Below are 110631 nucleotides of genomic sequence, written 5' to 3' on the forward strand. Positions count from 1 at the left end.
CAGCCTCCGCCTCAGGCCCGACCTCCGGCGCGGTCTCCGTCGTGGCCTGAGTCACTGCCTCGGCCTCGGTGACCGGCTCGGGGACGGCCTCGGCCTCGGTGACCGGCTCGGGGACGGTCTCCGCCTCGGCGACCTGCTCCGCGGCGGCCTTCACCACCTGCTCGGCCTCGGCGACGGCCTCGGCCGCGGCCTTGGCGTCCACGGCCGGCTCGACCGATGGCTCGACCGATGGCTCGACCGCCGGCTCGGTCTCCGCGACCGGCTCGGTCTCGGGCGCCGGCGTCGTGCTCGCCTCGGCCGTGGCCTCCGGCTCGGCGTCGCCGTGCGCCGTCGTGTCGGCCTCGGGGCGCGGCTCCGGCACCGTGTCGTCGGCCGCCGCCGGCTCCGGCGTGACCTCGATCTCCGGTTCGATGGTCCGTGACGCCTGCTTCGGCACGGTCACGTTGTCGAAAGCGGCGGTCACCAGGTCGTGCTCGTCGGTGTCTGCCGGGCGTGGTTCCGGGACCACCGCGGGGGTGGCCGGTTCCGGTGCTTCCTGCTTCGGCGCCGGCGTCGGCTGCGAAGGGAGCTGGTCTGCACCCTCCGCCTCGGCGGGGCGCGGCTTTCGCGACCGGCCGAATGCGTTCCGCAGGAGAGTGAGAATGCCCATGTGCGCAACCCTTCGCGTGAGTTGATGCCCGTCAATCGCTGGCCAGGACGGACACGTAAGGTTAGCGGCCCCAGGTTGCGATCTTGGGGAGGGTCGATGACTCCTGTCGGGCGTACGGAGGTCGAGTTCCGGCCCCTCCTCAACTCCCCTTCGGCTCCTCTTGGTTCATCCCTCGTTCACGGGGATTGTAACGGTATGGCAAAGCTCTGCGCACGCAACCGCTCCGCGTCACCGGCACGATGCCTCGTGCCGGAGTGAACCGTGCGGCAGTTCCACCTGCTCGGCGGCCGTGACCCCGTCGCGTACGACGGTGACGGTGACCCGTCCGGCCGTCGGCTCGGAGAGGTCGAAGGCGTACGGCGTCCGCCGGCCGTCCAGCACGGGCGGCAGGCGGCGGACCGCGAGAGGCCCGCCCTCGCACGTCACCGACCGTGTCGCGGCGCTCGGAGAGGCACGACGACGTGATGAACCCGCCGTCCGTGGCGGCCGACCCCGAGCAGAAGCGCCCGCGGGCGGTCTCCCGGACGACCGTGACGGCGCTCCGGCCGACGGCGGCGGTGTACCTCCCGGGCGGGCCCGGAAGGTCCTCGTCGGACAGCTGTCCCGTCAGACTGGCCCGGGACGCGTCGACCACCCGGGCCCGGTCGGCCTCACCGGCGGGGAAACCGCCGGTGAGGGCCGCGTCCCGGACGGCCCGCCGCCCGCGGTGCAGGCCACCGCCGTGAGCGGTGCGGCACCGGCGCCGGCCCGTGCGAGAAGCCCGTTCAGGTGTCCCCCGTCGGCCACGTGCCGGTGCCCGGAGGGTGGCGCCGGGCCCGGTGCCGGACCCCTGTCGGCAACGCTCGTGATCAATGCACCTAGTGCGGTGCGGTGATCGCGCGGGCCGCCGCCACCTCCTGGCGCAGCGGCTCCAGGACGCTGCCCGGCGGGCCCGTGAGGTCGGTGCCGGCCGGGACCGGGGTGTCCGCCTCGCGGACGCTCTCCGCCAACTCGCGCAGGTGCAGGGCGATGCCGTCCACCTCGGTGCGGGACGGCTGCGCCGCTCCGTGCCGGACCCGGACCCTGGCGGCTGTCGTCGCGTCCACGATGCGTTCCACGGCGACGACGAGCGGCCACCAGGCCGCCGCCCGCCGTCCCGTCGGCGGCGGCTCGCTCAGGGCGCGCTGGAACTCCGTACGGACACCGGACAGGTCACGGTAGAGGCGGCGGCGCATCCGGGCCCGGGCGGCCGGGTCGGCGCCGGGCTCGAAGGCCAGGACCACGTAGGCCGCGGTGTCCGCCACCGCGTCCGCGAGCCGGTCGCCGACCCGGGTGCGCCAGCTCTCCGGCCACAGCAGGTACCCGGCGATCAGCGCGATGGCGCAGCCCAGCACGGAGTCCACCAGGCGCGGCGCGAGCAGGCCGGTGCCCTGGTGGTTCAGGTTGTCGGACAGGAGCAGGATCACCGGGGTGACGGCGGCGGTCTGGAAGCCGTAGCCCCGGGGTGTCAGGGCCGGGATCAGAGGGGCCAGGAGCATCATCACGGGCACGTCCCACCAGCCGCGCGGCACCAGGGCCAGGACGGTCGCCGCCACCACCAGGCCCACCACCGTGCCCAGGGCGCGCAGCAGCGCCCGGGAGAAGACCGAACCGAAGTCGGGCTTGAGGACGAAGGTGATGGTGAGCGCGACCCAGTAGGAGCGCGGGACCGGGATCAGGGAGACCAGGGCCTGCGCGATGCCGATGCACAGGGCGAGGCGGACGCCGTAGCGCCAGGAGCTGGCGGACAGCATGACGTTGCGGGCGGCGCGGGCGGTGCGGATGCGCAGGGCGGCGGGGCGGCCGAGGCGGTCGTCGATGCCGCTGGGGTCGACGTCGGGCCCGGTGGCGACCTCGGCGAGGTGGCGCAGGGCGTGGTCCACGACGCGGGCGGTCTCGGTGCGCGGCTCGGGGAGGGCGAGGTCCAGGGGGCCGGTGTGCCCGGTGTCGATGGCGTCGGCGATCCGGTGGACGGCGGCCGGGACCTGGGCCGGCAGCGGCTTGCCCGCGAGCCGGGCGGCGGGGGCGGCCTCCACCACCGGGGTGATCGCGTTGAGCTGGGCCAGCAGCCGGGTGAGGTCCCGGCTGCGGCCGTGGTACCGGGCGCGCCGGGCCAGGATCAGGTCGTACGACTGGTTCAGCGACTGGGTGACGGTGCGGCGGGCGCGGTCGTACTCCTCGGCGTCGGCGGTGCCGATGGCGGCGAGCTGGTCGGCGACGGTGCGGTAGGTGGCGGCGACCGCCGAGCGTTCCGGTACGCCCGAGCGCAGCGGCCAGCCCAGCAGGGCGACGAGGAGGACCAGCAGGCCGCCGCCGGTCATCAGGACCGGGGTCAGCCACCAGGCGCCGGGCAGCGGCAGGCCCGCGCCGATCACGGAGTTGAGCAGCAGGAGCAGGCCGGACACGGAGGAGACCGCGCCGATCGTCGAGATCATCCCGGAGACCAGCGCGATCCCGGTGATGACGGCGACCGTCAGCCAGCCCTGTCCGTAGACCAGGGCGCCCGCGGTGACGCCGGCGGCGCCGAACACCTGCGGGACCGCGATGTTGAGCAGCCGCATCCGGTAGGCGTCGGCGGTGTCGCCGATGACCGCGGACAGGGCGCCCATGGAGGCGAGCGCGCCGTACGCGGGCTGTCCGGCCACGAGCCCGGCGGCGAGCGGCAGCGCCATGCCGAGGGCGGCGCGGACCAGCGCGGGCCGGTTCAGGGGCGCGGCCTGCTCGGGCCGGAGGTTCCTTACCAGCCAGTCGGGAGGAGTGAGGCCGTTGGGGAACTCGCGGGGCATGGGCCCATTATCGGCGCCGGTGCCGCCGGCGCATGACGTCGGGGCGGAGGCCGGGGGCGGGCCGGGCGGCGGCGCCGGGCGCGGGCGGGGCGGCGCGGGCTGCGGGGCGGTCGTCCGGGGCCGGGCCGGCGGGCGTCGCGGACGGACCGGCGGGGCGGGTGCGTGCGGTGTCGTGGCCGGGAGCCGCGCGGGCGTGGCCGTCGGCGGGTGTGCTCCGGGGGCCGTCGCGCGGCGGCCGTGGTCACGCCGCTTCGTCGACCCTCGCCAGGAACTCCGCCAGCGCCCGGTTGAACTCCCGCGGCCGTTCGAGGTTCGGCAGGTGGGCCGCCGCCCCGATCACCCGGAGGGCGGCGTCGGGGAGGAGGGCGTGCATTTCCTCGGCGTCGGAGACGGGGGTGTACGCGTCGTCCGCGCCGACCACCACCAGCGCGGGGACGGTGACCTTCGCCAGCACCGTACGGTAGTCGGGGCGTTCGGCCCGGCCGCGCAGGGCCGCCGCCGCGCCCTCCGGGTCGGTCCGGGTCATCATGCGGTGGATGTGCGTCTTCACCTCGGGCGCGGCACCGGGCGCGACCATCTTCTCCAGGACCTCGTCGGCGTAGCCGCGCATGCCCTCGCGGAGCAGGCGGTCGGCCATGGCGTTGCGGGCCCGTACGCCCTCCGGTGTCTCCGGCGCCGGGAAGGTGTCCGCGAGGACCAGGCCCCGGACGCGGTCGGCGCCGAGGCGGGTCCAGCACTCCATCGCGATCTGGCCGCCCATCGACAGGCCCGCGACGACACAGGTCCGCACGTCCAGCGCGTCGAGGAGGTCTTCGAGGTCCGCCGCGAAGCGGGCGAGCGGGACGAGGCCGGGGGTGACCGGGGAGGCGCCGTAGCCGCGCAGGTCGGGGACGACGACCCGGCGGGAGGCGGCGAAGGCGGCGCGCTGGGGGTCCCACAGGGTGCGGTCGAAGGGGTGGCCGTGGATCAGGAGCAGCGGGACGCGCGCGGGGTGCGGGCCACTGTCGTCGTATGCGAGGAAGGGGGCCATGAGGGCGACCCTAGGAGGCGCCAACTTCTCGGTGCAATAAGATCTTTGCGCTCGGTGCAATGCCGGCGGGGGAGGGACGGGGCGTGAACGACTTCAGGGGCATCGCCGACCGGATCGCGCTGGACATCGCGCGCGGACGGCTGCGGGCCGGGCAACGGCTGCCTCCGCAGCGGGCGTTCGCACGGCGGCACGGAATCGCCGCCTCGACCGCGGGCCGGGTCTACGCCGAACTGGTGCGGCGCGGACTGGTGGTGGGGGAGGTCGGGCGCGGCACCTTCGTCCGGGCCACCGAGGTCATCCCGCGGGGGCGGGCCCTGGTCGAGGACGGCACCGCTCGCGTCAACCTGGAACTCAACTACCCGACCGTGCCCGGCCAGCAGGAGCTGCTGGCCCCCGCGCTCGCCCCCCTGCTGCGGCCCGACGCGCTCGGCGAAGCGCTGCGCACCGGCGCCGCCGACGGCACCCCGCGGGCCCGTGAGGCCGTCGCCGCGCTGCTCGCCGCCGGGGACTGGCGGCCCTCCCCCGGCCGTGTCCTGTTCACCGGCAACGCCCGGCAGGCCGTCGCCGCGACCCTGGCCTCGCTGGTCGCACCGGGCGGCCGGGTCGGGGTCGAACCGCTGACGTATCCGCTGGTCAAAGAGGTCGCCGCCCGGCTCTCCGTCACGCTCGTGCCGGTGCGGACGGACGCCGGGGGGCCCGTCGTGGAGTCCGTGCGGGCCGCGCACCGCTCCGCGCCGCTCTCCGCCCTCTACCTCCAGCCGACCCTGCACAACCCGACGTCCCTGACCGTGCCCGCCGAGCGGCGGCTGCAGCTCGCGCGGTGCGTGAGCGACCTGGCCCTGCCGGTCGTGGAGGACCGGGTCTGGTCGTTCCTGCACACCGGCCCCGAGCCGCCGCTGGCCGCGCTCGCGCCCGGCCTGGTCCACGTCGTCGACTCGCTCTCCAAACGGGTCGCGCCCGGCCTCACCGTCGGATTCGCCGTCGTACCCGAGGACCGGGTGGAGACGGTGGCCGCGGCCGTGCGGTCCGGCGGGTGGGGGCCGGGGGCGTTCGCGCTGGAGGCGGCCGTGCGGTGGATCGCGGACGGCACGGTCGCGCGGCTCGTCGCGGCCAAGCGGGAGCAGGCCGTACGGCGGCAGGGGCTGGTCCGTGAACTGCTCGGCGGGTTCACCGTACGGGCCGATCCGCGGGGCTGCTTCGCCTGGTGGGAGCTGCCCGAGCCCTGGCGGGCGGACGGCTTCACGGCGGCCGCGGCCGCGCACGGCATCGCGATCACACCGGGTACCGCCTTCCGCGCCGACCCGAAGCGGACGCCGGACGCGGTCCGGCTCGGCCTCGCCACGGCCGCCGAGCCGGAGCTGGTGGCGGCCCTGCGCACCCTCGCGGACCTGGCGGGCCGCCCTCCCCAGGAGCACCGGGCCGCCCTGACGGACGCGGGCGGCCGGGCCGGGCGGCGCGTCACCTGATCGGCAGGTTCTGCCCGGCGGGCTGCGAGTCCGTCCGCAGGGCGGCGGCGTCGGGCGTCCCGGGAACCGGCTCCGGCTCGGCCTCCGGCCGCCGGCGCAGCCGCCCGCCGAGCCAGGCCAGCACGGCCACCGCCAGGCCGAGACCCAGCAGCAGCCAGGAGACCGTGCGCAGGGTGGAGGTCAGGGCGTCGTAGACGGCGGCGGCCGCCGGGTGCGGGACGTCGGGCGGCAGCCCGGCCAGGGTGAGGCGGCGGCCGACGCTGAGGGCGAGCCCCAGCAGACCGCCGCCGAGCGCCGTGCCCAGCGCGGTCGCCAGCACCGCACGGCGGCGGTGGACGGCGACGGCGATACCGGCGACCGCGAAGACGGCCGCCGCCACGGGCAGCCAGAAGCCGGCGACCTCGAGCACGTGGAACCCCTTCCGGAGCCGGTCCAGTTCCGCCGCCGGAAGCACCGCGACGGCCGTGTGCTGGACCGGGATACGGGCCGCGAGCGGCACATGGTCCTGGGTGAGCTGGTCCTTGACCTGGGCGGTCACCGGCGCCAGGTCGACGGTCACGGCCTCCTCGCGCTCGTCCTGCAGCGCGCACAGGACCGCGTCGTGGGCCGCCCGGTTGCCCGCGTCCCAGGCCAGCCGGAACGCCCGGGTCTGGGTGAACGACCGCACCGCCTCACGGACGAAGGGCGCCACCGTGGCCTGCATCGGCCGGCCGACGTCCACCTCGCGCATGATGCCGTCACCGACGGTGTCGGCCACCGCGTCCCGGACGTCCGGGTCGTCGGCGAGCGGCGCCATCGAGCTGACGTACTGTCCGGTGTCCGCCAGCCCGTACGCCGCCCAGGCCGCCAGCGCGCCGAACGGCAGCAGCAGACAGGACAGCACGGTCAGCAGCGCCGACAGGGCGTTCCTGAGACGTGCGGCCCGGCTGCGCCGTACCGGCCGCGCGGGCCCTGTGGGCGCGGGAGGCACGGAGGGCACGTCTCCAGGCAAGCCCCTGAGGACGGGTCGGGCGACCGGGGTGACTGCATCCGGGGCACGGCGGCCCGTCAGGTGGAGCCGAACGGACGACACGGCGGCCCGGGGACGGCCGCCGGGCGGCGCGCGGAGCCCGCGACACCGCGCTCCGGTGGAGGGTTGGCCCGAACGGGTGTTTCCTGGGCTTGAGGAGCCGTCCCGGCCGGCGGAACGGGCCGGAGCGGCTGCGCAGGGATGCCGCCGGGCGGCTTCGTCCGGCGGCGGTGAGGGGAACGTCCCGCGAGGGACCCAGGGGAAACGCGTGGGCCCCGGCCACAGGGCCGGGGCCCACGCGCGGGCGGGAGCGGTCATCGGACGCGATGGCCCACCTCGTCCTCGTGCGTGTAGAAGCGGTAGAACATCACGATGAAGGTCACCGCGGCGACCGCCAGGGACATGCCGACGGAGCGCAGGATCGACCCTCCGCTCTGGCTGTACAGGAAGCCGAAGGCGATCCCGAGGAACGCGGTCCACATCAGCGCGTGCACCTCCCGCCGCAGCCGCGGGGCGATCGTCAGCACGCCGAACAGGACCAGCGCGAAGACGATCGCGGTCACGAGGCCGAACAGCAGGTTCCAGCCGCTGACGGATCCGCCGCTGCGCCGGTTCGAGGCGGCCCAGTAGCCGTAGATCAGTCCGGTCACGACCGGGAGGGCCATCCGGCCCATGAGGTGCGTGCGCGGGCTGAAGATGTCGGGCGTGGGGCCCCGCCGGGAGGTACCGCCGGTCGTGGGTGCCGCTTGAGCCATGAGAGTGCTCCTCTCTCCTCGCCCCCGGCTTCCAGGGCACACCTGCGGGTACCCCGTGGCAAGTCGGCCGTCCGGGTTCCGCGCGGGCGGTCACGACGTGCGGCGGGGTCCGGCCCGTGGTTCGCTGGCTGTCGTGACCGACCACGCGGCTCCGCGGCGGCGCCAGGACCTGCGTCGGCATCCCCTGGACCTGGTCAGGGGCCGGAGTTTCTCCTGGGTGGCGCCGATGCTGCTGCTCGCCGGGATCACCGCGGTCGACCTCAACACCACGGAGCGGTTCCGGATCATCTCCTGGATCGTGCTGGTCCCCGGCATCGCGGCGGCGGTCTGCGGGATCTGGGCGACCTCCGTCTTCGCGCTGCTCGCGGTCCTCGACTACCTGCTCGTGGACAGCCTGTGGCCGCACAAGTACCAGGCGGGCCTGCCCGACTTCATCCTGGTCACCTTCGCCGGGCTGCTGGCGGTGATCGCCTGCGCGGTCCGGGCCGGCGGCGAGCGGCGGATGCTGCACATGCGGGACATCGCCGAGACGACCCGCCGTACCGTGCTGCGCCCGCTGCCGCCGGGCTGGGCGGGGCTGGAACACGCGGAGGTCTACCTCGCCGCGGACACGGTGGCCCGGGTCGGCGGCGACTTCTACGACATCCAGCCCGGCCCGTACGGCACCCGGGTGCTGGTCGGGGACGTGCAGGGCAAGGGGCTGGGCGCGGTGGAGACGGCGGCCGCGCTGCTGGGCACGTTCCGGGAGGCGGGCTACCACGAGAAGGACCTGGCGACGGTGGCCGGCCGGCTGGAGACCCGGATGCTCCGGCACCGCGGTCACGCGGTCGCCCTGGGCCGCGACGACGGCGACCGCTTCGCCACCGCGGTGCTGCTGGGCTTCCCGCCGGGCGAGCCGGCCGCGGTGGAGGTGGTCAACTTCGGCCACGAGCCGCCGCTCGGGGTGCGGCCGTCCCGGGTGCGCGCGCTGCCGCAGGGGGACGGGCTGCCGCTCGGCATGAGCGAACTGGTGACCGGTTCGGGGCCGCCGCCGACCCGCACGATCGTCCTCGCCCCCGACGAGACCCTCCTCGTCACCACCGACGGCGTCACCGAGGCGAGGAACGCGGACGGCGCGTTCTACCCGCTGGCCGAGGAGGTCGTCCGGGCCGCCACCGCCGACCCGGCCCTGCTGGTCGCCCACGTCCGCGACGGCGTGCTCCGGCACACCCGGGGCCGCGTCTCCGACGACACCACGGTCTTCGCGATCCGGCGGACGACGGCGCGCCGACCGGGCACGGACGGCGCGCGAACGATCCCATCCCGCCCCAAACCCCTCTCGTGACCCCCGCTTTGCAGGCGCAGCGGTTAACGTGCTGACGTAAGTGGACCTGGGGACAAGGGGGAGGGCCGATGCCCGGAACCGTGCTGCTGCTCGCGGCCTCGCCGACGGGCAAGGGGTGCCTGGTGGACGCGGCCTCCGTGCTCCCCGTGCTCGCGGCCGTGCCCCCGGCGATACTCTCCGGCACCGACACCGCCAACGTCGTGGAACTCGCCGACCCGCTGGAGCCGCAGGCCGTCCTGACCCGGCTGCGCGCCGCCGCGGCCGCCCCGGGCCCGCTCACCGTGTTCGTCACGGGCCAGCTCCAGCTGGACCGCAGGCAGCGGCTGCCGCATCTGGCGCTGGCCCGGACCACGCCCGCGACCGTCCGCTACACCGGCCTGCCCTGGCACTGGATCCGCGAGGAACTGCGGCTGCGGCCGGCCGGGGCGACCACGCTGGTGCTGGACCTGCACGCCGACCACGAGACCTGGGAGCTGCTGCGCGGCGCCCCGCTGGACTCCGGGCGCAACAACGCGGTCTACGGGCGGATCGCTCCGCCGCCGGCCCGCCGGGAGGTCGCTTCGCCTTCGTACATGAAGGCGGTGGCGACCGTGCTGCGCAGCGGGTACCGGCCGGCGCCGGCGCTGCTGCACCAGCAGGTGCTGGCACGGCTCGGCGCCGAGGCCGCGGACTGTGTGCTGCTCAGCGCCCACACGCCGGACAGCGGGGACCCGCACGAGGCCATCAGCGAGGCCGCGCGCGGCGGCCGGTACGCGGAGGCCGACGGGCTCGCCGCCCGCTGGGAGGAGGCCGCCGCGCGGGCGCACGGACCGGCCTCCGAGGACGCCCTGCACTGGTCCGAGGTGCGGGCGGACCTGGCGATGTTCGCCGGGGACGCGGCCCGCAGCTGCCGGACCTGGCTGACCGTGGCGCACGTCCGGCTGGCCGCCGGACAGCCGGCCGACGCGCCGGCCGTGGAGACGGCCGCGGACCGGGCCCACCACCAGTGGGGGGCCATCAAGGACGCGGCGCGGGCCCGTGAACTGGGACCCGCGCTCGCGGAGTTGAGACTCAGGGTGCCGGGCCGCCGGGAGGGCGCGCTGGAGAACGTCCAGCAGCACCTGCGGCAGCTTCAGACCAACTGAGGGACTAGTTCGTGAAGGTGAAGTACTTCCAGGCGCCGTAGGTCGTGGAGTTGACGGTGTCGCCGGAGGTGCCGTTGATGTAGTCGGAGCGGACCCGGAAGCGCCAGCCGACGTCCTGCTTGTGGTTGCCGGTGATCTCGACCTGGGAGACGCCGCTGGTGGCCAGCGCGAAGTACTTCGAGTCGTCGGCGTACCAGCGGCCCTGGTAGTAGACCTGGAAGTCGAAGCGCTGCGCACGGCCGCTGTAGTACGGCATCTTGGTGGTGAAGCGCGGGTTCTTGGTCTTGTGGAAGAAGGCGTAGGTCTGGCCCCACGACTTCTTCGTCTTGTACTGGCCGCTCGCCGTCATGGAGACGCTGACCTTCGCGCCCACCGAACTGGACACCGACCGCGGCGCCCAGCGCGCGTCACCGGTGAACTTCGCGGTGACCTTGGTGTCGCGCTTGAGGTCCAGGGTGACGGAGAGGTTGCCGTGCGAGTCGACCTTGCCCGACGTGACGAGCTTGTTGGGCTTGTCCGCGCCGAACGGGTCGGCCCAGATCTCCACCGAGCGGTTCTTGTACGTCGTACCGAGGTGGGCGGTGAACTTCACGTCCTGCCCGTACGCGTACACCTTGCCGTTGTTGTTCAGCGTCAGCGTCGGGGTGGCGCGGGAGACGTCCACGGTGTCCTTGGCGGAGGCGGCCGCGTGCTCGCCGTCGCCCGCGTAGGAGACCTGGTACGTCACCTTGCCGCCGGCCGGCGGGGTGTCGGTGAACGAGTAGCCGCCGTCGGCGCGGACGGTGACGGCGGGCAGCGCCTTGCCGTTCGGGGAGTCGAGGTCGGTGCGGGTGACGGCGACCTGGGTGCCGGCGGGCAGCGCGGCGGTCGAGGAGACCGTGCCGGTGACGGTGAGCTGCTTGGCGCGGGCGGCCGTCGCCGGGGCGTTCACCGTGACGGTGGTGGCGGCCCGGCCCGGGGTGTCGTACGCGTGCAGGGTGTACGCGCCCATGCCGTCGTAGGCCACCGCGAACAGGCGGGAGGCGTCCGGCGCCCAGGCCAGCCCGCCGGCGGCGAGCAGGGTGCCGGAGTCGCCGAGGTCGTAGTCGCGGACGGCCTCGCTGCTGCCCGGGTGGAAGATGTAGATGTCCGGGGCGTACGAGGAGTCGGTGCCGCCGGCGACGGTGCCGTCGGGGGCGATGGCGACCGCGTTCGGGTAGTTGGTGCTGGTGTACTTGCCGTCCTCGTTGAGGTCGGAGGTCTTGAACACCTGCTGGTAGTAGGGCGCTCCGCTGGCCACCACGACGTCCTTGCCGTCGGGGGTGACCTGGAGGTCGCCGAGGTTGCTGCCGGCCTCGCGGGTGTAGGCGAGCCGGGTGGCGGTGCCCGACGAGACGTCGTAGGAGGCCAGTTCGACCGGGCTCTGGTCGGGCTCGCCCGCCACCAGGGTGGCGGAGCCGGGTGCCGCGTCCAGGAGCGGCGCCTCGTACCACCGGTCGTCCTGGCCGAGCGTGACCTCGTGCCGGTCGTCGGTCAGGTCGACGGAGCCGATGTCGCCCTGGGTGGCGCCGCCGTAGCCGAACCACAGCCTGCCGCCCGCGAGGGCGACGCTGCGCGGCTTGTCGCCGACCGCGTACCGGGTGGTCTCGGTGTCCGTCGCGGTGTCGACGACGGCGATGGCGTCCAGGTCCTGGACGGCCGCGTAGAGCGTGCCGGAGTCCGCGGACAGCTCCAGGCCCGAGACTCCCGACAGGTTGGCGGTGAGCTGCTTGAGCACGGCGCCCGAGTAGTCGGTGACGACGATCTTGCCGTTGCTCGGGTCGCTGATGAAGATCTGCCGGTGCACGCCGTCGACGACGACGTCACCGGTCGACCTGATCGGCAGCGGCGTGCCGGTGTCGGCGAAGGCCGGTGTGGTGGCGGCCAGCGCCGCGGAGCTGAAGAGGACCGCGAGAGCGGTGGCTGCCGTGACGGAGCGGGTGCGCATACGCACGCTGATTCGAACCCCCCGGATCGAACGAAGTGGGCGTCACGGAGGGCGGCCCGCGCGTGGTGCGTGCGTCGAGGGCCGCGTGTGACGGATGTGAGGAAGACTAGGTCATGCCACTGACAATCAGCACCGGGATTGTCCGCGGCCCGGGACGCGTCAGCGCGGCGCGTGTTCGGCGGTGACCGGCGTGCTGGAACGGGGGGTGTCGTCCGTCGCTCTGGCGGGGCCGGCGTTGGCCGCGGTGATGAGCGCCGCCACGGCGATCACGGCGGCTGCCACACTACGGACGGTCGGGGTCCCCCCGATCGAGCGCAGCCGGGAGTGGGAGAGTGCGGTGGGGCGTGCGGATGTGCGTCCGAGCACGGCGACCTCGCAACGACAGGGGCGGGTTAAGCGTGTTTAATCCGCCGTTTAACCTAGGGGCTGACAGAGCTCAACGGCAAGGGGTCCAGGGGGAGTTGGGGGTGAGTGACAGAATGCAGGAACGGGACGATCCGGAGACCATCGGGCGGCGTGTGCAGCACCTGCGCACCGAACGGGGTCTGACCCAGCGCCAGCTGGCCGAACCGGCCTACACGCCGGCCTACATCTCCACACTGGAGGCGGGCCGGGTACGGGCCTCCGACGAGGCGCTGCGGCACATCGCGGGACGCCTCGGCATCGGCTTCGAGGAGCTGGCCAGCGGGCGCCCCGCCCACCTCGCCACCGACCTCAGGCTGCGCCTCACCGAGGCCCAGCGCACCCTGGCCACCGGCGCGGCCGAGGAGGCCGCCGGCCTCTACGCGGCTCTCCTGGCGGAGGCGGAGGCGCACGGGCTCGCGGTCGAGCAGGCCATGGCGCTGCTCGGGCTGGGTGAGTGCGCCCTGGACACCGGCGAACTGGGCAAGGCCCGGGAGTTCTTCGAGCGCGCCGAGCTGTGGACCGCGCAGGAGCCGCTGCCGGTGCGGGTGCCGGCGATCCGCGGCCGTGCGGTCAGCCACTATCTCGCGGGTGAGCTTCGTTATGCCGTCTACCTCCTGGAGACCACGCTCGACGAGCTGAACCGCGGCGGCCTGCACGACCCCGACGCGCTCCTGCTCCTGTACGCCTCCGCCATCGGCCCGTACATGGACATGGGCGCCCATGCCCGTGCCGCCCAGGCCGCCGAACTCGCCCTCGCGCTCGCCCCGCAGGCCGGAGACCCCGCGCTGATCGCCCGGATGCACCGCTCCGTCGCCCGCACCCTGCTCGCCGAGGGCCGGGCCGCCGAGGCCGACGCCTCGCTGGCCAAGGCCGCCGAGCTGTACCGCCAGCTCCAGCTCCGCACCGAACTCGCCAACTGCCACTGGATGCGCGGGTACGTCTGCGCGCAGAACGGCGAACTGGAGCGCGCGGAAGCGGAGTTGCGGGAAGCTCTCGCGATGCTGTCGGAGACCCGGGCGGCCCTGTACCGCAGCCAGGCGGCCGTGGAACTGGCCGACGTGCTGCACCGCAGGGGCAAGTCCGAGGAGGCCGCCGCGCTGCTGCACGACGTGCTCGGCGACTTCTCCTCCGAGCGCGGCGCGGTGCACGCGGCCGCCGCGCACCGCCTGCTCGGCATCATCGCCGAGGACGCCCGGGAGACCGAGTCCGCCGAGGAGCACTACGTCCGTGCGCTGAGCCTGCTGGAGCGGGCGGGCGCGGCCGGTGACCTGGCGGACCTGTGCCGGCTGCTGGGCGACCTGCTGCGCCGCTCCGGCCGGGTGGAGGCGGCCCTGGACGCGTACCGCACCGGCCTCGGCCACCGCACCGCCCCGGGCACCACCACCCTGGGCCCGGCTCCGGCGCAGCCGCCGCTGTAGGGGCGCCGCACTGGACCGTTCGGCCCAGGGAGCGGCATCCACCGGTGGGCGGGGGGAACCCTCCGCCCATGCAGATCGATCTGACAGGACGTACCGCGCTGGTCACCGGCTCCACGCAGGGCATCGGCGCGGTCATCGCCGAAGGACTCGCCCGGGCCGGCGCCCGGGTGGGCGTCAACGGCCGTGACGAGGGCCGGGTGGCCGAGCGCGTGCGGTCGCTGGCCGAACTCGTGGACCGGGAGCTGCCCTGGGAGGAGGCGCAGCGGACGTTCATGCGCGAGTACCGGCCGCAGTCCCTGCTGCAACGCCTGATCGAGCCGGAGGAGATCGCCCACATGGTCGTCTACCTCAGCTCCCAGCAGGCGTCGGCGACCACCGGCGGCGCCCTGCGGGTGGACGGCGGCTACGTCGACGCGATCCTGCCCTGACGGGCCCTAGGCCTGGGCCCTTCCCTGTTCGCGGACCTGGGCGAGGCGCTGGACGCCGATGTCCAGGGTCTCCTCGGTGGTGCGGTCCGGGAGGGTGCCGAGGGCGCCCGCGGTGAGGACGATCGCGTCGTCGCCGACGCGGACGACGGCGATGTCCACGGTGAGGGTGGTGGGGTCGTCGTCCGTCGACGGCTGGGTGGTGAGGGTGGCCCGCAGCCCCTGCCGGGCCTCGCCGACGGCGGAGAGACCGGAGTCGGCGACCTCGACGGTCTCGGTCCCGGCCGCGGTCGTCCGCGCGCTGAACTGCCCGCAGGTGCCGGGCACCGCCCGCAGCCAGGCCAGCGTCCGGTCCACGTCGGCGGCGCGGCTCGCGTAGACCTGGTAGCGGAGCTGGGCGTCGTCGTCGCCGTCGTCGAGGACGGCGACGGCGTGCGGGCCGGCCGGTTCGAGCAGTTCGTCGGCGTACAGGGCGTCGAGCAGGCGCTGGCAGTCGGGCTGTGCGGTGCCGGCCTTGAGGAGTCCGTCGTGCCAGGTGGCGGTGGAGTCGCCCGCCGTCCACGGCACCCCGAGGTCGGCCGCCTCGATCAGCGCGGCCTGCGCCTGGTCGGGGGTGAGCGCCGGGACGCCGGGCGAGGCGGCCGGGCTGGCGGGCGCGGGGCGCTCCGCCGCGGTCGCGTTCGACGCCGGGGAGGCCCCCGCGGCGGGCGGCTCGGGCGGCCGGGCCGCCGTGCAGGCGCCGGAGGCGAGCAGTCCGGCGACGGCGAGACCGGAGGCGACGATTCTCATGGCGGGGCCTCTTCGGTGACAGGAGTGGTGGACGCGTGAGATCACGCCATCACCCCTGCCGCCCGCCCACCACCGCTCCGGTCCGTCCGGGTGAGTCGTGCCGCCACCCGTGCCGTGGGGCCGTCGGCGGCCGGTCGTAGAGTCGGGCCGACGGAAGGAGTCCCCGTGACCGCTCAGCCCATCCCCGTCGTCATCGACTGCGACACCGGGGTCGACGACGCCCTCGCCCTGCTGTTCGCCGTACGGCATCCGGGCATCGACCTGCGGGCCGTCACCTGCGTGGCCGGGAACACGGACGTGGACGGGGTGGTCCGCAACACGCTGACCGTGCTGGAACGGGCCGGGGCCGGGGACGTACCGGTCGCCCGGGGTGCCGAGCGGCCGCTGATCGAGGCGGCCCGGTCGGCCCGGCACGTGCACGGCACGGACGGCATGGGCGACCTGGGACTGCCCGCGCCCGCCCGCCGCCCCGCCGACGTCGACGCCGTCACGCTGCTGCGCCGCGAGATCCTCGCCTCGCCCCGCCCGGTCACCCTCGTCCCGACCGCGCCGCTCACCAACATCGCCCTGCTGCTGCGCACCCACCCCGAGGTCACCCGCAACATCGAGCGGATCGTCTTCATGGGCGGCGCGGTCGCCACCGGGAACGCCACTGCGGTGGCCGAGTTCAACGTCTGGCACGACCCGGAGGCCGCCGCCGTCCTGCTCACGGCCGGCGTTCCGATCACCATGTACGGCCTGGACGTCTTCCAGCGGGTCGTGGTGCCGGGCGCGGACGTCCGCAGGCTGCGCGCGAGCACGGAACCCGGTGCCCGGCTCGCCGGTGACCTGCTGGCCCACCGGCCCGCCGCACCCGACCCGGACGGCGACGACCCGGACGGCGGTCTCGGTGACGCGGGCGCGGTCTGTGCCGTCGCCGACCCGGGCGGGCTGACCACCCGGCTGCTGCCGGTCGAGGTCTCCCTGGCCCCGGGACCGACCCGGGGCCAGACCGTCGTCGACCGCAGGCCGCGGCCGGGCGAGGCGGAGATCCACGGCGCCGGCCGTGAACCGGCCCTGGTGGACGTGGCCCTGGACGTGGACGTGGCCCGCTACGTGAAGCTGTACCTGGAGACCGTCACCGCCTAGGCCGTGCCCTGTGCCGTCCTGCCGTGGCCTGTCCGGCCGGACGGTGACGCCCGGCGGCGGTGCCCCGGACGCGGACGCCCCGGCCGTCGTGGACGGCCGGGGCGTACGGGGTCAGGCGCGGGTGGCCCTGCGGCGCCGGGTGGCGACGACGATCGCCGCGCCGCCGGCCAGCAGCACGGCCGCGCCGCCGGCGACGAGCGGGGTGCTGGAGTCGGCGCCGGTGTGGGCCAGGTCGCCGCCACCGCCGGAGTTCGTGCTCGGGGCGGGCGCGGGGGCGGTCGTCGACTCGGAGGCGGAGGCCGACGGGGTGGCCGTGCCGGTCGACTCGCTCGCCGAGGGCGAGGGGAGCTGCGAGGCCGGCGGGGTGGTCGCGCCGGCCGGGGTCGACTCCGACGCGGACGGCGAGGGGGACGAGGACGGGGACGGCGAGGCGGACTCGCCGGTCGCGCAGTCCTTCGTGCCGCCGTTCCAGGACGCGATCAGCTTGTCCTTGATGACCGCGTGGTCCGGGCCGGCCGGCAGGTCGCCGTGGACGAAGCCGTCGTTCGCGTCGGTCCTGCCGTCGAACTTGACCGCGCCCCGGTACAGGTCGATCTGCGCGAAGCAGCCGGCGTCCGGGACGGCGATGTCGAGGGAGTCGCTCTGGCCCTGCTTGACCGTCACCGAGTCGAAGTCCACGAAGACCTGCTGCCCGGAGGTGGCGAAGGTGGCGCCGTGGGCCAGGTAGGAGGCGAGCGAGGCGGTGCAGCTCGCGGCGCCGGCGGCGGCCCGCACCTTGATGTGCACCTTGCCGTCGGCGGAGACCTTCAGGTTCTGGTCGTCGACCTTCACCGAGTCGAAGAAGTCCGTGCCGTCGACCGAGAACTGGCACTTGTCGGTGCCGGTCTCGGTGCCGGCTCCGGTGCCGGGGCTGTAGTGGCCGCCGGACTTCCAGCCGTCACCGCCCGGGGCGCCGCCGTGCGCGAAGGCGCCGGAGGCCCCGGCGACGGAGGCGGCGCACAGGGCGAACGACGCGAGGCCCGTCCCCAGCAGGCGGTGCGCGGTGAGCTGTCTGGCTATGGACATGGATATCCCGTCGTGGATCTCGCGAGGAGGGCAGCGGAGGCTGCGGGAGGCGAAGAGACACCAGGCTCACTGGTCACATGCGCCACGGTGTGGGGCCATGGTCGTGCGACGCGGTGAGACCTGTCAACCTGCGGTGGGACAAGGGGTGTTCGGCGCTCGTCACAACTCCCACACACAGGGAATGATCCCCTCCGGGCGGTGCGAAGGTTCGCTTTCCCGGCACAGTGGACAGACTTGTTCTCGGTTTTCCCGCTCGGATTCCGTCCCCGCCGAAAGGAACGCGCGTGGCCGACCTCTCCTCCCGCGACCCCGACTGGTGGCGCCAGGCCGTGATCTACCAGGTGTATCCGCGCAGCTTCGCCGACGCGGACGGCGACGGGCTCGGTGACCTGCGGGGCATCACCCAGCGCCTCTCCCACCTGGGCACGCTCGGCGTGGACGCGCTGTGGCTCAGCCCGTTCTACCCGTCGGAACTGGCCGACGGCGGCTACGACGTCGCCGACCACCGGGACGTCGACCCGCGCCTGGGCACCCTGGACGACTTCGACGCGATGGCCGCCGAGGCGCACCGGCTGGGCCTGAAGGTGATCGTCGACATCGTCCCGAACCACACCTCGCGCCTGCACCCCTGGTTCCAGGAGGCCCTGCTCGCCGGTCCCGGCTCGGCGGCCCGCGACCGCTACGTCTTCCGGCCGGGACGCGGCGAGCACGGCGAACTCCCGCCCACGGACTGGCGGTCGGTGTTCGGCGGCAGCGCCTGGCAGCGGGTCCCGGACGGCGAGTGGTACCTGCATCTCTTCGCGCCCGAGCAGCCGGACCTGAACTGGGACCACGAGGAGGTCCGCGCCGACTTCCGCACCACCCTGCGGTTCTGGTCGGACCGGGGCGTCGACGGCTTCCGCGTCGACGTGGCGCACGCCCTGGTGAAGGACCTCGCGGAGCCGCTGCGGGACGTGGCGGAGTTCGGCGCGACCGGCGAGGAGGCGCTGGAGCGGGTGCCGCCCGGCACCCACCCCTACTGGGACCGCGACGGGGTGCACGAGATCTTCCGGGACTGGCGCCGCATCTTCGACACCTACACCCCGCCGCGCACCGCCGTCGCCGAGGCCTGGGTGCCGGGCGCCCGCCGGGTCCTGTACGCCCGCCCGGACGAACTCGGGCAGGCCTTCAACTTCGAGTACCTGCAGACCCCGTGGGACGCGGACGCGCTGCGCGAGGCCATCACCGGCTCGCTGGCCACCGCCCACGCGGCCGGCGCCTCCGCCACCTGGGTGCTCTCCAACCACGACGTCGTACGGCACGCGTCCCGGCTGATGCTGCCGCCGGGCACGGACGAGAACGCGTGGCTGCTGTCCGGCGGCCGGGCGCCGGAGACCGATGCCGCTCACGGCCTCCGCCGGGCCCGCGCCGCCACCCTGCTGATGCTGGCGCTGCCCGGTTCGTCGTACGTCTACCAGGGGGAGGAACTCGGCCTGCCCGAGGTGGCTGACCTGCCCGAGGGCGTCCTCCAGGACCCGGTCTGGGAGCAGACGGGCCATGCCCGCAAGGGCCGTGACGGCTGCCGGGTGCCGCTGCCGTGGACGGCGGACGGCCCGTCGTACGGCTTCGGGTCCGGCGGTGCCTGGCTGCCGCAGCCGGCGTGGTTCGGCTCGTACGCCGTCGCGGCCCAGGCCGGTACGGCGGGCTCCACCCTGGAGCTCTACCGCACCGCCCTGCGGCTGCGCCGCAAGCTGATCGAGGGCGAGACGCTGGCCTGGGCCGAGGCACCGCCCGGAGTGCTGCACTTCGCCCGGTCGGACGGCTGGCGGTGCGTCACGAACGTGTCGGACGCCCCGGTGCCGCTGCCGCCGGGCGAAGTGCTGCTGGCCAGCGTGCCGCTGCCGCTGGACGGCACGCTGCCGCCCGACACCACGGTGTGGCTGGGCGCCTGACGAGGCTCAGCCGGCGGTGGGGCTGGCGCCCGGGGTCACGTTCACCCCGGCGGTGGGGCCGGTGCCGTCCCCCGATCCCGCTCCGGTGCCGACCCCGGCGCCGGAGCCGGTGAAGCCCTTCTCGCCGGGCAGGGCGGGCGGGTTGGTGGTGCTGTTGACCGGCGGGGTGAGGACGACCTGCGGCTGGCCCCCGTCCGGAGGCGGCGGGGTCAGGTCGGTGGCGGGCAGCTTCGGCGGGGTCGTCTCCTGGAAGAGGACCGACGGGAAGTCGACCAGTCCGGTCTGCTCCATCACCGTGATGTGGTCGAGGACCGTGGAGTTGGCCTGGTCGGCCAGGATCCGCACCAGGGTGTTGCGGGTGGTGGAGCGGATCTTGGCGATGGTGTTGAAGATCGACCCGTGCGTGACGCGCAGGATGTTCGCGAAGTCCGTGTCGAACTTCTTGCCGGAGTCCGCGGTCAGGGTGTTGACGAACCCCTGCTGCTGCGGGGAGGGCAGGTTCGGGATGGCGATGTTGAGCATCGGCGCGATCTTGCGGCAGCTGGCGTCCAGCGCCGCGTGACCGTCGATCAGGTGCTTGCTCGCGGTGATGACCGCCTGGCTCTGGCCCTTCTTCAGGCCGAGCTGTCCCACCGGGTACTCCCACAGCCCGGCCGCGCGCACCTTCACCACGAAGTCGCGGTCGCCCTCGGTCAGGGGCCCCCACTGGGTGTTGGCGATCACTCGGTTGGTGTCGCTGGATACGGTGTTCACGCCCAGCATGCTCGGGTAGGCGAGTGCCACGAGAGTGATGCTCAGCGCTCCGCCCACGAAGAGCGTTCCCGTCGCGTTCCGCGAAAAGCGCACCGGTGCCTCCTGCCGGTCAGGGGTCCCGCGCAGGGGCGGGGTAGGTCACGGGTGGATACGGATGCGGGACGCGTCGGAAACCTTTTGGTTTGGCAAAGAACGTGTGAGGGCTTGGCCAGACCGGAGCGCCGTCTTCCCATGTCTTGCCCAGGGGGAGGGCATGACTTCCTCTGGCGAATGTGGCCATGACAAAGGCGGGCCTAGCTTCGCCGTATGCCCCCACAGCCCCCCTCCCCGCGCCTCCCCCGCGGCGCCGCTCCCGGCCGGGGCCCCGGCCCGGGCCGCGCCGCGCTGCCCGTCCTTCCGTACCGCAAGCCCACCAAGGGCCGTGACTACTGGGTCTTCGACGACGTCCTGCCGGACGTGGACGCCGTGCGCGAGCGCTGCCTGGCCAAGGACGACTGGGTCCAGGGATACCCGTACACCTCGGAGACCTGGCCGGGACTGCGCACCATGCCCGGCCTGGAGCCCGCCGAACTCGACGTCGTGGAGGGCCTGGTACGGCAGGCGACCGGCGCCGGGCGGCTGTGGGTGCAGCGGGCGCCCGGCGGCGGCACCCTCAACCACAACTGCGTCCAGGTCGTCGGCGAGGGCGAGAGCGAGCCGCGCCCGCACACCGACTCACGGGCGCTGTGCCGGTACGCGGCGGTGCTCTACCTCAACCCCGGCGTCGCCAAGGACTGCGGCACCGCGTTCTACCGCCAGTCGCTGCCCGGCGGCCGGCTCGGCGGCAACATCGTCCAGGCCCCGCACAACAACCTCGTGGAGGCGCTCGGGACCCGGTTCGTGCCGGGCGACCACTTCGAGGAGGACGTCCGGGTCCCGCACAGGTACAACCGGCTGCTCCTCTACAACGCCAATCTCGTGCACAGCGCGACCGGTTACGCGGGCAGGGCGCTGGCGGAGAAGCGCATGACGGCGGTGTTCTTCTGGATGGCGTGACGTCCTGGGGGACGCGGCCCGCCGCGGTCCGTAACGGCGGGCGTGACACGACCACGACGGTCCCGTGACGGCCGGCCCCGAACTTCGCCGTCCGGGGCCGCATCGAAAGAGGTGTCCGGCAGAGAGCCGGGAGGAACACACCGCTGGGGGACCCCATGTCGAACCGCCGCCGCAACCTCCGCAGGACCGCCGCCGCCCTGGCCGGCGCCGCCGCGCTGATGGCCGCGCTGACCGCGTGCGACGGCACCGCGTCCGGCTCCGTCACCTCCGACGGGGGTACGGCCGCCCCGGCGGCGGGCGACTCGGCGAACGGCACGGCGGGTTCCGCCGGCTCCACGGGCCCGGCGAACCCGACCGGGTCCGGCGGATCCGCCGGCTCGGGTGGCGGTGCCGGTTCCGGGGCCGCGCCGGCCGGGAACACCAGCGGGTCGGGCCGCGGCACGGGCGGGAGCACGGGTGCGGCCGCCTCGGGCGGTTCGGCGGCCGGCGGCTCCTCGACCGCCGCCTGCCAGGCGTCCGGGCTCGGCTACTCCTGGGCGGACACCGGCAGCGGCAGCGGCCAGAAGCACGCCGTCGTGGCGCTCACCAACAAGAGCGGCCGCACCTGCACGCTCTACGGCTTCCCCGGCGTCGACCTGGTCGACGGCGGCCGGCAGTGGTCGCTGCGGCGCACCGACGCCACCCCGCGGCGGGTCACCCTGGCGAGCGGCGCCGCCGCCCACTTCACCCTCACCTACCTGCCGTCCGACGCGGGCGACTCCACCGCCTTCACGCCGACCACGGTCGTCATCACCGCGCCGGACCAGCGCACCTCCTACGACCTGCCCTGGCACGGCGGTCCCGTGGTGCTCCAGGACGGCGCGACCCACCCGGGGACGTACGTCGGCCCGGTCGGCCGGTGACCGCCGGGGCTGCGGGGCCCCGCTTCACCCGTTCGGCGTAACCCCCGTGGTGCGGTGCCGAGGGCGGCCGGATCGTCGTACCCATGACACAGCAGACGCATCCGGCGCCGGCACCGGCGCCCGCACCGCACAGCGGCTGGGCCACCGGCGGGGTGGTCTTCGCGGGGGTCCTCCTGCTGATGAACGGCATCTTCGCCATCCTGCAGGGCATCTCCGCCATCGCCACCGACGACGTGTACACCCGCATCCACAACTACGTGTACAAGATCAACCTGACCGGCTGGGGCTGGATCCTGGTGATCCTGGGCGCACTCGGCGTCATCGCCGGCGCCGCCCTCCTCAAGGGCGCTCCCGGCTGGGCCCGCGGCGTCGGCATCTTCCTGGCCGCGCTGAGCATGGTCGCCCAGTTCCTCTTCCTGCCCTACGCCCCCCTCTGGGCCCTCATCATGATCGGCATCGACTTCTTCGTGATCTGGGCACTGGCCCTGTACCGCCCCGAACACCCCGCACACGCCTGACTCCCGGTCATCGTGGGGCGCGGACACGGCGGAAGCCGGTCTCACCGGTGCAGCCGCCGGACCCCCGGCGGACGACTCGGCGCCGTACGCGGCGCCCTGCCGACGCCCGGCGTCCGGCGTCCGGCGTCCGGCGTCCGGCCAGCGATAATCGCCTCATGGCACCCCCCACCCCCGCCGAACTCCCCCTCCTGGCCGGGGCCGTCGCGTGAGCGCTGGTCTTTCCGAGCCGCACCGGCGTCTGCTGACCGGGCTGTTGTCCGCCGGGGCCGCCTATCCGCTGGCCCTGACCGGTGACTACGCGGCCCTGGCGCACGGCCTGTTGGACCGGCCCGGCCGCACGCTGGAGGTCGCGACCCAGCATCCGGCACCGATGCGGACGATCGCCGAGACGGTCGCCGCGGTCCTGCGCGACCAGGGCTGGCAGGTGAGCAGACGTGAGACGGACCCGCTCTCCGCGCGGCTGATCGTCACCGACGCGGTGTCCGAGGAGGCCGTCGAGGTCGATCTCCTCAAGGAGGCCCTGTGGCATCCGCCGGTCCGTACGGAACTCGGCCTGACCCTGTCCCTGGAGGACACCGTCGGCATGCGGGTCTGGGCGCTGACCGACCGCGGCCTGCCCCGTGACCTCCTCGTCGTGCACGCGGCGGCGGACCGCTGGAGCCTGCCCGACCTGGAGGACCTCGGCCGCCGCCACGCCCGCGACACCTTCGACCTCACCGACCTCCAGTCCCGCCTGACCGGCGCCGACTGGATCGACGACCGGCAGTTCACCGCGTACGGCCTGGACGAGCGGGCGGTCGCGGACCTCCGGCTCTGGGCCCAGGCCTGGGCGGACGACATCGCGGAACGCCTGATGGAGGCGCGGCCGCCGGAGGAATGACCCCCGCGCCCGGCACCTACCCGGGCCCGCCGGGAGGCCCGTTCCCCGGCTTTGGCGACGCCAGGAACTCCACCACCGCCAGGGCGGCCAGCAGGCACAGGGTGATGCCGACGACCACCCAGCCGGTGGGGTAGGACCACAGGAGCCAGACCACCAGGGCCACGGCGACCAGCAGCCCGCCGATCCAGGCGTGATGGCGGCGGACGAAGGGGCCGACCGGGCCGGTCCGCAGACCGGCCCGGTCGGCGGTGGTCCGCACCGCGCCGATCCCGGCCGACCACAGCCGTCGTACCAGCCCGGCGTACCGGCCGGGACCGGTGAGCCAGGCGCCGAGCGCGACCACCACGGCCACGGCCACGACCATCCGCACGGTGGTCCGCAGGAAGTGGACCAGCGCGTCGTAGACGGCCCCGGCCGCGGCCGGGGAGACGTCGGCGGGCAGCCGGTCCAGGTAGAGCGTGCGGAACACGCTCAGCCCGACGCCGAGGAGCCCGGTGGCGACCGCGACCCCCGCACAGCCCGCGACCAGCGCGCGGCGGCGCCGGACGCAGAGCAGCACACCGGCGGCGATCAGCAGGACGGCCAGCACCGGCAGCCAGTTGCCCGCGAGTTGCAGCAGCCGCAGGTACGTCCGGTACCGGGCGATCCGGTCGGACCGCACGAGGGTGAAGTCGGTGTGCACGGCGGGAATGTGCTCGGCGGGGGTCAGGCCAGCGTCGACGAGCCGCTGTTTCACCTGGTCCACGAGAGGGCCGAGGTCGAGGGTGACGGTGTCGTCCGTCAGCCGGACCGCACCGCCGCCGCTGCCGGTGAGGGCCTTGTCCAGGCTGCTGTGGATCCGACGGTTGGCGTCCGTCCAGACGGTCTTGAAGGCGTCCGACGCGGCGGCCTTGCGGGCCTCGTCGCGGACGAAGTCGCGAACGGCCCCTTCGAGCGCGCCGCCCAGCCTGCCGCCGAGCGCCTGCTGCAGCCGGGGCCGGTCCGCCGGGGTCACGTCGGCGAGCAGCGCGGGCAGGTCGAGGCGGCTCATCAGCGCGTCGGTGGCCCGGTCCGCGACCGCGTCCTGCACGGCGGGGTTCGAGGCGAGCGGCTCGACGGTGGCGACGTAGCGGCCGGTGTCGCCCACCACGTCGGCGGCCCACGCGGCGACGACGGCGAGCGGGGCGAGGAGACAGCCGAGGACGACGAGGACGGCGCCGAGCAGGGACCGGCCCCGATGCCGTGAGGACCGCCGCGCCCGCTCGTCCTCCAGCGCCGACAGCCGTCCCCGCAGTTCCTCCCACTCGGCCCGCTCGGACCCGGCGTCCGCCATCCGTGCCTCCTCGTCGCCGACGACCGGGCCGCGTGCGGCCTTGCCGGACGGCGGATCGGACACGGTGGCCGCGACCACCGCCACCCTCACCCGGAGCGCCCGCGCCGACGAGCCCACGACGGCCGTACGGGTGACGCGGCACCCGTCACCGGCCTGGCTGCCGCGCCCGCTCCGCGTTCCGGGTCCGCAGGTACGACCAGCCCTCCGCGCCGAAGCCGGCGAGGACCAGTACGGCCCCCGCCCAGAACAGCGGCAGGCCGGCCCACCGTCCCGCACCGAGCAGGGCCAGATCGACGCCGAGGACCGGCAGGACGACCGAAGCCGCGTCCCACCACCGCCCCTTGCGGGCCTTGACGACGGCAGAGGCCGCCGCGAGCACGGACACCGCGGCCATCGCCGCGATCAGTATGGGCATGACGGCAGTGTGGCCTGCGGTCTCCCCGGCCGGAACACGTGTGAAGCCGGCGGCGGCGCGGTACGGAGCTACGTACGACCTCGTCGCGCCGGCCGTCAGGAGTCACGCCGTGAGCAGTATCGCCATCGTGGGAGCCGGGCCGGGGCTGGGGGCCGCCGTCGCCCGGCGGTTCGGGCGGGAAGGGCACGGCGTCGCGCTGCTCGCCCGCGACGCGGACCGGCTCGCCGCGATGGCCGCGGAGCTGGCCGGTCTCGGTGTCGAGGCCCGCGGATACCCGTGCGACGTACGGGATCCGCTCGCCCTCGCCGGCGCCCTGGAGCGGGCGGCCGAGGAGCTGGGGACCGTCGAGATCCTGCAGTACAGCCCGGTGCCGCAGCGGGACTTCATGCGTCCCGTCCTGGAGACCACCCACGCGGACCTGGTCGGGCCGGTCGAGTTCTCGGTGTACGGACCCGTCGCCGCGGTGCGGCAGGTGCTGCCGGGGATGCGGGAACTGGGCCGCGGGACCGTCCTCCTGGTCAACGGCGGTACGGCCGTCATTCCGCACCCGGACCGCGCCGGCACCTCCGTCGCCTTCGCCGCCGAGAGCGCCTACGGGCACCTGCTGCACGACGCCCTCGCCGGCGAGGGCGTCCACGTGGCGCAACTGGTGATTCCCGGGGCCATCGTCGAGGGACACGCCCGCAAGGATCCCGCCGTGCTCGCCGACACGCTCTGGGCGATCCACCGCGACCGGCACGGCTTCCGGCACTACGCCGACGACCTCGACGGATAGCGCGCCGGGGGAGGTTCCGCCGGGCGCAACGGGCGAATCTGCGCGAACATCATTTGTGGGTCGTCACGGTGTTCGGCCCGATTGCTCCCCTCAGGGAGCCAGCGATGGCTAAAGGGGGCCAGCGATGGCTGTGGAAATACCTCCTCTCCTCAAGCCCTCCCGGCTCAGAAGCCGTGGAGGCCTGCTCGGTGAGTGCCTGGCAGAGTTCCTCGGGACCTTCGTCATCATCGCGTTCGGAGCGGGTTCCGTCGCGATGGCGGTGGCCGCGCTGCCGGGCTCGGGCCGGGCGGAGACGCCCACGACGATCTTCCTGGCCGCCGGTGACTGGCTCCTGATCGCGTGGGGCTGGGGCCTGGCGGTGACCTTCGCCATCTACGTGGCCGGCGGGGTCAGCGGCGCCCATCTGAACCCGGCGGTGACGCTCGCGTTCGCCGTGCGCCGCAGGTTCCCGTGGGCGAAGGTGGTGCCCTACTGGGCGGCACAGGTCCTCGGCGCCTTCGCCGGGGCCGCGTTGGTCTTCCTCGTCTACCACGACGCCATCAACGCGTTCGACGCCGCGTCGAAGCCACCGAAGGTGGGCGGGCACACCGAGGCCACCTTCTCCATCTTCGCCACCTTCCCCGCGCCGTACTTCCACGGCGGGATCTGGGGGCCGCTGATCGACCAGATCGTGGGCACCGCGTTCCTGGTCATGTTCGTCGTCGCGGTCATAGACCTGCGCAACACGGCCGTCGGGTCCAACCTGGGCCCGTTCGTCATCGGCCTGGCGGTCACCGCCATCGGCATGTCCTACGGCGCGAACGCCGGCTACGCCATCAACCCGGCCCGCGACTTCGGGCCGCGGGTGCTCACCTGGCTGGCCGGGTGGAAGAGCCTCGCGTTCCCGGGGAACGGGGCCGGATTCACCGGCTACTGGTGGATCCCGATCGTCGGCCCGCTGGTCGGCGGCGTGATCGGGGTGCTGATCTACGACCTGTTCATCGGTGACGTCCTGTACGCCCGGCTCGAGCGCGGCCAGGTGCCGGAGCCGGGTCGGACCCGCCCGACCACGGACGAGCCGTAGCCGGAGCGGAAGCCCGGTCCGCGGCGGGGCGTGCGGCGTCCGGCGGGGCGTGAAAGGAGCGCTCGGGCGTCTCCCGCGGGCGGTGACGGTGGAGACTCGTCGGGCAAGCACCGCCATCCACCTCTGGAGACGACGCCATGAGCATCAGCCCTCTGTCGGCCGGACTGACCGGGAAGCTCCCCGAACTGCGGGCGCTGTACGAGGATCTGCACGCGCATCCGGAGCTGTCCTTCGAGGAGGAGCGGACCGCGGCCGTGGTCGCGGGGCGGCTGCGGGACCAGGGCTGGGAGGTCACCGAGCGGGTCGGCGGCACCGGAGTGGTCGGGGTGCTGGCCAACGGTGACGGCCCGGTCGTGCTGCTGCGGGCCGACATGGACGCGCTGCCGGTGCGGGAGGAGACCGGGCTGCCGTACGCCTCGGGGAACGACGGGGTGATGCACGCGTGCGGGCACGACATGCACGTCACCTGGCTGCTGGGGGCGACCGACCGGCTGGCGGCGGTGCGGGAGGCCTGGCGCGGGACGGTGGTGGCGGTGTTCCAGCCGGCCGAGGAGGTGGGCGGCGCGCCGAAGATGCTCGCCGACGGGTTCGCCGAGCGGTTCCCGCGGCCGGACGTGTGCCTGGCCCAGCACGTGGCCGCCGCGCCCGCCGGGCTGGTCGGAACCCGGGCGGGTGCGCTGATGGCGGGCGCGGACAGTCTGCGGGTCACGCTGTTCGGGCGGGGCGGGCACGGATCCACGCCGGAGGCCACCGTCGACCCGGTGGTCATGGCGGCGGCCGTGGTGATGCGGTTGCAGACGGTCGTCTCCCGCGAGGTCGGCGCGGGCCGGCAGGCCGTGGTCACGGTCGGCTCGATCCACGGCGGCACCAAGGAGAACATCATCCCGGACACCGTCGAGCTGAAGATCAGCGTACGGTCGACCACGGCGGCCGTACGGGAACGGGTGCTGGCGGCGGTCGAGCGGATCATCCGCGCCGAGGCGGCCGCCTCCGCCGCGCCGCGGGAACCGGAGATCGTCCCCGTCGACTCCTTCCCGGTCACCCACAACGACCCCGCCGCCACCGAGGCCGTACAGGCCGCGCTGGCCGCCGAGTTCCCGGGTCTCACCTTCGAGCTGACCTCGCCGGTCCCCAACAGCGAGGACTTCGGCGCCTTCGGCACGGCCCTCGGGGTCCCCTCGGTGTTCTGGTTCGTCGGCGGCACCGGCCACCAGCTCTTCGCGGACGTCGACCTGGAGGCCCTGGTCCGCGACGGCATCCCGCCGCAGATCCCCTCCAACCACTCCCCGCACTTCGCACCCGTCCAGGAACCCACCCTGGAGACGGGCGTCCGGGCCCTGCTCGCGGCGGCCGGCCACTGGCTGGCGCCCTGACCCCGGCCCCGGGGGCGACCGCTACCCGCGCCGGGCGCCCTGCTCCAGCGCCGGGCGCAGGTCGGCCCGCCGCCGGATGCCCAGCTTCTTGTACGTGTGCGTGAGATGGGTCTCGACGGTACGGCGGGCCAGGTGGAGCAGGGCCGCGATCTCCCCGTTGGTGCGTCCCTCGGCGGCGAGTTCGGCGATCCGGCGCTCGCTGCCGGTCAGGGAGCCGGCGCCGGTCCGGCGCCGGGGGGAGCGGGCGCCGCCCTTGCGCAGCAGCTCCTCGGCCAGCTCCGCCAGCCGTACGGCACCGAGCCGTTCGGCGTGTTCCACGGCCTCCCGCAGGCGGTCCCGGGCCCGCGCGGCCTCGCCCGCGGCGGTCAGCTGGCGGCCCAGGGCGAGCAGCGCGCGGGCCGGTTCCGTACCGGCGGGGCCGCCGTCGCGCAGCACCGCCACGGCCTCTTCGGTGAGTTCGAGGCCGCGGCGGCCGCCCGTCGCGGTGCCGAGAACGCGCAGGGCCCGGCCCACCGTGCGCGGGGTGTCCCAGATCCGGGCCAGCCGCAGTTCCTCCTCGGCCAGCGCGATGGCTTCGAGAGGACGGCCCAGGGCCAGCCGGCACTCGGCGGCGGCCGTCCGCCAGGGGGTGACCACGGGGCTGTGGACCTCGCGGGCCGACTGGCGGCGGCCGCATTCCAGGAAGTCGTGCAGCGCCGCCGCCGGATCGCCGTCGGCGGCCCGCACCACTCCCCGTGCGTACAGGTACCGGTTCAGCTCCCAGGAGTCCGCCGCCTCCCGCAGGTCGAGCCCGGCCACCAGCTGTGCGGCCTGTGCGGTGCGGCCGGTCTCCACCAGGGCGACCAGGATGTGCGCGTGGGCGTTGCCGGGGGTGACCGACTCCGGCGCGGCCACCGGGTCCGTGAAGTCGGCGCGGGCCGCGGCGATGTCCCACCGGCTGTTGATCAGGGCCTGGTGCATGGGGTGCAGCAGGTCCGGGCGCTGTCCGGCGAGGCCGCGGTCCACCAGCCGGGCGGCCTCGTCGAGTTCGTCGGCCCACTGGGCGACCGTCGCCGCGGTGCCGACGAGGAACGGTTCGGTGAGCGGGTCGGTGGGCTCGGCGAGCAGCGCGCGCAGCCGCCGCATGGCGTCCCGGGCCGAGGTGAGGCCCGCGGAGGCCGCGTGCCGCACCAGCAGGGCCTGTCCGGCGGAGCCGACCAGCTCGGGGGAGCGCTCGGCGGTCTCGGACAGCCGGCGGTAAACCTCCTGCCGGATCTCCTGGTCCTGGTCGGAGAGGAGGACGGTGGCGGTGTGCAGGGTGCGCACCAGGTCGGGGTGGTCGTTCAGTTCGCCGTCCACGGACCGCAGCACCTCGACGGCCCTGCGGGTCCGGCCCCGGCCGGTGAGCGCGGTGCCGAGGGCGACGGCCGCCCGGACCCGGTCCTGCGGGGGCGCGGGCAGCCGGACCGCCTCGGCGAGCCGCGGGATCGCCGCGGAGGAGCGCGGCGCCGCGTACTCCAGCGAGCCCAGTTCGGTCAGCAGCCGCTGCCGGCGGTCGTCGGACAGGGGTTCGTCCAGGGCCCGGCGCAGATAGCCGACCGCGTCCTCGGCCCGGTCGTCGAAGAGGGCGAGCGCGGCGGCGTCCTGGAGCAGGGACACCGCCCAGGGCGCGGTCACCGGTCCGGTCGCGAGCAGCTGCCGGGCCACGCTCTCGGCGGGCGCGTCGTGACGGAGCATCGCCTCGGCGACCGCCCGGTGCACGGCCCGGCGGCGGGCCGCGGGCACACCGGCGAGGACGGCGTCGCGCAGCAGCGGGTGCGGGTAGCGCGGACGGCAGTCCGGGCCGGGGGTGAGCAGCCCGAGGTTGGTCATGGCGGTGAGCCACCCGGCCACCCGCGTCGGATCGGCGCCGGTCAGTTCGGCGAGCAGCGGCGTGATGTCGACGTCGGGCAGCGCGGCACCGGCGTTCTCCTCCAGGACGGCGAGGGCACGGGCCACCTCGGCGGTGGCCGGTCCGGCACTGTCCAGCCACCAGCGCACGGCGCCCGGGTAGGCGCCCGGGTACAGGGCGGCGGTGGCGGTAGGCACCGCGGGGTGCCGGGCCTCGCGCAGGTCGTCCAGCAGGGCGCGCAGGAGCAGCGGGCTGCCGGCGGCGGCCCGCACGCAGTCCTCGACCCAGGTCCGGTCCGCGCCGGGGAAGGCGTCACGGACCCGGTCGGCCGCGGCCTCCGGGGTGAGCGGGGCGAGGGTGTGGGTGCGGACGAGGGCCGGCGGGAGGGTGTGGGCGAAGCCGGGGGCGGGCGGGTCCAGGTCGTACTGGCTGCGTTCGCCGACGACCAGGAGGATGGGTAAGCGGTCGATGTGCCGGGCGGACTCCACGAGCCAGCGGCGGGAGGGGCCGTCCGCCAGGTGCACGTCGTCCACGGCGACGAGCAGCGGCGAGTCCTCGGCGTAGGCGCGCAGCACCCGCCACAGCCCCGCGGCGGTCGCCCGCTCGTCGCCGTCCACCGCGAGGTCGGCGAACTCCGGCACCGGTCCGAGGAGTTGCAGGACGGTGGCGAAGGATATGCCGGTGTCGGCGGGCGAGCAGCGGGCGTGCAGCGTCCTGAGGCCGAGGGCGGGGGCCTGGGCGGCCACGGCCTCCAGGACGGTGGTGCGGCCGGTCCCGGTGGCGCCCCGCAGCAGCACGAGGCGGCCGGCGCCGGTCCGGGTGCGGGCGGCCTCGTCGGTCAACAGACGCATGGCGTGGACGAGTTCAGGGGAGGATTGCATCGTTCCTGGCTCCTCGCGGTGCGCTGGCGGGTTCGGGCGTCGCCCGGGGGGTTAGAGGCGGCGGCAGCGGGACGGGTTCGGGGAAGCCGGGGCCGGGGGCGGCTTTGTTGCCGGGTCGGCACAATCGACGGTGCAGGGGGCCGTGGTTCACCGCGGGCCGGTGGGGGCCGGTCGCGCGGTTCCCCGCGCCCCTTTCGGGTGGGACCGGGCGACCGGCCGCGGCGCACCCGCGGCGCACCACGGTCCCGGCCGCCCCGGACATCTCGTGGTCCATCTCGTGGTCGTCCACGATTGTCGTTGCCCCTTTGGTCCCATCAGGCTGGGTACTCCCGCCCGTCACCGTTCCCTCAGGGGTGACGAGCACGTGGACATAGGGGAAGCGGTTGGCCAGCAACAGCTCACCGACGGCGGTCACCCGTACGCCCGTCGCGGTGTACGCACCGGACCCGATCTCCCGTGAGGGCGCGCTCAGCCAGCTGCGCCGGCACCCGGAGATCGAGCTGCGCGAGGAGTCCGAGACCGGCCCCGGCACGGTGGCCCTGCTCATCAGCGACGGCCTCGGCGAACCGGAACTGACCCGGCTGCGCCGCGTCGTGCGCAGCGAGGGCGCGCGGGCCGTGCTCGTGGTCGGGGCACTGCGCGAGACCGAACTGCTCGACGTGATCGAGTGCGGGGTCGGTGCCATCGTCTGGCGCCACGAGGCCACCGAACTGCGGCTCGTGCAGGCCGTGCTCGCGTCCGCGCGCGGCGACGGCGACCTGCCGGCCGACCTGCTCGGCCGGCTGATCAACCAGGTCGGCACATTGCACCGTAACGCCGCGGGCCGTCCGGGCGCCCCGGCCTCCGGGCTGTCCGCCCGCGAGGTGGACGTACTGCGACTGGTCGCCGAGGGCCTCGACACCGGTGAGATCGCCAGCAAGCTGTCCTACTCCGAGCGCACCGTCAAGAACGTGATGCACGGGCTGACGACCCGGCTGCACCTGCGCAACCGGGCACACGCCGTGGCCCATGCCCTCCGGGAAGGCTACATCTGACCGAAGGGGCAGCACGCATCGGTTCCCGGGCAACGTGGTGTGCCCGGCTGTTCCTGCGGGCGCGGCGGGGCCGGAGGGCAGGATGGGACATGAGTGCGGACAGGTCCATGGGGTGGTGAGTCAGGCGTGATCCACGAGGTGGACCAGGTACTGCGGAACATGCTGACCAGTGGCGCCCTGGAGGGTTCCGGCATCGAGATCTCCTTCGACGCCCCGACCCGGGACTGGGCGGCCCGCCGCAACGGCCCGGTGATCAACAGCTATCTGTACGACATCCGCGAGGACGTGAAACGCCGTCAGCGCGGGCACGTCGACATCCGGGACGACCGGGACGTCGTCGTCAAGCGCCGCCAGCCGCCCCGCTGGTTCCGGCTGTCCTACCTGGTCACGGCGTGGACCAAGCGGCCCGAGGACGAACACCGGCTGATCAGCGTCGTGCTGGCGACCCTGATCCCGAGGGAACTGATCCATCCCGACGAACTGCCGCCCTCGCTGCGGCGGCTGGGGCTGACGGTGGCGCTCTCGGTGGCCGGAATCCAGACCGAGGCCCGTTCCCTGGCCGAGATCTGGTCCGCGCTCGGCGGTGAGCTGAAGCCCTCCCTGGACGTCGTCATCACGGCTCCCTTCCCGGCCTACCCCGAGTACGACGCCGGTCCGCCGGTCACCGAGGGCGCCGTGGTCCGCGTCCGCGCCGGGCTGGAGGAGGACGCGCCGGTCCTGGAGGAGCGGGCCCACCGTCCCGCTCAGATCGCCCAGGCCAAGGCCGCCCGGGGGAACCGGGCGTGACCCTCGACGTCTCCCTGACGCCTGCCGCGCCGCTGCTCACCCGGCTGGCCGGCCTGCGCGACCGGGCCGCCGCCCTTGTCGCCCACCGTGCGGCCGACGACCCGACGGCCGGCGACCCGCTGCGCGGCCTCTACCTCTCCGACGAGGCGGTACGGCACCTGCTGCGGCCGATGACACCGGCCGAACTCCCTGAACTGGAAACGGAGTTCGGCGACCGGCTGGCCGAACTCGCCGCCCGCCTCGGGCTCGGCCCGCTCGACACCACGGTCCTGCTCATCGCGCTCGCCCCGGACCTGGACCGCACCTTCGAGCCGCTGTACGGCTACCTGAACGACGACGTCGGCCGACGCCGCGCCACCGTCGCCCTCGCCCTCGACCTGTTCGGCGTCCCCGCCCACCTCGCCGAGGCCCGCGCCCGCTTCCACCCGGCCGCCCCGCTCACCGCGCTCGGCCTGCTCGTCGTCGAGGAGCCCGAACGCCCCTTCCTCAGCCGGTCGCTGCGCGTTCCCGACCGGGTGCTGTCCCACCTCCTCGGCGACGACACCCCGGACCCGGCCCTGGCGGGACACCTGCGGACGCCGTCGTACGGCAGCGGACCCGGTACCGGGGAGGACGAGGAGTTCGTGCGGCGGCTGGCCGGCCGGATCGCCGCCGGGCCGCTCCTCGGGTACCTGCGGGAGCGCCGGGAGGGCGAGGGCCTCGGCTGTGCGACGGCCGCGCTGCGGCTGGCCGGCACGGAGGCGCTGCACTACACCGGCCCCGAGGCGCACGTCCCGGAGCTGCTCCGGGAGGCCCGCCTCACCGGCCGGGCGGTGCTCGTGGACGCGGCCCTGCCCCGTGCCCTGGTGACGGAGCTGCACCGGGCCACCGACGTCACCGTGCTGATCACCAGCCCGCACCCCTACGACCCGCAGTGGTGCGACCAGGGCGACCCGCTCGTCCTCGAGGTGCCGTCCCGGCGCGCGGTGGCCGCCGACACCTGGGCCGCCGTGCTGCCCGGCACCTCGGGTTTCGACCTGGCGGCCACCGTGGCCCCGTACCACCTGGCGGGCGACCGGCTGATCCGCGCGGCCCGCGCCGCGCAGGCGCTCGCCGCCTTCGACGGCACCGGGCTGACCGCCGCACACGTGCGGCTGGCCGCCCGCCAGCAGTCGGCGTCCGGGCTCGAACAGCACGCCCGCCGGATCCGGCCCGCCGTCGACTGGCGGGACCTGGTGCTGCCCGAACGCCCGCTGACCGAACTGCGCGAACTGGCCCTGCGCGCCCGCCACCGCGACCGGGTCCTCGGCGACTGGCGGCTGAGTGCCGGCGGCGGCCGGGGCCGTGGTGTGCTCGGCCTGTTCGCGGGTGATTCGGGCACCGGCAAGACCCTGTCCGCCGAGGTGGTGGCCGCCGAACTCGGCCTGGACCTCTACGTCGTGCAGCTCTCCTCGGTCGTCGACAAGTACGTCGGCGAGACGGAGAAGAACCTGGAGCGCATCTTCACCGAGGCCGACCGCACCGACGCCGTGCTCCTCTTCGACGAGGCGGACGCAGTCTTCGGCAAGCGCTCCGAGGTGAAGGACGCCCACGACCGGTACGCCAACCTGGAGTCGGCCTACCTCCTGCAGCGCCTGGAGGCCTTCGACGGCATCGCGCTGCTCACCACGAACCTGCGCGCCAACATCGACGAGGCCTTCACCCGCCGCCTGGACCTGGTGGTCGACTTCCCGTTCCCGGAGGAGGAGCAGCGGCTGGCGCTGTGGCGGCACGGGCTGGTGCACGTGCCGAGCGAGCCGGACATCGAACTCGGCCCGCTGGCACGTGACTTCGAGCTGGCCGGCGGCGCCATCCGCAGCGCCGTGGTCACCGCGGCCTATCTGGCCGCCGGGTCCGGGGAACCGGTCACGGCCGCGGACCTGCTGGAAGGCGCCCGCCGCGAGTACCGCAAGGCGGGCCGCCTGGTGCCGGGCACCTGGTGACCCGCCGCCCGCCGCACGGGTCGCCGGACCGCGCGGACGGGACCTAGTCCTTCGACGGATGGACGATCAGCCATTCCTGGTCGTCGGTGCGCGAGCAGTAGTACAGGGTCAGGTTGGTGTCGTTGACACCGGTGCTGTAGCCGGCCACGTCCAGGCAGAGGTTGTCGCTGGCGAAGTTGCGGATCCAGTAGGCGCCGCCCGGCTGCCTGTCGATCCACCAGAGCTGGTTGTCGGCCTTGGTGCCGTCGCACTTGAACTCGGTGATCGGCGCGGACAGGCGGGCGGAACCGTTGCCGGGCAGGTCCATGCACAGCTGGTCCTTGACGTTGCGCATCTGGAAGAGCGCGGCGGAGCCGGGACCGCCCTTCGGGTAGCGCACCTCCAGGTTCCACAGCTGGTTGTCCGCGGTGGTCTCGTTGCAGGTGAACTCCCGCACCGGGCCGTCGCTGGTCCCCTTCTCGTAGCCGGGGATGTCCACGCACTTCTTGGTCGTCGTGTTCCGCAGCAGGACGTTGTACGCCGGTACGACGGGCTTCGGGGCCTTCTTCTTCGTCTCCTTCGGCGACGGCTGGGCCTGCCCGCCGCCTCCGCCGGACTGACTGCCCGAGGTGTTCTCCTCGTGGGTCGGCTGCTCGACCGGTGTCGGCGAGGGCGGCGGCGGGGCGGCCAGGGGGGCGCTGGCGGTGGGGCTCGGCGCGATCGAGCTGACGCCCGCCTCCTGGACCTCTTCCCGGGCCAGGCTCCTGACTTGCGGTTTGTACGCGAGCCAGATCAGCGCGAAGGTGATGGCGAGGGCCAGCAGGGTGCCGAAGAGGGTGGCGATCCAGCGGGGCAGGAAGCCGCGCTGGATGTACGTGCCGTCCACAGGCTGTGGATTGACGCCCGCCCGCTGCACCGTGAGCACGTACGGCCGCTGCTCCTTCGGCCCGAACCAGATGATCCGCCGCGGCTTGAGCGTGGCCTTCACGAAGGCGGCCCGGCCGGGTTCGATCTGGACGTTGCTGGGGTGGATGTCGTACACCAGCTGGTCGCCGTTGTCGTTCCCGCCGACCGAGGCGGTGAGCTTGGTGTTGCCGAGGTTGTCGATGGCCAGCTTCGGGCGGCCCCGGAAGCGGCCCTTGACCGTCGGCGGGACCAGCTCGGCCCGTACCTCGGTGAAGGGCGTGATGGTGAGGTTGCCCTCGGGGACGGTGACGGCCTCGGGGTATTCGGTGGGCGTGATGCGCACCGCGTACGGGTTGGGTCCTGCGGTGGCGTCGGAGGTGCGGGGCGGGGCGAAGGTCAGCTCGACGGTGCCGGTCGTCCCCGGGTAGAGGCGGAGCGTCCGGGGCTCCACCGTCGTCCAGGGGGAGACGGGGCCGACCGGTTCGAAGTGGTACTCGTCGACGACGTCACCCGTGTTCCGCAGCCGCAGGCGGACGCGGGTCGAGGACCCGGGGTCCACGGTCGCGGAGGCGGGCTCCAGGGAGGTCCACAGGGTCATGGGGTCACCGTCAGCTTGAAGGCCTCGAGCCACAGCGTGTTGTCGAGGGTGCCGACGAAGTCGAGGTCGGGGCGGGCGCCCTTGCACCACTGGTCGCCCCAGTCGTGGTCGCGCACCTTCGCGTAGTTGCAGCCCTGTCCGTTGCCGACGTTGAAGGCGAAGCCCTCGATGTAGGGATCGGCCGCCTTCGTGCCGCCGATGTAGTTGTCCTTGCCGTCCGGAACGATCGCCGTCCAGTTCGGCTTCCACCTGCCCTGGCCGCTGGTGGACTGCGGGTCGTAGACGAAGGCGTTGGCGGCGGAGCCCTGGACGCCGTACACGGCGATGTTGATGGCCTTGATCGGCACGTTCTTGCCGACCGTGCCGGCCATGGTGCCGTCGCAGACGGGCTTCTGCCAGCCGCTGCCCCGGACGAACGCGCGGTAGCAGATGTGCCGTCCCGACGGGTCGTCGGCGGCGAGCCGGTTCACGGCGGTCGCCGCGGTGTCCTGCTTGGGCTTGGCGGTCACGGTGGCCGTCGCACGGCCGCCACCCCCGCCGCCGCCGCCTCCACCGCCGTTGCCGCCGCTCCCGGAGTCCGGCGCCGGGGGCGGCACGGCGGCCGTGACACTGGGCGCCGGCGGCGGCGTCGGGGTGGCCGACGGGCTGGGCGCGATCGAACTGACCCCGGCCTCCTGGATCTGCTCCTCGGCCAGGCTCTTGACCTGCGGCTTGTAGTTGAACCAGATCAGCGCGAAGGTGATGGCGAGGGCCAGCAGGGTGCCGAACAGCGTGGCCAGCCAGCGGGGCAGGAAACCGCGCTGGATGTACGTCCCGTCCACGGGCTCCGGCGTGACGCCCGACCGCTGCACGACGAGCCGGTACGGCCGCTGCTCCTTCGGCCCGAACCAGATGATCCGCCGCGGCTTGAGCGTGGCCTTCACGAAGGCGGCCCGGCCGGGTTCGATCTGCACGTTGCTCGGGTGGATGTCGTACACCAGCTGGTCGCCGTTGTCGTTCCCGCCGACCGAGGCGGTGAGCTTGGTGTTGCCGAGGTTGTCGATGGCCAGCTTCGGGCGGCCCCGGAAGCGGCCCTTGACCGTCGGCGGCACCAGCTCGGCGCGCAACTCGGTGAAGGGCGTGATGGTGAGGTTGCCCTCGGGGACGGTGACGGCCTCGGGGTGTTCGGTGGGCGTGATGCGCACCGCGTACGGGTTGGGTCCTGCGGTGGCGTCGGAGGTGCGGGGCGGGGCGAAGGTCAGCTCGACGGAGCCGGTCGTCCCCGGGTAGAGGCGGAGCGTCCGGGGCTCGACCGTCGTCCACGGGGACACCGGGCCGACCGGTTCGAAGTGGTACTCGTCGACGACGTCACCCGTGTTCCGCAATCGCAGGCGGACGCGGGTCGAGGACCCGGGGTCGACGGTCGCGGAGGCGGGTTCCAGGGAAGTCCACAGGCTCACGCGCCGACGCTATGCGGCGCGCGAAGCCGGCACAGCGGACCGCGGGGCAGACCGCGGCGCCGCAGGGGCCGGACCCGTTGCCCCCGCGGACGCCCGCGCCCCGCCGGTCTACGAGGCGGAGCGCTTGCCGATCAGGTCCCGGTACAGGGCCGCCTTCTCGGCGTGGGTCCCCGCCTTGTCGAACTCCTGCCGCCAGGTCGCGTCCACCTCGTTCAGCTTCTGCACCCAGTCACCGAACTGCTTGAGGTCGACGTAGCGCTGGCTCTCGCTGAGCGGCGCGTTGCCGCCGGGCTTGTCGTCCTTGTGGCCGCCGACCTGGCTCACCGGGTTGTTCCTGCTCTCACTGCTGGTCACACCGTGCTCGTAGCCGTCGGGGGTCCGGCCGCTGGGCCCCGCGGTCTCGATGCCGACCTGGAGGGCGCCGTCCCGCTTGTCGGTCGGGGGCTTGTAGCCCATGAACACGTGCCCGTAGGACTCGTTCGGGAGGATGGTGTCGCCGTGGTAGTCGAGGTTTCCCATGCCTCCGATGGCCAGGGGCAGGCCGTAGAGGTGGGTGTGCGGATCGATCGTGTTCTTGAAGGTGGCGCCGAGCTCGCCCTTCTCCACGAAGGAACCCCGCGTGCCGTCCTTCTGGTTGTCGCCGATCTCCATGTGGTGCGTCCCGAACGCCCGCCGGTACACCGGATCCTCGGGCGTCGACTTCGGCTGCCAGAACCTGCGGTCCTCCTTGGTGATGTGCAGCCACTGGGGCAGCTCGTAGCCGTGCTGACCGTCGGACAGCTGCGGGATGCGGATGTTGACGCGCCCGCCGAAGGCCAGGGCGAAGGCCACGTCGTCCTCGAAGTCCTCGTGGACCCTCGTCTCCGGATTGAAGACCTGCAGCCCTTCCTTCAGGATCAGGAAGATCTTGGTCAGCAGCTCGGTGCCGCGCTGCACGCGCGCCCTGTGCTTCGCCGCGTCCGGCACGTCGTCGCTGATGCCGGGCGGCAGCAGGGTCTTCACGAAGGTCTGGAAGATCTGCTCGTTCCGCTCTCCCGTCAGCTGCTCCTTCTCCTCCTCCGGGGTCTCCTCCGCGTGCATGGCCATGTGGCGGCCCATCTGGTAGTCCGGGCGGCCCGCCTTGGCCGGCGGCTTGCCCGCCGCACGGTCGTCGACGTGCTGCCGCCAGCGCAGGGTGGCGACGAGCAGCCGCCGGCCCTCGGGCTGCTGGAGCCAGCTGCTGAAGTCGCCCGCCTTGATGTAGGCCTCGGCCTCGGCGCGGGTGCCGATGCCGACGGTCTTCAGCCACTTGGGATCCTCGGCCTCGACCGCCCCGATCGCCGCCAGCTCCTGGTCGGTGAAGCTCGGGCCGCCGCGCACCCGCCGGTGCAGCACGCTCCGCACCTGCTTGTTCCTGATCACGTCGGTGCCGCCGACGATGAGCCGTGCCAGCTGGGCGATGGCCGGGATCCCGGCCGACGGCGGGGTCGACGCCCCGGACGAGGACCGGGGCGAACCGGGCTCCGCGTGCTCGGCCGTGGCCAGCGGCCCCGGCCGGTCCGCGTCGGCCCGCTGGACGGCGACGCCCTCGACGGGGCTGCGCTGCACCGCGCCGGCGGGCGGCGCGGAGGAGCCGGGCAGCGCCAGGTCGGGCGCCGCGCCCCCGGCCAGTTTGCGGCCGTTGGAGCCGGCGCTCCGCTCGAACGGGTCGTCAGGACTCGAGACCTTCTCGCCCCTGCCGTTGGCCGTGCCGGGCACCGGGCCCAGCGCCTGCTGGCGGACGTGGTCGACCTCCTCGTACATCACCTCGTCGGCGACGCGGCTCCCGCCGAGCACGATGTGCGGGCCGGTGGTGTAGGCCCGCGCCCCCAGCTCCTCGGCCGACCGCTGCGCGACCGGCCCGCTGTGGACCCGCACATGGCCGAAGTCCATGCCGTAGGCGCTCTCCGCGCGCTGCAGGATGCGGGGCTCCAGCGGCACACCGGGCGAGCCGACCGCGTCCGCGACCGACGGCGTGCGGTGACCGGGTAATGCTCCCTCACCGGTCTGTCCTTCCGGCCCGGCGTCCTGACGGGCGCGCTGGATCGCACGGGTCACGGCGGCGTTCCCCGCGGCCCCCTGGAGCGCGGTCAGCGGGGGAGGCGCGGCGGCGGGCCGGGCCGGCGGGCGGACAGGTCCGCCGGCCCGTTCGGCGGTCGAGCGGTTCTCTGCTTCGGTGCGCATACCCGGTCCCCGTTCGGTCGGCGGCCCGTGGACACGGGCCTGTCTCCTCCGTACCCGGCGTGCGCCGGACACCGGAAGGGCCGCGGGGGCAGGAACGTGGGCACGCGGACGGGGCGAAGGGATGTCCGGGCCGCACGGGCTGCCCTCGCGGGCAACAAGGTTGCCCGCGAACAGGCACCGGAGGACGTTTCGGGACACGCGCTTCGCGCGTGAGGGTGGGAACGTTCCTGTCTCGTACCCCGAGGAGAGCAGAGCATGCCGTCCTACCTGTCGCCCGGCGTCTACGTCGAGGAGGTGGCCAGCGGCTCGCGCCCCATCGAGGGGGTGGGCACGTCGGTGGCGGCCTTCGTGGGCCTGGCCCCGACCGGTCCGCTGAACGAGCCGACGCTGGTGACCAACTGGACGCAGTACGTCGCGTCCTTCGGTGAGTTCACCGACGGGTACTACCTCGCGCACTCCGTCTACGGCTTCTTCAACAACGGCGGTTCGGCGGCCTACGTCGTCCGTGTCGGCGGCACCCGGGAAGGCGCCGACGGCACCGCCGACGCGCCCGCCGCCGTCGGCAGCGCCGCCGCGCCGGCCGCGCTGCCCCCCGGCGAGGCCAAGCAGCTGGGCACCTTCACCGTGAGCGCGCTGGCCTCCGGGGACCTGAGCGTCGAGGTCTCCGACCCGGAGGGCGAAGGCCCCGCCGAGCGCTTCAAGCTGGTCGTCAAGGACGGCGGCAAGGCCGTCGAGACCTACGACGTGACCGCGAAGAAGGGCGGCCGCAACTACGTCGTCACGCAGGTCAAGGAGCGCTCCAAGCTCATCACCCTGACCGAGGCCGCGCCCGCCGCACAGCTGGTCCGTCCTGACAACCAGACGGTGGCCCTCGCGGCCCCCGCCCCGTCCCCGGCGTCCGCCTCCCCCGTCGAGGACGCCGGCTCGCACCCCGGCCCCGCCGAGTACCTCGGCGACTCGGCCGACCGCACCGGCTTCGGCGGCCTGGAGGCCGTCGACGAGGTGTCCATGGTGGCCGTGCCCGACCTGATGGCCGCCTACCAGCGCGGCGCGATCGACCTGGAGGCCGTCAAGGCCGTCCAGCTCGGCCTGATCGCGCACTGCGAGCTGATGGGCGACCGGGTCGCGGTCATCGACCCGCCGCCCGGCCTCAACGCCCGCCAGATCCGCGTCTGGCGCCAGGAGACGGCCGGTTACGACTCCAAGTACGCGGCCCTGTACTACCCGTGGATCAAGACCTTCGACCCGGCCTCCGGCCAGTCGCGGCTGATCCCGCCGTCCGGTCACGTCTCCGGCGTCTGGGCCCGCAACGACGCCGAGCGCGGTGTCCACAAGGCCCCCGCCAACGAGGTGATCCGCGGCGCGGTCGACCTGGAGCTCCAGATCACCCGCGGCGAGCAGGACCTGCTGAACCCGATCGGCGTCAACTGCATCCGCGCCTTCCCGGGCCGGGGCATCCGCATCTGGGGCGCGCGCACGCTGTCCTCCGACCCGGCCTGGCGCTACCTGAACATCCGCCGGTACTTCAACTACCTGGAGGAGTCGATCCTGATCGGCACCCAGTGGGTGGTCTTCGAGCCCAACGACCACAACCTCTGGGCCCGCATCCGGCGCAACATCTCCGCGTTCCTGGTCAACGAATGGCGCAGCGGCGCCCTGTTCGGGCAGCGGCCCGAGGAGGCGTACTACGTCAAGTGCGACGAGGAGACCAACCCGCCGGAGTCCGTGGACGTCGGCCGCGTGATCTGCGAGATCGGCATCGCGCCGGTCAAGCCCGCCGAGTTCGTGATCTTCCGCCTCGCCCAGTTCTCCAGCGGCAGCGGCGAGCTCCAGGAGTAGCGGACCCCAGGGTCCCGACCCCCTTGTTTTCCAGGAATCTTGAGAAGAACGGGCAGTGACACATGAGTCTCCAGCCGGGTGACGCCCTCACATCGCACAATTTCGGCCTGCAGATCGACGGCGTGATGGTCGAGTACCTCGCCGAGGTCAGCGGCATGACGATGGAGCAGGACGTCATCACCTACCAGCAGAACACGCCGGACGGGAAGAACCACGTCCGCAACCTGCCGGGCGTGAAGAAGAACGGCACCTGCACGGTGGTCCGCGGTATGACCCAGTCCTCGTCGTTCACCCAGTGGATCAACGAGTCGATCAACGGCCAGATGGGCACGGCCCGCAAGAACGCCTCCATCATCATGATGGACTTCGAGAACAACCCGGTGAAGCGCTACAACCTGCGCAACGCCTGGTGCAGCAAGATCGACACCAGCACGGTCAAGGCGGGCGAGGCCGCCGCGCTGACCGAGACGGTGACCATCACGTTCGAAGAACTGGTCATCGAGTAATGAGGCGTTCGGCTGTCAGGGGCGCAGGCGTGGGCGCGCCGCTCGCACCGGAGGAGTCGGCGCCCCAGGCCCCCCGGCAACAGGTGGACCGGCAACCGGAGTCACCCGTCGAGGTGCTGCGCACGGAGTTCCCGTTCCAGCTGCCCCGCGGGTACGTCGACGAGCAGGGCACCGTCCACCGGGACGGCGTGATGCGCCTGTCGACGGCGCGGGACGAACTGATCCCGCTGCGGGACGTGCGCGTCCAGGAGAACCCGGCGTTCCTGTCGGTGGTGCTGCTGGGCCGGGTCATCACCCGGCTCGGCACGCTCGCCTTCGTCCACGACGGGGTCGTGGAGAACATGTTCGCCTCCGACCTGGCGTTCCTGCAGGACTTCTACCGGCAGATCAACGCGGAGGGCCACACCCGGGCCGCGGTCAACTGCCCGCACTGTTCGGAGCCCTTCGAGGTGGAACTCGGCGGGAGCCGCCTGGGGGAATCGTGACGTACGCGACCGACCGGCTGCACGAGGAGATCGCGTACGTCGCCTACCACTTCCACTGGAGCCTGGAGGACATCCTGGACCTGGAGCACGCCGACCGCCGCCGCTACACGGCGGAGATCGCGTCTCTGGTGACCAGGGCGGCCTCCGCAGGAGCGGAGGGCTGAGTAGTGGGGTTGTGGGATCGGATGCGCGGGCGCGGGCCCGCCGGCTCCGGGACCGGCGCCGAGGCGGTCACGGGGACCGCGGCCGAGGCGCCGCGTCCCGTCGAGGCGCCTCGGCCCGTGGTGGCGGCGGCCTGGTCCGGGCTGCCGCCGATTCAGCGTGCCCTCGGCACGTCGGGCGGCCCGGTCGCGGACTCGGGGTTCGGCGGCCGGCTGCCGACCTGGCAGAACCCCTCCTTCATGGGCATGCGGTCGCACGCGGTCCTGGACGGCGCGTCGAGCGCGGCCCTGGCGAGCGGCGGCGGCACGCGACCGACGGGCACGGGAGCCGTGTCCGGCCTGGAACGCCCGGTGCAGCGGCTGCCGCTGGCGGGACCCGTCGAACCGGCGGGCCCGATGGGACCGGCGGGTCCGGCCGCGGGCCGGGCGGCGTCGGTGCCGGTGGTGCCGCTGCGGGAGGTGCGGGCGACGCCGGCCGGGAGCGGCGGCGGTCCGGCTCAGGCCGCGCGTGCCGGTACGCGGACCGCCGGGACCGCGGGCACGTCCGGTGCCGCGCGGACGGCGGGTCCGGCCGCGCCGAACCGGCCGGTCACGTCGGCCGGTTCCGCCGGTCCGGCTTCCCCCGGTGCCCCTGGTCCTGCCCGTTCGGCCGGTCCGGTGGTGCAGCGTGCCGCGGCGGTGCAGCGGGTGCCGTCGCCGGGACGGCAGAGTGCCGCCCCGGTCGCGCGGACGACGTCGGCACCGGCGGCGGGAAGCGGCGGGAGCGGCACGCCGGTGCCGTCGGCCCAGCCCTCGCCCCCCTCCACCACGACACCGTCGGCGGCCACGGCTGCGCCGACCGCGCCGGCCTCTCCGACGTCCGCGGCCCCACCGGCCGCGCCGACTCCCTCAGCACCGTCAACCTCGTCGCCCTCGCAGGCGGGGGCGCCTTCGTCGACTCCGCGCGCCTCCGTGTCCCGGCCCGCTTCCACCGCCGCGTCCGTCCCGACGAGCCCCGCGGGCGGCCGCCGTGCCGTGGCCGCCGTTCAGCGCTCGGTCGCCCCGGTGGCCCTCGTCCCGCCCGCGGTGCCGGTGGCGTGGGCGCCGCAGCCGACTCCGGTCGCCCCGGCTCCGGCCACCGGCCCGCGGGTCACCGCCGCGCCTCCGGCGCAGCCGCGCCGCAGCGCGCTGACGCATGCGCCGGCGAGCCTGCCGGTGACGGCCGTGCAGCGGCGCACGCTGCCGTCGGCGCCCAGGACACCGGCGAGCGAGGGTGGCCGGACCGGCGGTGGCAGGGCGGCGGACGGCGCCGGGGAGCCGGTACCGGCCGACTCCGGCCGCCCGTCGCCCCCGCACGACGGTGGCCTGACGACTCCGGTCACCGCCCCGCCCGCTCCCGGCATTACCGCACCGACACCGGCCCCGGCGCCTCCCGTCCAGCGGGTCGTCCAGCGGTCCGCGTCGGCTTCCCCGGCCCCCGCCCCGGCCCCGGCCCCGCCCGTTCAGCGGGTCGTCCAGCGGTCCGCGTCGGCTTCCCCGGCCCCTGCCCCGGCAGCCACGCCACCCGCCGCACCGGCTTCCTCCGCACCGGCTGCCTCCGCGTCGCCCGCTTCCCCGGCGGTTCCTCCGAAGACCTCCCCCAGGACCTCTCCCACGACGTCCCCCCCGACGACACCGCCGCGTTCGGCGGCCACGCCTCCGTCGTCGCCTCCTTCTCCGCAGCCCTCGCCATCCGCCGTGTCCCCGGACCGCGCAGGGCCTTCCGGCATGTCCGGCGCCGGGACACTGCCGCCGGTGCAGCGCGCTACGGCCCCGGGCCCGGCCGCACCGCGGACCGCGAGTCCGGAGAGCGGTCGTACGGCGGGGAGTCCGGCCCCGCGGTCCACGACCGGCAGCGCCGCCGACACCACCGCCGCCGCCACTGCCGGGCCCCTTTCCTCTGCCCTGCCCCCGGCCGGGCCTTCCGCCGTGCCGTCGAGCGGGCGGCCCGCGCGGTCCCCGGCCGCGAGCGGTGGCCGCGAGACGCCGGTACAGCGCCGGGCGACCGAGAGCGCGGCTGCCACCGGCCCGGCCCCGACAGCCGGACCGAGCCCAGCCCCTGAACCCGGCCGTCCGGCCCCGACCCGCGCGTCGACGCCGTCCCCGGCCCCGGCCCCGGCCTCCGCACCCGCTCCCCGGCGTCCGCGACCGGGCCTCGGCGCCCCCGTCGCGGGCCCGGCCCACGCTTCCGCTCCTCTGGGCGGCGGCAGGCCGGGCGCGGGGCCGACCGTGCAGCGTGCGAGTGCAACGGGCAAGCCCACGACGCCCTCCGCACCGTCCCCGCCCGCCGCGCCTCCTGCGTCTGTTGCCCCTTCGACCTCCACCACCCCTCCCGCTCCCTCGGCCCCTTCGGCTCCCTCGGCCGCCGAGCCGCAGGCCCCGTCGCGCCCGAGCGAGCGGAGTGACGCGCCGTCCGTCGCGCCGTCCACCGGTCCCTTCTCCCCGCCGCTTCCCACCACGCCGTCACCGTCCGCGGCGCCCTCGGCCTCGGCCAGGGCCCAGGCCCCGTCCGGCGCTTCCGTGCCCGTGTCCGAGTCCGTACAGCGCGCCGTGTCGCCCACTCCCACTCCCGCCGCGCCCCGCCTCGGTCTCGGTGCTCCCGTCGCGGGACCGGCCGCGAGCCCGGCTCCCGCGAGGCGCTCCGGTCGCGGTGCCGCCGTGCCGCCCGTGCAGCGGAAGGCGTCGGGCGGCCAGGCCGCCGTCCCGCGCCCGGCAGCCGAAGCACCCCGCCAGGGGCCGCGAGCCGCCGCGCCGCATGCGCCGGCACCGTCGGCCGGACACCCCGGGCCCGTCCTCTCCGCCGCGGCCCCGGCGACACCGCCACCACCGGTGCCGTCCGCCGAGCCCGCGACGGCCCCCTCATCGCTTCCCCCGTTCGTCCAACGCGCCGCGACCCCTCCGGCCGCGACCCCTCCGGCCGCGGCCGGTCCGGCTGCGGCTCCCGGCGCCCTGTTCCCGGGGGCCAACCCGCCGTTTGCGCAGCGCCGTCCGCAGCCTTCCCCGCCCGTGACCGCCGGACCGGCCGCCGCCGGACCGGCCGCTGCCGCCCGCCTCCCGTTCGTGCAGCGCGCGGTGGCTCCCGCCGCCGCCCTGCCCGTCAGGCCGAGCACCGCCGCCGCCACGCCCGGTGAGCCGGTACCGCTGCGGCCCACCGCCCCGATATCCGCCACCGCGCCGCTCCCCGTCGCACCCGTGGGCCCTCGTACCGTCCAGCGCGACGCCCTCGCCGCGACCGCGGTGAAGGACGTGCCGGTCACCACCGTCCCGCCCGAGGCGCTCGTGACCCGGGCCGAGCGGCAGCCGCCGCCCGGCGAGCCGCCGTCGTACTCCGCCTCCGGTTCGGGGCCGGGCCCGGAGGAGCCGCCGCCCGGATACTCGGCGGTCGCGGAGGGCGGCTTCGACCCGCGCGCCCTCACCGAGTACCAGGTGGACGCCCTGGTGCACCGGATCATCGACCGGATCACCCGGCACGTCCGCACCGAACTCCGCCGCGACCGCGAACGCGTGGGAAAGCTCCGCGACTTCCGCTCCTGACCACGACGACCGCGCACCCACCCCACAGAAAGGCCCCCGATGGATCGCCAGGACCCGGGAACCACAGTCTGGTTCAGCCTCTCCATCGACGGCGAGGACCTCGGTTACTTCAACGGGTGCGAGGGGCTGTCGTCGCAGGTGGAGATCGAGCAGCGGCAGGAGGGCGGCAACAACGGGTTCGTGTGGCAGCTGCCGACCCGCGTCACCTTCTCCCACATCCGGCTCACCCGCCCGCTCACCCCGGACACCTCGAAGGTCGCGAAGTGGATCTCGTCCGTGCAGACGGGGATCGAGCGGCCCACCGGGCAGATCACGGCGCTGCGCGCGGACGGTTCCGAGGTGGCCCGGTGGGGGCTCCTCGACGTGCTGCCGGTGAGCTGGCAGGGGCCCTCCCTGGACGCGGGCAACCCGTCCGTGGCCACGGAGGTCCTGGAGATCGCCCACCACGGCTTCACCGACTGAGCGACGACGCCGACCGAGCGGACTGAGAGGCAGACCAGATCATGGCCAGGAGCAGCCGGGGCGCCGGCAAGAGCCTCGTGCGGGCCACCCTCGCGATTCACGAGCCGCCCGTGGGCACCAGCACCAGCCCGGGCGGCATCATCAAGACGTTCGGCTTCGAGTTCAACCCGGCGGAGCTGTCGATCGGCCGCCGGGCGGACTGGAAGTCGTCGGCGGCGCCGATCGAACGGGACGGCGCCCTCCCGGAGTTCCTCGGCACCCACCCGCGCCAGATGAGCGTGGAGATCTTCCTGGACCGGTCCGACGACCCGGACAGCAACGACGTGATGAAGAAGGTGGAGTCGCTGCTGGCCTGCTGCGAGGTCACCAGCAAGAGCATCGCCGCCAAGCAGCCGTCGCCGCCGTGGGTGGTGTTCCAGTGGGGTTCGTTCTCGACCGCCCACTTCACGGCGTACGTCGCCTCGGTCGACGTCTCCTACTCCCTGTTCGGGACCAGCGGGATGCCGATCCGGGCCAGTTGCCGGCTCCAGCTGCACGAGATCCCGAGCAAGACCGCGGGCCAGAACCCGACGTCCGGCGCGCTCACCGCGCAGCGCGTGCACCGGGTCGTCGCCGGCGACTCGCTGCAGTCGCTGGCCTGGCGCGAGTACGGCAACGCGGCCGCCTGGCGGGCGATCGCGGACGCCAACGGGATCGACGACCCGGGGTGGCTGCCCACGGGGACGGAACTGGTGTTGCCCGCCGCCGAGGAGGTGCGGTCCTGATGGTGAAGCACGCTTTCTCGAACGTCGTCAAGGTCGTCATCGGCGGCAAGGAGCTGACCGCCACGTCCGAGTACGGGCGGTATCTGGTCGACGCCCACGTGGACCAGGGCGTCGGCGTGCCCGCCGCCTTCCAGCTGACCTTCCGCGACCCGTCCCGCAAGCTGCTCGGCAAGCTGGACGTCCAGTTCGGCACCCCGGTGGTGATCACACCGGTCTCCGACGGACAGGGCACCGGCGACCCGCTGCTCACCGGCGAGGTCACCGGGATGGAGGCCGAGTACGACGGCACCGGCAGCTACGCGGTGGTCCGGGGCTACGACTACGGGTTCCGGCTGATGCGGCAGCGCCGGGTCGTCGCCTACCGCAACCAGACCGCCTCCGACATCGCGCGCAAGCTGGCCGCGCAGGACGGGGTGCCGGTCGGGCGGATCCAGGCCACCAAGACCGTCTACGAGTTCATCTCCCAGTCGAACGTCAGCGACTGGGACTTCCTGGCGCGGCTCGCCGACGAGAACGAGATGGTCATGTCGGTCGACGCGGACGGCAAGTTCCAGTTCGTGAAGCAGAAGAGCGCCTCGGGGGCACCGTCGCCGCAGACCGACGGCGACAAGAGCCCGTTCGTGCTGGAGGCCGGGCACGACATCCTGCGGCTGCGTACCGCGGTCACCGCTTCCGACCAGGTGAACAAGGTCGAGTCGCGGGGCTGGGACGTCCGGACGAAGAAGACGCTGACGGCGACCGTGACCCCGGCCACCAACACCGGCTACAGCATCGGCACCACGCCGGGCGCGGCGGCCGGCGAGTTCAAGACGACGAAGCTGGTCGAGACGCGCACGCCGTACGACAAGCAGTCCGAGGTGAAGTTCGCCGCCGACGCCCTCTCCGACGACGTCACTTCTACGTTCGCCGAGGTGGAGGTCGTCGTGCGGGGCAATCCGAAGCTGCGGCCCGGGGTTCCGGTGGCGCTCGCGGACGTCGGGGACCCCTTCGAGGGGAAGTACACGGTCACCTCGGTCCGGCACGTCTTCGGGGACGCCAAGCACTACGAGACCTGGGTGACGGTCAGCGGCCGGCAGTGGCGGTCGCTGTACGGCGTCGCCTCCGGCGGCGGGGAGGCCGGCGGCGACCGGCAGCCGAGCGTGGCGCAGGCCCTCGTCACCGACGTGCAGGACCCGCTCCAGCAGGGGCGGGTGAAGCTCAAGTTCCCGTGGCTGGACGACACCTACGTCAGCGACTGGACCCGGACCATGCAGTGGGGCGGGGTGCGCGGCGGCGGGGTGTTCCCGATGGACGTCGGGGACGAGGTGCTGGTCGCCTTCGACCGGGGCGCCCTGGACCACGCGTACGTCATCGGCGGCCTCTACAACGGCAAGGACAAGCCGACCAGGGTCAAGGACGTGCCGCTGCACGACGGCATGCGCGGCCGGGCCACCCGGCACACCGTCTCCGACCGGGTCGGCAACCGCATGGACCTGCTCGACCAGCGGGGCCGCAAACAGGGCGTCCGGCTGGCCAGCGGCGACGACAAGCTGACCGTGTTCCTGGACCGCCAGAAGACCGAGATCACCGTGGACAGCAAGGGCAGCGTCTCCATCAAGGGCAGCAGGTCGGTGTCGGTGGAGGCGGGCGCCGACCTGTCCCTGAAGGCGGTCGGCGCGCTCAGCATCAGGAGCGGCGGCCCGCTCTCCCTGCAGAGCGCGGAACTCGTCGACATCAAGAGTCCCGCGGGCGCGGTGTCCGTGAACGCCGCCGCCGTGAACCTGATGGCGAACGCGGCGCTGTCGCTGCGCGGCAACGCGGCCGTCGCGATCAGCTCGATGGCCACGGTGGCGATCCAGGCGCCCGAGGTGCCGGTCCTCGGCAACCTGATGATGGGCGGCCTGACCGTGATGGTGATCCCGGCATGAGCGGGCGTGCGGTCTTCCCGCAGAGGCGGGTGGGGGGCTGATGGCAGAGCAGTTCGTCGGCTCCGGCTGGTCGTTCCCGTTGCGTATCGGACCCACCGGCGGCATCGCCCTGGTCAGCGGCGAGAAGGAGGTGGAGGAGGCCATCCGGCTCATCCTGTCCACGGCTCCCGGGGAACGCCCGATGCGGCCGGAGTTCGGCTGCGCCATCCACGATCTCGTCTTCGCTCCCGTCAACGAGCAGACCGCGGGCCGTATCCAGCACGAGGTGCACGTCAGCCTCGACCGCTGGGAGCCGCGGATCGAGGTCGAGGACGTCGAGGTCTCCACCGGCGCCGACCCGAGCGTGCTGATGATCGACGTCCGCTACTCGATCCGTGGCACCAACAACCCGCGCAGCCTGGTGTTCCCCTTCTACGTCATTCCCTCCCACGACGAGCCGGACCTGCCTCCCGCCTCCCCGGACTCCTCCGAAAGCGACCGCTGATCCCGATGGCCCTGCCCTCCCCGAACCTCGACGACCGCCGCTTCCAGCAGTTCGTCGACGACGCCAAGCGCTATATCCAGCAGCGCGCCCCGGAGTGGACCGACCACAACGTCTCCGACCCCGGCATCACGCTGGTGGAGACGGTCGCGCACATGGCCGACCAGATCGTGTACCGCCTCAACCGGGTCCCGGAGAAGAACCACCTGGCCTTCCTCGACCTGGTCGGGATCACGCTGTTCCCGCCGTCCGCGGCCCGCACCGAGGTGACGTTCTGGCTGTCGGCGGCCCAGGAGGAACCGGTACCGGTGCCGGTCGGCACCGAGGTGGCGACCCGCCGTACCGAGACCCAGGAGGCGGTGGTCTTCGCGACCGAGCGCGATCTGACCATCGTGCCGAGCGAGCTGCGGCACCTGCTGCGGCAGCAGGAGGGCTCCGCCGTCGTCGACCTCACCCACGACCTCGCCGAGGGCAAGGACCTGTTGTGCTTCACCGAGGCCCCGAACCCCGGTGACTGCATGCTGCTGGGCCTGTCCGCCGCCGTCCCGCACTGCGCGGTCGCCCTGGAGCTGGACAGCCGGGTCGACGGTGTCGGCGTGGACCCGCGGCAGCCGCCGCTGGTCTGGGAGGCGTGGACGGAGGACGGCTGGAAGGAGTGCGAGGTCGACCGGGACGGCACCGGTGGCCTCAACCGGCCCGGCGAGGTCGTGCTGCACGTCCCCGGCGGGCACGTGCTGTCCCGCAACGGCGGCCTGGAGGCGAGCTGGCTGCGCTGCCGGGTCACCGAGCCGCGCACCGACCAGCCCTTCTACACCACCTCGCCGACGGTCCGGTTCGTCGAGGCCTGCACGGTCGGCGGCACCACCGCCGCGGTGCACGCGGAGACCGTGGAGGACGAGGCGCTCGGCGAGTCGACCGGCCTGCCGGGCCAGCGGCTGCGGCTCGCGCACGCGCCCGTCGTCGGGGACACCCCGCCGCTGCTCCTGCAGACCGCCGAGCACGACGGCGAGGCCGGCTGGGTGGACTGGCAGGTGGTCCCGCACTTCGCGGCCTCGGGCCCCGAGGACCGGCACCTCACCCTGGACGCGACGACCGGTGAGATCGCCTTCGGCCCCGCGGTCCGCGAACCGGACGGCTCGCTGCGCCAGTACGGCACGGTGGCCCCGAAGGGCGCGGTCATCCGGGCCCGCCGCTACCGCACGGGCGGCGGCCGGGACGGCAACGTGGCACGCGGCGCGGTGCAGATCCTGCGGTCCTCCATCCCGTACGTGGCGGAGGTCGTCAACCGGGAGGCCGCGCGCGGCGGGGTGGACGGCGAGACGGTCGGCGAGGCCAAGGTCCGCGCCCCGATCACCCTGCGCGCCCAGGAACGCGCGGTGACCCTGCGGGACTACGAGGAACTGGCCCGCCGCGCCGCTCCCGAGACGGCCCGGATCACCTGCCTGGAGGGCGAGGAGGGCGAGCACGGGTCGTACGCGGTACGGGTGCTGGTGGTGCCGCAGGCGGTCCCGGACCCCGGCGGGCGGCTCCGCTTCGAGCAACTGGTCCCCGGCGACGCCCTGCTGGACCGCATCACCCGCTACCTGGACGAACGGCGGCTGATCGGGACCCGGCTGGCGGTCGGCCCGCCCTTCTACCAGGGCGTCACGGTCGCCGCCACCGTGCACGCCTTCCGCGGCGTGGACGTCGACCGGGTCCGCCACCAGGCCCACGACGCCCTCTACCGCCACCTGGACCCGCTGACCGGCGGCGCGGACGGCAAGGGCTGGCCGTTCGGGCGCCCGGTGCAGTCCGGCGAGGTCTTCGCGGTGCTCCAGCGGGTCCCCGGCGTCGAACTCGTCGACGAGGTCGTGCTGCACCCCGCCGACCCGCTCACCGGCAAGCGCGGCGACCCGACCGACCGCATCGACCTGGACGCCCCGTCCCTGGTCTTCTCCTTCGACCACCGGGTCCGGGTGATCGGCGAATGAACGTCAACGACCGTGAGAGGGGTGTCCGTTGAGAGGTTCCATCGACGGTCTCGGCTCCTCCGCGCCCATCGGCGCGATGCTCCCGGCGGTCTTCGCCGACGACGACCTGGCGCTGCGCTTCGTCGCCGGCCTGGACGACGTGATCGCGCCGATCCCGAACGTCCTGGACTGCCTGCCCAGTTACTTCGACCCGGCCCTTGCCCCGCTGGACTTCGCGGAGTGGATCGGCACCTGGGTCGGCGCCGAGACGGACGGCACCGAACCCGAGCCGCTGCTCCGCGCGGCCGTCGCGGCGGCCGCCTACCTGCACCGCATCCGGGGCACCCGGCTCGGCCTGTCGGAGACGGTCCGGCTGGCCTTCGGCGTGACCCCGGACATCACGGAGAGCGGCGGCGCCGAGTGGAGCGCCCGCCCGCTGGGCCCCTTCCCGGGCCTGCCCCGCCCGCGTCTGCACGTCCACCTCGCGCTGCCCTCGCCCACCCCGGCCGACGAGGTCCGTCTGGAACACCTCGTGGCGGCCGCCCGTCCCGCCCACATGCCGTACACGGTCCAGGTGACCGCTTCCTCCTCGTCCGCCGAAAGGACCCCGCAGCGATGACGACCAACCGGAACTGCACGGAGTGCGGCACGGTCGCCGACCCGGGGCAGTCCTTCTGCGACGCCTGTGGCTCGGTCCTGTCCTGGGCCGCCTCCGGCGACGCGGCCCCGCAGCAGCCGGCCGCCGCGGCGCCGGCCCAGGTACCGGCTCCGGCCGTCCCGAGCTGGGCGGCGGCCGCCGCCGCCGCGGCGACGGCGACGGCTCCGGCACGCGGCGCCGAGACGGACGTACGGCCGCCGCGCGAGCGCGACCAGGCCCCGCCCGCGGCGACGTCACCCACGGCCGAGACCACCCCGCTCCCCGCACCCGCCCCGTCCCCCGCGCCGCAGGCCGGCGGCACCGCCACCGTCCCGCAGCCCGCGCAGGCCCCGCAGGCGCCTCCCGCCGAGGGCGACCAGGACCGGGCCCGGCGCCTCCTGGTCCCCGTGACGGACCCCACCCCGCCCGCCCCGGCGCCCGCGTCCGTGTCCCCCGTCCTCCCCGGCCGCCCCACGCCCCAGCGCCCCGAGACCGTCCGCGCCCCCGGCGAGGACCTCGGCGCCCTCGGCGGCACCCCCTGCCCCTGGTGCGCCACCCCCAACCGGCCCGACCGGCACTTCTGCACCCGGTGCGCGATGCCGATGTCGGGCAGCGGCCACACGGACCCCTCGGCTCACCGTCCCTGGTGGCGCCGCATCTTCGACTTCCGCAACCGGGAGACCCCGTGGGCCGGCGACCGGCCGCGGCTGCGCCGTACCTTCGACCGGGTGCTGACCTGGATCATGGCGGCGGTCGTGGTGACGCTGGTCTCAGTCCTGGCGTTCAACATCCCGAACGCGGTGAGCGCCACCCGCGACCACTTCGCCAAGCGGGCCCAGGTCTCCCCGGACAAGGTCAGCGCGTCCCGCTCGTACGCCGGGCACAAGCCCGACCTGCTCTTCGACAAGATCAACAACACCTGGTGGGGGCCGGGCGTGACGGGGTCCGGTGAGGGCGAGTGGATCGAGGCCCGGTTCAGCGAGCCGACGCGCCTGCTGAACATCGTCGTCACCGCCGGCGAGTCGACCCACTACGACCAGCTGAAGAAGTCGGCCCTGCCGCACCGGCTGAAGGCGACCGTCAAGACGTCCGACGGCAAGACCGAGACCCGACAGATCACCCTCGACCAGGCGGCCGGCGGCCAGACCCGCAACTTCCGGGCCCAGAACGTCGTCTCCGTCCGCTTCACGATCGAGTCGTCGTACCAGGCCTCGGGTGCCACCCAGGTCGCCCTCGCCGAGATCGAGTTCTTCGGCCCGTCGAGCGCGAACTCCTCGTGACCCCGCGCTGATGCCATAATCCGGCCATGGCCGAAAAGGGTGCGGGTGCGGGGCGTGGGGTGCGCGGGCGCCTGCGCGACGTCTCGCTGACGCGCGTGGGCCTCGTGATGGCGGGCACCGCGCTGTTCAAGTTCCTCGGCTCGCTGCTCGTCCTCGTCCTCGTCCTCGTCACCGGTTCCGGCTTCTCCGCCGGGAAGCTCCTGGACGCCGTGGCCGCTCTGGTCTGCCAGCTGGGTCTCGTCTCCCTAGTGCTGTGGCTGCTCGCCCGTCTGCGGGCGCGCGGCGCCCGGCCGAGCACCGGCGGCTGAGGGAACTACCCCCGCATCAGCGCCCGGTAGACCGCCGTTGATCTGGGGTTGCCCCGGCAGCCCCAGACTCCGTGGGGGCAGTAGTCGGTGATGGTCTGGTAGAGCGGGCGGCTGGCGGCGAACCACTCCACCATGCCTTTCATGTACGCCGGGTCGTCGCCGTTCTCGTACAGCCCCCACTCGGGATAGGAGACCGGTTTGCCGTGCGCGCGGGCGAAGGCGACCTGCGCGCGCAGCCCGTACGGCTCGGTCACCTGGTCGGCGAAGGACAGGCCGCGCGGGGAGTCGTAGGCGTCCATGCCGATGACGTCCACGTACCGGTCGCCCGGGTAGCACCGGGTCCAGGGGACCGCGTCCCGGCCCCGGTTGGGTGCGAAGTCGAACCGGAACCGCTGGCCGGGCACCGACCGCATCGCCGTGACGATCCGCCCCCAGTACGCCCTCCAGGCGGCCGGGTCCGGGCCGCAGCGGTGGGTGTAGGTCTCCCCGTTCATCTCCCAGCCGAGCACCACGACGGTGTCCGGCGCGCCGACCGACACCAGCCGCCGGGCCAGCGCCCGGAAGTGCCCGTCGTAGCGTCCCCGCGCCCCCAGGCCGAGCTGCCGGCGCACCTCGGCGTCCGGCAGATGGGCCTCGGTCCGCTCCAGCATCGGCACGTTGAGGACGAGGAGCCGGTCCGGTGCGGCCCGCCGCCAGTCGGCCCACAGCCGGACGAAGCCGGGCGCGCCCTCGATGTTCCGCCACACGTCACCGGGTAAGTAGGTGTGTCCCACCCGGGGTTCCCCGCGTCCGAGCCAGTCGCCGAGCGCGCCCACCCGGCGCACGCCCTCACCGCCGTAGCCGACGTACGCCCCGAAGGGTCCCGGCGCCGGCCGTGGGGTCTCCGGGCGGGGGACGGGGACGAGGAAGAGCGCGGCCAGCGCGGCGACCAGGAGGAACCTCAGACGTGCCATGGGGTGCAGTCTGGCCGTTCGGCACGGGCGGGTCGCCCGTTGTGGGCATCTTGGACGGCTGTGCGAGGAACACGCCGCCGGGTGCCGTGGCCGCCGTGCGTCCGGGCCCGTCGGTCAGAGCGGGGTGTGGGGGCTGACCAGGGCGGTCGCGAGCAGCGAGAGCCGGTCGCGCTGGTCCTCGGTGAGGTGCGCGGTGAGGTCGCGGATCTGCTGCTCGACCTCGGTCTCGCAGCTCCGCATCAGCCGCCGTCCCTCCGGCGTGACCGCCACCAGGGTGCTGCGCCGGTCGTGCGGGGAGGGGGAGCGGCGGACCAGGTCACGGCGTTCGGCGCGGTCGACCAGACCGGTCATGCTCGACTTGTCCAGGCCCAGGTGGCGGGCGAGCTCCTGCATGCCGGGCGTGCGGTCGCGGAGCACGCCGAGCAGCCGCAGCTGGACGATCGACAGCCCGTGCTCGGCCGCCACCCTCCCGAGCGCCGCCTGCACCAGGAACGACAGCTGGGCGAGGCTGTCCACGATCCCCAGGTCCGCATCTTTCCGCGGTTCGTCCGACATGATCGCCATCCTACGAGGATTGGTACGTGGTGCCAACCACTTGACTTGGTACGTGGTGCGAACTAATTTGATTGGCGTCACGTACTAAACCTGGAGGCGGCCCCGACGGGCCCGACCCGCGACGGAGGAGTCACCATGCGCGCAGCTGTCGTCCGCTCGTTCGACCACGCACCCCGCTACGAGGAGTTCCCGGCGCCCGGACCCGCCGAGGGCAGGCTGCCGGTGGAGATGGTCGCCGCCGGCCTGCACCCCCGGGTCCGCTCCGGCGCCTCCGGCACCCACTACACCAGCGACGGCCGGCTCCCCCTGGTCCCCGGCGTCGACGGCGTGGGCCGGCTGCCCGACGGGCACCTCGTCTACTTCGTCGCCGACGACGAGGTCCCCGGCACCATGGCCGAGCAGGCCCTCGTGGACCCGCGCCGGTCCGTCCCGCTGCCCGACGGCGCCGACCCGGTGACCATCGCCGCGGCCGTCAACCCCGCCCTGTCCTCCTGGGTGGCGCTGCGCCGCCGGATCACCTTCCGGGCCGGGCAGAGCGTCCTGGTCCTCGGCGCCACCGGCAACGCCGGCCGGGCCGCCGTGCAGATCGCCCGGCACCTCGGGGCCGGCCGGATCGTCGCCGCCGGCCGCGACCCGCGCCGCCTGGACCTGCTCCCCGGCCTCGGCGCCACGGACGTGGTCTCGCTGGCCGGGGACCCGGACCAGGACTTCGCCCGGCTCGGCGAGGCCGCCGCGGACGTCGACGTCGTCATCGACTACACCTGGGGCGCGCCCACCGAACGGGCCGTCCCGGCCGTGCTCACCCGCCGCGCCGACCGCAGCGTCCCGCTGGCCTGGATCCAGATCGGCTCCCTGGCCGGACCGGACATCACCCTGCCGTCCGCCTGGCTGCGCGCCGCCGACCTGCGGTTCATGGGCAGCGGCCAGGGCTCCGTCACCGCCCGCGGGATCGTCGCCGAACTGCCCTCCCTGATGGCCGAGATCACCCGCGGCACCGTCACCGCCGACGCCGTGCCCGTGCCGCTGTCCGAGGTCGAGGAGGCCTGGACCGCCCCTGTCGAGCCCGGCCGCCGGATCGTCCTCACGATGGGCGCCGGCTGAACACCGGACCCGCGTCCGGCCGTACTTGCGGGGACAGCGTCCGTCCGCAGATCGGAGTCCCCCGTGCACGCATCCGCAGCCATCGGCGTGACCGGCCTCGGAGTGATGGGCCGCAACCTGGCCCGTAACTTCGCCCGGCACGGCTACCCGGTCGCCGTCCACAACCGCACCCCCGCCCGCACCCGCGCCCTGGTCGACGAGTTCGGGCACGAGGGCACGTTCGTCGGCGCCGAGACCGCCGCGGACCTCGTCGCCGCCCTCGAACGCCCCCGGCGGCTCATGATCATGGTGCAGGCGGGCGCCGCCACCGACGCCGTCATCGACGAGTTCGTGCCGCTCCTGGAGCCCGGTGACATCGTCATCGACGGCGGCAACGCCCACTTCGCCGACACCCGCCGCCGCGAGGCCGCCCTGCGTGCGAGAGGCCTGCACTTCGTCGGGGTCGGGGTGTCCGGCGGCGAGGAGGGCGCGCTCAACGGGCCGTCGGTCATGCCGGGCGGCTCCGCGGAGTCCTACGCCGTCCTCGGGCCGATGTTCGAGGACATCAGCGCCAAGGTCGGCGGCGAGCCGTGCGCCACGCACGTCGGCGCGGACGGCGCCGGGCACTTCGTGAAGATGGTCCACAACGGCATCGAGTACGCCGACATGCAGCTCATCGCCGAGGCCTACGACCTGCTCCGCCAGGTCGGCGGCTACTCCCCGGCCGAGATCGCGGACGTCTTCCGGCAGTGGAACGAGGGCCGGCTCGGCTCCTACCTCATCGAGATCACCGCGGACGTGCTCGCCCACGTGGACGCCGCCACCGGGGCGCCGTTCGTCGACGTCGTCGTCGACGCGGCCGGGCAGAAGGGCACCGGCCGCTGGACCGTCCAGACCGCGCTCGACCTCGCCTCACCGGTCACCGCCATCGCCCAGGCCACCTTCGCCCGCGCCGCCTCCGGCCGCCGCGCACTGCGCTCCGCGTACGCCGGGCTGCCCGGCGGCACCACCCCCGCGCTGAGCGCCACCGAGGCCGACCGCTTCGCCTCCCGCGTCGAACACGCCCTGTACGCCTCGAAGGTCATCGCCTACGACCAGGGCTGGACGATGATCCAGGACGCGGCGGCCGAGTACGGCTGGAAGATCGACCTCGGCGCGGTGGCCCGGATCTGGCGGGGCGGCTGCATCATCCGCGCGTCCTTCCTGGACCGGATCCGCGCGGCCTACGGGGCCGACCCGGACCTCGTCAGCCTGCTGGCCGAGCCGGAGTTCGCGCGGGAGATCGCCGCCGCGCAGGTGCCGTGGCGGGAGACGGTGGCCTCGGCGGCCCGCCGGGGCATCCCCGTCCCGGCGTTCTCCGCGGCCCTGGCCCACTACGACACGCTGCGCTCACCGCGCCTCCCGGCCGCCCTTCTCCAGGGCCAGCGCGACTACTTCGGCGCGCACACGTACGGCAGGGTCGACCGCGCCGGGTCCTTCCACACCCACTGGGCGACGGAGGGCCGCCCCGAGACGGAGGGCTGACAGGCGCCCCGCGAGGGGCGCGGTGAACCGCGCGACCGCACACGACGGACCCGCGGTTCACCGCGCTTGCCGGGGCACCGGTTCAGACGCGGACGCCGAACATGAACGGGCCGCCGATGGTGGACATCGACTCGTAGCGGACGACCGTGCCGGTGCGCGGGGCGTGCAGGATCTGCCCGTTGCCCGCGTACAGGCCCACGTGGTGCAGGTCGTTGAAGAAGAAGACCAGGTCGCCGACCTGGAGGCCGGACGTCGAGTAGATCCTGGTGCCGATCGTCGTCTGCGACTCCGAGGTGCGCGGGATGGAGACCCCGGCCTGCGCGTACGCCCAGGAGGTCAGCCCCGAGCAGTCGAAGGAGGACGGACCGGTGGCGCCGTACACGTACGGCGTGCCGAGCCTGGTCTTGGCGGCGGCGAAGGCGGCGGCGGCCCGGCCGGTGGCGGAGGTGTCGTTGCCGAGGTCGACCCGCTCGCTGGAGGAGCGGCTCGCGCGGTCCTGTTCGGCGGCGAGCGCGGCCTTCTCGGCGGCGGTCAGGCTGTTCAGCAGCTTCTGCGCCTGGGCCAGTCTGGCCTGCACCTCCTTCTTCTTCGCGCCGAGTTCGGTGCGGGTGGCGGCCAGGTCCTTGAGCTTGCCGGTGGCCTCCGCCCGCTCCTGCGCCAGTTCGCGCTGCTTGGCCTGGATCTTCTTCAGCGTCTCGACCTGCTGGCCGCTGAGCTGGTCCAGCGTGGAGGCCTTGTCCAGGTAGTCGTCCGGGTCGGCGGACAGGAACAGCTGGAGCGAGGGGTCGAGGCCGCCGCTGCGGTACTGGGCGGTGGCCATGGAGCCGATGCCGTCGCGCAGTTCGTTCAGCTCGTCCTGACCGCGGGCGACCGAGTCCTGCAGCGCGGATATCTGCTTCTGGAGCTTGTCCTGCTTCTCCTGGGCCCCGTTGAACTTCTCGGTGGCCTGCTCGGCCTGCTCGTACAGCTTGTCGACCCGGGACTTCACCTCGTCCTTGCTGGGCTTCTCGCCGGGCGCGGCGTTCGCGGCCTGCGAGGAGAGGGCGACGGCGGCAGCGGCGGCCGTGGTGAGCACGGTGACCCGAGCGCGGCTCGGCTGCTTGGGACGACGGTGGAACGCCACGGAGGCGATCTCCTTCCGAGCAGAGGTTCGGGTAACAGACCCTAATGACTCTCTTATGGTCGGTTCAAATCTTCGCATGAAAATTCTTGGCCGGAACTGCCCGCGACGGAGCGGCTCTTGACGTCACATCGAACAGAAGGGGCCGCGAAGGGTCTGGGGATCGCAAAGAACCTTGACAGTCAATTGGTCTAGTCCAACGATGGGCGTCCATGAGACGCACTCGTGCACTGCAGGCCGCCCTGACCGCAACCGCCCTGTCCACCGCGCTCGTTGCTCTCGGAACGGGCGCCGCGCACGCCTCCCCTCAGCACGCCGCGAAGCCCATGCCCACCCGGGTCGCGGCCCCCTACTTCGAGGCCTGGACCGGTGAGAGCCCCGCCGCGCTCGCCGCCGAGTCCGGCAACAAGTACCTCACCCTGGCCTTCCTCCAGACGCCCGCCGCCGGTTCCTGCACCGCCGACTGGAACGGCGACGCCACCATGCCGGTCGCCCGCTCGACGTTCGGCGCCGACATATCCGCCCTCCAGGCCCGCGGCGGCAACGCCATCCCCTCCTTCGGCGGTTACGCGGCCGACACCACCGGCACCGAACTCGCCGACAGCTGCACCGACGTGGACGCCATCGCCGGGGTGTACGAGAAGCTCGTCACGACCTACGGCATCTCCCGCATCGACCTGGACATCGAGGCCGACTCCCTCGCCGACACCGCGGGCGTCGACCGCCGCAACCAGGCGATCGCCCAGGCCGAGCGCTGGGCCGACCGCACCGGCCACCCGCTCCAGTTCTCCTACACCCTGCCGACCACCACCAAGGGCCTGACGGCCGCCGGCCTGGCCGTCCTCCAGAACGCCGCCGCCCACCACGCGCGCGTCGACGTCGTCAACATCATGACCTTCGACTACTACGACGGCGCGACCCACGACATGGCCGCCGACACCAGGACCGCGGCCGAGGGCCTGCACGCCCAGCTCGCCGCCCTCCACCCGCACCAGAGCGCCAAGGAGCTGTGGGGCACGGTCGGCGTCACCGAGATGCCCGGCATCGACGACTTCGGCCCCGCGGAGACCTTCACCACCCAGAACGCCGTGGACGTCGAGCACTGGGCCGCCGCCCGGGGCATCGACACCCTCTCCCTCTGGGCGCTCCAGCGCGACAACGGCGGGTGCGTCGGCACCGGCGGCTCCAACTCCTGCTCCGGCACCACCCAGGACACCTGGCAGTTCAGCCGGACCTTCGCCCGCTTCGCCCACCGGCGGTAGGCACCCCCGCCGTCCCGGTCGCCCCGGCCCTCCCGGCACCCGCCGCCCTCGAAGTGATCCCGATCCGAGCCCGGGATTACTTCGATGGCGTTCGGAATAGTCGTCGGCGGTGCCCGGTTGTGCGTTGTATGGACGAGATCACGGATCAGACGCACAAGATCGACCTCGGTGCCGTCGGCGCGTGGCGGCACGCGGACACCGAGCCGGAGCTCGCCGTCGAGCTGGAGCGGCTCGGCTACGGCACGCTGTGGCTCGGCAACGTGACCGACCCGGAGCTGACCGTCGTCGAACGGCTGCTGGACGCCACCGAGACCCTGGTCGTCGCCACCGGCATCGTGAACATCTGGTCCAACCCGGCCGACCGGGTGGCCCGTTCGTACCGCCGGATCGCCACCCGCCACCCGGACCGGTTCCTGCTCGGCATCGGCGCCGGACACCCGGAGGCGACCAAGGAGTTCGTCCGGCCGTACCAGGCCCTGAACGACTACCTGGACGTCCTCGACGAAGGCGGGGTCCCGGTGGCGCGCCGCGCCCTGGCGGCCCTCGGCCCGCGGGTGCTGCGCCTGGCGGCCGAGCGCACGGCGGCCGCGCACCCCTACCTGGTCACCCCGGACCACACCCGCGGGGCCCGCGAGATCCTCGGCCCCGGGCCGGTCCTGGCGCCCGAGCAGAAGGTGGTCCTGGAGACCGACCGCGGCCGGGCCCGCGCGATCGGCGACGCCACCCTCGGCTTCTACCTGAACCTGACCAACTACGTCGGCAACCTCCGCCGCCTCGGCTTCGACGACGCCGACTTCGCCGATGGCGGCAGCGACCGGCTCTTCGACGCGCTGATCCTGCACGGCGACGCGGCCCGGGTGGCGGAAGGCGTCCGCGCCCACCACAAGGCCGGCGCCGACCACGTCGCGCTCCAGCTGCTGCACCCCGCGGACACCGACCCGCTGCCGGGCTACCGGGCGCTGGCGTCCGCACTGGGGCTGGGCGGCTAGCGGCAGGGCAGGTTCGCCCTAGACGACGCAGAACTCGTTGCCCTCCGGGTCGCGCAGCAGGACGGCGTACTGGCCCAGGTCCGGCTCGTCCGTGACCCGGAGCACGGCGGCGCCCGCCTCGACCAGTCCGGCCACCGTGGCGGCGACCCGCCGGGTGCGGACCGGGAGCGGGACGTCGCGTCCGCCGCCGACCCTCAGGTCCAGGTGGATCCGGTTCTTCACGGTCTTGGACTCGGGAACCTGCTGGAACCAGACCCGGGGCCCCCGCCCGGCCGGGTCCACGATCGACTCCGGGGTGTCGCCCGCACCCGCGGGCAGCTCCTCGTCGGGCACCCCGATCGCCGACCAGTACGCGCGCCAGGTGGCGTGCCCGGCGGGCGGCGGCTCCGGTTCGTACCCCAGCGCCTCGCTCCAGAACGCCACCAGCCTCGGCGGGTCGGCGCAGTCGATCGTCAGGTCCAGGACCGGTCGCGGTGTCGTCTCCATGACCGGAGCGTCGCAGACGGGTCTGACACTCACGTCCGGCCGGCGCCCCGGCCGTCGGGCGCGCCGTCGAGCAGCGCGTCGAGCAGCCCGTCCAGCGGTGCGGGCACCCGGCCGGGGTCGAGGGCCTCGACCAGGACCCGGCCGTAATGGATCTTCCGTCCCTTCTTCGTGCCGAGGAAGCGGCGGAGCTGCTGCCGCGGGCCTCGGCCCTGCTGGGCGGGCTGGTTCAGGAAGGTCCGCAGGGCCCGCTCGTCGCCCTCGGCCCGGATCAGCTCCGCGACCCGTGGCGGCCCGAGCGCGCGGATCAGCTCGTCCTCCAGGTCGGCGGCGCAGACGAAGAACCCGTGCGGCCCGGCACCGGCCCGCTCCAGGCCACGGGCGTAGTACGGCCACTCCCGCTCGTCGCACAGCCCGGTCAGCCGCAGCCCCAGGCCGGGCGGCCCCAGCAGCCGGGCGTAGCGCCCGGCGTTCATCGCACCGCCCATCGGCAGCACGCACACCCCCTCGGCCGCCGGATCCCGCCCGCGCCGCGCGGCCAGCGCACCGACGGCGGCGACGTCGCTCGGCCCTTCGAGCAGCGCCACGGCCCGCACACCCAGCCGGTCGCCCAGCAGCCCGGCCGAGCGCCGCTCCGGCGCCTCGGCCTCACCGCCGCCGGCCGCCCAGCCGGCCACCGCGTCCCGGAACGCGCTCATGTCCGCCATGGCACGAGTCTCCGTCCGGCCCGCGCGCGGATGCCAGGCAGTTTCCGCCGCCGCGCGGGCCGGACGCCGCTGCGTGCTCCCGGCCGGCCGGTCGGGCGCCGTCAGCTCGGGAACATCCCGGCGGTCGCGTTGACCCAGGTGCCGGTGAGGGCCACCCCGGCGTCCGAGGCGAGGAACGCCGCCAGCGCCGGACGGCCGGGGCCGCCACCGCTCTCGATCGGGTCGCCGCAGACCTCGCGACGCCCTGTCATCGCCGGGACCTCATGCCCGGCCCAGTCCCGTGACGAGGAGGGACACCAGGCGGCGGGCGTCGTAGCCCGGGTCGTTCTCCGCGCCGATGCAGAGGTTGCCGACGCCGCGCATCAGCTCGACGGCGGTCAGGTCGGTACGGATCTCGCCGGACTCGGCCGCCGCGTCGAGGAGCCGGGTGCAGACGGGGACCAGCCGGTCCAGGAAGTAGGCGTGCAGGGTGTCGAAGCCCGTCTGGTCGGAGCGCAGCGCACCGGCCAGGCCGTGCTTGGTGACCAGGAAGTCCACGAACAGGTCGATCCAGCGGCGCAGCGCCTCGTACGGGCCGGCGGCTTCGGTGAGCAGGGCCGGGCCGGCCTCGGCGCAGGCCTCCACCTGGTGGCGGTAGACGGCGATGATCAGGTCCGAACGGGTCGGGAAGTGCCGGTAGATGGTCGCCGTGCCGACACCCGCACGGGCCGCGATGTCGCGTACCGGTGCCTCCACTCCCGCCGCCACGAACGCCGCCGCGGCGGCCTCCAGCAGGGTCGTCTCGTTGCGCCGGGCGTCCGCCCGGCGGGGCCGGACCGCCTGCTCCTCGTCCTTCATCGACCGTCCTCCCTCGGGTGCTCCCTGCGGTGTCACCCTATCGGGGCGTTGCTAAACGGGACAGTGTTCCGTATCGTCGGAGACGTGAAACGGGACGTCGTCCCGCTTGTCTGTCCGTCCGTGGCCCGGACCGCGCCCTCGTCGCGTCAGGTGGCCGTGTCACGTCATGCGAAGGAGACCCGGTCATGCAGTACCGCACCTTGGGCCGTACCGGTGTGCAGGTCAGCGCGCTCGCGCTCGGCGCGATGAACTTCGGCGCGATCGGCCGCACCACGCAGGAGGAGGCGACGGCGATGGTCGACGCCGCCCTGGACGCCGGGATCAATCTGATCGACACCGCCGACATGTACGGCCAGGGCGAGTCGGAGGAGATGGTCGGCAAGGCGATCGCCGGCCGCCGGGACGACATCGTGCTGGCCACGAAGGCGGGCCTGCCGATGGGCGAGGAGCGCAACCACCGCGGCGCCTCACGGCGCTGGCTGGTCACCGAGTTGGAGAACAGCCTGCGCCGGCTCGGCGTCGACCACGTGGACCTCTACCAGATACACCGCTGGGACCCGGCCACGAGCGACGAGGAGACCCTGTCGGCGCTGACCGATCTGCAACGCGCCGGAAAGATCCGCCACTTCGGCTCATCGACCTTCCCCGCGTACCGCATCGTGCAGGGCCAGTGGACGGCCCACGAGCGCCGCCTGAGCCGCTACGTCACCGAACAGCCCAGCTACTCCCTCCTCCAGCGCGGCATCGAGGCCCACGTGCTGCCGGTGACCGAGGAGTACGGGATGGGTGTGCTGGCGTGGAGCCCACTGGCCTCGGGATGGCTCTCGGGGGCCGTGCGCAGGGGCCGGGCCATCACCACCAGCCGGTCCAGGCTCCGCCCCGAGGGCTTCGACCTCGCCCTGCCCGCCAACCAGGCCCGGCTCGACGCCGTGGAGCGGCTCGCCCTGGTGGCCGAGGAGGCCGGGCTGACCCTGATCCAGCTCGCGCTCGGCTTCGTGATCGCCCACCCCGCCGTCACCAGCGCCCTCATCGGCCCCCGCACCCGGGACCACCTGGACTCCCAGCTCGCCGCCGCCGACACCGTGCTCCCCGCCGACGTCCTCGACGCGATCGACTCGATCGTCCCGCCCGGCACCGACCTGGCCGCCCACGAGAAGCACGACACCCCGCCCGCCCTGCTCGACCCGGTACTGCGCCGCCGCTGACCGGCGCCAGGAAGGCCACCCCATGACACCCACGACCCCGCCCAGCTTCGGGATCATGACCGCCCCCATGCAGGTGTCCTACGACGACGTCCTGCGGGTCTGGGAGGAGGCGGACCGGACACCCGAGATCGAGCACGCCTGGCTCTTCGACCACCTCATGCCGATCGGCGGCGACCCCGAGGGGCCCATATTCGAGGGCTGGACGCTGCTGTCCGCCCTGGCCGCCCGGACGCGACGGCTGCGCCTCGGGCTCCTGGTGACCAGCAACCGTTTCCGGCCGCCCGCGATGCTCGCGAAGATCGCCACGACCGTCGACGTGGTCTCCGGCGGCCGGCTGGACTTCGGCATCGGTGTCGGCTCGCGGCCGAACCCGCCCGAGGCCCGCCGCGAGTACCCGGCGCACGGCCTGCCCTTCACCCCGCCCGCGCAGGCCGTCGAGAGCCTGGCCGAGGCCTGCGCCCTGATCCGCCGCCTGTGGACGGCCGCCGAGCCCTTCGACTTCGACGGCATCCACCACCGGCTCACCGGCGCGTTCGCCCGGCCCAGGCCCGTGCAGCGACCGCATCCGCCGATCCTGATCGGCGGTCGATCGGCCGCGACCCTGAGGGTGGTCGCCGCACACGCGGACCTGTGGAACATCCCGGGTGGCGACATCGAGGACTGCGTCCGCCGCAGCGCCCTCCTGGACCGCTACTGCGCGGAGATCGGCCGCGACCCCGCCGAGATCACCCGCTCGATCCACCTCCCGGTCTCCTACGACCGGCCGGACACGACCCGCGCCGCGACGGCCGAGGCGCTGGACGCCGGCTTCCGGCACATCGTCCTCGGCCTGCCGGCGCCCTTTCCGCAGGGGGTCGCGCGGTGGGTGGCGGACGAGCTGATCACCCAGGAGGCCTGACCCGACACGGCCGGCGGACACCGGTCCTGCGCCCGGCAGCGGCCAGGCCGCATGCGGCGCGCCGGTTGTCGCCGGGCAGCCCCACGGCGACAACCGGCTGAGCGGGACGGGCCGCGGCGCACGGTGGGCGTCTCGCTGCCGAACCGCCTGCCGCTCCCGCCGGAATCCGGCCCGCTCAGGAGCCGGGTGCCACATCCCCGGGGTTCCAACCCACGAGCAGCCGTGCGATACGCGCGGCCGGCCCGGCGGAGGTCACCAGCCGAGGACGTCCTCGTCGGCCCGCGCCGCCTGGGGCGGTGTCACCGGGCGGGCGTCGTGGCAGGTGAAGCCGAGCCGGGTCAGCGCGCGGCGCATCTCGAGCGCCGTGAAGTCACGGCGGTTCTGCCGGGTGATCACCTCACCGACCTGCATCACCGGGTAGACGCGGCCGTCGATGGTCACGCCGACGCCGGTGACGGGTTCGGGCGTGTGGCTGCTCATCGAGTGCTCGACCTCACTCTTGGTCAGGTCGAACGGGAAACGGGCGATGACGACACGCATGGATGCCTCCTCAGGGGCGACCGCGGTGAGCGGCGGGGACGGGGGATGCGGACGGCTGTCAGAAGGTGAGGGTGCCAACGCCCGGGGTGTGGCCCCGCGCTCCGGCCGTGAGCGGGTCCTCCTTCGGCTACGACTCGGTCCGTGAGGTGGCGGCCCGGCGGGTCCGGGCGGCGGCCGACCGGCCTCCACGGCCGCGGCCGCGGCCTGCGGACCGGGTGCCTTCGCGTGGCGTGCTCACGCTCGGCGTGGGCAGCGTGACGGGCACGCCCGAGGGGGTGCGGGCGCCGGTGATGCGGTGCAGTTCGTCCTCGCCGGGGCGGACCTGGACGGCACGCGCGGTGATCCCGGCGTCCGTCATCAGGCGGTCCACCGCACGCCGCTGGTGCGGCAGGACGAGGGTGACGACGGTCCCGGTCTCGCCGGCGCGGGCGGTGCGGCCGCCGCGGTGCAGGTAGTCCTTGTGGTCGGCGGGCGGGTCGACGTTGACGACGAGGTCGAGGCCGTCGACGTGGATGCCGCGGGCGGCGACGTTGGTGGCGACCAGGACCGAGACGTGGCCGTCCTTGAACTGGGCCAGGGTCCGGGTGCGCTGCGACTGGGACTTGCCGCCGTGCAGGGCCGACGCCCGGACGCCGACGGCGAGCAGCCGCTTGGCGAGCCGGTCCGCGGCGTGCTTGGTGTCCAGGAACATCAGCACGCGGCCGTCCCGGGCGGCGATCTCGGTGGCGGCCGTCTCCTTGTCGGCGTCGCGCACGTGCAGCAGGTGGTGCTCCATGGTGGTGACCGCGCCCGCGGACGGGTCGACCGAGTGCACGACGGGGTCGTGGAGGTAGCGGCGGACCAGGAGGTCGATGTTCCGGTCCAGGGTGGCGGAGAACAGCAGTCGCTGGCCGCCGGCGGGCACCTGGTCGAGCAGGGCGGTCACCTGCGGCATGAAGCCCATGTCGGCCATCTGGTCGGCCTCGTCGAGGACGGCGATGCCGACCTGGTCCACGCGGCAGGCGTCCCGCTCGATGAGGTCGCGCAGGCGGCCGGGCGTCGCGACGACGACCTCGGCACCGGCCCGCAGGCTGCTGATCTGCCGTCCTATCGACATGCCGCCCACCACGGTGGCGAGCCGCAGCCGCAGGGCGCGGGCGTAGGGGGTGAGCGCGTCGGTGACCTGCTGGGCCAGTTCCCGGGTGGGGACGAGGATCAGGGCGAGCGGCTGCTTGGGCTGGGCGCGCTGCCCGTCCAGGCGGGCCAGCAGCGGCAGGCCGAAGGCGAGCGTCTTGCCCGAGCCGGTGCGGCCCCGGCCCAGGACGTCCCGGCCGGCCAGCGCGTTCGGCAGGGTGGCGGCCTGGATCGGGAAGGGGACGGTCACGCTCTCCGCGCGCAGCGCCGTCAGCAGCCGTTCGGGCATGTCCAGCTCGGCGAACGTCTCGACGGGGGGCAGGGGTTCGGTGAGGGTGACCGGCAGGGCGAACTCCTGGCGACCCGGCGCGGAACGCTGGGTGCGGCCGTTCTTGCGGCCGGCGCCGGTGCCCTGGCGGGCCGTCTGGGAGCGGTCGGGGTGGGCGGCGCTCCGGTCCGTGCGGTGACGTCCGGAGGTACCGCCGGTGCGGCGGCTGCGGTTCATGGGGGAACCTTCCTCGATGCGGCGTATCGAGGAATTCCGGCCGGCGGGCGGACGGCCGCACGAGGAATCACAAGAATGAGCCGGAGAAAAAAGAGAAAAGCCGGGGCCCGCGCCCCAAGAGCGCGGGCCCCAGCCTGAAATCGCTCGAACTCAGTTCGTAGCGGTTCGCGTCAGCTTCAGGCGGGAACGATGTTCTCGGCCTGCGGGCCCTTCTGGCCCTGCGTGACGTCGAAGGTCACCTTCTGGCCTTCCTGAAGCTCGCGGAAGCCAGAAGTGGCGATGTTCGAGTAGTGGGCGAAGACGTCGGGGCCGCCACCCTCCTGCTCGATGAAGCCGAAGCCCTTTTCCGCGTTGAACCACTTCACGGTGCCAGATGCCATATTGAATCTCCCTTGAGGGGCAGTGCCGGACTCCGCACTTCACGAAGCCGAGTCGCCGCGATGATCACCCCTCCGGAATGATTCCGGAAAGCTTTACAAAGAAAAGAATTTCTCTGGCAACCAAAACTGCAACTGCTATCACGCTAACACAGACAGGCTGTAAGCGGCCATGCGTTTACGGTGCCGCACGGCGATTCTGATGCCGCCGCCGGGGGTAATTCTGTACCCGCGGGACTAGATATCCGTGCGGTGCCCGCCGAGCCGCCGGCTGATCTCCCGGTTCAGCCGGAGGGCGTCCGCGAGCTGGTTCTCGAGGGAGATGATGCGGCACGCGGCCTCCACGGGCGTGCCCTGGTCGACCAGCTCCCGGGCGCGCGCGACGATGCGCAGCTGACGGCGGGAGTACCGGCGGTGACCTCCCCGCGAACGCAGCGGAGCGATCAGCCCGGCCGCGCCGATGGAGCGCAGGAAAGCGGGGGTGATGCCGAGAACCGCGGCGGCTCGTCCCATGGTGTAGGCGGGATAGTCGTCGTCGTCGAGGTGGTCGGCGACCGGGGCGTTCTCTGCGGGCATGACACCTTCGTTTCGAGGACGCGGCGGGGGCCCGGGCAGCCTGGCGCCGGTCTCCGTTGACCCGGCGCCATCCGCGTCGCATGGCAACCCTAACTCCGGCGGCCTTGGAGATGTGGTTCCGCCGTGACAGATTTCCTTGAGTGGCCGCACCGGAACGCCTCAGGGCCGGTCGGCGGGGCGCCCGGCGCGTGATCGCTCCGTTCGGCCTATCGCCCGGACGGCACCGGAGGCGTCGGACGCCGCGTCGCCGCCGCGGAGCCCGGCCACGGCCCTCGCGTGGTCCGTCCGATCCGGCTTCAGCGGGCGGCGCGCAGTTCGGCGTGCAGCTCGGGGCCCCGCCAGGTGCGCGGCGCGGCCTCCGCCGCGTGGACCAGCTCGACCAGGCGGGCGTTCGCGGGCGCGGTCCGTCCGTGCGCGGCGGCCAGGGCGACGATCTCGCCCTGGAGGGAGTCGATCTCGGTGGGCCGGCCGCGCTGCAGGTCCTCCCACATCGACGAGCGGGCGTGCGCGTCGATCCGCAGGGTCGCGCCCGCCAGCCGCCGGAAGAGCCCGTCGGGCAGGCCGAGGACGTGGGGGGTGACGGCCGGCGCGGTGGGGCCGAGGCGGGCCGGGGCGACCCCGGCGGCCCGGTAGGCGGCAAGGGCCTCCCGCTGGCACAGGGCGAGGCAGCGGCGGTAGTCCCGCTCGCCCAGCTGGTCGCGGAGCGGCAGCCCGGACAGGGCGTTGATCGCGTTGTTGAGGTTCAGCAGCAGCTTGGCGTGCTGCACCTCGGACATGTCGGTGCGGGCCGCCACCGCCAGGTGCGCCGCGCGGAGGGCGGCGACGAGCCGGTCGTCGGGCTCGGTCATCAGCGTGCCGGGCATGCCCTGGTGGACCGTGCCCGGCTCGGACCGCACCACGTTGTACGGCACCATCCCGGCCAGCACGGTGCGGCCGGGGAGCGCGGCGCGCAGGGTGGCCGGGTTGTGCAGCCCGTTCTGGAAGCTGACCACGACCGCGCCGGGGGCGAGATGCGGGGCGAGGCCCTCGGCGGCGGCCGCGGTGCCGGCGGTCTTCACGGTGACCAGCACGTAGTCGGCGCCGGCCGCCGCCTCCGGCCCGGTGGCCAGGGTCAGCCGCTCCGGGGCGAGCCGGACGGGCGGCCGCGCGGAGGTGCTGAGGGTCAGCCCGCGCTCGCGCAGCACGTCCATGGCGGCGGGTCTGCCGATGAGTGTCACGTCGTACCCGGCGGCGCTCAGCCGGCCGCCGAGGTGGCAGCCGACGGCACCGGCGCCGAGGACGGCGAAACGGGGTCCGGGCCGGGGGGAGACGGGAGGTGCGGAGGACATGGGGGCTCCTGCGGAAGGCGGGTGAGCAACCGTACTCACGTACGGGGCGCTCGCGTCAGGCGGATCGCGTGATCAACGGCCGCCGGGGCCGGGGCCGGTGCGTCCTTCGAGGCCGTCCAGCAGGAGGGCGAGGCCTCCCAGGAACTCCTGGTCGGCGTCGAGGGTGCGGGCGGTGCGGGCGGCCGCGGCCAGGTGCGGGAACGCGTCGGGCGGCAGTTGGGAGAGGGCCACCGTCCCGGCTCCGGCCAGCGAGCCGAGGTGTTCCAGCTGGATGGCGCCGATGAGCTGGCTGAGCAGGGCGCGCAGGCGACGACCCGCCGCTCGCCCGCCGTCCCCGTCTTTCCGAGGATCACCAGTACCCCTCGGACCACCGCAGCACCCCGGGCGAGTGGTGCCGGTGGGCGATGGTCAGCGGGACCAGCGCGGGGTGGACCACCGCGGGGTGGGCGCCCACGGCGTCGCGCATGCGCCGCACCATGACGGTGATCCGCTCGCGCCACCCGGCGGCGGGGTCCGGCGCCCCGGTGTCCACGGCGCCCAGGACCAGCTCCACGACGAGCCGCTCCAGTTCCTCGCGGTCGCGGACGTACCGGTAGAGCCCCGTGGTGCTCATGCCGACGTACTCGGGCCGGTCTGAGTATCCGCACTCTGTCCGGCGTCCGGGCCGCGAACGACGCTGGACGCATGAGACCTCACAAGCCCGTTCTTCGAGGAGCGCTGCCCGCGCTCGCGCCCGCCGCGGTGGCCGTGGCGGCCTGGGCCGCCTGGCTGGGCTGGGACCAGCGGTACGACGTGCGGCCCGACGGATCGGTGAGCGGACCCTACGAGGGCTGGCAGATCGGCGGGCTCGTGCTGACCCTGCTGGTCGCCGTCGCCTGGGCGACGGCCCGCGGGCACAGCGCGGCGGCCGTGGCCGGCACGACCGCCGGACTGGCACTGGCCGCCTTCGTCGACTGGTCGGGCGACGGCGACGGGCTGTTCATGGTCGGGGTGGTGCTGGTGGCGGTGGGCGCCTTCGTCTGCTCCGCGGTCGTCTCCGCCGTCACCGACACCCTGCGCGGGGACGCTCCGCCGGTGCGCTGAGCACCGGATCGGGGGACCGCCGGCCGCTCCACCGGGACCGCCCCCGCCGCTCACGGTCCGGCGACCGCCCCGCCGCTCACGGTCCCGCGACCGCCCCGGCCTACCGTCCGCGGCCGCCCGCCCCGGGTTCCGCCGCCCCCGCCGTCCGCAGCAGGAGCACCGCCACGTCGTCGGTGTGGCCGCCGTCGGGCCAGGTGTGCCGGACGAGGCTGTCGATGAGCCCCTCCAGGTCGTGGACGCGGGCATGGGCGAGGTGGGCGGTCAGACCGGCGGTGGCACGCACGACGTCGCAACCCGGATGTTCGATCAGTCCGTCCGTGTAGAGGGCGAGGACCGCACCGGCCGGGAGCGCGGCCCGGGTGACCGGGTAGCGGGCGTCCGCGTCCACGCCCAGCGGCGGCCCCGGCTCGATGTCGAGGGAGTGGGCCCGGCCGGGCCCGGTGCGCAACAGCGGCGGCGCGTGACCGGCGCTGGCCAGGGTCAGCTCCCGGCTCATCAGGTCCAGGTGGACGTAGAGGCAGGTCACCAGGAGCTCCGAGGAGAGATCGGTGAGCAGCCGGTTGGTGCGGGCGACGACCTGGTCCGGGGCGGCTCCGCTGGTGGTGTGGGCGTGGATGGCCGTGCGGACCTGCCCCATCAGCGCGGCGGCCGCCATGCTGTGCCCCTCCACGTCACCGATGACGGCCGCCGCGGTGGTGGCGTCCAGGCGGAGCAGGTCGTAGAAGTCGCCGCCCACGTCGATGCCGTGCCCGGCCGGCAGGTAGCGGGCGGCGACGTCGAGACCGGGCAGCTCGGGCAGGCCGCGGGGCAGCAGCGCCTGCTGGAGCTGGTGCACCAGGTGGTGCTGGGTGTCGTACACGCGCGCCCGGTCCAGCGCCTGGGCCAGCAGCCCGGCCAGCGGGCTCAGGACGGCCCGCTCGTCGGCGGTGAAGGTGTGCGGACGGTCGTACGACAGGATGCAGCAGCCCACCGGACGTCCCGAGATCAGCAGGGGCAGGACGGCCCACGCCTGCTTTCCGCTGATCAGCGGGGCCCTGGGATGGCTGCGGGTGAGTTCGGCGGGGCTGCCGAAGTAGGCCGGGACGCCGGTGGCCAGGGCCCGGCCGGCCGGCGTGAGGTCGGTGTCGAGGGGGAGCGCGTCGAGGCGTTCGGCGAGGTCGGCGGGGTAGCCGTGCCGGCCGGCGATCCGCAGACGGCCCGCCTCGGCGATGCTGAGCAGCAGCCCCTGCGCGCCGAACGCGGGCAGGATCTGGTCCGCGATCAGCTCCACGAGGTCCTGCGTGGTGACCGTCTCGGTGAGCGCCACCGCCTGGTGGACCAGCTGGAACAGCCGGCCCGGCGTGGCCGGGGCCGGTTCGCCGGCGGCGGGCGGCGCAGCGGCGGCCTGCTCGCCGGGGACCACGCGCACGCTGATGCCGCGGTGGTCCGGGTGCAGGTGGAAGGTCAGCCACCGGTTTGGCGGGCGGCGCGCGCTGAAGGACACGGGAGTGCGGCTGACCACCGCCATGCGGTACCGCTCCTCGTACCGCAGGTCGTCCAGCCACGGCAGGGACTGCCAGGGCCGGGTGCCCAGCAGCCCGTCCGGGTCCCGGCCCAGCAGCCGGGCGGCGGCCGCGGAGACGAACGTGACGCGGCCCTCCAGATCGAGCGCGAGGGCGCCCTCCGGAAGCCGGTCCAGATAGTCGGCGGCGGCACTCGGCCCGGTCCGGGCGGGAAGGCCCGGTGCCGCCACGGGGACGACGCCGGGCCGGTCGGGCAGGACCAGCGGCCCCGGCGCGTCGTCCAGGACCCGGGCCAGCCGGCGCGCGCTCGCGATGACGTGCTGCCGTTCGCGGGCGGTGGCGCGGGGCGGATGCCCGGCGGGCCACATCAGCACCAGCCCGCCCCAGCAGCACCGCGCCCCGCGCAACGGCGCCGCGGCGAGCGCGAACGGGTACGGCAGGACGGCCGCCATCCGCGGATAGCGGCGGGCCATCTCGTCCTGCCCGCCGACCCACACCAGGCGGTGCTCCCGGATCGCGTCCGCGACCGGCACGGGAGCGGTCAGCGCCAGCCGCTGCCAGGGCGCGGTGAAGTCGACGGGCAGCCCGCACAGCGACACCAGGCGCAGCAGCTCGGCCCGCTCCTCGATGAGGTACACCCCGCCGATCGTCGCTCCCGTCCGGCGCACCGCACGGGCCAGCGCCCCGCCCAGGGCGTCCCCGACCGGGAAACCACCCCTGGGCCGGGCACGGTGCCGCATGACCTCGTCCTCCGGTCGAGTGCCGCGGACGGTACGCGCCGTACCGCCTCCCGCCACCCCCGATGTCCGCCCCCGACGGTGCGTGACGCATACCACCCATTCAAGGAAATACGCATCCACCGCGCTGCCGCAACACCGGCCGTGGCCCCCGGCCGCTCCGCCGCCGCGCCGCGCGCCGGAGCCCGGCCGCGGGACAGGGCCTAGGATCCGGGCCATGGCCCAGACCATGAGCGCGGTGGACCGGTTCGAGGCGGCGAGGCCCCGGCTGGCCGCCATCGCCTACCGGCTGCTCGGCTCCGCGAGCGAGGCCGAGGACGCCGTGCAGGAGACGTATCTGCGCTGGCAGGCCGCCGACACCGGCCGTATCGAGGTCCCCGAGGCCTGGCTGACGAAGGTGCTCACCAACCTGTGCCTCAACCAGCTCACCTCGGCCCGCGCCCGCCGCGAGACCTACGTCGGCCAGTGGCTTCCCGAGCCGCTGCTCGCCGGGGACCCGATGCTCGGCCCCGCCGACACCGCGGAACGGCGCGAGTCCGTGTCGTACGCCGTCCTGATCCTGCTGGAGCGGCTCACGCCCGGCGAGCGCGCGGTGTACGTGCTGCGGGCGGCCTTCGACTACCCGCACCGGGAGATCGCCCGGATCCTCGACATCACCGAGGCCGCCAGCCAGCAGACGTTCCACCGCGCCAGGCGGCACGTCGCCGACGGCAGGACGCGCGCCGAGGTCGGCGAGGCCGCCGCCCGCCGGATCATCGAGGAGTTCCTCGCGGCCGCCACCAGCGGCCGGACCGAGCCGCTGGTCCGGCTGCTCACCGCGGACGCGGTCGCGGTCGGCGACGGCGGCGGCAAGGTGCCGGCCCGCGCCAAGGCGTTCGAGGGCGCGGTCGCGGTCGCGACCTTCCTGCGGGGCCTGTTCAGGCCGGGCCCGGCCCAGCGGGCGCTGGCCGGCGGCCCGGTCGAGCTGTACGCCGCGACCGCCAACGACGGCCCCGCCCTGGTCGCGGTCGTCGACGGCCGGGTCTTCGGCGTCATGTGCCTGGAGATCACCGCCGACGGCATCGCCGCGCTCCGCAACCAGGTCAACCCCGACAAGCTCGACCGCGCGACCCGGCAGTGGGCGGCCGGCGACCACGGCGAACCGCTGCTGCGGCTCTTCTGACCCCGTGTGAGCCGCTTCACTCCGCGTTCCCGTCAGGAATCGGCGGGCCGTCCGGTTCAAGGGGCGAACCGCTCGACTCGCCGCCTTTCGACAGGAGCACGGACATGCAGCACCGCATCGTCGTCCTCGGCGCCGGATACTCCGGAGCCCTCGCCGCCGGCCGCCTCGCCAGGCGCCTGCACCGCGACGACGTCGCCATCACCCTCGTCAACGCCGAACCGGACTTCGTCGAACGCGTCCGGATGCACCAGCTGGCGGCCGGCCAGGACCTCAGGCCCCGGCCGCTCGCCGGGATGTTCGCGGACACCGGCGTCCAGGTGAGGCTCGCCAGGGTCACCGCCGTGGACGCCGACCGCAGGACGGTCACCACCGTCGACCCGCGGGAGCGCGCCCAGGTCCTGGAGTACGACACCCTCGTCTACGCCCTCGGCAGCGCCTGGGACGACCAGGGCGTCCCCGGCGTCGCCGAGCACGCCCACCAGATCGCCGGCCGCCCCGGCGCGCTCCGGCTGCGCGAACGGCTCGCCGCCCTGCCGGCCGGACAGCCCGTGCTCGTGGCCGGCGGCGGACCGACCGGCCTGGAGGCCGTCACCGAGATCGCCGAGGCCCGCCCGGACCTGGCCGTCGCGCTCGCCGCCCGCGGCGCCCTCGGCGCCTGGCTCTCCGACAGGGGCCGCCGGCACCTGCGAAAGGTCCTCGACGGGCTCGGCGTCACCGTGCACGAGCACACCGAGGTGACCGCCGTGACGGCCGACCACGTCACCACCGCCGACGGCCGTACGCTGCCCGCCGCGGTCACGGTGTGGACCACCGGCTTCACCGCCCGCCCGGTCGCCGGCACCGGCACGCTGGAGGTCACCGGCTCCGGCCGGATCGTGGTCGACGCCACCATGCGGTCGGTCTCGCACCCGGACGTGTACGCCGTCGGCGACGCCGCACTGGCGACGGGCCCCGGCGACAAGCCGCTGCGGATGTCGTGCGCGACCGGCGCCCCGATGGCATGGCTGGCCGCCGACGCCCTCGCCGCCCGCCTGACCGGCGCCAAGCCGCCGAAGGTGCCGCTGCGCTACTTCAACCAGTGCATCTCGCTGGGCCGCGGGCAGGGCCTGATCCAGTACGTCACCGCCGACGACCGTGCCGTGGCGGCCGTCCTGACCGGACGCACCGCCGCGCTCTACAAGGAACTGATCTGCAGGGGCGCCGCCTGGGCCGTGGCCAACCCGACCTTCGCCCTCCCGGCCCGCGCCCGCCGCGTCCTGCCGGACCGGGCCCGCACCGCCCCGGAGGCGGCCACCCCGGCCTGACCCGGGTCGCACACGGCCCGCCGCCTCGGCGGGCCGTGCACCCGCACGACACCTCCCGCGCTACGCGCCCTTGGGCCCCGTCGACTGCACCACGTCGAAGGACCACAGCGTCGACCCGGAAGCCGCCGGCTTCGACCGCTCGCCCTGCGCACCACCCTGGTGCGCCGACTTCATCGGACCCTCCATCCACGCCTGGAAGGCCTCCTCGTCCCGCCACCGCGTGTACACGAGGTACTGCTCGGTCCCCTCTACGGGCCGCAGCAGCTCGAACCACTCGAACCCGTCCGAGTCCTCCACGGCGTGCGCCCGCGACGCGAACCGCTTCTCCAGCACCTCCCGCTGCTCGGCGGGCACGGTCAGCACGTTGATCTTCACTACGCTCATGGCCTCATCCTGCCGCAGCGATGATCAGGAGAGCGTGAGCGACCGGGACCCGCGCGGGCACCGTGACGCCGAGTGGGGCGGGGGCACGCCGGCCGCCAGGATTTACCGCGCTCTCGTACAACCCTTGATCACCGGCGCGGGTCTCCTGATCGCTGGACACCATTGACTGCGGCCGACCGCCGGGAGGCGGCCGGCCCCCGCATGCCGCAGGAGACGACCCGCATGCACACGTTCCCGCGACTCGCCCTCGCGACGGCCACCGCGGCCGCGCTGACAGGCGGTCTGCTCACCTTCTCCGCCGCCTCGGCCACGGCCGCCGACTCCTTCAAGGTCGCGCGCGCCGACTTCAACGGCGACGGCATCGGCGACATCGCCACCTCGGCCACCACCGCCTACGTCAGCGGTCACAAGGGCGCCGGCCAGGTCGTCGCCCTGTACGGCTCCGCCTCCGGCATCACCGCCGCCAAGCGCACCACCCTCAGCCAGAACAGCGCCGGCGTCCCCGGCACCGCCGAGGCCGGCGACAGCTTCGGCGAGGCCCTGGCGTACGCCGACTTCAACGGCGACGGCTACGACGACCTCGCCGTCGGCGCCCCGTCGGAGAAGGTCGGCAGCGACACCGACGGCGGCAGCGTCACCCTCCTGTGGGGATCCAGGAGCGGCCTCACCGGCAAGGGCGTCGACATCAAGGACCCCTCGCCGAGCAGCCACGACTTCTGGGGCCTGCAGCTCGCCGCCGGCGACTTCGACGGCGACGGCAGGGCCGACCTCGCCGTCGGCTCCTCCGCCGCCACCGTGTGGGTGTTCAAGGGCGGCTTCTCCGCGAGCGGCACGCCCGGCGGCCGGTACACCGTCAAGCCGCCGATCGAGCCGGGCGCCGGCTCCAACCCGTACGGCCCGATGAAGCTCACCGCCGGTGACGTCAACGGCGACGGCCGCACCGACCTCGTCGTCGACGGGTACGAGACGAAGACCAGCAAGCACTGGAACACCAACTACTGGCTGCCGGGCACCGCCAAGGGCGTGACCGTGACCGGCGCCAAGACGCTGAAGAGCGGCATCGTCACCGGCATCGCCGACATCAACGGCGACGGCTTCGGCGACATCGTCAGCGGCGCCCCCTGGGACGCCGGCAGCGGCGGGACCGTCTTCCCGGACTCCGCCACCGGCGGCCGGGTCGCCATCACCTACGGCAGCGCCTCCGGCCCGGCCAAGGCCACCATGTTCAACCAGAACACCTCCAACGTCCCCGGCACCTCCGAGAAGGGCGACAACTTCGGCTGGGAGATCGACCTCGGGGACGTCAACGGCGACGGCTACGCCGACCTCGCCATCTCCAGCCCGTACGAGGACATCGGCAGCAACGCCGACACCGGCCAGGTCACCGTCCTCTACGGCTCGAAGACCGGCATCGACCTGGCCTCCGGCGCCCAGTCCTTCGCGCAGAGCACGGCGGGCGTCCCCGGCGACGACGAGAAGGGCGACCTCTTCGGCGCCGACGTCAAGCTCGACGACGTCACCGGCGACGGCAGAGCCGACCTGGTCGTCGGCTCGTACGAGAACGGCGGCGACGGCGCGCTGACCTACCTGCCATCCAACGGCTCGAAGATCACCGCCACCGGCTCCCGGGCCCTCTCCCCGGGCGGACTGGGCGTCTCCACGACCGGCACCCCGCAGCTCGGCGCGGTCCTCGCCGACTGACCGGCCCGTCTCTGATCGGCCCTGATCCCCGCAGGGGGTTCCCTTAGGGGATGTCACAGCTCTGCGGCAATGGCGGGCTCGGGTGCCCGAGCCCGCCACACCGGTCTCCGGGACCAGGTACGTTCGAAGACGTGGCTGGATTCAGGATCGGACGCGGCGGCCGGGACGACCGAGCCCCGCACACGCGACCGCAACAACCCGCGTACGGACAGCAGGCACCGCCGCAGAGCTTCGGCGGACAGCCGGCGGGCCCGTCGTACGGGTACCCGCCGGCTTCGCAGCCGTACCCGCAGCACGGCGGGGGCGGCGGCTGGCCGCAGGCCCAGGCGCGCGGCGGCCACCCGAGACCGGGCGGCGACGGCCCGGAGTACTTCGGTGACGACCACGGCTACGGCGGTCACGGCACCGGTGCTCCCGACCCGTACGCGGCGAACCAGCCGGGCCACACCCAGGCCTTCTCGGTCGACGAGGCGAGCGGCTACACGCAGGGTGCGACCTACCACGCCGGCTCGGCGGCGCCGTCCGGACCGATCGGCCCGCGGCTGCACTGGAAGGACCTGCTCAAGGGCATCGTCCTCGCCCCGAACCAGACGTTCCTGCAGATGCGGGACTACGCGATGTGGGGCCCGGCCCTCGTCGTGTCCTTCCTCTACGGCCTGCTCGCGGTCTTCGGCTTCGACGGCGCCCGCGAGGACGCGATCAGCGCCACGCTCACCAACGCGATCCCGATCGTGCTGACGACGGCGATCGCGATGGTGCTCTCCGCCTTCGTGCTGGGCGTGGTGACCCACACGCTGGCCCGTCAGCTGGGCGGCGACGGCGCGTGGCAGCCGACGGTCGGCCTCTCGATGCTGATCATGTCGATCACGGACGCGCCCCGCCTGCTCTTCGCCATGTTCTTCGGCGGCGACGCGGGCTTCGTGCAGATCCTGGGCTGGGTCACCTGGATCGCCGCGGGCGCGCTCCTGACCCTGATGGTCGGCAAGTCCCACGACCTGCCCTGGCCGAAGGCCCTGGGCGCCTCGGCGATCCAGCTGATCGCCCTGCTGTCGATCGTGAAGCTGGGCACGTTCTAGCCCCACGCGTCCACCCACGAGGAAGGCCCCCGGCGGACAGCCGGGGGCCTTCCTCGTTCCTGCGCCCGTCCGCCGGGATCCCCCGCCCGGGGGCTCCCGCGCGCACCGGTGGGTTCCGCGGATCACGCGACCGCGCTGGAGCCGCGGAGCGGTCCCCGTGCGCCGTCGTACCCAAATGAGCGCTCCGTGGGGCGCGGGCGATCCGGAGGGGCCATGAGTCCGCTCGTGCGACGGGCGGGCACCACCGAGCGCCCAGGTCGGCGGGGTGAGCCGGTTGCGCGGACCGGAAAGGGCACTGGGTGTGCACACGGAAGCCCGACGGCCGCGAGCGGCACCGGGCGGTCCGCGTGCCGAAGGGAAATCAGCGAGGACGACGGACCCGGCTGATGCGGGCGGCCTCGCGACCAGCGCCACCGAACCCTCACTCCAGCGAGCGAAGAGGAGAACGACATATGTCCATGACCCAGAGCGGACGGCTCGACCTGTCCTCGAACAACGCCAGCGAGATCACCGGCGGGGACACCTCGACCTTCACCCAGGTCGTGTTCCCCACCCCGTTCCCGGCCAACTCCCAAGTCATCGTCCTCACGCAGGTCCAGACGTTCCGCGGTCCGGACACCCCGGGGGTGCGCATCCACGACGTCACCGTGAAGGGGTTCAAGATCCGGCTCAACGAACTCGTCGGCAGCGGCGGGGCTCTGGCCGACGGCAGGCACACCGCCGAGACCATCGGCTGGATCGCCACCACCGTCAGCGGCTGACCGCTCCCGGCGGCCCGGGGTGCGCGCCGCGCGACGCGGTGCGCACCCCGGGCCGCCATCGGCAAGGCGATGCCGATGCTGACGGGAGAGTTCACCCGGCGGGAGCTGTCCGTCGCGGGCGGGCCGGGCCTTCGGACGGTGCGAGGGCCGCATCCGTCACCGACACCAGCGATCACGCAGAACGGTGGGACCCCACAGGGGACGAAGTCTGCCGCGAGGGGCGCGCCTTCACCGGCTCAGAGTGCTTCCTTCGACGGAGTGACCTGCTCGCCCGACCTGCGCACCACCGGCAGGACGCTCCACGGGAAGTTGATCCACTTGTCGGTCCGCTTCCACACGTACTCGCACTTCACGAGCGACTGGGGCTTCTCGTAGATCACGGCCGAGCGGACCTCGGCGACGGTGTCCAGGCAGAAGTCGCGGACCAGCTTCAGGGTCTTGCCGGTGTCGGCGACGTCGTCGGTGATCAGCACCTTCTTGTCGCTGAAGTCGATCGCGTTGGGGACGGGCGCCAGCATGACCGGCATGTCGAGGGTCGTGCCCACCCCGGTGTAGAACTCGACGTTCACCAGGTGCAGGTTCTTGCAGTCGAGCGCGTAGGCGAGCCCGCCGGCGACGAACACGCCACCGCGGGCGATGCTCAGCACTATGTCGGGCTCGAACCCGTCGTCGGCGATGGTCTGCGCCAGCTCGCGCACGGCGACGCCGAACCGCTCGTAGCTGAGTTCCTCCCGCACGTCATCGCTCATGACCGGTCCCTCACACCTGCGTCCGATGGAAACTGAGGTAGGAGCGGGACGGGGTCGGTCCGCGCTGCCCCTGGTACCGGGAGCCGTAGCGCTCGCTGCCGTAGGGGTGCTCGGCGGGGGAGGAGAGCCGGAACATGCACAGCTGCCCGATCTTCATGCCCGGCCACAGCTTGATGGGGAGGGTCGCGAGATTGGACAGCTCAAGGGTCACGTGGCCGCTGAACCCGGGGTCGATGAACCCGGCGGTGGAGTGCGTGACCAGCCCGAGCCGTCCCAGCGAGGACTTGCCCTCCAGCCGGGAGGCGAGGTCGTCGGGGAGCGAGACGACCTCGTACGTCGACGCGAGGACGAACTCCCCGGGGTGCAGGATGAACGGCTCGTCGCCGTCCGGCTCCACCAGCCGGGTCAGGTCCGGCTGCTCGACGGAGGGGTCGATGTGCGGGTACCGGTGGTTCTCGAACACCCGGAAGAGGCGGTCCAGCCGCACATCGATGCTCGACGGCTGCACCATGGTTTCGTCGTAGGGATCGATCCGTACCCGCCCGGCGTCGATCTCGGCCCGGATGTCCTTGTCTGAGAGAAGCACGCCCCGAGGATACGCAAGGCGCGCGGACCGGCCACAATCGCGACAGTCCGCGCGCCCGTGCTGGTGCCGGCGGCGCTACTGCCGCTGCTTCTCCAGAGCGACCGGCACGACACTGCGCAGCCGGGCGCACCGAGGACACCGGACGAGCCGGCCGGGGCCGAGCCGCTCGGCCTGCTGCATCGGGAACGAAGTGGTGCTGAACACGTGCCCTTCGGCACAGCGGACGACGGTGCGTTCCATCAAGTCCCTTGAATCCCTTCCCCAGGAGCCGCGTCGGGCTGACTGCCGTGACCGACGGAAAGCCACATTACGGGATCAAAGGGACGGCTCTCCAGGCGGCACTCCGGCCCGCCCGGCCCCTCTCTCGCGCCCCCACCGTACGCCCCAACTCCGGTCGCCCGCACCCGTATCCCACCCCGTGAAACACGGCTGGACCCCACGGTCGGAGCACCGGGGCGCGGTCATGAGGTACAGTGAGCGAGCGTTCGGACACCGGCCTCGTCGGCGTCTTGCGCGGGTGTAGTTTAATGGTAGAACATCAGCTTCCCAAGCTGAGAGCGCGAGTTCGATTCTCGTCACCCGCTCCAGAATGAAACCCCAGGTCAGCGGCCTGGGGTTTGTTTGTTGTCTAGTCCAATTCGGGGGCTGCGTGCCCTCCGTGTGCCCTAAGCCGAGGGGGAAGGGCTCTCCGGAAGGGCTCTTTGTTGCGATTCGAGGCGCCAGAGGGTCGGCCATCTCAAATCGCGAGACGCACTTCGAGTGATCCGTGTCACGCCTGGAATAAGGGCCTGCAAATCACCTACGCGAACATCGAGTTCGCGCACCGAACTGGGCGGTGTGCGCTGTTGTCAGCGGCCGACGCTCTCGCCCTCGATGTTCGCGCTGTCGGACCGCTGGAATGCAGACCCTCGCCTCCGCGTGCGACCCGCGGTGGGTGCGGGTCGTCGAAGTTGGCTCCACGAGTCCTTATCGTCGTTCTGACGAAATTGAAGTAGAGTGCGTGCTGGAAGGGGGCGCCCTCGTCCGAGGGGGTGCCGTGCTCGGTACCAAGGAGCGCAAGTTCATGACATCTGAGACTGCATCAGCAAGTGGGGCAGCCGCCGTGGTTCCGCTCTCGATCCCCGCCGGAAAGGTCATGGATCCGGCAGTAGCTCTGTCGCTCAACGTCCATGCTGGTCCTGGGGTATATGCACTCCTGCTGGGCTCCGGAGTGTCCCTTGCGTCCGGGGTGAAGACGGGCTGGGGCATCGTCCAGGACCTCGTCGCCAAGGTTGCTGCGGCGCATGCCCCTCACGATCCGGATGCGGCCCGGTCTGCTGCTGAGGATCCGGAGGGCTGGTGGCAGGAGAAGTTCGGAGAGGCTCTGAGCTATTCCGGGCTCTTGGCTGCAGTCGCTCCCACCTCCGCTGCCCGGCAGACTCAGCTATCCGGTTACTTCGAGCCTGAAACGAGCGACGGGGAAGGCGGCGCCAAGCTGCCTACTGCTGCGCATCGCGCGATCGCAAAACTCGTCAAGCGCGGCAGTATTCGGGTCATTCTGACCACGAACTTCGACCGGCTCATGGAACATGCATTGCAAGAGGTGGGCGTCTCGCCCCAAATCATCCACAGGCCGGACCAGGTAAAGGCCATCAAGCCGCTGGCGCACAGCCCTGTCACGATCATCAAGCTGCACGGCGACTACGCCGATCTCGATCAGCGCAACACTGTGGACGAACTCGGCACCTATCCCGAGGACCAACAACACCTCCTGGACCGTGTCCTGGATGAGTACGGACTGATCGTGTGCGGTTGGTCGGCCGACTGGGACAAAGCGCTCGTCCGTGCTGTGGAAGGAACGCGCTCGCGCCGTTATCCGATGTTCTGGTCCCAGTACGGGCCTCTGGGTAACGCAGCGCAAGGGCTGACGGCGCAGCACTCAGCCGCGATCATCCAGGGAATGACCGCGGACGAACTGTTCACGGACTTGCTCCGGCGACTCGAAGCACTAGACCACATGTCTACGCCTCCCATCAGCCGGGACATGGCTGTCGTACGTCTAAAGCGGTCGCTTGCTGACCCTGTACGTCGCATCGAGGTATTCGATCTCGTAGATCACGCCGTCACTCAGATCGTAAGCAACTCCACGTTCGAGCGCCGCCCGCTCGGCGGCGTGGACTACAGGGACCGGCTAGGGGAGTATCGATCGGACAGCGACATCCTGCTGCACTTGCTGGCCAACGGTGCCTTCCACGATGACGGCACACACGATGGGGTCTGGCTCCGCGGACGGGATCGGTTGGCCCGCATCCGCAATAGCTTCTCCGGTTCGTTCAACGACGCGCTGGAATCTCTGCGGCACTACCCGGCTCTACTGACCACCTGGGCCATGGGAGTTTCCTTCGTCCTGGCTCGACGCGAGGAGAACATCGCACGTCTTCTGACACAGCCGAAGTGGATCCCGGTGTTCGGAGACAGAGAGCCTGAGAAGCCGGCCGTCTACCTCAACCCCGGGAGGGTACTGAACCATGATCTCCTCAACGAGATCTTCAAGGCGGACAATGGAACTGCCTACAAGTACCCGCAGAGTCGCTTGCTTCGGCAAGATGCGCGAGAGGCTCTGCGGCCGGTCGAACCCGATGACGCTGCCTACGAGTTCGCCTGTAACAGGTTCGAGTTCCTCGCATCCATGATGGCTCTCGACTTGGGATCCGGATTCAGGGCCTATCCGTGGGCGGGGGAGTTCCTCCTCGAATCCAGTTGGGGATACACAAACGGCTTGGCCACTGCCATCGAACAGGAACTGACTCCTGCATGGCCCCTACTTCAGGGAGGGGCATTCGAGGGCGATCTCCAACGGGCGAAGGATGCCTACATGGCCCTCGTCGAGTGGAAAACGAAGAACCCTCGGTGGTAGCGAAGCTCAGCGCACCACAGACAGCCTTGGCTGGCCCTCACCACGCTGCCCACCCCCATCCTGCGCGGTGATGACCAGCCCGAAGAGTAGATCGTTGAGATCGGCGGGGTACAGGTGCAGGTCGCGGGCCACGTCTGCCGGGCGTGTGCCTTCGCTGCGCAAGGCCGCAAACACCTTGCCCAGCACTTGGGAAGTCTCTCGCACAACCCCGCTCCGAGGCTCTGCCTTGCGGTAGCCGAGTCGGCCGAGTTCCACGCAGTGGGTCCGGTACTGCCATTCGGTGGTCAGACCCAGCTCGTGAAGCCGATGAGCGAGTGCCATGGCGGCGACCTTCCAACGGCGCTTGGCTTGGAGGATCCAACTCGTGCTCGCACCGTGGGGCGCGTGGGCCAAGACGTCCGCCCGTGGCATTAGGAGCGCGGCCGCGAACCGGTGCGCTTCCGCCTCGGCCTGTGGACCGTGCGGCATCTGCTCCTCGCCGTGCAGGACAAGGTGCCCGAGTTCGTGAGCGGCGTCGAAGCGCCCACGTTCCGCGGTCTTCTCGGTGCTCAGCAGGATGAACGGGACCCCTCGATCCCAGAAGGAGAACGCATCGACCTCGGGGCAGTCCCGGGAGAGAGAGAAGACGCGGACACCGTGTGCTTCCAGCAGGTGCACCACGTTGGGGATCGGCGCGTTACCGAGTCCCCAACGGGCGCGTACTAGGGAGGCGGCTTCCTCTGCTGGGACATCCGTGCCGGCCGCCTCCCCGGGACGAGGAATTTGGTCCTCGTCCGAACCCAGGCGGCTGAACGAAGTCAGTGACGGGATATCTGGGGCCGGCAGACGGAAGTGTCCCCTGATCCAATCCTGCAGGACGCGCGCTAGCCGCCCGGAGCTGAGAGCGATGTCCCGTTGCGAGGCGGTCATCTTGCTCAGGGCACGGAAGCTGACCGAGTCGACTGCCAGATCGGCGACCTCATCGGCGCTGAAGAACGAGGGCGGGAACTCCAATGCAGTCGCAAGTGCCTCCATCGACGGAGGGCTGGGGGTGGCCCGTCCGTTCTCGAAGTCGGACAGCCTGCGCGGTGTCAGGCCAGCCAGCTGGGCGAGTCGGGTGACGGTCAGTCCTCGGCGCTTGCGCGCCAGGACTAGCCGGGATGCGGTGGTCATGGGAGGAGCCAAGTGGGAGGTCGGGGGCGGGACGGTCAGGACAGGCGCTCGATCGGAATGTCGATGCCGCCCTGGTCGTCGCCATCGTCGACGAACGGAATGAAGCCCTCGAAGTCGATCCAGGGGAGGATGATCCGCTCGTACCAGCTGCTGATCTTGCCACGGCTTCCGGTGTCGTTCGGAAACGACAGCTCCGCGTGAAGCCGGGTGCCCTGTTCGGTTTTCGATTGGTGGTAGAGCAGGAACCAGGTCGGGATGCCGTCCCCGGTGTCCTGCAGATCGGGCTCAGCCTCGGTCTCACCGAACAGCAGGAGCTGCCGGTTGGCCGCCACTCGCTTCATGACCGCGTTGCCCTTCGCGTAGCGAGTGGAAGGCGTGAGCGCGGCGTACCCCGTCTCCGGGCTGCCGCTGGAAGCCGTGATCGCGAAGTCGCCGGATGGCGCGACGAGCAGCGGGACGTTGCTCGGGCTGGCGCTGGTCCACGCCTCCGGGATGTACGTCTCTCGGAGGAAGCGGATCGTGCGGCCCCAGAAGATGTTGCCAGGCAGGGAAACCGGGTCCAGCGGCGTGCAGAATTTGCGCTCCGATTCGGCCCGCCGCAGGGCGCCCTCAATACCCTCGACGGACAGCCCCAGCTCGGCGAGCCGATCACGGACCGGGATGTCCTCCGCGTGCACGACAGTCATGTCCAGCCTCCCGACGCACCCCACTCGACTTCCGGAAATCTTCCCTCAAATGAGGTTGGAAATCAAGAAATCTAGCTGGTCAGCGATGCCGTCAGGAATGATCTTGATCTGGGTGGTCCTCCTCTCGGGGAAAGTGGCAGTTCAGTCGAGTGGGCGGGGTGGGATCTCATGCCTTGCGGACGTGCCGAGCCGGGCCGACGTCGCGGAGCTGTGCGCGCACCTCAGCGTCGATCCCCTTCGCCAGCTTCCGCTGATGCTTGGCCGTCGAGTGCTGGTAGATCAGCTGGGCGCGCTCCGAGGACTGGCCGGCGCGGACCATGAGGTCCTTCAGCTTGGCGCCGGTGTCGGCGGCCAGGGTGTTGCCGGTGTGGCGGAGGTCGTAGAAGCGGAAGTTGTCCGGCATCCCCACCTTGGTCCTGGCCTTGCGCCACTTGCGGCCGAAGGTCGAACGGCGGAATGGGGCGCCCTTCTCACCGACGAAGAGGAGGCCGTCCGGACCCTTTTCCGCGAACCACTGGAGGTGCCGGCGCAGCTCCGGGAGCAGGAACTCCGGGAGGTGGACCGTACGCTTGCCCGCCCTGGTCTTGGGGTCGCCCGTGACGCGCCTGCCGTTGGTCAGCTCGGGGGAGGCGAGCGTGATCCGCAGGGAGCATTCGTCGAGATCGACACTGCGGCGGCGCAGTTCGGCCAGCTCCTCCGGGCGGAGGGAGGCGAAGGCGCCGAGCAGGACCATCAGGCGCCAGCGGGGGCCCATGGCGTCGGCGAGGTCGAAGACCTGCTCGATGGTCGCGGTAGGGCGCTCGTCGGCCTCCTCCTTGCCGGCGCCCTTGATGCGGCACGGGTTGCTGCGGAGGAGGTCGTCGTCGACGGCCGTCTGCAGGATCGCCTTGAGGAGCCGGTAGGACTTGGCGACCGTCGTGGCGCCGGTGGCCTTCAGGCGTTCGGCTCGCCAGGTACGGACCGAGGGCGGGGTGATGTCGTCCAGGTCCTTGCCGCCGAAGGTCGGCAGGATGTGGAGGCGGAGCAGGCCGTCGTAGCGGTCGACCGTCGTCGGGGCCAGGCCGCGTTCCTCCATCCAACGGAGTGCGTACTTCTCGAAGTTCACCGCTCCGGCATCGGGGTCGCGCCAGACGTTGCGATCGATGTCGGCGCGGACGAGGTTGAGCCACTCCTGGGCGTCCGTCTTGGTGTCGAACGTCTCCGGCGCGGTGCACCGCTGTCCGTCCGGGCCGATGTAGCGGGCCTGCCACCTGCCGGACGGAAGCTTGCGCGTCGTGCCGAACTCGCGCCGCCGCTGCGGCTTGCGACCTGCCATCAAGCCGCCTTCCCGTAGCGGACACGGACGCGGCGGACCGGCTCGACGGTGCGCGCCTCGACGTACTCGGCGATCGCGCTCTCGGGGATGCGGACCGGGCGGCCGAGCTTGACGTAGCGGATACGGCGTTCGGCGATGAGGCGGCGGACGAAGCGCTCGCCCGTGCCGAGGAGTTCGCCGGCCTCGGCGACGGTCAGGAGGCGGTCAGCCATGGGTGGTCACCTCCGGGGTGGTGCGCTGGGAGTGGTTGAGGACAGGGGGTATTGCGGGTTCGTGCAAGGGCGGGCGTCCTTTGCGGGGCGATGCGGTTCGACGGCTCGGAGCGGGCAGCGATCCCGTTCGGGGCGGGCGGGCCTAGGCGGCGTGGCTCCCCTGGAGGAGGGCGACGAGGTCGTCGATGTCGCAGCGCCGGTGGGCGCGTTCGATGCGGGACAGCATCGTGTTGGACATCGGGCGGCCGAGGGCGGTGACGCGAGCGGCGAGCTCGCGTTGGGCGAGGCCGCGTTCGGTGCGGAGGATTTCGATGGTGCGGGCGGTCCGTATTCCGGCCGGACCGATTTCCAGGGATCGTGCTGCCATAGCTCCCATTGGTAACTCTCATTCGCCGGTTTGGGTAACCGGCGATCGTCGGCTATGTTGCGCCCCGCCGTGCGACGGGAGTCGCCGTCGGGATGGGTCCCGGGTACTCCGGCGGGTGGTGGCTGAGACCGCCCGACAGGCTTTCTGACGTGGGGTGTTGTGTTGTAGCTTGGGCTCCGACGGAGGTCAACAGCTTCCCGATGTGATCCTTCTGGCTCGGCCTCGCGGGCAACCAATTTGGGCAACGGCCAATCTGGTATTACCCTTTTGGGAATTCCCTGAAGTACGTGTTCGCCGTCAGCTGTCTGATTTCTCGGCGGAATGCTGGACTTCTGCGGCGTTGATGTGGCTGCCTTGGCTAGGCGAAGCCACCAGCCCCCTGCCTGCGCAGGCCCTCAGCCCCTCGGGGCGAGGCTGCATCGCCTCTCTCCCTCCGCGCACCGCCCGACCAGGGCTCGCGCCCCCTGCCTGACCTCATCTAGGAGCCGCCGCCCCATGAGCTACGACGCCCGCGAGTGGGTGTGGGACCACAGCCGCAGCAAGGGCACCGCCCGCATGGTGCTCGCGCTGATCGCCGACCGTTGCCTGGACGGGCGCTGCGTCGCCTACGCCTCCGTGCCCACCCTCATGAAGCGCGCGAACGCCTCCCGTACCGCCGTGCGTGACGCGCTGGCCAAGCTGGTCGTCATCGGCGAACTGGTGCCGCTCGCCGACCGCAAAGGGCCCCGCGGGGAGACGTACTACCACCTCCCGGAAGCCGCCCGGTTCCTCGCCGAACGGGCCGCGGAGGGGGACCGGAATCCGGCTCCCACAGGGGGTCGGAATCCGACCCTAGGGGAGTCGGAATCCGCCCCTGCCGACTGCTTCGAAGGGGGACCGGAATCCGAACCCGGGGACCGAGATCCGGCCCCCGGGGAGCACGGATTCCGACCCTCTGGGGGTACGGATTCCGACCCCCAGAACAGAAGAGAACCGAAGATGAACGGTAAGTACAGCAGCAGCGCTGCCCCACTCATCTCCGCCACTGAGTGGCAGATCGACGAGGCCGCCCGTACCTGGCTGCGACTCCACGGCCACCTCGACCGACTCGGCGAGCACGGGCTACACGCCGCCGACGAGAAGTGGCGCACCTACCGGGCCACATGGGCACCCCGCACCGCCGGCGCATGGGCCGCCGACTGGCGCGCCTGGATCACCCGGGAACGCACTCCCGCTCCCGACCGCCCCAACCTCTACGCCCTGCCCAGCGGCACGTCTTCCCCACCCGCACCCGGCATGACCCGCTCCGAGGCACACATGGCCGCCCTGCTCGCTGCCCTCGACGACCGAACCGGAACGGAGTGACCCGCCCTTGGACCGACGCGAAGTCGCCGCTGTCCTCGCCTACACCGGCCGCCTCGACCCCCGCACCATCCGCACCGGCACGGGCGAGGCCCGTGACCAGATCGCCCAGTGGCAGGAGCTGCTCGACGACGTCCCCTTCGCCACCGACCACGGCTGGGACGTCCGCGAGGCGATACGGACCCACATCCTCGACTCGCCGTACCCGATCCTCACCGTGGACGTCGCCCGCAGATGGCGGGTTCACCGACGCGACCGACTCGACCAGCACACCGACCCCACACCGGCTGCCGACCCGGACGATCCGGTCGCCTGGCGAGCTGAGCTGCTCCGCGCCCGGCATGCCGTTGCGGCGGGAGTGGCCGCCCCCTCTACGCACCGGCAAGATCAACCGGGGCGGCCCATCCCGCCATGTCGAGGAACGCCTGCGCGAGGTCGGGTCGTGCATCCCGCCGGCCGTCCGCGCCGAGCTGGCCCACTACCGTCCTACCCGCGCTGCCCGCGATGCCGCCGTCGTCCAGGGCATGCCCGACGCCCTCGGCGTCCGGTGCGAGTGGCGCCACGCACCCGCAGGCGCCCCGTGCCGCCAACGGCGGGCGGGCCCGGACGGCGCTGCCAGGGGAAACGCCGTACGCGCGACCCCACACCCGTCACGCATCGACCTGGCTGCGGTCAGGGCGGACGGAAGGCCGATTGCGTGACGCGTCGGCCTTGCTCATCGCCGTAGCCGCGTAGTGCCACGACCGCCGGTCCCCGACCAGTCGTATGCGACGGACGAGGATGTCCCGGCGGGCACCACGGGGACCGTGTCCCAGCTACTGAGCGTGCGACGGGCGGGGACCGAGCGTCGGTCCCCGCGCTCGTCTCTTTGCGGGGACCGTGGCGATTCCTAACTGGTGACCGACGGGGACCGGCCCCAGCGAAAGAGCAGGTCAGATGGCCTTTCCCTGTGGTCCCCGGAGCGTCCCGACAACGGGGACCGTCTCGTCGGGGACCGGGACCGGGACCGGGACCGGGACCGTGCAGCGGAGCGGAACGGTCCCCGTGACGACGTGTCAGGGGGACCGTCCCCGGTGAACGTCGACTCCCGGTCCCCGACGTGTACGGGGACCGGGAACCGCAGCACGCCGGGGACCGGTCCCGCTGCTCACCGCGCAGCCACAGCTCACGACTCGGCCGCTCCACCTCAACAGCCCGTCCCAGATCGCATCCCACAACAACCGAAACGCTCAGCGGCTGCGCCCGACCGACTCCCATCAGCCTGCATTCCAGTAGCCCAGCTCCCACCACCAACACATCCCGGAGGACAGCCCGTGCACGACCAACACCAGGAACACCCCGCTACCCGCCAGGAGGCGACCACGACACCGGCCTCGGCCGCAGCAAGTTGTCCGGTAAGGAGTCCTTACCGGGCCTCCGCCCCAGGGGAGACGGAGGCAGCCGGCGCCGAGGGGGCGTCGGGGGTGTTCGGCCCGGGGGTGCCGAACGAGACAGGGGGCTTCAGACTGCCGTCGAACAAGCGTCAGCGCCCCGCACCGCGTCGCCGCCTGCGTGACAAGAAGCTGCGCGAGCGCCGCGTACACCCCCGTTACAACGACGACGAGTTCGCCCTCGTCCAGAACGCCGCCGCCTTGAGCCGCATGTCACCCGGCGGCTACGTCGCCGAGTGCGCGCTCGCTGCTGTCCGCGCCGAGGACCCCACCGCCGCCGTCGCCGACTACCGCGCCCTGGTAAAGGCCCTGATGGCCGCCAACGGACAGCTCGGCAAGATCGGAAGCAACCTCAATCAGCTCACCCGCCACCTGAACCAGGACGGAGCCTGGCCCCACCCCGACACCGTCCAACGGTTCCTTGAGCGCGTCGAGGCGTCCATCGCCGACCTGGACACCGCCGTCGCCCAGATCACAGAGGGGCGCTGAGCCCTGATCCCGAAGATCATCCTCGGCAAGGGGCCACACGCCGTACGCCGGACGATCGGCTACCTCTTCGGCAAGGGCCGGGCCAACGAGCACATCGACCCGCACCTGGTGGCTTCCTGGAACGACTTCGCCCCTGACCCCGGCCGCAGCCCCCACCGCGACCCGAAGAAAGTGGAGAACCAGCTCGCCGCACAGCTCGACCAGCCCGTGCAGATGCTTGGCGACAAGGCCCCGAGGCACACCGTGTGGCACTGCCCCGTCCGCGCCGCCCCCGAGGACCCGATCCTCACCGACGCCCAGTGGGCGGACATCGCCCGTCGGATCGTGGGCGCCGCCGGCATCGCCCCCGAAGGGGACGAGGAAGCGTGCCGCTGGGTGGCCGTCCGCCACGCCGACGACCACATCCATATCGCCGGCACCCTTGTGCGTCAGGACGGCAGGCGTCCCCGCCGCGATCACGACCAGCGTGCCGTTCAGCGCGAATGCCGCCGGATCGAAGTCGACTATGGGCTGCGGCAACTGAAGCCAGGCGACGGAACCGCCGCCAAGCGGCCCACCAGCAAGGAGCACTTCAAGGCCAAGCGCCTGGGCCAGGACACCGCGTCCCGTGACGTCCTGCGCCAGCGAGTCCGCCGCGCCGTCGCCGCCGCGGCCGACGAGGCCGAGTTCTTCGCCCTGCTGGAGGCGACGGGTGTGGCCGTGCGTCTCAAGCTCGGCCCGTCCGGCGACGCCCTCGGCTGCAACTTCGCCCTGCCCGGCGACACCAATGACAAGGGTGAGCCGGTGTTCTACTCGGGCTCCACGCTCGCCCCCGACCTCTCCCTCCCCAGGATCCGGAAGCGCCTCGCCACCACCAGCCCCGAACCGGTCCGCATCCGGCCGGGCAACCCGTGGCACCAGGCCACCGCTGCCGTCGACCGCATTCCCCGCCACCTCACGAACGGGGACGATCGCACGGCACAAGGACAGCTCGTCGCGCTCGGTGCCGCCCTGGATCTACTGCCCGCCACCGCACCGGCCGTGCTCAAGGCCGAACTGGAACAGGCCGCAGCTGCCTTCGAGCGCGCCACCCGCTCCCGGATCGCCGCCGACTTCGACAGCGCCCGCGTTCTGCGGCGCAGCGTCCAGGTGATCTGGCGCGACCGGCCCCAGGACAGGGACGGTGCAGGGTTCGCGATGCTCCTGGACGTCACGCTCACCGCCGTGGCGTTCGCGATGCACTGGCACCGCACCCGTCGGCACGCCCAGCAGGAGGCAGCGGCGGAGCAGGCCCTTCTTCATCTCCGGGGCGCGTATGGGCTGGTCGCCGAGCCGGTGCTGACGGGCCTCGCACGGCGCTCGCCCGGGCTGCAGACCAGGCGTCGCTTCGCGCACCACCTCCGGGAGGCCATACCGGAACACGCCGAGCCCATCCTCGACGACCCGGCGTGGGAGGCACTCGCCACCGTGCTCGCCGAGGCGGAGGCCGCAGGGCACAACGCGGCCACCGTCATCGACCAGGCGCTCGGCGAGCGCGCCCTCGACGACGCACGCAGCCCGGCACGCGCACTGACGTGGCGCATTCGCCGACTAGGCGAGCGCCACGCGCCCGGTCCACGAGCCGAAGCAGCCAAGGCGCGCACCGGCACGCAGCGCCTCGGTTGCCCCGCCCCTCCCGTCCAACCTTCGCCGCAGCCGGCACGGCGGCGCTGATCAAGCGGGAGCGGACGGCTTCGGAGCGAGCAGATCCAGCGCCTCCTCCCAGCGGAAGCGGTCCGCCCCGCCCCCGGCCTTCGGACGGTGCGGCTCGTACGAACCGATCAGCACGCCCATCTCACGCAGTCCGTCCAGGCTGCGGCCGTACGCGGGGTGGGCGGCCTGAGCCGAGTTCACGTACGGCAGGACGGCTGCGGGGATACCCATGCCGTACGCCTCACACAGGATGCCCAGGGCCAGGGTGTCGGAGATGCCGTTGGCCCATTTGTTGATCGTGTTGAAGGTGGCCGGCGCGACGGCGATGGCGTCCGCCGGCGGGAGGGGGCGGGCCTCGCCGGGTGTGCGCCAGGCCGAGCGGATCGGGTAGCCGGTATGGGCCTGGATCGCCTCGGAGTCGAGGAGGCCGAGTCCCTGAGGTGTGGCGACGACGCCGACGTCCCAGTGCCGTTCCTGTGCTGCGGTAATCAGTTTGCCGACGTCTCCGGCGATGCCGCACGCGCAGACAACGACGTACAGGAAGGGCTTCTCCTCCGGGGCGGTCGACTCACTCACGCGGGGACTCCCAGTCGGCGGCTGAAGTGATGCAGTTCGGGAAGAGTGCGGCGGTGGTCGCGGGCGGCCATGTCCGCGACGAGGTCGCGGACGGCGGGTCGGCGTACGTCCTGAGCCGCGCAGGTCTCGGCGATGCGCAGGGCCTGGTAGCCGTCGGCGAGGCGGCTCTGTTGGCTGTAGGCGCGGGCGGTCTCCACCCACAGGGCGGCTCGGCGTTCGGGGACAGGGATGTGCCGGCGCATGAGGGGGCGGGCTGCCTGGAGCGCAAGGCCGGAGTCGCCGAAGGCCACCAGAGCGCTGAGCTCGTGGAGGGCGACGTTGGTCGGGCTGAAATTGGCCCAGGCGTCGGGCCGGTCGAGGGAGACGAACCGGGCCACCTCTTTCGCTTCGGCGAGGAACTCCTCGGTGGCCGCGCGGTCGCCTCCGCCGCTGGCCGCGGTCACGCCGCGCAGCAGCAACAGCCCCACAGCCGCGAGGTATTGGGGGGAGCGTTGGTCGTAGGAACCGGTGAGCTGGTCGGCGGTGTGGCGGACCAGGGTGACGGCCTGTGCGGTGTGCTTCTCGCGCGCCAGGACGTGGGCCTGCACGCGGACGCTGGAAGCAAGGACCACCGGGTCGCCGGAGCGTTCGGCCTCGGCCATCGCGCGGCCGACCGCGAGCCAGGCGTTGCCCTGGTCGTGCTGCTTGAGCAGCAGGCTTGTCGAGGTCTGATACGCCGTGGCCAACAGAGCGGACAGCATGTCGCGGTCCCCAGCACTGCTGGAGGCCAGCCGTAGACCGGCGATCAGACCGGGGAGCATGCGCTCCAGTTCCGTGTACTCGCAGGTGTAGAAGAGCCTGCGGGCCACGCCGACCCGCTCCCGTAGTACTGCCGTGTCCAAGGCGGACCCTGTGCTCACAGGGGTCAGGCCCGGCAGAAGAGCCTTCACGAGATCGTCGTGAGCGGAGGCGGCCGGGGGCGCGAGTGCGGCGATGCTCGCGGCGAGGAAGGTACGGCGGTGCATGTCGTCAGCTTCGCGATCGGTGGCAGAGGCAACAGGATGCGCAGGAGCGAGGCCCAACGTCGCGGGCGGGATCTTGAGTTCTTGGGCGACGGCGCGCAGGACCCGGATGTCCTCCGTGCCGCGTCCGGCCTCCAGGCGGCTCACCTTGGACTGGTGGTAGCCGAGCGTGGCGGCGACGTCGTTCTGCGAGCGCCGCTGTAACACCCGTGCCTGACGGATCGCTTCGCCGATCCGTCTCGCTTCGCTGTGTGCTTCGGCCATCTGCCACGGCCCCTTCCGCCGTCGCCGATCCTGCCTGCTCAACCGAGCGTAGATCAGTCGTACTTCGCTGTTATGCAGCTCCTGCATAACCGATGCGGCACCGGCACCAGGGCTAACCACGCACCGCCACGGGCTGGTTGCGTGAAGTGGCCGCACCAACCTCGGGAGGCCGCTCATGGCAGCGCACCAGCTCACTCTGTCCGTACCCGCCACTCCAGCCGCGGTCACCATGGTCCGGCACCGGGCCGTCGCCGCGATACAGGGCTGGGGGACGGAGCTGAGCGACGAGGTGGTGCACACGGCCGAGCTGGTGATCAGCGAACTGGTCACGAACGCCGTCCGTTACGCCGGCACCAGCCGCGTTTCCGTGGAGGTCGGGCTTGTCGAGGCCGTGCTCCGCATCGAGGTGCGCGACGCCAGCCCGGTGCTGCCCCAGCCCGGCCTACCGGACGGGCACAGCGAGAACGGCCGCGGCCTGTTTCTCGTCGCGGCGCTCGCCGACCGGTACGCCGCCGAACCGACACCCACCGGCAAACGGTGCCGGGCCGAGATCGCCTTGGCCGTCCGCCCGGCCACGGAGACACACCTCTCCCTTCCCCTGCAAAGGAGTCAATCGTGACAACCACCACTACCCGGTCCGCCGAGGTGGTCGCCGTACGACCCGGCGCCCCGCTCACCGGCACCGTCACGGTGGACGGCTCGAAGAACGCCGCCCTGCCCCTGCTGGCCGCCGCCGGCGCTCTCGGCCGCCCGGCGCGGCTGGGCAACATCCCGGCGAACACGGACGTCCAGATCATGCTGGAGCTGTTGCAGCAGTCGGGCTGGCACGTTGCCCAGCCCGTCGACGAGCCGATGACCGCACTGCTGCTGCCGACCGCGAGCAGGCACACGCATCCCGAACTGACCCAGGCTGCGCACATCCGCGCCTCGTACTACCTGGTCCCCGCCCTGCTCGCCCGGCACGGCACGGCTCGACTGCCCTGGCCGGGAGGCTGCCGGATCGGCGCGCGCGGGATGGACCTGCACTTCAAGGTGTACGAGGCGTTCGGCGACCGGAGTGCACAGGACGACTCCGGTTATCGCATCGAGGCAGCCCCACCCCGCACCGGCACAGTGTCCTTGGTACTGCCGTTTCGTTCCCGTGGGGCGACGATGGCCGCCGTGCTGCGCGCCGTGACCACCGGCCGCCCGTTACGGCTGGGCGAGCCCAACCTCTCGCCGGAAGTCCTCTCCGTCCTCGACGCCCTTCGCTCCGCCGGCTGGGAGGCCCGGGCCACCGAGCACCTCCTCACCTTCTCGCCTCCCGCCGCGGCCCAGGAGGAGGCCGCCGTCTGGCAGGTTCCCGGCGACAAGGTCGAGGCAGGCACGCTGGCCTGCGCGATCGCCGCGACCGGAGGTGCGGCTCGCATCGACGGCGTACACGGCACGGACGTGGCTCCGCTCGTAACTGCCCTTCGCCACCTGGGGATTCCCGCCGACGCGGAGGCCAGCGCCCTCGTCGTCCACGCTCCGGACGCGCGGCTGGCGATCCGTCCACTGCGAGCCATCGCCACTCTCAGCCCCGGCGGACTGGACGCCGACTTCGAACCGCTCCTGCTGTCACTCGCCCTCAGCCGGCCCGGTACCCACCTGTTCTCCGACGCCATCAACCCCGGTCGGCACGGGAATTTGGTGCCCCAACTGGCCCGCCTGGGGGCTGAGATCGACGAGATCTCCCCCACCGAGTGCCGCCTGACCGGCCCCCAGCGACTCACCGGGGCGGGAGTGGAGGCCACCGACATCCGCACCGGATCCGCCCTCATGGTCGTCGGCCTCACCGCCCGAGGCGTCACCACCGTCGGCGGCCTCGACCAGCTCCGCCGCGGCCACGCCGATCTGCCCGGCAAGCTCCGGGCACTGGGCGCCGACGTCTGCGAGGTCACCCCATGACCGCGACCCGCAGCCTGCGACAGATCATTGCCACCACCGACGTCCACTCCGCCCTCGACAACGCCGCCCCCTTCCTCAACCACCTCCACGCCCTCCGCCCGACCTCACTCGTCGTGGACTGCGGCGACTTCTTCGAAGGCAGCGGCTACTACCGCCTCGCCCACGGCACCATCGAGCGCGAGATCCTGCTCAAGCTGTACGACGTGCTGGCTCCCGGCAACCACGGCTGGCCGCACCACTTCGAACCCGAACTCCACCGGCTCACCGTCTGCGCCAACACCGTCCACGCCGACACAGGAGACGCGCTCTTCCGCCGCCTGAGGATCATCGACGTCGGCGACCGACGCGTCGGCATCACCGCCGTGATCGGACAGCAGGCATTCCACTCCATCCCCGCCGCCCAGCGGGCCGGCCATCGCGTCACCGATCCCGTCCAGGCGCTGCGCGAGGTCATGCTCGCCCATCATCACGAAGCGGACGGCTGGATCCTCCTCAGCCACTCCGGCTTCGACGAGGACCTCGAACTGGCGGCCGTCTGCCCCTTCCTCGACGTGATCTTTTCCGGACACTGCCACAGCGAGCAGTACGGGTCGGCCCGAGTCGGCGACACCCTCATCGTCAAGGGCCGAGAACTCGCCGACGGGTACGCGATCGCCACGCCCGTCGGGCAGGGCTGGGGCGCCGGCACCACCCGTTTCCCGGACCAGGGCCCCGCCGCTCTTCCCGTCGCACTGTTGGATGTGACGACACGGATCCGACACATCGGGGGTGAACTGTCCGGTGTGCTCGGTCCCGTTGCCAAGGCGTATCGCCACGCGGTACCGGATCGACAGGGCCTGACCGCCGACCTCGCAGTACGCCTCCGAAAAGGTCTCGGGGCCGACGCGGTCATCCTCAACGAGACAGCGCTGCGACCCGTTCCGCTGAGCGACGCCCTCACCCTGGGCGACCTGCTCGCCATCGGGCCGTTCGACAACCAGCTCGTCCACGCGCACATCCCGGAGAACTTCCGGCAGGACCTCCGTGGCCTCCTGGCCCACCTCACCGAGCAGGCCGGCCCTGTCGTCACGGCGCCGGATCCTCTGCCAGCCGGCATCACCACCGTCCTGACCACCGATTACCTCGCTGGCAACTACTTCGCCGGCCGCGCCCACGCCGCGGGACTGCTCCTCAGCCAGGCCCTCAAGCACGTCCTCACCGCGTCTGCCCAAGGAGGCATGCGGTGATCCTCACCGGCCCCGAGATCACCGCCGCCGCCCAGGACGGCCGCCTGCGGATCACGCCGTTCACCCCCGAGCAGATCAACCCCAACAGCTACAACGTTCGCCTCGGCGCCACGCTGCTCACCTACTCCGCAGGCATCCTGGACCCGCACCAGCCGAACCCGACCACCGAACTCGTGATCGGCTCCGACGGGTACGTCCTTCAGCCCGGCGAGCTCTACCTCGGCCACACCCTCGAAAGGGTCGGATCCGACACCTTCGTCCCGCTGCTGTTCGGCCGCTCCTCCGTGGGACGCCTCGGCCTGTTCGTAGAGATCACCGCGCCCATCGGGGACATCGGCTTCCACGGTCAGTGGACGCTGATGCTCTCGCCGATCCGACCCCTGCGCGTGTACGCGGGCATGCGGATCGGGCAGATCATGTTCTTCGCCTCCACCGGCCCCATCGCCCTGTACCGCGGCAAGTACCAGGCGGCTGCGGGACCACAACCCTCTGGTTACTGGCGTGACGTTGCGCACCTTCGGTCGGTGGCCTCGTGATCCTCACCGGACCGGCCATCGCTGCCGCTCGCGCCGCCGGCCAGATCACCATCGAGCCCTTCGACCCGGGTCGCCTGTCACCGAACGCCTACGACTGGACCCTCGGCGACACTCTGCGCGTCTGCGACTCGGACCTGGACGCCGCCGTACCGACTCCTTACGCCGAGATCACCATCCCCGCCTCCGGTCTGGTCCTGGAACCCGACGTCCTCTACCTCGGCATCACCCACGAAAGGTCCGGCTCGGAGACGTACGCCCAGTTCCTCAACGGCGACCGCACCATCGGCGCACTGGGCATCTGGGTCCATGTCTCCGCCCCGCTCGGCCACCAAGGCCATGCCATCCACTGGACCTTGGAGATCCGCGCCGCCAGGCCGGTCCTCGTCTATCCCCGGATGACCTTCGGCAAGCTCGTCTTCTTCCACTGCCTCGGTACCCCTGCCAGCTATCAGCGGTACGGCCTGAAATACACGGCAACCACGGGCATCGACATCTCCCGCCTCTACGAAGAGCTCGCCGGAGGCGCCACATGACGCCTCCTGTGGCAACCGTTCTCGACCTGCCCTTCGGCAGCGCCGGCGGCAGTGTCGAACTCTTCCTCGATCTCTACACGGGGGAGAACCCACTGATCCCGGCACGCGCGTTCATGCTCGCCCCGCGGACAGAACCTGCGCGTCTGCCTCCGGGCCTGGAGCTGACGGCCGTCGCGGGCAAGTGCCTCTCCGGTCCGCCGTTCACGGTGTACGTCAACGCACTGCGCAGAAGCCTGACCCAACGCATAGACCCGTCCGCCGTCGATGTCCTGCACCTGCAGCACCTGACCTTCGGCGGAACTCCGGCCCTGATCCGCGCCCTGCCGACCCACCCGCGCATCGCGCTCGTCCACGGCACCGACCTGCTGTTCGCCGAAGCCCATCGCGACCAGCTGCAAGTCCTGCGGGAGACCGCGCGCTCAGCCGACGCCATCGTCGTCCCCACCGGAGCCATGGCGGATCGTCTGCTCCAGCTCGCCCCCACGACCGATCGCCGGAAGATCACGAAAATTCCCTGGGGCATCCCCGACCACCTGCTCACCGCTCCTCCACCGCGCCCCACCCGTCACCGTTCCGGGCATCTGCGACTTCTCTACGCCGGGCGACTCACGGCCGAGAAGGGCATCCAGTCCCTACTGCGTGCCATGCCCGTCACCGGCGGCGTCGAGCTGAGCATCGCGGCACCCCGCCACCAGCTCCACGGCCTGACCCCGCTCCTCCGCCTCCTCAAGGTCCACGTCCGCTACCTCGGCTGGCTCACCCGTCCACAGCTGTGGAAAGCCTTCGCCGACCACGACGCCCTCGTGATGCCCTCCACCACTCTGGAGGCCATGGGCCTGGTCGCCCTCGAAGCCCAAGCCTGTGGACTGCCCGTCGTCTACCAGCCCGTTCCTGGCCTGAACGACACCTTCGCCGCAACCGGACTGGCAACCGACTTCACCAACCCGGCCGTCCTCGTCCAGGACCTCAACAGGCTTCGTACCACCCCCGGCCTGCTGCCCGCCCTCCAGGCCGCAGGTCGCACCAACGCGGCCCGCTACCCCCTCAGCGGCACGGCGGCAGCCCTGAGCGACCTCGGCGAACAACTCGCCTGACTCGCCCTCGCCGCAACGGGATTCACGCCCGACCCCTCACTACGCTGAGCGCCGGGACCCCCTGCGGCCCGACCCACCATCGATCGGGAGACCATGGCGCTCCACCTCGACACCGACCGCATCCACCAGCTCCTCGACGACGGCTTCCGCGACGAGGTCTACCCCGGCGCCGTCTGGGCCATCGGCGACAGCCAGGGCACCCACGCCAGCGGCACCGCGGGCGTCCTCGACCCGTCCCAGCCCGACGAACCGATGCGGTACGACACCGTCTTCGACGTCGCCAGCCTCACCAAGATCCTTGCTGTCTGGTCCTCCATCGGAACCCTCGTCGAGGACGGCAAACTTCAACTCGACGCAGAGCTGGCAGACTTCTGGCCCGAGGTACGAAGCTATCCACTGGCCCCGGTAACCGCCCGCCACCTGCTCACCCACACAGCAGGCGTCCCTCTCCGGGCCAACCTCAAGAACCTCTACGGCAACGACCCCCAGGACGTCCGCGACGGAGTCCTCCACGAAGCCCTCCACCGCCCGCCCGGCGAGGCCGTGGAATATACCGACCGCGCCGCCCTCATCCTCGGCTACCTGACCGAGCACCTCTCAGGGCAACACCTGGACGCCTACGCCACGACCCGCGTCTGGGCTCCTCTCGGCATGCCACAGACCCGCTTCGGACCACTGCCGGCGGAAGCCGCCCTCCGCTGCGCCCCGACCGAGATCGACGACAGCACCGGTAACCACCTCCGGGGCACAGCACACGACTTCTCCGCCCGCCTCCTCGGCGGAGTCTGCGGCATCGCCGGCGCCTTCTCCGTACTCGACGACCTCGCCGTATTCCTCCGCTACATGCTCGACCCCGCGCACACCACCGAGTCACCCGGCTTCGGTGCGGACTGGGTGAAGGAGTCCCTGCAGATCCACACGAAGGCGATGACTCCACCGCGTGGGCTTTTCTGGCATCCGGCCCCCGGTACGGCACCTGAGACCGAGGACATCTGGGTGCACTACGGCTTCACGGGCACCGGGATGTGGATCTCTCCGGCTAAAAACCGCTGGGCGGTGCTGCTGACCAACAAGCTCTACTACACACGCGACCGCGAACCCCTCACCAACGTCCGCAACACATTTCGCTCCCTTGCCTTCACCTAAACCCCACTCCGTGTTCCGCTTGGAGCCTTCGCGGTCTCAGGCAACAAGGCCAGCACTCGCATCACATGGACGATCCGACCCGTGCTCTTCGTGCCACTCGCTCACCCATAGGGCGGCGAACTCCTGGCATGCTCACTCGCCTTCAAACCCTTGGTCCGGGACGGCTAGGTTGGCAGCCAGGCAAGGTACGGCTGTGTGCAAGGGCGGTCAGCGGCAGAGCTCCATGATGGTGTCATCGAAGTCCGGGAACTCTCGGGTCGCTTGCTCGACGACGGCAGCGGCCGACTGCTTGTGGTCGGCCGCGAATCGTACGGCAACGGTCGCCAGTTCCTGGTTGTGGCGCGGGGTCCAGTCGGGTTCGTATGAGGTGGCCGCTTCCCATGGGCCGTATCCCCCGGCTAGCAGCCACAAGAAGGCGCCCAGGTCACGCGCCACGACACCGGTCTCGCCTTCGGATCCGAGGAAGACCACGGGCTGGTCGACGAGCGGGTGGTTCGGGCGGATGAGCCAGAAGGCCGCGTATCCGCCAGAGCCGTCTTGGCCGAACACACGGAAGTTGTCGCCATCTACCTCTGCGTTGCCCGTCCAGGCCCGGAACCAGTCGGCAGTCTCTTCGGTGGACAGGAAGGCCGGGAAAGGCTCGAAGTCCACACCGTTGCCGTCGTCATAGTCGAACGGGAGTGAGAGTGCGGCGGCGAGGGCCGTAGGAAACCGCCGATCGTCAGTTGGAATCACGCGGCCACGCTAGCGACCACCACTGACACTGAGGCCTGGATGCACAGCATCTGCTGATCTGCCCACCGCCGACCGAGCACCTCCCGTGACCGATCGCGTCAAGCATCAACCGAGACAAGACAAGCCCCACACGTCAGAGTGCGTTACAACTTTCTCTACTGGTTCAAGGCGGCTCGCTCCGCTCCCCGCGCGCGGCCCGGCCCCCGGCCGGGCCTGCGCTCCTGTCTCAGCCCCGCTCCAGCCCGGCCGGCGCCCGTGCCGCGCACACAGCAATGAGCCACTTGCCGTAGAAGGGGTACGTCGTGGCTGGGGCGGTCGACTCCACGGCTTTACGGATCCACTTTGGCGCGAGCCTTGAAGATCACGGCCCCAACGTCGTGCTTTACCGGGCAGGTCCACAGACTGCCCGACGCGCCGGAAGCTTACGGGGCCGTGATCACTCGCGCCAAAGCAGCGCCACCCCAAAGCCGCTCCTCCGACCTCTGCGAGGAAGTCACCTGCTTCGGGAGTGCTTAGAAAGGGTCATGGGGCCGACCCAAATACCGACCGGGCCAGCCCCACTGCCGAGCTTACGCAAGCGCGGATTTTGATTACCGGGCGACAGCGTGGCAGAGAACCTCCATAGATCGAGTTGCCTGTTTGACGGCCACCCGTGATTGATGCGCTATCCGTTCTCTGGGTCTCTTCGACCTCTCTAAGGCAGACAGGAGGCCTTGAACGGCTGCCTTCAGCCTGCGGATTATGCGGTCGAGTCGGTACAACATGAGCCTCGATCGCAGGTCAAGGGGGCCCAGAGCCTCTCGCGCTGCGTCTACGGCCAGGTTCAATGGCCCATCTGCATGCTGCAGGAAAACACGCAGACATGCCATGGCTTCTTCGCGATGCTGCTCTTTCTCCGTCGCATTTTCAGCGCGAGACGCAGCCTCCAAGTGGCCTTTCGCGTAGAAGAATTGCTCGAATCCCTCCAGCAGAGCAACATGCAGATCATTCGTCTTCCGGCGCTTCAGTTCGGAAATCTCGGCCATTTCCGTCGCGGATGGCAGTGAATAACCCGGCCCGCTGTGAGTTATCGCGTCCAGAAGCCGACCGACACCTACGCGCGAATCAGCCCAGACATCATCTTGAGGTAATTCATACCCTGGACCACTGTGGGTCAGGGCGTCTAAGAAGCGAGTTCCCATGCTTAAACGCCACCTTCCTCAGCAGTTGAACGACCTACGGCCATCCTCGTTACGCCAGGCTCGACTTCTCCTGCCTGCTGAGATGTTTCCGTCATTGCCGCGTGCTGAGTCATCGCGAGCCCGGGCGCTGCTCGCTGCCACTTGTCAAGGATGGCGGGTGCCCCCGCACCAACCACGATTGCCCCGAAGACGCCTAGTTGATCCGTGGCGGCAAGCCCCCACGCAACGCCAGCGCCTAATAAGATCCGTATGACCTCACCAGTGAAGTACATGGGCATCGTCGGCCCGTTCTTCACCTTCCACGGCCATTGGTTCCGCATCTGCAGGTGCTTATAGAGCGTCACAAGAGACACCAGAGCCCCACCGGCAGCGCCGTAACAGAGCATCTGCCCATGCAGCATTAGGACTCCCCCCCAGGTGTCACGGCCCAAGCCTGCGACCTACAAGGCTAGCGGTGACCCCTGTGACTGTCATACGTGTGCTGTATGATTCCGGCCGCCATTTCGAGCCGAGGTCGAACGTGTGTATGAATAACGCGATTCAAGCTGAGGTGAGCGCGACGCATGGCCACTTGGGGCGCCTTATCTCAGACACGCACATGACCGAAACTCGCCGCAGGTTCGCATGCTTCAGCAACTGACTGCCGGTCAGAGGCCAGCCACCTCGGGCTCATGAGCGGCAGAACCAGATGGATCAAAGCGGCAGCCTGATCTGTCGTCCGCTGGATCCTGACGACAGTCGTGCTCCGCTTCACCGGCCGATACAGGGTCACGGTTCAAGGAACGGCGACACGAAGAAACGCGTGACTTTCGGCTTCGCACCGGAGGCGGGTCGCACCACAACCGCACCAGATCGGGCGGGGAGCGGCGGGGAACCACGGCGAAAGCCGCCGAGCCTGACGAGGCCGCTCCGTAGCCGTTCGCCCAGGACAGCGCCCGCACCGCGCCCAAATGCCCGCAGCTTCCCAAGCGCAGAGCGCGAGTTCGATTCTCCTTACCCGCTCCAGAAGTGAGGCCCAGGTCCGAGACCTGGGCCTTGTTCGTTGTCCAGTCCGGTAGGTGGCACACCACGACCGCATCACGGAGCGGCATTCCTGGACGAACGGCCTGCCCCGGGGCGTGTACGAGTAGCAGGACTGCTCAGCCAATGTCAGACCTCTGCGGAATCATGACGCTCGGAAGCCGGGTCGACCTTGCTGGAGGGGCACGTGGTGAATGCCGACCTGATACGGGACCTCGGCAGGTCAGACCGGTACGAGGCGGCAGCAGACGCGTTGGTCACGTTCGGCGCCGACGGGGTGGAGCAGTTGGTGCGGGAGGTGATGGACGCGGAGTCCCCGGTGGACTGGCGGCCGATCACCGCCGTACTCGGGCGGATCGGGGAGGCAGGGTTCGACGGTCTGCTCCAGGGGCTCGTCTCCGCGTCCACCGAGGAGTCCCGCAACCGAGTCGGCTTCGCGTTCTCCCAGCTCGGCGTGGCCGTTCTCGACCGTTACACCGCAGCCCTCGCCCACCCCGTGCCGCTCGTGCGCCGTCAGGCCGTCCGTGGGATCGAGCACTGCGGCGAGGCCGGCCAGTCGGCCGCCGTCCTGCTGCCGCTGCTCGGCGACCCGGACCAACAGGTCGCGCGGCAGGCTCAGGACACTCTGATCCGAACAGGCGAGCACGTGCTTCCGCTGCTCCGGCACGTCAGGGAGAGGGGGCCGGGCCGGCAGCGGGCGCGGGCGTTGACCGTACTCGCCGAACTCGGTGGCGAACCGGCGCTGTCGCGCGCCGACGTGGCCGCGATCGAGCGACTCATCCGCATCAAGCTCCGGGACGATCGCCCCGAACCGCTGTGGGCCTGCTGGAACTACTGGATGGCCGTCCCCAGCGGAGACCAGGCCGGGATCATGCGCGTCCTCGGCCTGACCGCCGCACGGCCCGTGACCTTCGCGCTCGGCAACGACATCGTTGACGCAGACGGCCACGGCTGCGACACGGACGAGCACAGCGGCTACGAAAGGGTCTTCGTCACTCCGGAACTCGATGGCTGGACCCTCGTCCTCGGCGCCTGGTGCGACCCGCACGGTCAGGATCGCCGTGAGGACGTGCTGCGTCTGTGCACTGAACTCAGTGCCCATTACGGAAGGGCCCAGGCGTACTACTACGGCGGCCAAGGCGACGGTTCCGCCTGGCTTGTTGCCGAGCACGGCACGGTGATCCGGCGTTACGGCGAAACGGGGGAGGCGGAGGACGAGTTGCTGACGCTCGGCGAGCCGCTGCCGTACGAACGAGCACGCCGCACGGAACTGGGTCTGCACCCCGACTGGGATCCTGCGCAGGAGAGCGAGGACGACGAGGACGAGTGGCGGTGGACCGCTCACGACCTCGCTCCGGACATCGCCCGCTCCCTGGGCGCCGTAAGCCCACTCGACGTCACCGCCGACACACCGTCACGCGGCACCGGCGTCATCGCCCTGACCCCGTACGGTGTCGCCCACGGCGTACCGGCGGGCGCCTACCGCATCTGAGTCACGGCGGCAAGGATCGCGTCGATACTCCGTGCTCGGCAATCCCTGCCCTCGGTGTGCTTCCGCAACGGCGGCCTTCCGGCCGGCGCGCGCTTCCCGTGCTCGTCCGCCTGCCGACCACCTCGAAGGGCTCTCGACGTCTCGGAACCGACGGCGTGCCCATAGCGTGCCCATAAGACCGGTAAACCATGGTCAACAACGGTGCGATCCTGTGCTCCAAGGCGTCACACCAGAGCACGTATGCCCAGGTCAGAGGTCATCCGGCTCGGCAAGCGCCGTCGCTTCCCAAGCTGAGAGCGCGAGTTCGATTCTCGTCACCCGCTCTTTTTGAAGCCCCAGGTCAGCGGCCTGGGGCTGTTTCATTGGGAAGCCTTTGCTGCGTTTTGCGAGTACTCCTGCACCTCGAGACTGGCCACGCACAGGGCACGCGCACCTTGAGAGGGCGCCCCCATCACGTCGCAGCGTGGCGCTGAGCTGCACTTTCATGGAGCTGAGCCGGAGGCGAGCCCTTAGCCCGCCCGCTGTTCCGGACGACGGCGGACATCCGTGCCGCATGTCTTCGTCGTGGGCGGTGCCCAAGCCCCTTGTGGAAGGGAGTACTTGACCGCTTTGGGTCCTGTGTCAGAGCGGGAGGTCATCGGGAAGTACGCGGAACGCTTTGTAACGGCCCAGCGGGCGTACGGCGCGGAAGTTTCGTCGGTCCAGGGTGAGGATCGCGTCCGTGTCGTAGTCCGCGGCAAGCGCCACGTTCACCGCGTCGGCGAGGTCGAGGTCCAGCGCGCGGTAACGGACACGGACGGACTGGGCTGCGCCCAGGTGGTCCTCCGTGATCTCCGGCAGGACGACACGACCCCGGCTCATCCAGCGCCGCAGGTCGTCGACCGCACTGAGGGCAGCCTCCCTGCCGAGCTCACGCGTCGCCACGTGATCCAGTTCCGCCAGCAGGAGCGGGGGCATGACCAGCAGGCCCGCCGTCATGATCGCCTCGTTCGCCGCCCCGTGTTCCGGATGAGCTGAGTCCAGCGCCGCCAGAAGACCGGACGTATCGGCGATGACAATGATCACGCGGCGGATCCGGCGCCCGGGCCGGCCTCACGCCGGACGGCCTCGGCGACCGAGTCGCGGACCTCCGACTTGGACAGCGTGCGCCCCGGCCCTTCGAAGGTGCGTGAGAACAGTGGCTCGTCCCAGACCCTGTTCGCCATGGCCGCAAGGTGGATGCCCTGGCGGATGATCTCAGCCTCGCTTATACCCCGGCGCTTGGCGGCCTCCTTGATGATCGCCAGGTCCTCGGGGTCCGCGTAGACGTTGGTGCGCTTCATGGACATGTACCAACGGTAGTCCATGTACCGGATTGATGTACCCGGTATACCTCCCCATGCGGTGGTGCTGAAGACACAGCCGAGCCGACCTCCGCACCGGCTCGACCCCACGCGGCCCCAGCTCGTGCCGCAACCGGCGCTGACCCCCCTCGGATGCAGCCGGCGCAGCTCCAGCACCGCCGCCTCCACCCCGCGCCAACACGCACCCACGAGAGAGCCCGGGGCGATGGGTGATCCCGTACGCATGCCACGGTCAATGCGTGCCTCCGGCGGGGGACCGGCCGGCACCGGGATGCAGGGGGCGCCGTTCCCGGCCACCGGTCCGTAGCGGCATGCGCGGGGGGCTCCCATCCCGTCCACCGTCGACCCAGGCGGAGCCGAGCAGACGTGGCCGGGGTGGGCGGTGGGTAGAGGGGACCTGCACCGCCCGCACGTTACGGTGCCGACCGGGGAGGGGGATCATGAAGAATCCGTTTGGGTCCGGTGGCTTGCTGAACAAGGCGATGCCCTACATCGGTCTTGCCGTATCGATCTATCTGCTAGTCCAGGGCGTGCGGTTGTACCTTCGCGGCAGCACCATCGTGTGGGTGCTCGCTGCCGGGGTGGTGTTCTTCATCGCATGTTCCGACATTTATCGGCAGTTGCGGCAGCGGAGGCTCGCACGAGAGCCGAAGTAGGTTGTCAGGCTTTCGATGGAGTCCGCGACTCTACGGAGCAGCGCAGGTACGTCATCCTGCCCGATGCCCGCCGGGTTGGCCTGGGAGAAGTGTCTGATCGTCCACGATTCCATGCGCTCATGATCGCGCTGACGCCGGCCGTCATGCTGCCCCGTCCAGGCAGACCACCCAGCGGCGCCGTACACCAGCGAAGTACAGCAACCTCCGCGCCTCCGAACGACCGCCACCAGGCCCAAGCAGCCGACTGACGTGCCTGGCAGACCTCAGCGACCGCCCCGCCCGTAGTTCGCATCGAGGGGCACGTGAAAGCACGACCGTCGTGGCGGTGTCAGTCCTGCCGTGCACAATGCCGCCCATGAGCGAGCGCTACGAGGTCGTCCTTTCCTGCTACTTGCGCGACGAGACCCCCGAATGGGTCATGGCCGCCCTGCGGTGGCACTTGGGCATGGACGCTGAGTTCCCCGAAGGTCTCGACGACCAAGACGACTATCTGTACCCACTGCTCGTCCCGGACAACTACAACAACCGCCGGATGCCCGGCGGAGACATAGTGTCTCTCCGTCGCGAGGTGCGAGAGTTCACGAGTTCCGGGGAGAGGTACGAGTGGGAACTCTTTGCGCGCAATCACTGGATCGATGACTCCATGCCTTACCTCCGGGGCCTCTTGGACCTGCTCGCCCCACACATCGCTCAGCCCGGCTATGGGGGCCACTTCCGGCACATGTCCGACACCGAAGTGACTGTCTTCGACTTCCGCGATGGAGCGTACGAGCCCATCAAGATATGGGGTGTCGACCCGCGGTGACCGGACGGTAAGGGGTTCGCGCCCCGCGTGCCCCATCGGAGACAGTCAGCGGAGAATCACGGCGCGGCCGTTCCAGGACGAAGAGCGGTCGTGCCGCATCCGTGCCAGAACGGGCGGGGAGTCACGGGGAGTCGGGGTACACCGAGGCGCGTGCCGCCGGACTCTGCTCTGGGTGGGGAACCCACAGGTCACAGCATGCGTCGCCCCACCTCGCTCCTAAAGTGGTGCTGACAGCGCCCCACCTTCGCAGGCTCACCATCTATCGGCCGCTCGACCAAGCCAGGCTGGTGTCACAGGTGGCTGGCATGCTACGAGCAGTAGACAGAGGGGGCCTATGTCCGTACCGAGTAAGTGGAAAATTGCGCAGCATTGGGACGAAAGCCCGAGAAGAGATGTTTTTGCGCCTCATCTGTTGCTTGATGAGCCGTGTTGCTTCGCTTGCGGGGGGTTCTCAGAGCGATGGAAGCGGGCCACTGCCCAAGCCTCATGGCAGCGCGCCAACCTCGAACGAGCCCACATCATCCCCAGTAGCCTTGGTGGATCAGACGAGGCGAGCAACCTGCTCCTACTCTGCAGGCCTTGCCATCAAGAATCTCCGGACTGGGTGGACCCGGCCCAGATGGCTCGCTGGATCGCGACCAGAGAAGAGCGCCCCAGCCGGGAACTTGAGACCTTTCAGGAACCCGACGGGCTCCCGGAGCGGGGGCCGATACGCGCGAAGTGGTACCCGGCACCGTGCAGTCAGCCGGCCGAGAGCCAGTCCGTCAAGTCGTAGACGGTGTGGCAGTAGGGGTCGTGGACGTCCTTGCGCATGCGGTCCAGCTCGCCCGGCAGAAGGACCGGGAGCGCGGTGTGCACCGCCGTTACGCCGACCGTGACGGAGCCTTTCTCGTCCTGGAGGGGGAGGTCGATGCCGAACGGTGGCGCGTCCTGTGATTCGGGGGTGTCCAGGTAGAGGCGGCACGTCGTGAGGTCGAGAAGGAGGAAGCCGCGCAGGCGCAGCTCCGGGGGTTCTTCCGGCTCCGGGGGAAGGGAGAACGCGGCCGCCGCGGCGTGCAGCGCGTCCGGTACCAGGAAGCGCGGCTCGGCTGCGAAAGCGTGGACGGGGGCGGATGCGTCGAGCACGGGGATCCCGAAGGCGTCGCGCGGCGCCGCCTCGATCTCGCGTTCCGAGCAATCCGTCGCCACGCCGCGCAGGGCGGCTGCGAGGTCCCCCGAGGGGATGTTCCCGCCCTGGGTGTCCGTGAGCGGCACGTCGAAAGCGACGGAGCTGTCGAGTCGCCGTCCGTCCCAGAGGACGACCCGGCCGGCACCGGGTAGGTCCGGGGAGGCCACCACACCTCTGACGAGCCGGACTTCGGGTCCGAACGTGAAAGCCGTGACCCGGCCCAGCATGTCGTGCGCCAGCTGTGCTTGCAGGCCGGACAGGCCGGTCTCGTCCCATGGCATGGAGTGCTCCGTCGTGCTCGGGTTCCTCGTGCGGAACTGCCTTCAAGTCCTCCGCGCACGGCGCCTGGCATCGTGCCGTGTCCGTGTCCGTGCCGGGACGGGACGGGCCGGAGGCCACCGTGCCGGGTGGGGGAGGGTGCCCGGTTCAGGGTGTGTTCGGTGCGGGTGGTGTGTCGAGGAGGCGGGAGACCAGGAGGTCCGGGTAGCCCGTGGGGGGTGGGGCGATGCCGAAGATCGCGCGGAGGTAGAGCGGTGCGATGAGCTGGTCGAGGATCTGTTCCAGGGGCGGGGGGTGCTCGCCGCGGGCCGTCGCCCGGTCGCGGATCTTCTCGATGGAGGCGATCCGGCGCTGGAACTGCTCCGCGCGCCCGCCCTGCGCGGTGGCGCTGCCGGACATGGACAGGGCGACGGCGCGGATGAGGAGCCGGCCCTCCGGTGTGCGGATGCTCGCCACGCCGGCTTCGGCCCAGGCGACGAGGTCCCCGCGCAGGCTGCCCGTGTCGGCCAGGGGCGAGTCCTTCTCGAGGCGGGTGGTGACCACGTCGGCGAGCAGAGCCTCGCGGCTGCCCCAACGCCGGTACACGCTGGTGTGGTTGACGCCCGCGCGCTGCGCGATCGCGGGGATGGAGAGGTCGGCTCCTTCCGGGTCGGACAGCAGGTCGAGGACCGCCTGGTGGACGGCCGAGCG

General features: G+C 72.4%; 108 protein-coding genes, 1 tRNA gene and 2 pseudogenes (1 of these 111 running past the window's edge). 60 read left to right on the plus strand and 51 right to left on the minus strand.

The genetic code is table 11. The features are described from left to right. From ACIRQ9_RS02025 to ACIRQ9_RS02040, 4 genes and pseudogenes are all read right to left on the minus strand, one after another. Nucleotides 1–463: pseudogene (locus ACIRQ9_RS02025) on the minus strand (Toxic cation resistance protein); the annotation flags it as partial. Between the two features lie 414 nt (nucleotides 464–877). Further along, the gene (locus ACIRQ9_RS02030) at nucleotides 878–1030 is read right to left on the minus strand and encodes a hypothetical protein (protein ID WP_404166096.1); all 153 of its coding nucleotides are present in this window, start codon (nucleotides 1028–1030) and stop codon (nucleotides 878–880) included. 476 nt (nucleotides 1031–1506) lie between these two features. Further along, nucleotides 1507–3453, minus strand: a complete 1947-nt coding sequence (locus ACIRQ9_RS02035) for an FUSC family protein (RefSeq protein WP_404166098.1) — start codon at nucleotides 3451–3453, stop codon at nucleotides 1507–1509. A gap of 241 nt (nucleotides 3454–3694) precedes the next feature. Further along, on the minus strand, nucleotides 3695–4483 hold the full coding sequence (locus tag ACIRQ9_RS02040; RefSeq protein ID WP_404166100.1) for an alpha/beta fold hydrolase: 789 nt from the start codon (nucleotides 4481–4483) through the stop codon (nucleotides 3695–3697). 83 nt (nucleotides 4484–4566) lie between these two features. On the opposite strand from ACIRQ9_RS02040, the gene ACIRQ9_RS02045 reads away from it, so the two are divergent. Further along, on the plus strand, nucleotides 4567–5949 hold the full coding sequence (locus ACIRQ9_RS02045) for a PLP-dependent aminotransferase family protein (protein ID WP_404166102.1): 1383 nt from the start codon (nucleotides 4567–4569) through the stop codon (nucleotides 5947–5949). On the opposite strand, the gene ACIRQ9_RS02050 is transcribed toward ACIRQ9_RS02045, so the two are convergent. Continuing rightward, on the minus strand, nucleotides 5942–6919 hold the full coding sequence (locus ACIRQ9_RS02050; RefSeq protein WP_404166398.1) for a hypothetical protein: 978 nt from the start codon (nucleotides 6917–6919) through the stop codon (nucleotides 5942–5944). The genes ACIRQ9_RS02045 and ACIRQ9_RS02050 overlap by 8 nt on opposite strands. A gap of 353 nt (nucleotides 6920–7272) precedes the next feature. Continuing rightward, nucleotides 7273–7713: a hypothetical protein gene (locus ACIRQ9_RS02055; RefSeq protein WP_404166104.1), complete on the minus strand. Its 441-nt coding sequence runs from the start codon at nucleotides 7711–7713 to the stop codon at nucleotides 7273–7275. Nucleotides 7714–7837: 124 nt separating this feature from the next. Here ACIRQ9_RS02055 and ACIRQ9_RS02060 point away from each other — a divergent pair, with 124 nt between their 5' ends. Together ACIRQ9_RS02060 and ACIRQ9_RS02065 are read left to right on the plus strand one after the other, a co-directional pair. After that, nucleotides 7838–9037: a PP2C family protein-serine/threonine phosphatase gene (locus ACIRQ9_RS02060; protein ID WP_404166400.1), complete on the plus strand. Its 1200-nt coding sequence runs from the start codon at nucleotides 7838–7840 to the stop codon at nucleotides 9035–9037. A 68-nt stretch (nucleotides 9038–9105) separates the two neighbouring features. Further along, nucleotides 9106–10161 carry a hypothetical protein gene (locus ACIRQ9_RS02065; RefSeq protein ID WP_404166106.1) on the plus strand — a complete coding sequence of 352 codons (1056 nt, stop codon included), beginning with the start codon at nucleotides 9106–9108 and terminating at the stop codon, nucleotides 10159–10161. 4 nt (nucleotides 10162–10165) lie between these two features. On the opposite strand, the gene ACIRQ9_RS02070 is transcribed toward ACIRQ9_RS02065, so the two are convergent. Together ACIRQ9_RS02070 and ACIRQ9_RS02075 are read right to left on the minus strand one after the other, a co-directional pair. Continuing rightward, the gene (locus ACIRQ9_RS02070) at nucleotides 10166–12127 is read right to left on the minus strand and encodes an Ig-like domain repeat protein (RefSeq protein ID WP_404166108.1); all 1962 of its coding nucleotides are present in this window, start codon (nucleotides 12125–12127) and stop codon (nucleotides 10166–10168) included. 159 nt (nucleotides 12128–12286) lie between these two features. After that, nucleotides 12287–12409: a hypothetical protein gene (locus ACIRQ9_RS02075; protein ID WP_404166413.1), complete on the minus strand. Its 123-nt coding sequence runs from the start codon at nucleotides 12407–12409 to the stop codon at nucleotides 12287–12289. Nucleotides 12410–12606: 197 nt separating this feature from the next. Between ACIRQ9_RS02075 and ACIRQ9_RS02080 the strand changes: the two genes are divergently transcribed. Together ACIRQ9_RS02080 and ACIRQ9_RS02085 are read left to right on the plus strand one after the other, a co-directional pair. Then, complete coding sequence (locus ACIRQ9_RS02080; protein WP_404166402.1) at nucleotides 12607–13950, plus strand: tetratricopeptide repeat protein; 1344 nt, start codon at nucleotides 12607–12609, stop codon at nucleotides 13948–13950. Nucleotides 13951–14018: 68 nt separating this feature from the next. Further along, nucleotides 14019–14378: an SDR family oxidoreductase gene (locus ACIRQ9_RS02085; protein ID WP_404166110.1), complete on the plus strand. Its 360-nt coding sequence runs from the start codon at nucleotides 14019–14021 to the stop codon at nucleotides 14376–14378. A 6-nt stretch (nucleotides 14379–14384) separates the two neighbouring features. On the opposite strand, the gene ACIRQ9_RS02090 is transcribed toward ACIRQ9_RS02085, so the two are convergent. Further along, nucleotides 14385–15164, minus strand: coding sequence for a hypothetical protein (locus ACIRQ9_RS02090; protein WP_404166112.1), 780 nt, complete (start codon nucleotides 15162–15164; stop codon nucleotides 14385–14387). A 165-nt stretch (nucleotides 15165–15329) separates the two neighbouring features. Between ACIRQ9_RS02090 and ACIRQ9_RS02095 the strand changes: the two genes are divergently transcribed. Continuing rightward, the gene (locus ACIRQ9_RS02095) at nucleotides 15330–16292 is read left to right on the plus strand and encodes a nucleoside hydrolase (protein ID WP_404166113.1); all 963 of its coding nucleotides are present in this window, start codon (nucleotides 15330–15332) and stop codon (nucleotides 16290–16292) included. A gap of 111 nt (nucleotides 16293–16403) precedes the next feature. On the opposite strand, the gene ACIRQ9_RS02100 is transcribed toward ACIRQ9_RS02095, so the two are convergent. Then, nucleotides 16404–17357 (minus strand): LAETG motif-containing sortase-dependent surface protein, encoded by a 954-nt coding sequence (locus tag ACIRQ9_RS02100; protein ID WP_404166115.1) that lies wholly within the window; start codon nucleotides 17355–17357, stop codon nucleotides 16404–16406. Nucleotides 17358–17641: 284 nt separating this feature from the next. On the opposite strand from ACIRQ9_RS02100, the gene ACIRQ9_RS02105 reads away from it, so the two are divergent. After that, on the plus strand, nucleotides 17642–19288 hold the full coding sequence (locus ACIRQ9_RS02105; RefSeq protein ID WP_404166117.1) for an alpha-amylase family glycosyl hydrolase: 1647 nt from the start codon (nucleotides 17642–17644) through the stop codon (nucleotides 19286–19288). 6 nt (nucleotides 19289–19294) lie between these two features. Here ACIRQ9_RS02105 and ACIRQ9_RS02110 read toward each other — a convergent pair whose 3' ends face one another. Then, nucleotides 19295–20134 (minus strand): DUF4142 domain-containing protein, encoded by an 840-nt coding sequence (locus ACIRQ9_RS02110; protein WP_404166118.1) that lies wholly within the window; start codon nucleotides 20132–20134, stop codon nucleotides 19295–19297. Between the two features lie 213 nt (nucleotides 20135–20347). Here ACIRQ9_RS02110 and ACIRQ9_RS02115 point away from each other — a divergent pair, with 213 nt between their 5' ends. From ACIRQ9_RS02115 to ACIRQ9_RS02130, 4 genes are all read left to right on the plus strand, one after another. Then, complete coding sequence (locus ACIRQ9_RS02115) at nucleotides 20348–21076, plus strand: DUF6445 family protein (protein ID WP_404166120.1); 729 nt, start codon at nucleotides 20348–20350, stop codon at nucleotides 21074–21076. Nucleotides 21077–21231: 155 nt separating this feature from the next. Further along, nucleotides 21232–21978 (plus strand): DUF4232 domain-containing protein, encoded by a 747-nt coding sequence (locus ACIRQ9_RS02120; protein WP_404166122.1) that lies wholly within the window; start codon nucleotides 21232–21234, stop codon nucleotides 21976–21978. Nucleotides 21979–22061: 83 nt separating this feature from the next. Next, entirely contained in the window at nucleotides 22062–22496 is a 435-nt protein-coding gene (locus ACIRQ9_RS02125; RefSeq protein WP_404166124.1) for a hypothetical protein, read from the plus strand. A gap of 205 nt (nucleotides 22497–22701) precedes the next feature. Continuing rightward, a complete protein-coding gene (locus tag ACIRQ9_RS02130; protein ID WP_404166125.1) occupies nucleotides 22702–23376 on the plus strand; it encodes a hypothetical protein in 675 nt (224 codons plus the stop codon). A gap of 16 nt (nucleotides 23377–23392) precedes the next feature. Here the strand turns inward: ACIRQ9_RS02130 and ACIRQ9_RS02135 are convergent, their stop codons facing one another. Further along, a complete protein-coding gene (locus ACIRQ9_RS02135; protein ID WP_404166127.1) occupies nucleotides 23393–24766 on the minus strand; it encodes a hypothetical protein in 1374 nt (457 codons plus the stop codon). A 67-nt stretch (nucleotides 24767–24833) separates the two neighbouring features. Then, on the minus strand, nucleotides 24834–25103 hold the full coding sequence (locus tag ACIRQ9_RS02140) for a hypothetical protein (RefSeq protein ID WP_404166129.1): 270 nt from the start codon (nucleotides 25101–25103) through the stop codon (nucleotides 24834–24836). A gap of 109 nt (nucleotides 25104–25212) precedes the next feature. Here ACIRQ9_RS02140 and ACIRQ9_RS02145 point away from each other — a divergent pair, with 109 nt between their 5' ends. The 3 genes from ACIRQ9_RS02145 (at nucleotide 25213) to ACIRQ9_RS02155 (ending at nucleotide 28314) form a co-directional block, all read left to right on the plus strand. Next, entirely contained in the window at nucleotides 25213–25878 is a 666-nt protein-coding gene (locus ACIRQ9_RS02145; RefSeq protein ID WP_404166131.1) for an SDR family NAD(P)-dependent oxidoreductase, read from the plus strand. Between the two features lie 124 nt (nucleotides 25879–26002). Further along, on the plus strand, nucleotides 26003–26941 hold the full coding sequence (locus tag ACIRQ9_RS02150; protein ID WP_404166133.1) for an MIP/aquaporin family protein: 939 nt from the start codon (nucleotides 26003–26005) through the stop codon (nucleotides 26939–26941). 137 nt (nucleotides 26942–27078) lie between these two features. Then, entirely contained in the window at nucleotides 27079–28314 is a 1236-nt protein-coding gene (locus ACIRQ9_RS02155) for an amidohydrolase (RefSeq protein WP_404166135.1), read from the plus strand. A gap of 21 nt (nucleotides 28315–28335) precedes the next feature. On the opposite strand, the gene ACIRQ9_RS02160 is transcribed toward ACIRQ9_RS02155, so the two are convergent. After that, complete coding sequence (locus tag ACIRQ9_RS02160) at nucleotides 28336–31065, minus strand: LuxR C-terminal-related transcriptional regulator (protein ID WP_404166137.1); 2730 nt, start codon at nucleotides 31063–31065, stop codon at nucleotides 28336–28338. 383 nt (nucleotides 31066–31448) lie between these two features. On the opposite strand from ACIRQ9_RS02160, the gene ACIRQ9_RS02165 reads away from it, so the two are divergent. From ACIRQ9_RS02165 to ACIRQ9_RS02175, 3 genes are all read left to right on the plus strand, one after another. Next, entirely contained in the window at nucleotides 31449–32099 is a 651-nt protein-coding gene (locus tag ACIRQ9_RS02165; protein ID WP_404166139.1) for a LuxR C-terminal-related transcriptional regulator, read from the plus strand. Nucleotides 32100–32225: 126 nt separating this feature from the next. Next, nucleotides 32226–32885: a DUF4255 domain-containing protein gene (locus ACIRQ9_RS02170; protein ID WP_404166141.1), complete on the plus strand. Its 660-nt coding sequence runs from the start codon at nucleotides 32226–32228 to the stop codon at nucleotides 32883–32885. Further along, the gene (locus ACIRQ9_RS02175; RefSeq protein WP_404166142.1) at nucleotides 32882–34846 is read left to right on the plus strand and encodes an ATP-binding protein; all 1965 of its coding nucleotides are present in this window, start codon (nucleotides 32882–32884) and stop codon (nucleotides 34844–34846) included. The genes ACIRQ9_RS02170 and ACIRQ9_RS02175 overlap by 4 nt, the downstream gene beginning before the upstream one ends. Before the next feature lie 43 nt (nucleotides 34847–34889). Here ACIRQ9_RS02175 and ACIRQ9_RS02180 read toward each other — a convergent pair whose 3' ends face one another. The 3 genes from ACIRQ9_RS02180 to ACIRQ9_RS02190 all read right to left on the minus strand — a co-directional run bounded on the left by ACIRQ9_RS02180 (nucleotide 34890) and on the right by ACIRQ9_RS02190 (nucleotide 39970). After that, nucleotides 34890–36329, minus strand: a complete 1440-nt coding sequence (locus tag ACIRQ9_RS02180) for an RICIN domain-containing protein (RefSeq protein ID WP_404166144.1) — start codon at nucleotides 36327–36329, stop codon at nucleotides 34890–34892. Next, nucleotides 36326–37768: a hydrolase gene (locus ACIRQ9_RS02185; RefSeq protein WP_404166146.1), complete on the minus strand. Its 1443-nt coding sequence runs from the start codon at nucleotides 37766–37768 to the stop codon at nucleotides 36326–36328. Before ACIRQ9_RS02185 ends, ACIRQ9_RS02180 begins: the two co-directional genes overlap by 4 nt. Before the next feature lie 108 nt (nucleotides 37769–37876). Next, nucleotides 37877–39970 (minus strand): DUF4157 domain-containing protein, encoded by a 2094-nt coding sequence (locus ACIRQ9_RS02190; RefSeq protein WP_404166147.1) that lies wholly within the window; start codon nucleotides 39968–39970, stop codon nucleotides 37877–37879. 255 nt (nucleotides 39971–40225) lie between these two features. On the opposite strand from ACIRQ9_RS02190, the gene ACIRQ9_RS02195 reads away from it, so the two are divergent. The 4 genes from ACIRQ9_RS02195 (at nucleotide 40226) to ACIRQ9_RS02210 (ending at nucleotide 42964) form a co-directional block, all read left to right on the plus strand. Further along, nucleotides 40226–41809, plus strand: coding sequence for a phage tail sheath subtilisin-like domain-containing protein (locus ACIRQ9_RS02195; protein WP_404166149.1), 1584 nt, complete (start codon nucleotides 40226–40228; stop codon nucleotides 41807–41809). 62 nt (nucleotides 41810–41871) lie between these two features. Further along, nucleotides 41872–42315, plus strand: a complete 444-nt coding sequence (locus ACIRQ9_RS02200) for a phage tail protein (protein WP_404166151.1) — start codon at nucleotides 41872–41874, stop codon at nucleotides 42313–42315. Continuing rightward, the gene (locus ACIRQ9_RS02205) at nucleotides 42315–42800 is read left to right on the plus strand and encodes a hypothetical protein (RefSeq protein WP_404166153.1); all 486 of its coding nucleotides are present in this window, start codon (nucleotides 42315–42317) and stop codon (nucleotides 42798–42800) included. Before ACIRQ9_RS02200 ends, ACIRQ9_RS02205 begins: the two co-directional genes overlap by 1 nt. Next, entirely contained in the window at nucleotides 42797–42964 is a 168-nt protein-coding gene (locus ACIRQ9_RS02210) for a DUF6760 family protein (RefSeq protein ID WP_351316879.1), read from the plus strand. Before ACIRQ9_RS02205 ends, ACIRQ9_RS02210 begins: the two co-directional genes overlap by 4 nt. A gap of 152 nt (nucleotides 42965–43116) precedes the next feature. Here the strand turns inward: ACIRQ9_RS02210 and ACIRQ9_RS02215 are convergent, their stop codons facing one another. The 3 genes from ACIRQ9_RS02215 to ACIRQ9_RS02225 all read right to left on the minus strand — a co-directional run bounded on the left by ACIRQ9_RS02215 (nucleotide 43117) and on the right by ACIRQ9_RS02225 (nucleotide 44322). After that, on the minus strand, nucleotides 43117–43284 hold the full coding sequence (locus ACIRQ9_RS02215) for a hypothetical protein (protein WP_404166155.1): 168 nt from the start codon (nucleotides 43282–43284) through the stop codon (nucleotides 43117–43119). A 174-nt stretch (nucleotides 43285–43458) separates the two neighbouring features. Further along, complete coding sequence (locus ACIRQ9_RS02220) at nucleotides 43459–43932, minus strand: hypothetical protein (RefSeq protein ID WP_404166157.1); 474 nt, start codon at nucleotides 43930–43932, stop codon at nucleotides 43459–43461. Nucleotides 43933–43986: 54 nt separating this feature from the next. Continuing rightward, nucleotides 43987–44322, minus strand: a complete 336-nt coding sequence (locus ACIRQ9_RS02225) for a hypothetical protein (protein WP_404166159.1) — start codon at nucleotides 44320–44322, stop codon at nucleotides 43987–43989. A 1663-nt stretch (nucleotides 44323–45985) separates the two neighbouring features. Between ACIRQ9_RS02225 and ACIRQ9_RS02230 the strand changes: the two genes are divergently transcribed. From ACIRQ9_RS02230 to ACIRQ9_RS02270, 9 genes are read left to right on the plus strand one after another with little or no spacing between them, the layout of a single operon-like run. After that, entirely contained in the window at nucleotides 45986–46513 is a 528-nt protein-coding gene (locus ACIRQ9_RS02230) for an extensin (protein WP_404166161.1), read from the plus strand. Between the two features lie 39 nt (nucleotides 46514–46552). Next, a complete protein-coding gene (locus tag ACIRQ9_RS02235; protein WP_093500599.1) occupies nucleotides 46553–46975 on the plus strand; it encodes a phage tail protein in 423 nt (140 codons plus the stop codon). Between the two features lie 41 nt (nucleotides 46976–47016). After that, on the plus strand, nucleotides 47017–47739 hold the full coding sequence (locus tag ACIRQ9_RS02240) for a LysM peptidoglycan-binding domain-containing protein (protein WP_404166164.1): 723 nt from the start codon (nucleotides 47017–47019) through the stop codon (nucleotides 47737–47739). Continuing rightward, the gene (locus ACIRQ9_RS02245) at nucleotides 47739–49646 is read left to right on the plus strand and encodes a VgrG-related protein (protein ID WP_404166166.1); all 1908 of its coding nucleotides are present in this window, start codon (nucleotides 47739–47741) and stop codon (nucleotides 49644–49646) included. The genes ACIRQ9_RS02240 and ACIRQ9_RS02245 overlap by 1 nt, the downstream gene beginning before the upstream one ends. A gap of 40 nt (nucleotides 49647–49686) precedes the next feature. Further along, nucleotides 49687–50130: a GPW/gp25 family protein gene (locus ACIRQ9_RS02250; RefSeq protein ID WP_404166168.1), complete on the plus strand. Its 444-nt coding sequence runs from the start codon at nucleotides 49687–49689 to the stop codon at nucleotides 50128–50130. A 5-nt stretch (nucleotides 50131–50135) separates the two neighbouring features. Continuing rightward, on the plus strand, nucleotides 50136–52097 hold the full coding sequence (locus tag ACIRQ9_RS02255) for a putative baseplate assembly protein (RefSeq protein ID WP_404166170.1): 1962 nt from the start codon (nucleotides 50136–50138) through the stop codon (nucleotides 52095–52097). Nucleotides 52098–52125: 28 nt separating this feature from the next. Next, the gene (locus ACIRQ9_RS02260) at nucleotides 52126–52695 is read left to right on the plus strand and encodes a phage tail protein (protein ID WP_404166172.1); all 570 of its coding nucleotides are present in this window, start codon (nucleotides 52126–52128) and stop codon (nucleotides 52693–52695) included. Continuing rightward, nucleotides 52692–53993 (plus strand): zinc ribbon domain-containing protein, encoded by a 1302-nt coding sequence (locus ACIRQ9_RS02265; protein WP_404166174.1) that lies wholly within the window; start codon nucleotides 52692–52694, stop codon nucleotides 53991–53993. The genes ACIRQ9_RS02260 and ACIRQ9_RS02265 overlap by 4 nt, the downstream gene beginning before the upstream one ends. 26 nt (nucleotides 53994–54019) lie before the next feature. Then, nucleotides 54020–54301, plus strand: a complete 282-nt coding sequence (locus tag ACIRQ9_RS02270; protein ID WP_404166176.1) for a hypothetical protein — start codon at nucleotides 54020–54022, stop codon at nucleotides 54299–54301. Nucleotides 54302–54306: 5 nt separating this feature from the next. Here ACIRQ9_RS02270 and ACIRQ9_RS02275 read toward each other — a convergent pair whose 3' ends face one another. Further along, a complete protein-coding gene (locus ACIRQ9_RS02275; protein WP_404166178.1) occupies nucleotides 54307–55254 on the minus strand; it encodes a glycoside hydrolase family 26 protein in 948 nt (315 codons plus the stop codon). Nucleotides 55255–55368: 114 nt separating this feature from the next. Then, on the minus strand, nucleotides 55369–55809 hold the full coding sequence (locus tag ACIRQ9_RS02280) for a MarR family winged helix-turn-helix transcriptional regulator (RefSeq protein WP_404166180.1): 441 nt from the start codon (nucleotides 55807–55809) through the stop codon (nucleotides 55369–55371). A gap of 135 nt (nucleotides 55810–55944) precedes the next feature. Between ACIRQ9_RS02280 and ACIRQ9_RS02285 the strand changes: the two genes are divergently transcribed. Both ACIRQ9_RS02285 and gndA read left to right on the plus strand, forming a co-directional pair. Then, nucleotides 55945–56910 (plus strand): zinc-binding alcohol dehydrogenase family protein, encoded by a 966-nt coding sequence (locus ACIRQ9_RS02285; protein WP_404166182.1) that lies wholly within the window; start codon nucleotides 55945–55947, stop codon nucleotides 56908–56910. Nucleotides 56911–56973: 63 nt separating this feature from the next. Beyond that, on the plus strand, nucleotides 56974–58413 hold the full coding sequence (gene gndA, locus ACIRQ9_RS02290; RefSeq protein ID WP_404166184.1) for an NADP-dependent phosphogluconate dehydrogenase: 1440 nt from the start codon (nucleotides 56974–56976) through the stop codon (nucleotides 58411–58413). Nucleotides 58414–58495: 82 nt separating this feature from the next. Here the strand turns inward: gndA and ACIRQ9_RS02295 are convergent, their stop codons facing one another. Beyond that, nucleotides 58496–59536: an NlpC/P60 family protein gene (locus ACIRQ9_RS02295; protein ID WP_404166186.1), complete on the minus strand. Its 1041-nt coding sequence runs from the start codon at nucleotides 59534–59536 to the stop codon at nucleotides 58496–58498. 209 nt (nucleotides 59537–59745) lie between these two features. On the opposite strand from ACIRQ9_RS02295, the gene ACIRQ9_RS02300 reads away from it, so the two are divergent. Both ACIRQ9_RS02300 and ACIRQ9_RS02305 read left to right on the plus strand, forming a co-directional pair. Beyond that, nucleotides 59746–60795, plus strand: a complete 1050-nt coding sequence (locus ACIRQ9_RS02300; RefSeq protein WP_404166188.1) for a chitinase — start codon at nucleotides 59746–59748, stop codon at nucleotides 60793–60795. Between the two features lie 128 nt (nucleotides 60796–60923). Then, nucleotides 60924–61784, plus strand: a complete 861-nt coding sequence (locus tag ACIRQ9_RS02305) for an LLM class F420-dependent oxidoreductase (RefSeq protein WP_404166190.1) — start codon at nucleotides 60924–60926, stop codon at nucleotides 61782–61784. Nucleotides 61785–61802: 18 nt separating this feature from the next. Here ACIRQ9_RS02305 and ACIRQ9_RS02310 read toward each other — a convergent pair whose 3' ends face one another. The 4 genes from ACIRQ9_RS02310 to ACIRQ9_RS02325 form a co-directional block, all read right to left on the minus strand. Further along, nucleotides 61803–62270 carry a VOC family protein gene (locus tag ACIRQ9_RS02310; protein ID WP_404166192.1) on the minus strand — a complete coding sequence of 156 codons (468 nt, stop codon included), beginning with the start codon at nucleotides 62268–62270 and terminating at the stop codon, nucleotides 61803–61805. 29 nt (nucleotides 62271–62299) lie between these two features. Next, nucleotides 62300–62974: a TOPRIM nucleotidyl transferase/hydrolase domain-containing protein gene (locus ACIRQ9_RS02315; RefSeq protein WP_404166194.1), complete on the minus strand. Its 675-nt coding sequence runs from the start codon at nucleotides 62972–62974 to the stop codon at nucleotides 62300–62302. Between the two features lie 101 nt (nucleotides 62975–63075). Continuing rightward, entirely contained in the window at nucleotides 63076–63225 is a 150-nt protein-coding gene (locus ACIRQ9_RS02320) for a hypothetical protein (protein WP_404166196.1), read from the minus strand. A gap of 10 nt (nucleotides 63226–63235) precedes the next feature. Beyond that, nucleotides 63236–63811, minus strand: a complete 576-nt coding sequence (locus tag ACIRQ9_RS02325) for a TetR/AcrR family transcriptional regulator (protein WP_404166198.1) — start codon at nucleotides 63809–63811, stop codon at nucleotides 63236–63238. A gap of 185 nt (nucleotides 63812–63996) precedes the next feature. Here ACIRQ9_RS02325 and ACIRQ9_RS02330 point away from each other — a divergent pair, with 185 nt between their 5' ends. Both ACIRQ9_RS02330 and ACIRQ9_RS02335 read left to right on the plus strand, forming a co-directional pair. Beyond that, the gene (locus ACIRQ9_RS02330) at nucleotides 63997–65016 is read left to right on the plus strand and encodes an aldo/keto reductase (RefSeq protein WP_404166200.1); all 1020 of its coding nucleotides are present in this window, start codon (nucleotides 63997–63999) and stop codon (nucleotides 65014–65016) included. Nucleotides 65017–65038: 22 nt separating this feature from the next. Continuing rightward, nucleotides 65039–65914, plus strand: coding sequence for an LLM class flavin-dependent oxidoreductase (locus tag ACIRQ9_RS02335; protein WP_404166202.1), 876 nt, complete (start codon nucleotides 65039–65041; stop codon nucleotides 65912–65914). A 252-nt stretch (nucleotides 65915–66166) separates the two neighbouring features. On the opposite strand, the gene ACIRQ9_RS02340 is transcribed toward ACIRQ9_RS02335, so the two are convergent. The 7 genes from ACIRQ9_RS02340 to ACIRQ9_RS02370 form a co-directional block, all read right to left on the minus strand. Then, nucleotides 66167–66454: an SCO5918 family protein gene (locus tag ACIRQ9_RS02340; RefSeq protein WP_404166204.1), complete on the minus strand. Its 288-nt coding sequence runs from the start codon at nucleotides 66452–66454 to the stop codon at nucleotides 66167–66169. Nucleotides 66455–66581: 127 nt separating this feature from the next. After that, nucleotides 66582–68072 carry a DEAD/DEAH box helicase gene (locus ACIRQ9_RS02345; RefSeq protein ID WP_404166206.1) on the minus strand — a complete coding sequence of 497 codons (1491 nt, stop codon included), beginning with the start codon at nucleotides 68070–68072 and terminating at the stop codon, nucleotides 66582–66584. Nucleotides 68073–68248: 176 nt separating this feature from the next. Further along, complete coding sequence (locus ACIRQ9_RS02350) at nucleotides 68249–68452, minus strand: cold-shock protein (protein ID WP_010032345.1); 204 nt, start codon at nucleotides 68450–68452, stop codon at nucleotides 68249–68251. 234 nt (nucleotides 68453–68686) lie between these two features. Further along, a complete protein-coding gene (locus tag ACIRQ9_RS02355) occupies nucleotides 68687–69025 on the minus strand; it encodes a MerR family transcriptional regulator (protein WP_404166208.1) in 339 nt (112 codons plus the stop codon). 296 nt (nucleotides 69026–69321) lie between these two features. Then, on the minus strand, nucleotides 69322–70353 hold the full coding sequence (locus ACIRQ9_RS02360) for a 2-dehydropantoate 2-reductase (RefSeq protein WP_404166210.1): 1032 nt from the start codon (nucleotides 70351–70353) through the stop codon (nucleotides 69322–69324). A 72-nt stretch (nucleotides 70354–70425) separates the two neighbouring features. Continuing rightward, complete coding sequence (locus ACIRQ9_RS02365; protein ID WP_404166212.1) at nucleotides 70426–70584, minus strand: TetR/AcrR family transcriptional regulator C-terminal domain-containing protein; 159 nt, start codon at nucleotides 70582–70584, stop codon at nucleotides 70426–70428. A gap of 118 nt (nucleotides 70585–70702) precedes the next feature. After that, nucleotides 70703–70966 carry a hypothetical protein gene (locus ACIRQ9_RS02370; RefSeq protein ID WP_404166214.1) on the minus strand — a complete coding sequence of 88 codons (264 nt, stop codon included), beginning with the start codon at nucleotides 70964–70966 and terminating at the stop codon, nucleotides 70703–70705. A gap of 71 nt (nucleotides 70967–71037) precedes the next feature. On the opposite strand from ACIRQ9_RS02370, the gene ACIRQ9_RS02375 reads away from it, so the two are divergent. Continuing rightward, the gene (locus ACIRQ9_RS02375) at nucleotides 71038–71436 is read left to right on the plus strand and encodes a hypothetical protein (protein ID WP_404166216.1); all 399 of its coding nucleotides are present in this window, start codon (nucleotides 71038–71040) and stop codon (nucleotides 71434–71436) included. Nucleotides 71437–71536: 100 nt separating this feature from the next. On the opposite strand, the gene ACIRQ9_RS02380 is transcribed toward ACIRQ9_RS02375, so the two are convergent. After that, a complete protein-coding gene (locus ACIRQ9_RS02380) occupies nucleotides 71537–73678 on the minus strand; it encodes a SpoIIE family protein phosphatase (protein ID WP_404166218.1) in 2142 nt (713 codons plus the stop codon). Nucleotides 73679–73892: 214 nt separating this feature from the next. Between ACIRQ9_RS02380 and sigJ the strand changes: the two genes are divergently transcribed. Together sigJ and ACIRQ9_RS02390 are read left to right on the plus strand one after the other, a co-directional pair. Next, entirely contained in the window at nucleotides 73893–74837 is a 945-nt protein-coding gene (gene sigJ, locus ACIRQ9_RS02385; protein ID WP_404166220.1) for an RNA polymerase sigma factor SigJ, read from the plus strand. 104 nt (nucleotides 74838–74941) lie between these two features. Next, nucleotides 74942–76141 carry an NAD(P)/FAD-dependent oxidoreductase gene (locus ACIRQ9_RS02390; RefSeq protein ID WP_404166222.1) on the plus strand — a complete coding sequence of 400 codons (1200 nt, stop codon included), beginning with the start codon at nucleotides 74942–74944 and terminating at the stop codon, nucleotides 76139–76141. A gap of 60 nt (nucleotides 76142–76201) precedes the next feature. Here the strand turns inward: ACIRQ9_RS02390 and ACIRQ9_RS02395 are convergent, their stop codons facing one another. After that, on the minus strand, nucleotides 76202–76525 hold the full coding sequence (locus tag ACIRQ9_RS02395; RefSeq protein WP_404166224.1) for an antibiotic biosynthesis monooxygenase family protein: 324 nt from the start codon (nucleotides 76523–76525) through the stop codon (nucleotides 76202–76204). Between the two features lie 222 nt (nucleotides 76526–76747). Between ACIRQ9_RS02395 and ACIRQ9_RS02400 the strand changes: the two genes are divergently transcribed. From ACIRQ9_RS02400 to ACIRQ9_RS02410, 3 genes are all read left to right on the plus strand, one after another. Beyond that, complete coding sequence (locus tag ACIRQ9_RS02400) at nucleotides 76748–78226, plus strand: FG-GAP-like repeat-containing protein (protein WP_404166226.1); 1479 nt, start codon at nucleotides 76748–76750, stop codon at nucleotides 78224–78226. A 50-nt stretch (nucleotides 78227–78276) separates the two neighbouring features. After that, complete coding sequence (locus tag ACIRQ9_RS02405; RefSeq protein ID WP_404166228.1) at nucleotides 78277–79302, plus strand: YIP1 family protein; 1026 nt, start codon at nucleotides 78277–78279, stop codon at nucleotides 79300–79302. Nucleotides 79303–79754: 452 nt separating this feature from the next. Then, a complete protein-coding gene (locus tag ACIRQ9_RS02410; protein ID WP_404166230.1) occupies nucleotides 79755–80063 on the plus strand; it encodes a hypothetical protein in 309 nt (102 codons plus the stop codon). 236 nt (nucleotides 80064–80299) lie between these two features. On the opposite strand, the gene ACIRQ9_RS02415 is transcribed toward ACIRQ9_RS02410, so the two are convergent. The 3 genes from ACIRQ9_RS02415 to ACIRQ9_RS02425 all read right to left on the minus strand — a co-directional run bounded on the left by ACIRQ9_RS02415 (nucleotide 80300) and on the right by ACIRQ9_RS02425 (nucleotide 81638). Then, nucleotides 80300–80812, minus strand: coding sequence for a phosphoribosyltransferase (locus ACIRQ9_RS02415; protein WP_404166231.1), 513 nt, complete (start codon nucleotides 80810–80812; stop codon nucleotides 80300–80302). Between the two features lie 10 nt (nucleotides 80813–80822). Continuing rightward, complete coding sequence (gene dcd, locus ACIRQ9_RS02420) at nucleotides 80823–81398, minus strand: dCTP deaminase (protein WP_404166233.1); 576 nt, start codon at nucleotides 81396–81398, stop codon at nucleotides 80823–80825. 75 nt (nucleotides 81399–81473) lie between these two features. Beyond that, complete coding sequence (locus ACIRQ9_RS02425) at nucleotides 81474–81638, minus strand: hypothetical protein (RefSeq protein ID WP_351933626.1); 165 nt, start codon at nucleotides 81636–81638, stop codon at nucleotides 81474–81476. A gap of 273 nt (nucleotides 81639–81911) precedes the next feature. Between ACIRQ9_RS02425 and ACIRQ9_RS02430 the strand changes: the two genes are divergently transcribed. Next, a tRNA-Gly gene (locus ACIRQ9_RS02430) sits at nucleotides 81912–81985 on the plus strand. A 449-nt stretch (nucleotides 81986–82434) separates the two neighbouring features. Continuing rightward, complete coding sequence (locus ACIRQ9_RS02435; protein ID WP_404166235.1) at nucleotides 82435–84294, plus strand: SIR2 family protein; 1860 nt, start codon at nucleotides 82435–82437, stop codon at nucleotides 84292–84294. 6 nt (nucleotides 84295–84300) lie between these two features. Here ACIRQ9_RS02435 and ACIRQ9_RS02440 read toward each other — a convergent pair whose 3' ends face one another. The 5 genes from ACIRQ9_RS02440 to ACIRQ9_RS02460 all read right to left on the minus strand — a co-directional run bounded on the left by ACIRQ9_RS02440 (nucleotide 84301) and on the right by ACIRQ9_RS02460 (nucleotide 88026). Next, nucleotides 84301–85446 (minus strand): helix-turn-helix domain-containing protein, encoded by a 1146-nt coding sequence (locus ACIRQ9_RS02440; RefSeq protein WP_404166237.1) that lies wholly within the window; start codon nucleotides 85444–85446, stop codon nucleotides 84301–84303. Between the two features lie 35 nt (nucleotides 85447–85481). Then, nucleotides 85482–86132, minus strand: coding sequence for a hypothetical protein (locus ACIRQ9_RS02445; protein WP_404166239.1), 651 nt, complete (start codon nucleotides 86130–86132; stop codon nucleotides 85482–85484). A gap of 166 nt (nucleotides 86133–86298) precedes the next feature. Then, complete coding sequence (locus ACIRQ9_RS02450) at nucleotides 86299–87447, minus strand: tyrosine-type recombinase/integrase (protein WP_404166240.1); 1149 nt, start codon at nucleotides 87445–87447, stop codon at nucleotides 86299–86301. Continuing rightward, nucleotides 87447–87659: a helix-turn-helix domain-containing protein gene (locus ACIRQ9_RS02455; protein ID WP_403443307.1), complete on the minus strand. Its 213-nt coding sequence runs from the start codon at nucleotides 87657–87659 to the stop codon at nucleotides 87447–87449. The genes ACIRQ9_RS02450 and ACIRQ9_RS02455 overlap by 1 nt, the downstream gene beginning before the upstream one ends. A 142-nt stretch (nucleotides 87660–87801) precedes the next feature. After that, a complete protein-coding gene (locus tag ACIRQ9_RS02460; RefSeq protein WP_404166242.1) occupies nucleotides 87802–88026 on the minus strand; it encodes a helix-turn-helix domain-containing protein in 225 nt (74 codons plus the stop codon). Between the two features lie 495 nt (nucleotides 88027–88521). Between ACIRQ9_RS02460 and ACIRQ9_RS02465 the strand changes: the two genes are divergently transcribed. The 4 genes and pseudogenes from ACIRQ9_RS02465 to ACIRQ9_RS02480 all read left to right on the plus strand — a co-directional run bounded on the left by ACIRQ9_RS02465 (nucleotide 88522) and on the right by ACIRQ9_RS02480 (nucleotide 92978). Then, on the plus strand, nucleotides 88522–89370 hold the full coding sequence (locus ACIRQ9_RS02465) for a helix-turn-helix domain-containing protein (RefSeq protein ID WP_404166244.1): 849 nt from the start codon (nucleotides 88522–88524) through the stop codon (nucleotides 89368–89370). A gap of 7 nt (nucleotides 89371–89377) precedes the next feature. Next, nucleotides 89378–90068 (plus strand): annotated as a pseudogene (locus tag ACIRQ9_RS02470) (hypothetical protein). A 777-nt stretch (nucleotides 90069–90845) separates the two neighbouring features. Continuing rightward, nucleotides 90846–91286 carry a plasmid mobilization protein gene (locus ACIRQ9_RS02475; protein ID WP_404166246.1) on the plus strand — a complete coding sequence of 147 codons (441 nt, stop codon included), beginning with the start codon at nucleotides 90846–90848 and terminating at the stop codon, nucleotides 91284–91286. A 3-nt stretch (nucleotides 91287–91289) separates the two neighbouring features. After that, entirely contained in the window at nucleotides 91290–92978 is a 1689-nt protein-coding gene (locus tag ACIRQ9_RS02480) for a relaxase/mobilization nuclease domain-containing protein (protein WP_404166404.1), read from the plus strand. Here ACIRQ9_RS02480 and ACIRQ9_RS02485 read toward each other — a convergent pair whose 3' ends face one another. Both ACIRQ9_RS02485 and ACIRQ9_RS02490 read right to left on the minus strand, forming a co-directional pair. Beyond that, the gene (locus ACIRQ9_RS02485) at nucleotides 92979–93533 is read right to left on the minus strand and encodes a flavoprotein (RefSeq protein WP_404166248.1); all 555 of its coding nucleotides are present in this window, start codon (nucleotides 93531–93533) and stop codon (nucleotides 92979–92981) included. It abuts the gene before it with no gap. Then, a complete protein-coding gene (locus ACIRQ9_RS02490; protein WP_404166250.1) occupies nucleotides 93530–94798 on the minus strand; it encodes a helix-turn-helix domain-containing protein in 1269 nt (422 codons plus the stop codon). Before ACIRQ9_RS02490 ends, ACIRQ9_RS02485 begins: the two co-directional genes overlap by 4 nt. Nucleotides 94799–94973: 175 nt before the next feature. Between ACIRQ9_RS02490 and ACIRQ9_RS02495 the strand changes: the two genes are divergently transcribed. The 7 genes from ACIRQ9_RS02495 to ACIRQ9_RS02525 all read left to right on the plus strand — a co-directional run bounded on the left by ACIRQ9_RS02495 (nucleotide 94974) and on the right by ACIRQ9_RS02525 (nucleotide 101262). Continuing rightward, a complete protein-coding gene (locus ACIRQ9_RS02495) occupies nucleotides 94974–95417 on the plus strand; it encodes an ATP-binding protein (RefSeq protein WP_404166252.1) in 444 nt (147 codons plus the stop codon). A gap of 26 nt (nucleotides 95418–95443) precedes the next feature. Continuing rightward, nucleotides 95444–96727 (plus strand): UDP-N-acetylglucosamine 1-carboxyvinyltransferase, encoded by a 1284-nt coding sequence (locus ACIRQ9_RS02500; RefSeq protein ID WP_404166405.1) that lies wholly within the window; start codon nucleotides 95444–95446, stop codon nucleotides 96725–96727. Further along, on the plus strand, nucleotides 96724–97953 hold the full coding sequence (locus ACIRQ9_RS02505) for a metallophosphoesterase (protein WP_404166254.1): 1230 nt from the start codon (nucleotides 96724–96726) through the stop codon (nucleotides 97951–97953). The genes ACIRQ9_RS02500 and ACIRQ9_RS02505 overlap by 4 nt, the downstream gene beginning before the upstream one ends. Continuing rightward, a complete protein-coding gene (gene dcd, locus ACIRQ9_RS02510) occupies nucleotides 97950–98489 on the plus strand; it encodes a dCTP deaminase (protein ID WP_404166256.1) in 540 nt (179 codons plus the stop codon). The genes ACIRQ9_RS02505 and dcd (ACIRQ9_RS02510) overlap by 4 nt, the downstream gene beginning before the upstream one ends. Further along, a complete protein-coding gene (locus ACIRQ9_RS02515; protein ID WP_404166257.1) occupies nucleotides 98486–99022 on the plus strand; it encodes a dCTP deaminase domain-containing protein in 537 nt (178 codons plus the stop codon). Before dcd (ACIRQ9_RS02510) ends, ACIRQ9_RS02515 begins: the two co-directional genes overlap by 4 nt. Continuing rightward, nucleotides 99019–100116, plus strand: coding sequence for a glycosyltransferase family 4 protein (locus ACIRQ9_RS02520; RefSeq protein ID WP_404166259.1), 1098 nt, complete (start codon nucleotides 99019–99021; stop codon nucleotides 100114–100116). Before ACIRQ9_RS02515 ends, ACIRQ9_RS02520 begins: the two co-directional genes overlap by 4 nt. A 93-nt stretch (nucleotides 100117–100209) precedes the next feature. Then, nucleotides 100210–101262: a serine hydrolase domain-containing protein gene (locus ACIRQ9_RS02525; protein WP_404166261.1), complete on the plus strand. Its 1053-nt coding sequence runs from the start codon at nucleotides 100210–100212 to the stop codon at nucleotides 101260–101262. Between the two features lie 207 nt (nucleotides 101263–101469). Here the strand turns inward: ACIRQ9_RS02525 and ACIRQ9_RS02530 are convergent, their stop codons facing one another. After that, entirely contained in the window at nucleotides 101470–101997 is a 528-nt protein-coding gene (locus tag ACIRQ9_RS02530; RefSeq protein ID WP_404166263.1) for an SMI1/KNR4 family protein, read from the minus strand. A gap of 713 nt (nucleotides 101998–102710) precedes the next feature. On the opposite strand from ACIRQ9_RS02530, the gene ACIRQ9_RS02535 reads away from it, so the two are divergent. Further along, a complete protein-coding gene (locus ACIRQ9_RS02535) occupies nucleotides 102711–103043 on the plus strand; it encodes a hypothetical protein (RefSeq protein ID WP_404166265.1) in 333 nt (110 codons plus the stop codon). 1342 nt (nucleotides 103044–104385) lie between these two features. Then, complete coding sequence (locus ACIRQ9_RS02540) at nucleotides 104386–105690, plus strand: HEAT repeat domain-containing protein (RefSeq protein WP_404166267.1); 1305 nt, start codon at nucleotides 104386–104388, stop codon at nucleotides 105688–105690. A gap of 621 nt (nucleotides 105691–106311) precedes the next feature. Here ACIRQ9_RS02540 and ACIRQ9_RS02545 read toward each other — a convergent pair. Then, complete coding sequence (locus ACIRQ9_RS02545) at nucleotides 106312–106755, minus strand: PIN domain-containing protein (RefSeq protein ID WP_404166269.1); 444 nt, start codon at nucleotides 106753–106755, stop codon at nucleotides 106312–106314. Then, nucleotides 106752–107018 (minus strand): CopG family transcriptional regulator, encoded by a 267-nt coding sequence (locus ACIRQ9_RS02550; protein ID WP_404166271.1) that lies wholly within the window; start codon nucleotides 107016–107018, stop codon nucleotides 106752–106754. The genes ACIRQ9_RS02545 and ACIRQ9_RS02550 overlap by 4 nt, the downstream gene beginning before the upstream one ends. Nucleotides 107019–107473: 455 nt before the next feature. On the opposite strand from ACIRQ9_RS02550, the gene ACIRQ9_RS02555 reads away from it, so the two are divergent. The 3 genes from ACIRQ9_RS02555 to ACIRQ9_RS02565 all read left to right on the plus strand — a co-directional run bounded on the left by ACIRQ9_RS02555 (nucleotide 107474) and on the right by ACIRQ9_RS02565 (nucleotide 109269). Continuing rightward, the gene (locus ACIRQ9_RS02555) at nucleotides 107474–107689 is read left to right on the plus strand and encodes a hypothetical protein (protein WP_404166273.1); all 216 of its coding nucleotides are present in this window, start codon (nucleotides 107474–107476) and stop codon (nucleotides 107687–107689) included. A 355-nt stretch (nucleotides 107690–108044) separates the two neighbouring features. Beyond that, on the plus strand, nucleotides 108045–108494 hold the full coding sequence (locus ACIRQ9_RS02560) for a hypothetical protein (RefSeq protein ID WP_404166275.1): 450 nt from the start codon (nucleotides 108045–108047) through the stop codon (nucleotides 108492–108494). A gap of 334 nt (nucleotides 108495–108828) precedes the next feature. Beyond that, nucleotides 108829–109269 carry an HNH endonuclease gene (locus tag ACIRQ9_RS02565; protein WP_404166277.1) on the plus strand — a complete coding sequence of 147 codons (441 nt, stop codon included), beginning with the start codon at nucleotides 108829–108831 and terminating at the stop codon, nucleotides 109267–109269. On the opposite strand, the gene ACIRQ9_RS02570 is transcribed toward ACIRQ9_RS02565, so the two are convergent. After that, a complete protein-coding gene (locus ACIRQ9_RS02570; protein ID WP_404166278.1) occupies nucleotides 109236–109943 on the minus strand; it encodes a hypothetical protein in 708 nt (235 codons plus the stop codon). The genes ACIRQ9_RS02565 and ACIRQ9_RS02570 overlap by 34 nt on opposite strands. A gap of 145 nt (nucleotides 109944–110088) precedes the next feature. After that, on the minus strand, nucleotides 110089–110631 hold the 3' portion of the coding sequence (locus ACIRQ9_RS02575) for a TetR/AcrR family transcriptional regulator (RefSeq protein ID WP_404166280.1). Its footprint extends 51 nt past the window's final position; 543 of the gene's 594 nt are visible here — the last part of the coding sequence; its start codon lies beyond the right edge, outside the window — the gene reads right to left on this strand; the stop codon is at nucleotides 110089–110091.

It is taken from the genome of Streptomyces sp. NPDC101237, assembly GCF_044767465.1.
Lineage (GTDB): Bacteria > Actinomycetota > Actinomycetes > Streptomycetales > Streptomycetaceae > Streptomyces > Streptomyces gramineus.

What these genes read in the sequence shown, in the direction of transcription:
- ACIRQ9_RS02255 (WP_404166170.1), top strand. Translation starts at nt 50,136, where the DNA reads ATGGCCCTGCCCTCCCCGAACCTCGACGACCGCCGCTTCCAGCAGTTC.
- ACIRQ9_RS02395 (WP_404166224.1), bottom strand. Translation starts at nt 76,525, where the DNA reads ATGAGCGTAGTGAAGATCAACGTGCTGACCGTGCCCGCCGAGCAGCGG.
- ACIRQ9_RS02335 (WP_404166202.1), top strand. Translation starts at nt 65,039, where the DNA reads ATGACACCCACGACCCCGCCCAGCTTCGGGATCATGACCGCCCCCATG.
- ACIRQ9_RS02300 (WP_404166188.1), top strand. Translation starts at nt 59,746, where the DNA reads ATGAGACGCACTCGTGCACTGCAGGCCGCCCTGACCGCAACCGCCCTG.
- ACIRQ9_RS02120 (WP_404166122.1), top strand. Translation starts at nt 21,232, where the DNA reads ATGTCGAACCGCCGCCGCAACCTCCGCAGGACCGCCGCCGCCCTGGCC.
- ACIRQ9_RS02240 (WP_404166164.1), top strand. Translation starts at nt 47,017, where the DNA reads ATGGCCAGGAGCAGCCGGGGCGCCGGCAAGAGCCTCGTGCGGGCCACC.
- ACIRQ9_RS02320 (WP_404166196.1), bottom strand. Translation starts at nt 63,225, where the DNA reads ATGACAGGGCGTCGCGAGGTCTGCGGCGACCCGATCGAGAGCGGTGGC.
- ACIRQ9_RS02275 (WP_404166178.1), bottom strand. Translation starts at nt 55,254, where the DNA reads ATGGCACGTCTGAGGTTCCTCCTGGTCGCCGCGCTGGCCGCGCTCTTC.
- ACIRQ9_RS02455 (WP_403443307.1), bottom strand. Translation starts at nt 87,659, where the DNA reads ATGGCTGACCGCCTCCTGACCGTCGCCGAGGCCGGCGAACTCCTCGGC.
- ACIRQ9_RS02440 (WP_404166237.1), bottom strand. Translation starts at nt 85,446, where the DNA reads ATGACCACCGCATCCCGGCTAGTCCTGGCGCGCAAGCGCCGAGGACTG.
- ACIRQ9_RS02555 (WP_404166273.1), top strand. Translation starts at nt 107,474, where the DNA reads ATGAAGAATCCGTTTGGGTCCGGTGGCTTGCTGAACAAGGCGATGCCC.
- ACIRQ9_RS02465 (WP_404166244.1), top strand. Translation starts at nt 88,522, where the DNA reads ATGAGCTACGACGCCCGCGAGTGGGTGTGGGACCACAGCCGCAGCAAG.
- ACIRQ9_RS02270 (WP_404166176.1), top strand. Translation starts at nt 54,020, where the DNA reads ATGGCCGAAAAGGGTGCGGGTGCGGGGCGTGGGGTGCGCGGGCGCCTG.
- ACIRQ9_RS02305 (WP_404166190.1), top strand. Translation starts at nt 60,924, where the DNA reads ATGGACGAGATCACGGATCAGACGCACAAGATCGACCTCGGTGCCGTC.
- ACIRQ9_RS02285 (WP_404166182.1), top strand. Translation starts at nt 55,945, where the DNA reads ATGCGCGCAGCTGTCGTCCGCTCGTTCGACCACGCACCCCGCTACGAG.
- ACIRQ9_RS02400 (WP_404166226.1), top strand. Translation starts at nt 76,748, where the DNA reads ATGCACACGTTCCCGCGACTCGCCCTCGCGACGGCCACCGCGGCCGCG.
- ACIRQ9_RS02235 (WP_093500599.1), top strand. Translation starts at nt 46,553, where the DNA reads ATGGATCGCCAGGACCCGGGAACCACAGTCTGGTTCAGCCTCTCCATC.
- ACIRQ9_RS02560 (WP_404166275.1), top strand. Translation starts at nt 108,045, where the DNA reads ATGAGCGAGCGCTACGAGGTCGTCCTTTCCTGCTACTTGCGCGACGAG.
- ACIRQ9_RS02375 (WP_404166216.1), top strand. Translation starts at nt 71,038, where the DNA reads ATGAGACCTCACAAGCCCGTTCTTCGAGGAGCGCTGCCCGCGCTCGCG.
- ACIRQ9_RS02490 (WP_404166250.1), bottom strand. Translation starts at nt 94,798, where the DNA reads ATGGCCGAAGCACACAGCGAAGCGAGACGGATCGGCGAAGCGATCCGT.
- ACIRQ9_RS02190 (WP_404166147.1), bottom strand. Translation starts at nt 39,970, where the DNA reads ATGCGCACCGAAGCAGAGAACCGCTCGACCGCCGAACGGGCCGGCGGA.
- ACIRQ9_RS02080 (WP_404166402.1), top strand. Translation starts at nt 12,607, where the DNA reads ATGCAGGAACGGGACGATCCGGAGACCATCGGGCGGCGTGTGCAGCAC.
- ACIRQ9_RS02245 (WP_404166166.1), top strand. Translation starts at nt 47,739, where the DNA reads ATGGTGAAGCACGCTTTCTCGAACGTCGTCAAGGTCGTCATCGGCGGC.
- ACIRQ9_RS02410 (WP_404166230.1), top strand. Translation starts at nt 79,755, where the DNA reads ATGTCCATGACCCAGAGCGGACGGCTCGACCTGTCCTCGAACAACGCC.
- ACIRQ9_RS02565 (WP_404166277.1), top strand. Translation starts at nt 108,829, where the DNA reads ATGTCCGTACCGAGTAAGTGGAAAATTGCGCAGCATTGGGACGAAAGC.
- ACIRQ9_RS02355 (WP_404166208.1), bottom strand. Translation starts at nt 69,025, where the DNA reads ATGCCCGCAGAGAACGCCCCGGTCGCCGACCACCTCGACGACGACGAC.
- ACIRQ9_RS02035 (WP_404166098.1), bottom strand. Translation starts at nt 3,453, where the DNA reads ATGCCCCGCGAGTTCCCCAACGGCCTCACTCCTCCCGACTGGCTGGTA.
- ACIRQ9_RS02520 (WP_404166259.1), top strand. Translation starts at nt 99,019, where the DNA reads ATGACGCCTCCTGTGGCAACCGTTCTCGACCTGCCCTTCGGCAGCGCC.
- ACIRQ9_RS02055 (WP_404166104.1), bottom strand. Translation starts at nt 7,713, where the DNA reads ATGGCTCAAGCGGCACCCACGACCGGCGGTACCTCCCGGCGGGGCCCC.
- ACIRQ9_RS02345 (WP_404166206.1), bottom strand. Translation starts at nt 68,072, where the DNA reads ATGAACCGCAGCCGCCGCACCGGCGGTACCTCCGGACGTCACCGCACG.
- ACIRQ9_RS02140 (WP_404166129.1), bottom strand. Translation starts at nt 25,103, where the DNA reads ATGCCCATACTGATCGCGGCGATGGCCGCGGTGTCCGTGCTCGCGGCG.
- ACIRQ9_RS02390 (WP_404166222.1), top strand. Translation starts at nt 74,942, where the DNA reads ATGCAGCACCGCATCGTCGTCCTCGGCGCCGGATACTCCGGAGCCCTC.
- ACIRQ9_RS02090 (WP_404166112.1), bottom strand. Translation starts at nt 15,164, where the DNA reads ATGAGAATCGTCGCCTCCGGTCTCGCCGTCGCCGGACTGCTCGCCTCC.
- ACIRQ9_RS02380 (WP_404166218.1), bottom strand. Translation starts at nt 73,678, where the DNA reads ATGCGGCACCGTGCCCGGCCCAGGGGTGGTTTCCCGGTCGGGGACGCC.
- ACIRQ9_RS02125 (WP_404166124.1), top strand. Translation starts at nt 22,062, where the DNA reads ATGACACAGCAGACGCATCCGGCGCCGGCACCGGCGCCCGCACCGCAC.
- ACIRQ9_RS02415 (WP_404166231.1), bottom strand. Translation starts at nt 80,812, where the DNA reads ATGAGCGATGACGTGCGGGAGGAACTCAGCTACGAGCGGTTCGGCGTC.
- ACIRQ9_RS02100 (WP_404166115.1), bottom strand. Translation starts at nt 17,357, where the DNA reads ATGTCCATAGCCAGACAGCTCACCGCGCACCGCCTGCTGGGGACGGGC.
- ACIRQ9_RS02550 (WP_404166271.1), bottom strand. Translation starts at nt 107,018, where the DNA reads ATGTCCATGAAGCGCACCAACGTCTACGCGGACCCCGAGGACCTGGCG.
- ACIRQ9_RS02505 (WP_404166254.1), top strand. Translation starts at nt 96,724, where the DNA reads ATGACCGCGACCCGCAGCCTGCGACAGATCATTGCCACCACCGACGTC.
- ACIRQ9_RS02195 (WP_404166149.1), top strand. Translation starts at nt 40,226, where the DNA reads ATGCCGTCCTACCTGTCGCCCGGCGTCTACGTCGAGGAGGTGGCCAGC.
- ACIRQ9_RS02150 (WP_404166133.1), top strand. Translation starts at nt 26,003, where the DNA reads ATGGCTGTGGAAATACCTCCTCTCCTCAAGCCCTCCCGGCTCAGAAGC.
- ACIRQ9_RS02425 (WP_351933626.1), bottom strand. Translation starts at nt 81,638, where the DNA reads ATGGAACGCACCGTCGTCCGCTGTGCCGAAGGGCACGTGTTCAGCACC.
- ACIRQ9_RS02250 (WP_404166168.1), top strand. Translation starts at nt 49,687, where the DNA reads ATGGCAGAGCAGTTCGTCGGCTCCGGCTGGTCGTTCCCGTTGCGTATC.
- ACIRQ9_RS02115 (WP_404166120.1), top strand. Translation starts at nt 20,348, where the DNA reads ATGCCCCCACAGCCCCCCTCCCCGCGCCTCCCCCGCGGCGCCGCTCCC.
- ACIRQ9_RS02315 (WP_404166194.1), bottom strand. Translation starts at nt 62,974, where the DNA reads ATGGCGGACATGAGCGCGTTCCGGGACGCGGTGGCCGGCTGGGCGGCC.
- ACIRQ9_RS02325 (WP_404166198.1), bottom strand. Translation starts at nt 63,811, where the DNA reads ATGAAGGACGAGGAGCAGGCGGTCCGGCCCCGCCGGGCGGACGCCCGG.
- ACIRQ9_RS02155 (WP_404166135.1), top strand. Translation starts at nt 27,079, where the DNA reads ATGAGCATCAGCCCTCTGTCGGCCGGACTGACCGGGAAGCTCCCCGAA.
- ACIRQ9_RS02205 (WP_404166153.1), top strand. Translation starts at nt 42,315, where the DNA reads ATGAGGCGTTCGGCTGTCAGGGGCGCAGGCGTGGGCGCGCCGCTCGCA.
- ACIRQ9_RS02280 (WP_404166180.1), bottom strand. Translation starts at nt 55,809, where the DNA reads ATGTCGGACGAACCGCGGAAAGATGCGGACCTGGGGATCGTGGACAGC.
- ACIRQ9_RS02450 (WP_404166240.1), bottom strand. Translation starts at nt 87,447, where the DNA reads ATGGCAGGTCGCAAGCCGCAGCGGCGGCGCGAGTTCGGCACGACGCGC.
- ACIRQ9_RS02460 (WP_404166242.1), bottom strand. Translation starts at nt 88,026, where the DNA reads ATGGCAGCACGATCCCTGGAAATCGGTCCGGCCGGAATACGGACCGCC.
- ACIRQ9_RS02070 (WP_404166108.1), bottom strand. Translation starts at nt 12,127, where the DNA reads ATGCGCACCCGCTCCGTCACGGCAGCCACCGCTCTCGCGGTCCTCTTC.
- ACIRQ9_RS02160 (WP_404166137.1), bottom strand. Translation starts at nt 31,065, where the DNA reads ATGCAATCCTCCCCTGAACTCGTCCACGCCATGCGTCTGTTGACCGAC.
- ACIRQ9_RS02085 (WP_404166110.1), top strand. Translation starts at nt 14,019, where the DNA reads ATGCAGATCGATCTGACAGGACGTACCGCGCTGGTCACCGGCTCCACG.
- ACIRQ9_RS02360 (WP_404166210.1), bottom strand. Translation starts at nt 70,353, where the DNA reads ATGTCCTCCGCACCTCCCGTCTCCCCCCGGCCCGGACCCCGTTTCGCC.
- ACIRQ9_RS02265 (WP_404166174.1), top strand. Translation starts at nt 52,692, where the DNA reads ATGACGACCAACCGGAACTGCACGGAGTGCGGCACGGTCGCCGACCCG.
- ACIRQ9_RS02495 (WP_404166252.1), top strand. Translation starts at nt 94,974, where the DNA reads ATGGCAGCGCACCAGCTCACTCTGTCCGTACCCGCCACTCCAGCCGCG.
- ACIRQ9_RS02340 (WP_404166204.1), bottom strand. Translation starts at nt 66,454, where the DNA reads ATGCGTGTCGTCATCGCCCGTTTCCCGTTCGACCTGACCAAGAGTGAG.
- ACIRQ9_RS02200 (WP_404166151.1), top strand. Translation starts at nt 41,872, where the DNA reads ATGAGTCTCCAGCCGGGTGACGCCCTCACATCGCACAATTTCGGCCTG.
- ACIRQ9_RS02330 (WP_404166200.1), top strand. Translation starts at nt 63,997, where the DNA reads ATGCAGTACCGCACCTTGGGCCGTACCGGTGTGCAGGTCAGCGCGCTC.
- ACIRQ9_RS02180 (WP_404166144.1), bottom strand. Translation starts at nt 36,329, where the DNA reads ATGACCCTGTGGACCTCCCTGGAGCCCGCCTCCGCGACCGTGGACCCC.
- ACIRQ9_RS02405 (WP_404166228.1), top strand. Translation starts at nt 78,277, where the DNA reads ATGTCACAGCTCTGCGGCAATGGCGGGCTCGGGTGCCCGAGCCCGCCA.
- ACIRQ9_RS02525 (WP_404166261.1), top strand. Translation starts at nt 100,210, where the DNA reads ATGGCGCTCCACCTCGACACCGACCGCATCCACCAGCTCCTCGACGAC.
- ACIRQ9_RS02065 (WP_404166106.1), top strand. Translation starts at nt 9,106, where the DNA reads ATGCCCGGAACCGTGCTGCTGCTCGCGGCCTCGCCGACGGGCAAGGGG.
- ACIRQ9_RS02350 (WP_010032345.1), bottom strand. Translation starts at nt 68,452, where the DNA reads ATGGCATCTGGCACCGTGAAGTGGTTCAACGCGGAAAAGGGCTTCGGC.
- ACIRQ9_RS02445 (WP_404166239.1), bottom strand. Translation starts at nt 86,132, where the DNA reads ATGACTGTCGTGCACGCGGAGGACATCCCGGTCCGTGATCGGCTCGCC.
- ACIRQ9_RS02040 (WP_404166100.1), bottom strand. Translation starts at nt 4,483, where the DNA reads ATGGCCCCCTTCCTCGCATACGACGACAGTGGCCCGCACCCCGCGCGC.
- ACIRQ9_RS02570 (WP_404166278.1), bottom strand. Translation starts at nt 109,943, where the DNA reads ATGCCATGGGACGAGACCGGCCTGTCCGGCCTGCAAGCACAGCTGGCG.
- ACIRQ9_RS02310 (WP_404166192.1), bottom strand. Translation starts at nt 62,270, where the DNA reads ATGGAGACGACACCGCGACCGGTCCTGGACCTGACGATCGACTGCGCC.
- ACIRQ9_RS02370 (WP_404166214.1), bottom strand. Translation starts at nt 70,966, where the DNA reads ATGAGCACCACGGGGCTCTACCGGTACGTCCGCGACCGCGAGGAACTG.
- sigJ (WP_404166220.1), top strand. Translation starts at nt 73,893, where the DNA reads ATGGCCCAGACCATGAGCGCGGTGGACCGGTTCGAGGCGGCGAGGCCC.